The sequence below is a fragment of the Nocardioides sp. Leaf307 genome, from assembly GCF_001423135.1.
GTDB lineage: Bacteria > Actinomycetota > Actinomycetes > Propionibacteriales > Nocardioidaceae > Nocardioides > Nocardioides kribbensis.
Genome location: NZ_LMNY01000001.1, coordinates 1,037,668 through 1,153,010, shown reverse-complemented (window position 1 = coordinate 1,153,010; position 115,343 = coordinate 1,037,668). Strand labels below are relative to the sequence as shown.

98 protein-coding genes (2 of these 98 only partly in view) are annotated in these 115,343 nt (G+C 74.0%); 31 read left to right on the top strand and 67 right to left on the bottom strand.

Translation table 11 applies throughout. The features are described from left to right. The 3 genes in view from deoC to ASF50_RS05280 are tightly spaced (at most 4 nt apart) and all read left to right on the top strand, a layout consistent with a single transcriptional unit that may run on beyond the window. Positions 1-49 carry the 3' portion of a deoxyribose-phosphate aldolase gene (deoC, locus tag ASF50_RS05290; RefSeq protein ID WP_200920092.1) on the top strand. 932 nt of this gene lie to the left of the window's left edge, so the window shows 49 of its 981 coding nt (coding positions 933-981); its start codon lies beyond the left edge, outside the window; it ends in the stop codon at positions 47-49. A 4-nt stretch (positions 50-53) separates the two neighbouring features. Further along, on the top strand, positions 54-1,502 hold the full coding sequence (locus ASF50_RS05285) for an aldehyde dehydrogenase family protein (RefSeq protein WP_056903698.1): 1,449 nt from the start codon (positions 54-56) through the stop codon (positions 1,500-1,502). Beyond that, the gene (locus tag ASF50_RS05280; protein WP_056863880.1) at positions 1,499-2,371 is read left to right on the top strand and encodes an aldehyde dehydrogenase family protein; all 873 of its coding nucleotides are present in this window, start codon (positions 1,499-1,501) and stop codon (positions 2,369-2,371) included. Before ASF50_RS05285 ends, ASF50_RS05280 begins: the two co-directional genes overlap by 4 nt. A gap of 103 nt (positions 2,372-2,474) precedes the next feature. On the opposite strand, the gene ASF50_RS05275 is transcribed toward ASF50_RS05280, so the two are convergent. Further along, the gene (locus ASF50_RS05275) at positions 2,475-3,164 is read right to left on the bottom strand and encodes a hypothetical protein (RefSeq protein WP_056903697.1); all 690 of its coding nucleotides are present in this window, start codon (positions 3,162-3,164) and stop codon (positions 2,475-2,477) included. 69 nt (positions 3,165-3,233) lie between these two features. Here ASF50_RS05275 and ASF50_RS05270 point away from each other — a divergent pair, with 69 nt between their 5' ends. Together ASF50_RS05270 and ASF50_RS05265 are read left to right on the top strand one after the other, a co-directional pair. After that, positions 3,234-3,845: a hypothetical protein gene (locus ASF50_RS05270; RefSeq protein WP_056863878.1), complete on the top strand. Its 612-nt coding sequence runs from the start codon at positions 3,234-3,236 to the stop codon at positions 3,843-3,845. Beyond that, entirely contained in the window at positions 3,842-4,408 is a 567-nt protein-coding gene (locus ASF50_RS05265) for a hypothetical protein (RefSeq protein ID WP_056863877.1), read from the top strand. The genes ASF50_RS05270 and ASF50_RS05265 overlap by 4 nt, the downstream gene beginning before the upstream one ends. Here ASF50_RS05265 and ASF50_RS05260 read toward each other — a convergent pair. Further along, on the bottom strand, positions 4,381-5,478 hold the full coding sequence (locus tag ASF50_RS05260) for an adenosine deaminase (RefSeq protein ID WP_056903696.1): 1,098 nt from the start codon (positions 5,476-5,478) through the stop codon (positions 4,381-4,383). The two genes, ASF50_RS05265 and ASF50_RS05260, sit on opposite strands and share 28 nt — an antisense overlap. Before the next feature lie 118 nt (positions 5,479-5,596). Between ASF50_RS05260 and ASF50_RS05255 the strand changes: the two genes are divergently transcribed. Beyond that, the gene (locus ASF50_RS05255) at positions 5,597-6,052 is read left to right on the top strand and encodes a MaoC family dehydratase (protein ID WP_056863875.1); all 456 of its coding nucleotides are present in this window, start codon (positions 5,597-5,599) and stop codon (positions 6,050-6,052) included. Positions 6,053-6,068: 16 nt separating this feature from the next. Here ASF50_RS05255 and ASF50_RS05250 read toward each other — a convergent pair whose 3' ends face one another. From ASF50_RS05250 to ASF50_RS05200, 11 genes are all read right to left on the bottom strand, one after another. After that, positions 6,069-7,589, bottom strand: coding sequence for a fused MFS/spermidine synthase (locus ASF50_RS05250; RefSeq protein WP_056903695.1), 1,521 nt, complete (start codon positions 7,587-7,589; stop codon positions 6,069-6,071). Beyond that, positions 7,586-8,872, bottom strand: a complete 1,287-nt coding sequence (locus ASF50_RS05245) for a thymidine phosphorylase (protein ID WP_056903694.1) — start codon at positions 8,870-8,872, stop codon at positions 7,586-7,588. The genes ASF50_RS05250 and ASF50_RS05245 overlap by 4 nt, the downstream gene beginning before the upstream one ends. 56 nt (positions 8,873-8,928) lie before the next feature. Continuing rightward, positions 8,929-9,354, bottom strand: a complete 426-nt coding sequence (locus ASF50_RS05240) for a cytidine deaminase (protein WP_056863872.1) — start codon at positions 9,352-9,354, stop codon at positions 8,929-8,931. 1 nt (position 9,355) lies between these two features. Continuing rightward, a complete protein-coding gene (locus ASF50_RS05235) occupies positions 9,356-10,684 on the bottom strand; it encodes an ABC transporter permease (RefSeq protein ID WP_156718109.1) in 1,329 nt (442 codons plus the stop codon). Further along, positions 10,681-11,904, bottom strand: coding sequence for an ABC transporter permease (locus tag ASF50_RS05230; protein WP_082502769.1), 1,224 nt, complete (start codon positions 11,902-11,904; stop codon positions 10,681-10,683). The genes ASF50_RS05235 and ASF50_RS05230 overlap by 4 nt, the downstream gene beginning before the upstream one ends. Then, the gene (locus ASF50_RS05225; protein ID WP_056863870.1) at positions 11,901-13,466 is read right to left on the bottom strand and encodes an ABC transporter ATP-binding protein; all 1,566 of its coding nucleotides are present in this window, start codon (positions 13,464-13,466) and stop codon (positions 11,901-11,903) included. The genes ASF50_RS05230 and ASF50_RS05225 overlap by 4 nt, the downstream gene beginning before the upstream one ends. A 183-nt stretch (positions 13,467-13,649) precedes the next feature. Then, positions 13,650-14,756: a BMP family lipoprotein gene (locus ASF50_RS05220; protein ID WP_056903692.1), complete on the bottom strand. Its 1,107-nt coding sequence runs from the start codon at positions 14,754-14,756 to the stop codon at positions 13,650-13,652. Between the two features lie 110 nt (positions 14,757-14,866). Then, on the bottom strand, positions 14,867-16,081 hold the full coding sequence (locus ASF50_RS05215) for an amidohydrolase (protein ID WP_056903691.1): 1,215 nt from the start codon (positions 16,079-16,081) through the stop codon (positions 14,867-14,869). Positions 16,082-16,096: 15 nt separating this feature from the next. After that, a complete protein-coding gene (meaB, locus tag ASF50_RS05210; protein ID WP_082502767.1) occupies positions 16,097-17,170 on the bottom strand; it encodes a methylmalonyl Co-A mutase-associated GTPase MeaB in 1,074 nt (357 codons plus the stop codon). Between the two features lie 11 nt (positions 17,171-17,181). Then, entirely contained in the window at positions 17,182-19,359 is a 2,178-nt protein-coding gene (gene scpA / locus ASF50_RS05205; protein WP_056903690.1) for a methylmalonyl-CoA mutase, read from the bottom strand. Next, positions 19,356-21,206 (bottom strand): methylmalonyl-CoA mutase family protein, encoded by a 1,851-nt coding sequence (locus ASF50_RS05200; protein WP_056903689.1) that lies wholly within the window; start codon positions 21,204-21,206, stop codon positions 19,356-19,358. The genes scpA and ASF50_RS05200 overlap by 4 nt, the downstream gene beginning before the upstream one ends. Positions 21,207-21,344: 138 nt before the next feature. Between ASF50_RS05200 and ASF50_RS05195 the strand changes: the two genes are divergently transcribed. The 4 genes from ASF50_RS05195 to ASF50_RS05180 all read left to right on the top strand — a co-directional run bounded on the left by ASF50_RS05195 (position 21,345) and on the right by ASF50_RS05180 (position 25,995). Continuing rightward, positions 21,345-22,418, top strand: a complete 1,074-nt coding sequence (locus tag ASF50_RS05195; RefSeq protein ID WP_056903688.1) for a glycosyltransferase — start codon at positions 21,345-21,347, stop codon at positions 22,416-22,418. Positions 22,419-22,533: 115 nt separating this feature from the next. After that, positions 22,534-23,232: a succinate dehydrogenase cytochrome b subunit gene (locus ASF50_RS05190; protein WP_056903687.1), complete on the top strand. Its 699-nt coding sequence runs from the start codon at positions 22,534-22,536 to the stop codon at positions 23,230-23,232. Positions 23,233-23,245: 13 nt separating this feature from the next. Continuing rightward, positions 23,246-25,255 carry a fumarate reductase/succinate dehydrogenase flavoprotein subunit gene (locus ASF50_RS05185; RefSeq protein WP_056863862.1) on the top strand — a complete coding sequence of 670 codons (2,010 nt, stop codon included), beginning with the start codon at positions 23,246-23,248 and terminating at the stop codon, positions 25,253-25,255. Continuing rightward, the gene (locus tag ASF50_RS05180) at positions 25,252-25,995 is read left to right on the top strand and encodes a succinate dehydrogenase/fumarate reductase iron-sulfur subunit (RefSeq protein WP_056863861.1); all 744 of its coding nucleotides are present in this window, start codon (positions 25,252-25,254) and stop codon (positions 25,993-25,995) included. The genes ASF50_RS05185 and ASF50_RS05180 overlap by 4 nt, the downstream gene beginning before the upstream one ends. A 91-nt stretch (positions 25,996-26,086) precedes the next feature. Here the strand turns inward: ASF50_RS05180 and ASF50_RS05175 are convergent, their stop codons facing one another. Genes ASF50_RS05175 through trpS form a run of 4 tightly spaced genes read right to left on the bottom strand, consistent with a single transcriptional unit; the run spans position 26,087 to position 28,970 of the window. Beyond that, positions 26,087-26,314: an SCO4848 family membrane protein gene (locus ASF50_RS05175; protein ID WP_056903686.1), complete on the bottom strand. Its 228-nt coding sequence runs from the start codon at positions 26,312-26,314 to the stop codon at positions 26,087-26,089. Next, on the bottom strand, positions 26,311-27,375 hold the full coding sequence (locus ASF50_RS05170) for a YihY/virulence factor BrkB family protein (RefSeq protein WP_056903685.1): 1,065 nt from the start codon (positions 27,373-27,375) through the stop codon (positions 26,311-26,313). Before ASF50_RS05170 ends, ASF50_RS05175 begins: the two co-directional genes overlap by 4 nt. Then, positions 27,375-27,902: a 2'-5' RNA ligase family protein gene (locus ASF50_RS05165; protein WP_056863858.1), complete on the bottom strand. Its 528-nt coding sequence runs from the start codon at positions 27,900-27,902 to the stop codon at positions 27,375-27,377. The genes ASF50_RS05170 and ASF50_RS05165 overlap by 1 nt, the downstream gene beginning before the upstream one ends. 9 nt (positions 27,903-27,911) lie before the next feature. Further along, positions 27,912-28,970 carry a tryptophan--tRNA ligase gene (trpS, locus tag ASF50_RS05160; protein ID WP_056863857.1) on the bottom strand — a complete coding sequence of 353 codons (1,059 nt, stop codon included), beginning with the start codon at positions 28,968-28,970 and terminating at the stop codon, positions 27,912-27,914. A 90-nt stretch (positions 28,971-29,060) separates the two neighbouring features. On the opposite strand from trpS, the gene ASF50_RS05155 reads away from it, so the two are divergent. Continuing rightward, a complete protein-coding gene (locus tag ASF50_RS05155; protein ID WP_056903684.1) occupies positions 29,061-30,179 on the top strand; it encodes a GNAT family N-acetyltransferase in 1,119 nt (372 codons plus the stop codon). On the opposite strand, the gene ASF50_RS05150 is transcribed toward ASF50_RS05155, so the two are convergent. From ASF50_RS05150 to ASF50_RS05135, 4 genes are all read right to left on the bottom strand, one after another. Then, positions 30,152-31,417, bottom strand: coding sequence for an MFS transporter (locus ASF50_RS05150; protein ID WP_056903683.1), 1,266 nt, complete (start codon positions 31,415-31,417; stop codon positions 30,152-30,154). The two genes, ASF50_RS05155 and ASF50_RS05150, sit on opposite strands and share 28 nt — an antisense overlap. Positions 31,418-31,547: 130 nt before the next feature. Further along, positions 31,548-32,033 carry a hypothetical protein gene (locus ASF50_RS19410; RefSeq protein ID WP_056903682.1) on the bottom strand — a complete coding sequence of 162 codons (486 nt, stop codon included), beginning with the start codon at positions 32,031-32,033 and terminating at the stop codon, positions 31,548-31,550. A 77-nt stretch (positions 32,034-32,110) separates the two neighbouring features. Beyond that, positions 32,111-35,743 (bottom strand): ATP-binding cassette domain-containing protein, encoded by a 3,633-nt coding sequence (locus ASF50_RS05140; RefSeq protein ID WP_056903681.1) that lies wholly within the window; start codon positions 35,741-35,743, stop codon positions 32,111-32,113. Between the two features lie 124 nt (positions 35,744-35,867). Next, positions 35,868-38,081 (bottom strand): NADP-dependent isocitrate dehydrogenase, encoded by a 2,214-nt coding sequence (locus tag ASF50_RS05135; RefSeq protein ID WP_056903680.1) that lies wholly within the window; start codon positions 38,079-38,081, stop codon positions 35,868-35,870. A gap of 180 nt (positions 38,082-38,261) precedes the next feature. Here ASF50_RS05135 and ASF50_RS18350 point away from each other — a divergent pair, with 180 nt between their 5' ends. Then, the gene (locus tag ASF50_RS18350; protein ID WP_082502765.1) at positions 38,262-39,401 is read left to right on the top strand and encodes an MIP family channel protein; all 1,140 of its coding nucleotides are present in this window, start codon (positions 38,262-38,264) and stop codon (positions 39,399-39,401) included. 28 nt (positions 39,402-39,429) lie between these two features. Here the strand turns inward: ASF50_RS18350 and ASF50_RS05125 are convergent, their stop codons facing one another. Continuing rightward, positions 39,430-40,164 (bottom strand): hypothetical protein, encoded by a 735-nt coding sequence (locus ASF50_RS05125; protein WP_056903679.1) that lies wholly within the window; start codon positions 40,162-40,164, stop codon positions 39,430-39,432. 103 nt (positions 40,165-40,267) lie between these two features. Here ASF50_RS05125 and ASF50_RS05120 point away from each other — a divergent pair, with 103 nt between their 5' ends. Beyond that, the gene (locus ASF50_RS05120) at positions 40,268-41,254 is read left to right on the top strand and encodes a malate dehydrogenase (protein ID WP_056863850.1); all 987 of its coding nucleotides are present in this window, start codon (positions 40,268-40,270) and stop codon (positions 41,252-41,254) included. 73 nt (positions 41,255-41,327) lie between these two features. On the opposite strand, the gene ASF50_RS05115 is transcribed toward ASF50_RS05120, so the two are convergent. The 6 genes from ASF50_RS05115 to ASF50_RS05090 all read right to left on the bottom strand — a co-directional run bounded on the left by ASF50_RS05115 (position 41,328) and on the right by ASF50_RS05090 (position 47,618). Next, positions 41,328-41,783, bottom strand: coding sequence for a DUF3017 domain-containing protein (locus ASF50_RS05115; RefSeq protein ID WP_156718107.1), 456 nt, complete (start codon positions 41,781-41,783; stop codon positions 41,328-41,330). A 10-nt stretch (positions 41,784-41,793) separates the two neighbouring features. Continuing rightward, positions 41,794-42,645, bottom strand: a complete 852-nt coding sequence (locus tag ASF50_RS05110; RefSeq protein WP_056863848.1) for a bifunctional methylenetetrahydrofolate dehydrogenase/methenyltetrahydrofolate cyclohydrolase — start codon at positions 42,643-42,645, stop codon at positions 41,794-41,796. 27 nt (positions 42,646-42,672) lie between these two features. Further along, the gene (locus ASF50_RS05105; protein ID WP_156718106.1) at positions 42,673-43,911 is read right to left on the bottom strand and encodes an MFS transporter; all 1,239 of its coding nucleotides are present in this window, start codon (positions 43,909-43,911) and stop codon (positions 42,673-42,675) included. 11 nt (positions 43,912-43,922) lie between these two features. After that, a complete protein-coding gene (gene purH, locus ASF50_RS05100; RefSeq protein ID WP_056863847.1) occupies positions 43,923-45,503 on the bottom strand; it encodes a bifunctional phosphoribosylaminoimidazolecarboxamide formyltransferase/IMP cyclohydrolase in 1,581 nt (526 codons plus the stop codon). Positions 45,504-45,648: 145 nt separating this feature from the next. Next, positions 45,649-46,257: a phosphoribosylglycinamide formyltransferase gene (gene purN / locus ASF50_RS05095; RefSeq protein ID WP_056903677.1), complete on the bottom strand. Its 609-nt coding sequence runs from the start codon at positions 46,255-46,257 to the stop codon at positions 45,649-45,651. 20 nt (positions 46,258-46,277) lie between these two features. Beyond that, positions 46,278-47,618, bottom strand: a complete 1,341-nt coding sequence (locus ASF50_RS05090) for a DUF6350 family protein (RefSeq protein ID WP_200920036.1) — start codon at positions 47,616-47,618, stop codon at positions 46,278-46,280. 149 nt (positions 47,619-47,767) lie between these two features. On the opposite strand from ASF50_RS05090, the gene ASF50_RS05085 reads away from it, so the two are divergent. The 3 genes from ASF50_RS05085 (at position 47,768) to ASF50_RS05075 (ending at position 51,673) form a co-directional block, all read left to right on the top strand. Then, a complete protein-coding gene (locus ASF50_RS05085) occupies positions 47,768-49,663 on the top strand; it encodes a hypothetical protein (protein WP_056903676.1) in 1,896 nt (631 codons plus the stop codon). Positions 49,664-49,782: 119 nt separating this feature from the next. Next, positions 49,783-50,289: an RNA polymerase sigma factor gene (locus tag ASF50_RS05080; RefSeq protein ID WP_056863844.1), complete on the top strand. Its 507-nt coding sequence runs from the start codon at positions 49,783-49,785 to the stop codon at positions 50,287-50,289. Further along, positions 50,282-51,673 (top strand): hypothetical protein, encoded by a 1,392-nt coding sequence (locus tag ASF50_RS05075; protein WP_056903675.1) that lies wholly within the window; start codon positions 50,282-50,284, stop codon positions 51,671-51,673. The genes ASF50_RS05080 and ASF50_RS05075 overlap by 8 nt, the downstream gene beginning before the upstream one ends. An 80-nt stretch (positions 51,674-51,753) precedes the next feature. On the opposite strand, the gene sucD is transcribed toward ASF50_RS05075, so the two are convergent. Next, positions 51,754-52,662 (bottom strand): succinate--CoA ligase subunit alpha, encoded by a 909-nt coding sequence (sucD, locus tag ASF50_RS05070; RefSeq protein WP_056863842.1) that lies wholly within the window; start codon positions 52,660-52,662, stop codon positions 51,754-51,756. A gap of 19 nt (positions 52,663-52,681) precedes the next feature. Then, positions 52,682-53,842, bottom strand: a complete 1,161-nt coding sequence (sucC, locus tag ASF50_RS05065; RefSeq protein WP_056863841.1) for an ADP-forming succinate--CoA ligase subunit beta — start codon at positions 53,840-53,842, stop codon at positions 52,682-52,684. 480 nt (positions 53,843-54,322) lie between these two features. On the opposite strand from sucC, the gene ASF50_RS19405 reads away from it, so the two are divergent. Beyond that, a complete protein-coding gene (locus tag ASF50_RS19405; protein WP_200920035.1) occupies positions 54,323-55,378 on the top strand; it encodes a M23 family metallopeptidase in 1,056 nt (351 codons plus the stop codon). Between the two features lie 75 nt (positions 55,379-55,453). Here ASF50_RS19405 and pcrA read toward each other — a convergent pair whose 3' ends face one another. The 5 genes from pcrA to ASF50_RS05035 form a co-directional block, all read right to left on the bottom strand. Continuing rightward, the gene (pcrA, locus tag ASF50_RS05055) at positions 55,454-57,901 is read right to left on the bottom strand and encodes a DNA helicase PcrA (RefSeq protein WP_056863839.1); all 2,448 of its coding nucleotides are present in this window, start codon (positions 57,899-57,901) and stop codon (positions 55,454-55,456) included. A gap of 61 nt (positions 57,902-57,962) precedes the next feature. Continuing rightward, a complete protein-coding gene (locus ASF50_RS05050; protein ID WP_056903673.1) occupies positions 57,963-58,325 on the bottom strand; it encodes a hypothetical protein in 363 nt (120 codons plus the stop codon). A gap of 10 nt (positions 58,326-58,335) precedes the next feature. Next, a complete protein-coding gene (locus ASF50_RS05045; protein WP_056903672.1) occupies positions 58,336-58,806 on the bottom strand; it encodes a universal stress protein in 471 nt (156 codons plus the stop codon). 51 nt (positions 58,807-58,857) lie between these two features. Beyond that, positions 58,858-60,288, bottom strand: coding sequence for an APC family permease (locus tag ASF50_RS05040; protein WP_056903671.1), 1,431 nt, complete (start codon positions 60,286-60,288; stop codon positions 58,858-58,860). 90 nt (positions 60,289-60,378) lie between these two features. Next, entirely contained in the window at positions 60,379-61,464 is a 1,086-nt protein-coding gene (locus ASF50_RS05035; protein WP_162242364.1) for a glycerophosphodiester phosphodiesterase family protein, read from the bottom strand. An 83-nt stretch (positions 61,465-61,547) separates the two neighbouring features. On the opposite strand from ASF50_RS05035, the gene ASF50_RS05030 reads away from it, so the two are divergent. Continuing rightward, positions 61,548-62,090 carry a YbaK/EbsC family protein gene (locus ASF50_RS05030; RefSeq protein ID WP_056863834.1) on the top strand — a complete coding sequence of 181 codons (543 nt, stop codon included), beginning with the start codon at positions 61,548-61,550 and terminating at the stop codon, positions 62,088-62,090. A gap of 4 nt (positions 62,091-62,094) precedes the next feature. Here ASF50_RS05030 and npdG read toward each other — a convergent pair whose 3' ends face one another. Further along, a complete protein-coding gene (gene npdG, locus ASF50_RS05025; RefSeq protein WP_082500187.1) occupies positions 62,095-62,835 on the bottom strand; it encodes an NADPH-dependent F420 reductase in 741 nt (246 codons plus the stop codon). A gap of 89 nt (positions 62,836-62,924) precedes the next feature. On the opposite strand from npdG, the gene ASF50_RS05020 reads away from it, so the two are divergent. From ASF50_RS05020 to ASF50_RS05005, 4 genes are all read left to right on the top strand, one after another. Further along, the gene (locus ASF50_RS05020) at positions 62,925-65,006 is read left to right on the top strand and encodes an acyltransferase family protein (RefSeq protein WP_056903669.1); all 2,082 of its coding nucleotides are present in this window, start codon (positions 62,925-62,927) and stop codon (positions 65,004-65,006) included. Between the two features lie 92 nt (positions 65,007-65,098). Beyond that, on the top strand, positions 65,099-66,130 hold the full coding sequence (locus ASF50_RS05015) for an LLM class F420-dependent oxidoreductase (RefSeq protein ID WP_056903668.1): 1,032 nt from the start codon (positions 65,099-65,101) through the stop codon (positions 66,128-66,130). Between the two features lie 52 nt (positions 66,131-66,182). After that, positions 66,183-68,780: a bifunctional FO biosynthesis protein CofGH gene (locus ASF50_RS05010; RefSeq protein WP_056904242.1), complete on the top strand. Its 2,598-nt coding sequence runs from the start codon at positions 66,183-66,185 to the stop codon at positions 68,778-68,780. Between the two features lie 41 nt (positions 68,781-68,821). After that, positions 68,822-69,862, top strand: a complete 1,041-nt coding sequence (locus ASF50_RS05005; RefSeq protein ID WP_056863831.1) for a mechanosensitive ion channel family protein — start codon at positions 68,822-68,824, stop codon at positions 69,860-69,862. Between the two features lie 92 nt (positions 69,863-69,954). Here the strand turns inward: ASF50_RS05005 and ASF50_RS05000 are convergent, their stop codons facing one another. From ASF50_RS05000 to ASF50_RS04990, 3 genes are read right to left on the bottom strand one after another with little or no spacing between them, the layout of a single operon-like run. Then, positions 69,955-71,211, bottom strand: coding sequence for a sugar ABC transporter permease (locus ASF50_RS05000; RefSeq protein ID WP_056863830.1), 1,257 nt, complete (start codon positions 71,209-71,211; stop codon positions 69,955-69,957). Next, positions 71,208-72,035: an ATP-binding cassette domain-containing protein gene (locus tag ASF50_RS04995; protein WP_056863829.1), complete on the bottom strand. Its 828-nt coding sequence runs from the start codon at positions 72,033-72,035 to the stop codon at positions 71,208-71,210. The genes ASF50_RS05000 and ASF50_RS04995 overlap by 4 nt, the downstream gene beginning before the upstream one ends. Next, complete coding sequence (locus ASF50_RS04990) at positions 72,035-73,138, bottom strand: substrate-binding domain-containing protein (protein WP_056863828.1); 1,104 nt, start codon at positions 73,136-73,138, stop codon at positions 72,035-72,037. The genes ASF50_RS04995 and ASF50_RS04990 overlap by 1 nt, the downstream gene beginning before the upstream one ends. A gap of 168 nt (positions 73,139-73,306) precedes the next feature. Here ASF50_RS04990 and ASF50_RS04985 point away from each other — a divergent pair, with 168 nt between their 5' ends. Continuing rightward, on the top strand, positions 73,307-74,506 hold the full coding sequence (locus tag ASF50_RS04985; protein WP_056863827.1) for an ROK family transcriptional regulator: 1,200 nt from the start codon (positions 73,307-73,309) through the stop codon (positions 74,504-74,506). 83 nt (positions 74,507-74,589) lie between these two features. Continuing rightward, the gene (locus tag ASF50_RS04980; protein WP_056903667.1) at positions 74,590-75,078 is read left to right on the top strand and encodes a DUF5709 domain-containing protein; all 489 of its coding nucleotides are present in this window, start codon (positions 74,590-74,592) and stop codon (positions 75,076-75,078) included. 265 nt (positions 75,079-75,343) lie between these two features. On the opposite strand, the gene ASF50_RS04975 is transcribed toward ASF50_RS04980, so the two are convergent. From ASF50_RS04975 to ASF50_RS04945, 7 genes are all read right to left on the bottom strand, one after another. Then, positions 75,344-77,320 (bottom strand): calcium-binding protein, encoded by a 1,977-nt coding sequence (locus tag ASF50_RS04975; protein ID WP_156718104.1) that lies wholly within the window; start codon positions 77,318-77,320, stop codon positions 75,344-75,346. 188 nt (positions 77,321-77,508) lie between these two features. Next, the gene (guaA, locus tag ASF50_RS04970; protein ID WP_056903665.1) at positions 77,509-79,101 is read right to left on the bottom strand and encodes a glutamine-hydrolyzing GMP synthase; all 1,593 of its coding nucleotides are present in this window, start codon (positions 79,099-79,101) and stop codon (positions 77,509-77,511) included. A 279-nt stretch (positions 79,102-79,380) separates the two neighbouring features. Continuing rightward, a complete protein-coding gene (locus tag ASF50_RS04965; RefSeq protein WP_056903664.1) occupies positions 79,381-81,108 on the bottom strand; it encodes a GMC family oxidoreductase in 1,728 nt (575 codons plus the stop codon). Then, positions 81,108-82,730: a succinic semialdehyde dehydrogenase gene (locus tag ASF50_RS04960; RefSeq protein ID WP_056863823.1), complete on the bottom strand. Its 1,623-nt coding sequence runs from the start codon at positions 82,728-82,730 to the stop codon at positions 81,108-81,110. Before ASF50_RS04960 ends, ASF50_RS04965 begins: the two co-directional genes overlap by 1 nt. Positions 82,731-82,804: 74 nt before the next feature. Beyond that, on the bottom strand, positions 82,805-83,911 hold the full coding sequence (locus ASF50_RS04955; RefSeq protein ID WP_056863822.1) for a GuaB3 family IMP dehydrogenase-related protein: 1,107 nt from the start codon (positions 83,909-83,911) through the stop codon (positions 82,805-82,807). A 55-nt stretch (positions 83,912-83,966) separates the two neighbouring features. Continuing rightward, positions 83,967-85,469, bottom strand: a complete 1,503-nt coding sequence (guaB, locus tag ASF50_RS04950; RefSeq protein ID WP_056863821.1) for an IMP dehydrogenase — start codon at positions 85,467-85,469, stop codon at positions 83,967-83,969. Between the two features lie 20 nt (positions 85,470-85,489). Further along, a complete protein-coding gene (locus ASF50_RS04945) occupies positions 85,490-86,377 on the bottom strand; it encodes a GNAT family N-acetyltransferase (RefSeq protein WP_228941736.1) in 888 nt (295 codons plus the stop codon). A 144-nt stretch (positions 86,378-86,521) separates the two neighbouring features. Here ASF50_RS04945 and ASF50_RS04940 point away from each other — a divergent pair, with 144 nt between their 5' ends. After that, positions 86,522-88,069: a hypothetical protein gene (locus ASF50_RS04940; protein ID WP_156718102.1), complete on the top strand. Its 1,548-nt coding sequence runs from the start codon at positions 86,522-86,524 to the stop codon at positions 88,067-88,069. Positions 88,070-88,167: 98 nt separating this feature from the next. On the opposite strand, the gene groL is transcribed toward ASF50_RS04940, so the two are convergent. Together groL and groES are read right to left on the bottom strand one after the other, a co-directional pair. Next, entirely contained in the window at positions 88,168-89,793 is a 1,626-nt protein-coding gene (gene groL / locus ASF50_RS04935) for a chaperonin GroEL (protein ID WP_056863819.1), read from the bottom strand. 94 nt (positions 89,794-89,887) lie between these two features. Then, a complete protein-coding gene (gene groES, locus ASF50_RS04930) occupies positions 89,888-90,181 on the bottom strand; it encodes a co-chaperone GroES (protein ID WP_056864570.1) in 294 nt (97 codons plus the stop codon). Between the two features lie 223 nt (positions 90,182-90,404). On the opposite strand from groES, the gene ASF50_RS19885 reads away from it, so the two are divergent. Beyond that, the gene (locus ASF50_RS19885) at positions 90,405-91,598 is read left to right on the top strand and encodes a THUMP-like domain-containing protein (RefSeq protein ID WP_056903662.1); all 1,194 of its coding nucleotides are present in this window, start codon (positions 90,405-90,407) and stop codon (positions 91,596-91,598) included. On the opposite strand, the gene ASF50_RS04920 is transcribed toward ASF50_RS19885, so the two are convergent. The 4 genes from ASF50_RS04920 to tsaD all read right to left on the bottom strand — a co-directional run bounded on the left by ASF50_RS04920 (position 91,595) and on the right by tsaD (position 95,713). Then, the gene (locus tag ASF50_RS04920; RefSeq protein ID WP_056903661.1) at positions 91,595-92,737 is read right to left on the bottom strand and encodes a B12-binding domain-containing protein; all 1,143 of its coding nucleotides are present in this window, start codon (positions 92,735-92,737) and stop codon (positions 91,595-91,597) included. The two genes, ASF50_RS19885 and ASF50_RS04920, sit on opposite strands and share 4 nt — an antisense overlap. 90 nt (positions 92,738-92,827) lie before the next feature. Then, positions 92,828-93,469 (bottom strand): MBL fold metallo-hydrolase, encoded by a 642-nt coding sequence (locus ASF50_RS04915; protein WP_235557557.1) that lies wholly within the window; start codon positions 93,467-93,469, stop codon positions 92,828-92,830. Beyond that, a complete protein-coding gene (locus ASF50_RS04910) occupies positions 93,466-94,578 on the bottom strand; it encodes an S-(hydroxymethyl)mycothiol dehydrogenase (protein WP_056903659.1) in 1,113 nt (370 codons plus the stop codon). The genes ASF50_RS04915 and ASF50_RS04910 overlap by 4 nt, the downstream gene beginning before the upstream one ends. 70 nt (positions 94,579-94,648) lie before the next feature. Beyond that, entirely contained in the window at positions 94,649-95,713 is a 1,065-nt protein-coding gene (gene tsaD, locus ASF50_RS04905; protein WP_056903658.1) for a tRNA (adenosine(37)-N6)-threonylcarbamoyltransferase complex transferase subunit TsaD, read from the bottom strand. Positions 95,714-95,763: 50 nt separating this feature from the next. On the opposite strand from tsaD, the gene ASF50_RS04900 reads away from it, so the two are divergent. Next, the gene (locus ASF50_RS04900) at positions 95,764-96,621 is read left to right on the top strand and encodes a GNAT family N-acetyltransferase (RefSeq protein WP_056903657.1); all 858 of its coding nucleotides are present in this window, start codon (positions 95,764-95,766) and stop codon (positions 96,619-96,621) included. On the opposite strand, the gene ASF50_RS04895 is transcribed toward ASF50_RS04900, so the two are convergent. The 10 genes from ASF50_RS04895 to glmS all read right to left on the bottom strand — a co-directional run bounded on the left by ASF50_RS04895 (position 96,543) and on the right by glmS (position 107,679). Then, a complete protein-coding gene (locus ASF50_RS04895) occupies positions 96,543-97,067 on the bottom strand; it encodes a GNAT family N-acetyltransferase (protein ID WP_235557556.1) in 525 nt (174 codons plus the stop codon). The two genes, ASF50_RS04900 and ASF50_RS04895, sit on opposite strands and share 79 nt — an antisense overlap. Before the next feature lie 7 nt (positions 97,068-97,074). Continuing rightward, positions 97,075-97,722 (bottom strand): tRNA (adenosine(37)-N6)-threonylcarbamoyltransferase complex dimerization subunit type 1 TsaB, encoded by a 648-nt coding sequence (tsaB, locus tag ASF50_RS04890; protein ID WP_056903656.1) that lies wholly within the window; start codon positions 97,720-97,722, stop codon positions 97,075-97,077. A gap of 38 nt (positions 97,723-97,760) precedes the next feature. Beyond that, positions 97,761-98,699: a tRNA (adenosine(37)-N6)-threonylcarbamoyltransferase complex ATPase subunit type 1 TsaE gene (gene tsaE, locus ASF50_RS04885; protein ID WP_056863811.1), complete on the bottom strand. Its 939-nt coding sequence runs from the start codon at positions 98,697-98,699 to the stop codon at positions 97,761-97,763. Further along, on the bottom strand, positions 98,696-99,778 hold the full coding sequence (locus tag ASF50_RS04880) for an alpha/beta fold hydrolase (RefSeq protein ID WP_056903655.1): 1,083 nt from the start codon (positions 99,776-99,778) through the stop codon (positions 98,696-98,698). The genes tsaE and ASF50_RS04880 overlap by 4 nt, the downstream gene beginning before the upstream one ends. Next, positions 99,775-100,983, bottom strand: coding sequence for an alanine racemase (gene alr / locus ASF50_RS04875; RefSeq protein WP_056904239.1), 1,209 nt, complete (start codon positions 100,981-100,983; stop codon positions 99,775-99,777). The genes ASF50_RS04880 and alr overlap by 4 nt, the downstream gene beginning before the upstream one ends. A 34-nt stretch (positions 100,984-101,017) precedes the next feature. Next, a complete protein-coding gene (locus ASF50_RS04870; protein ID WP_056903654.1) occupies positions 101,018-102,409 on the bottom strand; it encodes an NAD(P)H-hydrate epimerase in 1,392 nt (463 codons plus the stop codon). Positions 102,410-102,467: 58 nt separating this feature from the next. Further along, positions 102,468-103,979, bottom strand: coding sequence for a CoA-acylating methylmalonate-semialdehyde dehydrogenase (locus ASF50_RS04865; protein WP_235557555.1), 1,512 nt, complete (start codon positions 103,977-103,979; stop codon positions 102,468-102,470). Positions 103,980-103,981: 2 nt separating this feature from the next. Continuing rightward, positions 103,982-105,340 carry an aspartate aminotransferase family protein gene (locus ASF50_RS04860; protein WP_056903652.1) on the bottom strand — a complete coding sequence of 453 codons (1,359 nt, stop codon included), beginning with the start codon at positions 105,338-105,340 and terminating at the stop codon, positions 103,982-103,984. A gap of 109 nt (positions 105,341-105,449) precedes the next feature. Beyond that, positions 105,450-105,803, bottom strand: coding sequence for a holo-ACP synthase (locus tag ASF50_RS04855; protein WP_056863806.1), 354 nt, complete (start codon positions 105,801-105,803; stop codon positions 105,450-105,452). A 31-nt stretch (positions 105,804-105,834) separates the two neighbouring features. Continuing rightward, positions 105,835-107,679: a glutamine--fructose-6-phosphate transaminase (isomerizing) gene (glmS, locus tag ASF50_RS04850; RefSeq protein ID WP_056903651.1), complete on the bottom strand. Its 1,845-nt coding sequence runs from the start codon at positions 107,677-107,679 to the stop codon at positions 105,835-105,837. Positions 107,680-107,747: 68 nt separating this feature from the next. On the opposite strand from glmS, the gene coaA reads away from it, so the two are divergent. Further along, positions 107,748-108,764, top strand: coding sequence for a type I pantothenate kinase (gene coaA, locus ASF50_RS04845; protein ID WP_082500185.1), 1,017 nt, complete (start codon positions 107,748-107,750; stop codon positions 108,762-108,764). Between the two features lie 4 nt (positions 108,765-108,768). Here the strand turns inward: coaA and glmM are convergent, their stop codons facing one another. Genes glmM through rplM form a run of 3 tightly spaced genes read right to left on the bottom strand, consistent with a single transcriptional unit; the run spans position 108,769 to position 111,136 of the window. Beyond that, a complete protein-coding gene (gene glmM, locus ASF50_RS04840; protein WP_228941722.1) occupies positions 108,769-110,133 on the bottom strand; it encodes a phosphoglucosamine mutase in 1,365 nt (454 codons plus the stop codon). 11 nt (positions 110,134-110,144) lie between these two features. Further along, on the bottom strand, positions 110,145-110,645 hold the full coding sequence (gene rpsI / locus ASF50_RS04835) for a 30S ribosomal protein S9 (protein WP_082500184.1): 501 nt from the start codon (positions 110,643-110,645) through the stop codon (positions 110,145-110,147). Between the two features lie 47 nt (positions 110,646-110,692). Further along, a complete protein-coding gene (gene rplM / locus ASF50_RS04830; protein WP_056863804.1) occupies positions 110,693-111,136 on the bottom strand; it encodes a 50S ribosomal protein L13 in 444 nt (147 codons plus the stop codon). A 331-nt stretch (positions 111,137-111,467) separates the two neighbouring features. Between rplM and ASF50_RS04825 the strand changes: the two genes are divergently transcribed. From ASF50_RS04825 to ASF50_RS04815, 3 genes are read left to right on the top strand one after another with little or no spacing between them, the layout of a single operon-like run. After that, on the top strand, positions 111,468-112,757 hold the full coding sequence (locus tag ASF50_RS04825) for a citrate synthase (protein WP_056863803.1): 1,290 nt from the start codon (positions 111,468-111,470) through the stop codon (positions 112,755-112,757). 2 nt (positions 112,758-112,759) lie between these two features. Continuing rightward, positions 112,760-113,413 (top strand): HAD family hydrolase, encoded by a 654-nt coding sequence (locus tag ASF50_RS04820; RefSeq protein ID WP_056903650.1) that lies wholly within the window; start codon positions 112,760-112,762, stop codon positions 113,411-113,413. Next, the gene (locus ASF50_RS04815; protein ID WP_056903649.1) at positions 113,410-113,883 is read left to right on the top strand and encodes a hypothetical protein; all 474 of its coding nucleotides are present in this window, start codon (positions 113,410-113,412) and stop codon (positions 113,881-113,883) included. Before ASF50_RS04820 ends, ASF50_RS04815 begins: the two co-directional genes overlap by 4 nt. A gap of 16 nt (positions 113,884-113,899) precedes the next feature. Here ASF50_RS04815 and ASF50_RS04810 read toward each other — a convergent pair whose 3' ends face one another. Both ASF50_RS04810 and ASF50_RS04805 read right to left on the bottom strand, forming a co-directional pair. Beyond that, complete coding sequence (locus tag ASF50_RS04810; protein ID WP_056904238.1) at positions 113,900-115,222, bottom strand: M1 family metallopeptidase; 1,323 nt, start codon at positions 115,220-115,222, stop codon at positions 113,900-113,902. Continuing rightward, positions 115,219-115,343, bottom strand: the 3' end of a protein-coding gene (locus tag ASF50_RS04805) for a Pls/PosA family non-ribosomal peptide synthetase (RefSeq protein WP_056903648.1). Its footprint extends 3,808 nt past the window's final position; only the last 125 of its 3,933 coding nucleotides appear in the window; its start codon lies beyond the right edge, outside the window; it ends in the stop codon at positions 115,219-115,221. Before ASF50_RS04805 ends, ASF50_RS04810 begins: the two co-directional genes overlap by 4 nt.

The following is a 115,343-nucleotide window of genomic DNA, read 5'->3' as shown; positions in this document are numbered from 1 at the left end:
GCTGCGCACCGGCCGCTACTCCGGCCCCGACTACTTCACCCTGGACTGATCCCATGACACCCAGCAGCCCCTTCGACTACGCCCCGGCGCCCGAGTCGCGCGCCGTCGTGGACATCAAGGCGACCTACGGCCTCTTCGTCGGCGGAGAGTTCGTCGACGGCCACGGCACGCCCTTCAAGACCGTCGACCCCGCCACCGAAGAGGTCCTCGCCGAGGTCGCCGAGGCCAGCGACGCCGATGTCGACGCCGCGGTCAAGGCCGCCCGCAAGGCCCACGAGCGCGTGTGGGGCCGGATGCCCGGCCGCGAGCGCGCCAAGTACCTCTACCGCATCGCGCGGATCATCCAGGAGCGCAGCCGCGAGCTGGCCGTGCTGGAGACCATCGACAACGGCAAGCCGATCAAGGAGTCGCGCGACGTGGACGTGCCGACGGTCGCCGCGCACTTCTTCTACTACGCCGGCTGGGCCGACAAGCTCGAGCACGCGGGCTACGGCACGACCCCGCTCGGCGTCGCCGGCCAGGTCATCCCGTGGAACTTCCCGCTGCTGATGCTGGCGTGGAAGGTCGCGCCCGCCCTGGCCTGCGGCAACACCGTGGTGCTCAAGCCGGCCGAGACGACGCCGCTGACCGCGCTGCTCTTCGCCGAGATCTGCCAGCAGGCCGACCTGCCCGCGGGCGTCGTCAACATCGTCACCGGCGCGGGCGCCACCGGCCAGGCCCTCGTGGCCCACCCCGGCGTCGACAAGGTCGCCTTCACCGGCTCGACCGCGGTCGGCAAGGCCATCGCCCGCACGGTCGCCGGCACCTCCAAGAAGGTCACGCTCGAGCTGGGCGGCAAGGCGGCCAACATCGTCTTCGACGACGCCCCCGTCGACCAGGCCGTCGAGGGCATCGTCACCGGCATCTTCTTCAACCAGGGCCACGTCTGCTGCGCCGGCTCGCGCCTGCTGGTGCAGGAGTCGATCGCCGAGGAGGTCCTCGACCGGCTGCGCGAGCGGATGTCGACCCTGCGCCTGGGCGACCCGCTCGACAAGAACACCGACATCGGCGCGATCAACTCCGCCGCCCAGCTCGCCCGCATCCGCGAGCTGGCCGACATCGGCGAGCAGGAGGTCTCCGGCGAGCGCTGGTCGCCGGCCTGCGAGCTGCCCGAGCGGGGCTTCTGGTTCCCCCCGACGGTCTTCACCGGGGTGACCCAGGCCCACCGCATCGCCCGCGAGGAGATCTTCGGCCCCGTGCTGTCGGTGCTGACCTTCCGCACCCCCTCCGAGGCGGTCGAGAAGGCCAACAACACCCCCTTCGGCCTCTCCGCCGGCATCTGGTCGGAGAAGGGCTCGCGCATCCTGGAGATCGCGAGCCGGCTGCGCGCCGGCGTGGTGTGGGCCAACACGTTCAACAAGTTCGACCCCACCAGCCCCTTCGGCGGTTACCAGGAGTCCGGCTACGGGCGCGAGGGCGGCCGTCACGGCCTCGCGGCCTACCTCGAGGGAGGACAGCGATGAGCGACCGCATCGACGTGCGCAAGACCTACAAGCTCTACGTCGGGGGCGCCTTCCCCCGCTCGGAGTCCGGCTACACCTACGAGGTCACCGACGCGAAGGGAGCCTTCGTGGCCAACGCCGCCCTCGCCTCGCGCAAGGACGCCCGCGACGCCGTCGTCGCCGCCCGCAAGGCCTTCGGTCCCTGGTCGGGCCGCACGGCCTACAACCGCGCCCAGGTGCTCTACCGCGTCGCCGAGGTGCTCGAGGACCGTCGCCCGCAGTTCGTGCAGGCCGTCGTGCAGTCCGAGGGACTCTCGGCGAGCAAGGCCGAGCGCGTGGTCGACGAGTCCGTCGACCGGCTGGTCTGGTACGCCGGCTGGGCCGACAAGATCACCCAGGTGGTCGGCGGCGCCAACCCCGTCGCCGGGCCGTTCTTCAACCTCACCACCCCCGAGGCCACCGGCGTCGTCGCCGTCCTCGCCCCCGAGCGGTCCTCGCTGCTCGGGCTGGTCACCGCGATCGCGCCGGTCGTCGTCACGGGCAACACCGCGGTCGTCGTGTCGTCGTACTCCCGGCCGCTGGCGGCGGTGACCCTCGCCGAGGTGCTCGCCACCTCCGACGTGCCCGGCGGCGTGGTCAACGTGCTGACCGGGTCGGCCGCGACCCTCGGCCCGTGGCTGGCCTCGCACATGGACGTCAACGCCCTCGACCTGCTCGGCACCGCGGGCCAGACCGAGCTGGCGCGCGACCTGGAGGTGGCCGCGGCCGACAACCTCAAGCGCGTGCGTCGCGCCCCGGCGGCCGAGCCCGACTTCACCCGCGAGCCCGGGCTCGACACCATGACCGACTTCCTGGAGCTTAAGACGGTCTGGCACCCGATGGGCGTCTGACCCGAGTCACGCACCCCGACAGCAGCGACATCGACGACGCCCCCGGCCCACGGCCGGGGGCGTCGTCGCGTGCGGGCTCGCGGAGGAGGCTCGCGTGGCGGGGTCAGTCCGCGGCGGCCAGGGCGCTGCGGGTGGCGGTGACCACGTCGGCGACGGCCTGCCGCGCGGCGACCGGGTCGACCGGGCGCGCGGCGGTGAGGGTCACCCGCACGACGGCGCTGCCCTCGCGGAACCACACCCGCGAGACGCCCGTCGGGTCGTCGCCGTCGAGCAGGGTGCCGCAGGCCTCGAGGTCGGCGGGGAGGCCGACGACCGGCGACTCCACCGTCTCGCCGCGCGAGCGCATCAGCGCGCACGCCTCGTCCCAGGTGCGCTGGGCGGCCTCCTCGTCGCTCTCGGGGGCCGCCGACCCGGTGTCGGTCGAGGGCGAGCCGGAGGCCTCCGTGGCGGGCCCCGCGGAGGATCCGGTGGAGGACCCGGTGGAGCCGGACTCCTCGGGCTCCTCCTCGACGACGACCGGCACGCTGAGGACGCCGATCGAGCCGACGTCGTAGGCGCGCAGGCGACAGCCACCGGCCACGAGGTCGCCGGTCGCCTCGACACCCGGCGCCTGCCAGTCGAGGCTGCGCAGCAGGGAGGTGTCGAGCACCTGTCCGCAGACGCGCGGGGAGACGTCGGGCGGGTCGGCAACGGGGGCCTCTCCCCCGCCGGCGACGGCTGTCGCCGTCACGACCACGACCGCGCCCGCCACGAAACCCGCCGCGACGCCGAGCGCGGTCCTCTTCTCCACCATGGGGCCCTCCTGCCCGCCGGGCCCGCCCCCGAAACACCGACGCCCCGCGCCAGGCGGCACAATGGGCCGGTGCGTGCCCGGGTGATCGTCCTCGCCGGCCCCTCCGGGTCGGGCAAGTCGCGACTCGCGGAGCGGATCGGGCTGCCCGTGCTGCGCCTCGACGACTTCTACAAGTCCGGGGGCGACCCCACGCTCCCGCGGATCACCGAGGGCGCCAACGCCGGCATCGTCGACTGGGACCACCCCGACTCCTGGCTGCCCGAGGACGCCCTCGAGGCGATGGTCGCGCTGTGCCGCGACGGGCGCGCGGAGGTGCCGGTCTACGACATCGCCCACGACGGTCGCACCGGCACCCGGCTGCTCGACCTCGGCGGCGGCGACCTCGTCCTCGCCGAGGGCATCTTCGCCCAGGACGTCGTGGGCCCGGCCCGCGAGGCGGGGATCCTCGGGGCGGCGCTGTGCATCCGTCGCTCGGCCGCGCTCACCTTCTGGCTGCGCCTGACCCGCGACCTGCGCGAGCACCGCAAGCCACCGCTGGTGCTGGTGCGCCGGGGCCTCGCCCTGGCCCGCGCGCAGCGCGGTGTGGTGGCCGACGCCGTGGCCAAGGGCTGCCGCCCGGTCTCCCCCGACGAGGCCGTGGCCGTGGTCGACGCCCTGCGGGCCGGGGCGCCGGCGCCGTGACCGGCGGCGCCCCGCTGCCCTTCGGGCCCGCGCTGCGTCAGCCCGACCAGCGCTCCTGCGGCGCGGCGGTGGTGGTCGTGGCGCGCATGCTGGACGACGCGGCGTACGCCGAGCGCGCCCTGCCCCGCTTCGGCGCGGAGGTGCTGGCCGCCCACCGACGGCTGACCGGGGCGCGGGACGCGACCGGTGCCCTGCAGGCACCGTGGCCGCGCGCCGTCGGCACTCCCCCGTGGGCCGTCGCCCGCGCGCTGCCCCGCGGCCCCCACGGGGTGCGCCGGGCCCGCGGCCGCTTCGAGGACCTGCTGCGCGCGGTCGGCCACGGCCCGGCCGCGCTCTACGTGGGCGACCGGTGGCTGCCGCGCCACGTGCTGCTCGCGGTGGGACGCGACGGCGACGGGCCCGCGGCCCGCCTGGGGGTCTACGACCCCGGGTCCGGCACGGTGCGCACCCTGACCCGCGACGCCTACGCCGACGGCGCACTCCCCCTCGGCCGCTGGCGGCGACCCTGGTTCGCGGTGCTGCCGACGCGGTCGGCTCAGGCCTCGGCGGCCAGCGCGGCGTAACCAGGCTTGACCACGCCGTCGATGATCGCGAGGCGCTCGTCGAAGGGCAGGAAGGCCGACTTCATCGCGTTGACGGTGAACCACTGCAGGTCGTCGAGCCCGTAACCGAAGGCGTCGACCAGCGAGGCCATCTCCGCGGTCATCGACGTGCGGCTCATCAGCCGGTTGTCGGTGTTGACGGTGACCCGGAAGCGCAGGTCGGTGAGCAGCTTGATCGGGTGCTCGGCGATCGAGGCCGCCGCGCCGGTCTGCACGTTGGAGGCCGGGCACATCTCCAGCGGGATCCGCTGGTCGCGCACGTAGGAGGCCAGCCGGCCCAGGGTGACCGAGCCGTCGTCGGCGACGGCGATGTCGTCGACGATGCGCACGCCGTGGCCGAGCCGGTCGGCGCCGCACCACTGGATCGCCTCCCAGATCGACGGCAGCCCGAAGGCCTCGCCGGCGTGGATGGTGAAGTGGGCGTTCTCGCGCTGGAGGTACTCGAAGGCGTCGAGGTGGCGGGTGGGAGGGAAGCCCGCCTCGGCCCCGGCGATGTCGAAGCCGGCGACACCGCGGTCGCGCCAGGCGATGGCGAGCTCGGCGATCTCCATCGACCGGGCCTGGTGGCGCATCGCGGTGAGCAGCTGGCGCACGACGATGCGCCCGCCGGTGGCGGCGACACCCTGCGCGAAGCCCTCGGCCACCGCCGCGACGACCTCGTCGAGGGTGAGCCCGGCGTCGACGTGCTGCTCGGGGGCGTAGCGGACCTCGGCGTAGACCACGCCGTCGGCGGCCAGGTCCTCGACGCACTCCCGCGCGACCCGGGTGATGGCGGAGCCGTGCTGCATGACCGCGACCGTGTGGTCGAAGGTCTCGAGGTAGCGCACCAGCGACCCGGAGTCGGCCGACTCGGCGAACCACGCCCCGAGCGCCTCCGCGGAGTCGGCGGGCAGCGCGTGGCCGACCTCGGCGGCCAGCTCGAGGATGGTCTGGGGGCGCAGACCACCGTCGAGGTGGTCGTGCAGCAGCACCTTGGGCGCGCGCCGCACCTGGTCGTGGGTGGGCGTGGGGCGGGCGGTCGGTGCGGTCACCCCCCGATCCTCCCGCACCGCCACCCGCGACCGGAGCGCCGGGTGGCGCGCTAGGGTCCCCAGACGGTGTCCGGTCGCGGCCGGCGCCACGACCGCCACCCGCCACGAGAGGCCCCCCATGCGCACCTTCAGCACCTTCGACGAGCTCTCCGCCGCCGCCGGCGAGGAGCTCGGCACCAGCGACTGGGTCGAGATCGACCAGGCGCGCGTCGACACCTTCGCCGACGCCACCGGCGACCACCAGTGGATCCACGTCGACGTCGAGCGCTCGGCCGAGGGCCCCTTCGGCGGCACCATCGCCCACGGCTACCTCACGCTCTCGCTGATCCCGTGGCTCGGGTCCTCGGTCTTCGCCCTCGAGACCCCCGGGGCCAAGCTCAACTACGGCGTCAACAAGGTCCGCTTCCCCAACCCGCTCCGCGTGGGCAAGCGGGTGCGCCTCACGGTCACCATGGGCGAGGTCACCGACCTCCCGGCCGGCAAGCAGATCACGCTGCGCCACGTCGTCGAGATCGAGGACGAGCCCAAGCCGGCCTGCGTGGCCGAGACCGTCGTCCTCCTGCTCGAGGGCTGAGCCCGCGCGGCGGCGCTCAGGCGCTGCCGTACGGCGTGAGCAGCTGGTCGACCGGGGCGAAGGCGTCGGTGAGCACGTCGGCGTCGCCGGTGAAGGCGTCGAGGTCGGCGTCGGCGCGCACCTCCCACTCCAGGTCGCGGCGCTCCAGGCCCGCCGCCAGCGCCGCGAGGTCGAGGGGCCGGTCGGAGCCGACGACCACGACGTTGCCGCCCGCGGTGCCCGCGAAGGCCGCCGGCCGGGCGAGCACGGCGACGTGGTCGAAGACCTCCCGCAGCGTCGCCGTCTCGGCCCGCACGAAGGCCAGCGGGCCGTGGTCGATCAGGTTCATGACGTAGACGCCGTCGGACCGCAGCACACGGTGCACGTCGTCGACGGCCTCGACCGTCGTGAGGTGCCACGGCACGGAGACCCCTCCGAAGGCATCGCCCACCACGAGGTCGCGGCTGTCGTCGGCGAGCCGGTCGAGGCCCAGACGCCCGTCCTCGACACGCACCTCGAGGTCGGGGCCGGTCTCGAGCCCGAGCCGGTCGCGGTCGACCTCGATCACCCCCGCGTCGATCTCGGAGACCACGCTCGAGGTGCCGGGCCTGACCTCGGCGAGGTAGCGCGGCAGCGTCAGCCCGCCGCCGCCGAGGTGGAAGGCCTCGAGCGCCTCGCCGGCGGGGAAGGCGGTGTCGACGACCGTGGCCGCGGCCTGCACGTACTCGAAGTCGAGGTAGGTCGGGTCGGAGAGGTCGACGTAGGAGTTGCGCACCCCGTCGAGCACCAGCACCCGTCCGTCGGGACGCTCGGGGTCGTCCTCGACGACCGCGCAGTGGTAGGTCGTCTCCACGTCGCAGCCGCCGGGGGCCACCGCGGCGCCGAGTCCCGCGGCGCCGACCAGCACGAGGGCGGCCGCGCCGGCGCGCCAGCCGCGCACGCGCCAGTCGGCCGCGACCCCCGCGAGCACGAGCAGCACGCCGAGACCCACCAGGATCGTGCTGACCGGCACCGTCGAGACCAGCACGAACCCGGTCACGACCGTGCCGGCGATGGACCCGGCGGTGCCGAGCCCGGAGAGCCGGCCCACGACCGTGCCGGTCTCGGCCAGGGTCGTCAGCCGCAGCTTGGTCACCATCGGCGTCACCGCCGCCAGCAGGGCGCCGGGCACGAGGATGGTCAGCGTCGCGGTCGGCAGCAGCAGTCCGCCCGAGTCGAGCTCGGCGGCGCTGCGCACCAGCAGGGGGGTCAGCGCCACGACCACCCCCGAGACGGCCAGCAGCGCGCCGAGGGTGCGCCGCGGGTCGACGACGTCGGCGGCGCGACCGCCCGCCCAGGAGCCGAGGGCGATCGCGGCGAGCGCGATCCCGATGACCACGGTGTTGGTCTCGAGGGTGAGCCCGAGGTAGGGCGCCAGCAGCCGCAGCGCCACCAGCTCGACCACGAGCACGGCCGCCGAGGAGCCGAAGACCAGCGCGCCCGCGGCGCGCGGGCCCAGGCCCGTGGCCGGGATGCCGGCAGGGGTGCCAGCGGGGGTGCCGGCGGGGTCGGGGGTCATCCCACGCGGTCGATGACGATCGGGCCGACGGCGACCTCGGTGCCGGCGGGCACGACGTCGTAGCCGCCCTCCAGCGAGGCCAGGGCGCGCTCGAAGCGGGCCGGCTCGTCGGTGTGCAGCGTGAGGAGCGGCTCGCCCGCGCGCACGGCGTCGCCCGGGCGGGCGTGCCACACGACCCCGGCGCCGGCCTGCACCGGGTCCTCCTTGCGGGCACGGCCCGCACCCAGGCGCCACGCGGCCATGCCCACGGCCATCGCGTCGAGGCGGCTGAGAACACCGTCGGCCGGGGCGGTGACGACGTGCTGCTCGCGGGCCACCGGCAGCGTGGCGTCGGGGTCGCCGCCCTGGGCGGCGACCATGGCCCGCCAGGCGTCCATGGCCGACCCGTCGGCGAGCCGGTCGGCGGGGTCGACGTCGGTGACGCCGGCCGCGGTGAGCATCTCGCGGGCCAGCGCGACGGTGAGCTCGACGACGTCGGCGGGTCCGCCACCGGCGAGGACCTCCACCGACTCGCCCACCTCGAGGGCGTTGCCGGCGGTCAGGCCGAGCGGGGTCGACATGTCGGTGAGCAGGGCGACCGTGCGCACGCCGGCGTCGGTGCCGAGGGCGACCATCGTCTCCGCCAGCTCGCGGGCCCGGTCGACGGACTTCATGAACGCCCCGGTGCCGACCTTGACGTCGAGCACCAGGGCGCCGGTGCCCTCGGCGATCTTCTTGCTCATGATCGAGGAGGCGATGAGCGGGATCGCCTCGACCGTGCCGGTGACGTCGCGCAGGGCGTAGAGCTTCTTGTCGGCCGGGGCGAGCCCGTCGCCGGCGGCGCAGATGACCGCGCCGACCGACTCCAGCTGGGCCATCATCTCCTCGTTCGACAGCGCCGCGCGCCAGCCGGGGATCGACTCGAGCTTGTCGAGGGTGCCCCCGGTGTGACCCAGGCCGCGACCCGAGAGCTGCGGCACCGCCACGCCGCAGGCGGCGACGAGCGGGGCGAGCGGGAGGGTGATCTTGTCACCCACGCCACCGGTGGAGTGCTTGTCGGCGGTGGGCCGCGAGAGCGAGGAGAAGTCCATGCGCTCCCCCGACGCGATCATCGCGGCGGTCCAGCGGGCGATCTCGGCGCGGTCCATGCCGTTGAGCAGGATCGCCATCGCCAGTGCCGACATCTGCTCGTCGGCGACCTCGCCGCGGGTGTAGGCGTCGACGACCCAGTCGACCTGGCTGTCGCTGAGGCGCTGGCCGTCGCGCTTGGTCGTGATGACCTCGACCGCGTCGTGCTTGCTCACGTGGGGCTCCTTGTCGACGGCTCCGTCGCCGTCACCGTTGGGCTGGGACCGGCACCCTAGGACAGGTCGTCGGGTCCGAAGGCATCCGGCAGGACCTCGGCCATGGTGCGCAGCCCGGAGACGGTCCACAGCTGCAGCTCACGACCGCCGTTCTCGAACAGCAGCTGGCGGCAGCGGCCGCACGGCATGATGACCGCGCCGTCGCCGTTGACGCACACGAAGTGCGTCAGCCGGCCCCCGCCGGTCAGGTGCAGCTGGCCCACGAGGCCGCACTCCGCGCACAGCGTCACGCCGTACGCCGCGTTCTCGACGTTGCAGCCGGCCACGGTGCGCCCGTCGTCGACCCGCGCCGCCGCGCCCACCGCGAAGCGGGAGTAGGGGGCGTAGGCGTGCGTCGCCGCCTCGACCGCGACGGCCCGCAGGGCCGCCCAGTCGAACCCGTCCGGGGAGTCCGGGGAGTCCGGGACGTCGGGGGCGGCCACGTCAGGCCTTCACGAACGGCTCGCCGTCGGCGGCGGGTGGTCGCACCCGTCCGACGAAGCCGGCCACGACGATGACGGTGGCGAGGTAGGGCAGGGCGCCGATCAGGTCGCCGGGGATCCGGTCGACCAGGCTCAGCTGGGTGCCGAGGTTGCGCATGAACCCGAAGAACACCGCGGCCAGCGCGGCCCAGACCGGGTGCCAGCGACCCATGATGACCGCGGCGAGGGCGATGAAGCCGGTGCCGGCCGACATCTCCTTGTCGAAGGCCCCCGAGCTGCCGACGGTGTAGTAGGCGCCGCCGAGCCCGGCCAGCAGGCCGCCGAAGAGCACCGCCTGCCAGCGCAGCCGATTGACCTTGATGCCCACGGTGTCGGCGGCCTTGGGGTGCTCGCCGACCGCGCGCACCCGCAGGCCCCAGCGGGTCTGGAAGAGCAGCAGCGCGACGACCACGACCGCGGCGTAGGTGAGGTAGACCAGGATCGTCTGCTCGAAGAGCGCCTGGCCGATCACCGGGATGTCGCTGAGCACGGGCACGGCCAGCGGCTCGAGCGGGTCGGGGTTGTTGAGGCGACCGGTGCTCTCGCTGGGGATCTGGCCCAGCAGGAAGCCGGTCAGGCCGGTGGCGAAGGCGACGATGACGACGCCGAGCACGACCTGGTTGACCTGGTAGCGCAGCGCGAAGAGACCCAGGATCGCCGAGACGAGCATGCCGGCGAGCGCGCCGCCGAGCAGGCCGAAGGGCGCGCACAGCCACAGCGGGATGAAGGCCAGCGACGACAGCGCGATGCTGGCGAAGAGCGAGGCCGAGAAGGCGCCGGCGAGGAACTGGCCCTCGATGGCGATGTTGATGACGCCGGCCCGCTCGCACACCACGCCGGCCAGTGCGCCGAGCACCAGCGGGGTGGCGATGCTGATCGTGCCGGGGATCGGGTTGGAGATCGAGGCCTGGAAGCCCTCGCCCTGGTCGGCGAAGGCCCACGCCATGAACGCGACGTAGAACGACAGCCCGACCAGGACGTAGAGCAGGAGCCCGAGTCCGCCGCGGGGCACGCGGTTGAGGGCGGCGAGCACGACGCCGGCCAGGGCGAGCACCAGGGCCACCCAGTTCACCAGGGAGCCGTCGAGGGAGCGCGGCTGGCTGTCGGCCGAGCGCTGGGCCTCGAGCAGGTAGGTGACCGAGAAGCTGTCGGTGGTGAGCCGGAAGAGCAGCACCATCGCGGCGGCCAGGGCGAAGACCACCACCAGCCGCACCTGACGGCGTACGTCGGCCCGGTCGCGCACCTGCTCCTCGGGGGCCTCGCTGCGTGCGGGGGCGTCGACGACGCTCATCCTCCCCATCCCTTCGCCTCGACGCTGGAGCCCTGCCCGCGTCCCTTGATCCGGAAGATGCCGCGCACCAGGGCCGGTGCGGCGACGAACAGCACGATGAGCGCCTGGAGCACCTGCGAGAGCTCCGGGGCGATGCCGGCGGCGCCCTGCATCGACAGGCCTCCGGCCGAGAGCGCCCCGAAGAGCAGACCGGCCAGGACCGTGCCGACGGGGGTGGCCCGGCCCAGCAGGGCGACGGTGATGGCGTCGAAGCCCACGGTGCCGGCGACCTGGTCGGTCACCGAGTTCTGCTGGCCCAGCACCGTCATCGTGACCGCCAGCCCGGCCAGCACGCCGGCCAGCGTCATCGCGGTGACGTAGACGCGGGGCACGCTCATGCCGGCGGTGCGGGCGGCGTCGGGGTTGGCGCCGACGGCGCGCATCTCGAAGCCCAGCGTGCTGCGCTCCAGCAGCCACCACACGACGAGGGCGGCCAGCACGGCCAGCACGATCCCGAGGTGCAGGTTGCCGATCGCGGGGAAGGTCGCGCTGTCGTCGACCGGCGGGGAGAGCTTGTTGTCGCTGTTGGGCCGCTGGAAGGCCTCGAGACCGAGGAAGTAGAGCACCACGAAGCGGGCGACGTTGTTGAGCATGATCGTGGTGATCACCTCGTGCGCGCCGGTGCGGGCCTTGAGCAGCCCGATCACCCCGCCCCACAGCGCGCCGGCCACCAGCGCCGCGAGCAGCGCCACGAGCGCGTGCAGCCCGGTGGGCAGGTCCCAGGTGAAGCCGACGTAGCCCGCGGCGAGGCCCGCGACCAGCATCTGGCCCTGGGCGCCGATGTTGAACAGCCCGGCGCGGAAGGCCAGGCTCACGCCCAGGCCGGCGCAGATGAGCGGGGCGGCGCGGTTGAGGGTGCGGGTGAGGGCGTCGGCGCCGCCGAGCGAGCCGTTGACCAGCGCGGCGTAGCCGTCGCCGACCGCCTCGCCGGCGAAGCGGAAGAAGTCCCAGGGGTAGCTGAAGAAGTACGGCAGCGAGCCCAGCACGCGCTCGGTGGAGAACACGATGAGCACCGCGCCGACCACGAGCGCCAGCACGACGGCCAGCACGCTGTCGACGACGGTCGGCACGAAGGCGGAGGCGTCGAAGCGCCGGCGCGGCGCCGCGGCGGCCTCGTGGGGGTCGACCCGGTCGGGGTCGACGACGGGCGGGGCGACGGGGCCCTTCTGCGGGTCGCTCATGCCGCTCCTCCCCCGGTGCCGTGGGTGCCGGCGCCGGTGGCGCCGGTGGCCCCGGTCTGGTCGGTGTCCGTGGCGCCGGCCATCATCAGGCCGATCTCCTCTCGGGGGATGTCGGGGGTGACGGTGCCGACGATGCGGCCGTCGTACATGACCGCGATCCGGTCGGAGAGCGCGAAGACCTCGTCGAGCTCGGTCGACACGATGATCACCGCCGTGCCCTTGTCGCGCTCCTCGACGATGCGCTTGTGGATGAACTCGATGGAGCCGACGTCGACGCCGCGGGTGGGCTGGGAGGCGATGAGCACCTTGAGCGGGCGGGAGAACTCCCGGGCCACGACGACCTTCTGCTGGTTGCCGCCCGAGAGCGCGCTGACGGGGGTCTCCATGGTCTCGGTGCGGATGTCGAACTCCTCGATGCGCTGGCGGGCGTTGGCCTCGATGGCGCCCAGTCGCAGCGCGGGACCGCTGGCGAACTGCTCGCTGCGGAAGAGGTCGAGCACGAGGTTCTCGCGCACGCTGAAGGAGCCGACGTAGCCGTCGTGGGAGCGGTCCTCGGGCACGTAGCCGATGCCGTCCTCCAGGCTCTGGCGCGGGCCGTGGCGGCTGATGTCGCGCCCGTCGAGCCAGATCTCGCCGGCGTCGGGGCGCACGAGCCCGAGCAGTGACTTGATCAGCTCGGTCTGCCCGTTGCCCTGCACGCCGGCGATGCCGAGCACCTCACCGGCGCGGGCGACGAAGGAGACGTCCTTGACGACCTGGTGGCCGCGGGGGTCGATGACGGTGACGTTGCGGGCCTCCAGCACCGGCTCGCCGACCGCGGCGGCGGCCTTGTCGACGACCAGCTGCACGGAGCGGCCGACCATCATCTCGGCCAGCTCGGCCTCGCTGGCGGTGGGCTCGGCGGTGCCGACGACCTTGCCGCGGCGGATCACGCTGATCCGGTCACCGACGGCGCGGACCTCGCGCAGCTTGTGGGTGATGAAGATGATCGAGGTGCCCTGGGCGCGCAGCTCGCGCATGATGCCCATGAGCTCGTCGATCTCCTGCGGGGTCAGCACCGCGGTCGGCTCGTCGAGGATGAGCACCTTCGCCTCGTTGGCCAGCGCCTTGATGATCTCGACGCGCTGCTGCACGCCGACGGGGAGGTCCTCCACGAGGGCCTCGGGGTCGACGGCGAGCCGGTAGCGCTCGGAGAGCTCGCGCACCAGCCGTGAGGCGGCCTTGCGGTCGAGCACGCCGAGGCCGCGGGTGCGCTCGCGCCCGAGCATGACGTTCTCGGCGACGGTGAAGGGCGGCACGAGCATGAAGTGCTGGTGCACCATGCCGATGCCGGCGGCGATGGCGTCGGCCGGCGAGGCGAAGGCCACCGGCTCCCCGTCGACCAGGATCTCGCCCTCGGAGGGGTCGAGCAGGCCGTAGAGCATGTTCATCAGCGTGGACTTGCCGGCGCCGTTCTCGCCGAGCAGGCAGTGGATCTCACCGGGCCTGATCGTGAGGTCGATGCCGTCGTTGGCGGTGAAGGAGCCGAACCGCCTGGTCAGGCCCCTGATCTCGAGTTCCATCTACTCCCTCACGACGTACGTCGGCCGCTCCCCCGAGATGGCCGGGGGACGACCCTAGACCCGACAGGTCGGGGCGGGGTCCCCGCCCCGACCTGTCGGAGGTGCTGCTGTGCTGGTGCTGTGCTGGTGCTAGTGCTGTGCTGCTGGTGGTGCCGGTCGGCCGGATCGGCCGGGGGCGGCGTGTCAGCCGACGGTGATCTCGCCGTCGATGATCTGCTGCTTGAGGTCCTCGATGGTGGCCTGGAGCTCCTCGTCGACGTCGTCGCTGAACGGGGCGAGCTTGACGCCCTCGTTCTCCAGCGTGCCGACGTAGACCTCGTTGGAGAACTCGTCCTCGGCGGAGGCGAGCACGGCGTCCTGCACGGCGACGTCCATGCCCTTCATGACCGAGGTCAGCAGCACGTCGCAGTACTCCTCGGCCGAGACGCAGCCGTCGGTGTCGACCCAGATCGCCTTGACGTCGTTGTCCTGGGCGGCCTGCAGGCCACCGAGGCCGGCGGGGCCGGCGACCGGGAAGATGACGTCGGCGCCCTGGTTGATCATCTCCGTGGCCGTCGACTGGCCGAGGTTCTTGTCCTCGAAGTCGTTGGTGAAGGAGCCCTCGGCGGACTCGGGGTCCCAGCCGATGACCTGCACGTCGGAGCCGGTGTCCTCGTTGTAGCGCTCGACGCCCTGCACGAAGCCGGTCATGAAGATGGTGACCGTGGGGATGTTCAGGCCGCCGAAGGTGCCGACGACGCCGGACTCCGAGGAGGCCGCGGCGGTGTAGCCGGCCAGGAAGGAGGGCTCGGCGGTGTTGAAGGTGAGGCCCTTGACGTTGGCCGGGGCGGTGTTGTCGCCCTTGTCGTCGGTGTAGGCGAAGTCGACGATGGAGAAGTCGACGTCCTTGTTCTTCTTCGCGGCGGCCAGGGTGGAGTCGCCGAGGAGGAAGCCGACCGTGGTGATCGAGTTGCAGCCCTGGCTGACCAGCTCGTTGATGTTGTCGTTGAACTCGGAGGGGTCGTTCGACTCGATGTCGGCCTCCTGCATCCCGTAGGCCTCGACCGCGTCGCGCAGGCCCTGGCGGGAGGTCTGGTTGAACGACTTGTCGTCGAAGCCGCCCGAGTCGGAGACCATGCAGGCCTTGAAGTCGGGGAACTGCTGGCTCGGGTCGGCCGAGGCCGACTCCGAGGTGCTCTCGGACGGCGTCGACGCGGGGTCCTCGCCGGCGTCGGTCTCGCGCTCGCCGCACGCGGACAGGGACAGGGCGACCATGGTGGCCACCGCAGCGATTCGGGCCGTCTTCTTCACGGCGATCCTCCTGGGTTCGTGACTGGCACCCCGCAGCGCGGGGCACATCGCGTCACCCTAGGTGGGCCCGGACGCCTTGTGCGCCCCGCGAGCCGAATTTCGTGAGGTTGTTACCTGTCGGTGACCAAGCTGCGCACCGCGGCCTCCGCGAGCATCGTCGCGCCGACCCCGATCGCCCGCTCGTCGACCTGGAGGTTGCCCTGGTGCAGGTCGTAGGTGGGCCCGCCCGGGGTGCGCGTGCCGAGGCGCAGCATGGCGCCCGGGACGCGGTCGAGGTACCACCCGAAGTCCTCGCCGCCCAGGCTCTGCGGCGCCAGGACCTCGGCCTCGGGGCCGAGGACGTCGCGCACCGCCCCGGTGAGCACGTGGTGGGCCGAGGCCTCGTTGACCACCGGGGGCACGCCCCGCTGGTAGTCGAGGTCGGCGGTGACGCCGTAGGGCCGCACGACGTCGTGGACGACCTCGCGCACCAGCTTCTCGCAGTCGGCCCAGGCCACGGCGTCGCGGATGCGGATGGTGCCGGCCACCAGACCGCGCCCCGGGATGACGTTGGCGGCCGAGCCGGCGTTGACGATGCCCCACACCACGCTGACCCCGGCGCGCGGGTCGAGGCGGCGCGAGAGGATCGCGGGCAGCTCGGTGACGATCTTGGCCAGGGCGAAGGTCAGGTCGCCGGTCAGGTGGGGGCGCGAGGTGTGCCCGCCGGTGCCGCGCAGCCGGATCTCCACCTTGTCGGTGGCACTGGTCAGCGCCCCGAGGCGCAGCCCGACCTGCCCCACGTCGACGGCGGGGTCGCAGTGCAGGGCGAAGGCGCGCGAGAGACCGTCGAGGCGGCCCAGCTTCATCAGGTGCAGCGCTCCCCCGGGCATGACCTCCTCGGCCGGCTGGAAGAACAGCCTCACCCGTCCGGGCAGCAGCCCCGCACGGTGCACCTCGGCCAGCGCGAGCGCGGCGCCGACCAGCGAGGTCGTGTGCACGTCGTGGCCGCAGGCGTGGGCCACGCCCGGTGTCGTGCTGGCCCAGTCGTGGCCGGTGTCCTCCTGCACGGGCAGCGCGTCGAGGTCGGCGCGCAGGCCCACCGCGGGCTCCCCGTCGTCGGGCCCGAGCTCGGCGACCAGGCCGGTCTGCGGCAGCAGCTCGACCTCCCAGCCGGCGGCCGCGACCCGCGCCGCGACGACCTCGGTCGTGCGGGTCTCGGCCCACGACAGCTCGGGGTGGGCGTGCAGGTCGCGGCGCAGGGCGACGAGCGCGTCACGGTGGGCGGCGACGGAGGCGGCGATCACCGCTGACGCGGTCGTGGGAGCAGTGGGGCCGTCGGAGGACATCGGGTGCAGGCTAGTTCACCGGGCGTCGGTGCCCGGCGGGTGTCCGCCCGACCCGTGCCGGTCGTCGTGCCGGTCGTCGTGCCGGTCGTCGCGGTCGCCGTCGTACGCCGCGAGCAGCCGGTCGGCGGCCACGGTGGCGGGCAGCTCGCCGGCGAGCACCTGGGCGCGGACCTCGGCGCGGAGGGCGCGCACGCCGGGCGAGAGCCGCAGCCGCTGGTCGAGCTCGTCGCGCACCATCGCCCAGGTGAAGTCGAGCTGCTGCTCGGCGCGCTTGGCCGCCAGCCCCGCCTCGCCGAGGTGCGCGCGGTGGTCCAGCACCCGCTCCCACAGGTCGTCGACGCCGGTGCCCTCCAGCGCCGAGCAGGTCACCACCGGTGGGGCCCACTCCCCCGCGCCGCGCACCATGCGCAGCGCGCCGGCGAGGTCGCGGGCGGCGGCGCGGGCCTCCTGCTCGCGGTCGCCGTCGGCCTTGTTGACCGCGATGACGTCGGCGATCTCGAGGATCCCCTTCTTGATGCCCTGGAGCTGGTCGCCGGTGCGGGCGAGGGTGAGGAAGAGGAACGTGTCGACCATGCCGGCCACGGTGACCTCCGACTGCCCCACGCCGACGGTCTCGACCAGCACCACGTCGTGGTCGGAGGCCTCGAGCACCGCCATGGCCTGCACCGTGGCCCGGGCGACGCCGCCGAGGGTGCCCGCCGAGGGCGAGGGCCGGATGAAGGCGGCCGGGTCGGTGGCCAGGCGGCCCATCCGGGTCTTGTCGCCGAGCACCGAGCCGCCTGTGCGCACCGAGGACGGGTCGACGGCGAGCACGCCGACGCGGTGGCCGGCGGCGGTCAGCCGGGTGCCGAGGGCCTCGATGAAGGTCGACTTGCCGACGCCGGGCACGCCGGAGACGCCCACCCGCACCACGCGCGGCCCGGCGCCGCCCGCCGGGTCGCCGGAGCCCTCGGCCAGCGCGGTCAGCAGCTCGCGCGCCTGGCGGCGGTGCTGCGGGCGCGAGCTCTCGACCAGCGTGATCGCTTGCGACACCGCGGCGCGCCGCTGGGCCCGGACGCCCTCGACGAGGGCCTCGACGTCGACGGGCACGGGGCCCGGCCTCAGTGGCCCAGCTGCTCGCGCAGCCGGGCCAGCAGGTCGAGGGCCGACTCGGCGATGACCGTGCCGGGCAGGAACACCGCGGCCGCGCCCATCTCCTGCAGCGTGGGCACGTCGTCGGGCGGGATCACGCCCCCGATCACCACCATGATGTCGGGCCGTCCCTGCTCGGCCAGCGCCTCGCGCAGCGCCGGGAGCAGGGTGAGGTGGCCGGCGGCCAGCGAGCTGACGCCGACGATGTGCACGTCGGCGTCCACGGCCTGCTGGGCGACCTCCTCGGGCGTGGAGAACAGCGGCCCCACGTCGACGTCGAAGCCCATGTCGGCGAAGGCCGAGACGATCACCTTCTGGCCGCGGTCGTGACCGTCCTGGCCCATCTTGGCCACCAGGATGCGGGGGCGGCGGCCCTCGGCCTCCTCGAAGTCGGCGGTGGCGTCGAGCACCTGCTGCACCTTGCCGGCGCCCGGCCCGTCGCCGCTGCCCGACTCGTCCCTGAACACCCCAGAGATCGTACGGATGACCGCCTGGTGGCGCCCGTAGACCTTCTCCAGCGCGTCGGAGATCTCCCCGACGGTGGCCTTGGCGCGCGCGGCGTCGACGGCCAGCGCGAGCAGGTTGCCGTCGAGGGAGCCGTCGGTGGCCGGGCCCTGCTCGGCCGAGCGGGTCAGCGCCGCGAGGGTGCGCTCGACCTCCCGGTCGTCGCGCTCGGCGCGCAGCCGCTCGAGCTTGGCGATCTGCTGGCGGTAGACGTCGTCGTTGTCGACGCGCAGCACGTCGAGCCTGTCCTCCGCGGCCAGACGGTAGGTGTTGACGCCGATGACCTTCTGCGCCCCGGAGTCGATGCGCGCCTGCGTGCGGGCGGCCGCCTCCTCGATGCGCATCTTGGGGATGCCCTGCTCGATGGCCTTCGCCATGCCCCCGGCGCGCTCGGCCTCCTGGATGTGGGCCCACGCCTTCTCGGCCAGGTCGTGGGTGAGCCGCTCGATGTAGTAGGAGCCCGCCCAGGGGTCGATCGTGCCCGTCGTACCGCTCTCCTGCTGCAGCAGCAGCTGGGTGTTGCGCGCGATGCGGGCCGAGAAGTCGGTGGGCAGCGCGATCGCCTCGTCGAGGGCGTTGGTGTGCAGCGACTGGGTGTGGCCCTGGGTGGCGGCCATCGCCTCGATGCAGGTGCGCTGGACGTTGTTGTAGACGTCCTGGGCGGTCAGCGACCAGCCGCTGGTCTGGCTGTGGGTGCGCAGGCTCAGCGACTTGGGGTTCTGCGGGTCGAACTGCCGCACCAGCCGGGCCCACAGCGCGCGGGCCGCGCGCAGCTTGGCCACCTCCATCGAGAAGTTCATCCCGATGGCCCAGAAGAACGACAGCCGGGGCGCGAACTGGTCGATGGTCATGCCGGTGCCGAGCCCGGCGCGGATGTACTCGACGCCGTCGGCGAGGGTGTAGGCCAGCTCGAGGTCGGCGGTCGCCCCGGCCTCCTGGATGTGGTAGCCCGAGATCGAGATCGAGTTGAAGCGCGGCATGCGTGCCGAGGTGTAGCTGAAGATGTCGGAGATGATCCGCATCGACGGTGCCGGCGGGTAGATGTAGGTGTTGCGGACCATGAACTCCTTGAGGATGTCGTTCTGGATGGTCCCCGCGAGCTGCTCCGGCGCCACCCCCTGCTCCTCGGCGGCGGCGATGTAGAGCGCCAGCACGGGCAGGACGGCGCCGTTCATGGTCATCGACACCGACATCTCGTCGAGCGGGATGCCGTCGAAGAGGGTGCGGGTGTCGTAGATGGAGTCGATGGCCACGCCCGCCATGCCCACGTCGCCGCGCACGCGCGGGTGGTCGGAGTCGTAGCCGCGGTGTGTGGCCAGGTCGAAGGCGACCGAGAGCCCCTTCTGACCGGCCGCCAGGTTGCGCCGGTAGAACGCGTTGGACTCCTCGGCGGTCGAGAAGCCGGCGTACTGGCGCACGGTCCAGGGCTGGGTGGTGTACATCGTCGGATAGGGCCCGCGCAGAAACGGGCTCAGCCCGGGGTAGGTGTCGAGGGCGTCGAGGCCCTCGAGGTCGGCCTCGGTGTACTGCGACCGGATCTCGATGCCCTCGGGCGAGGTCCAGGGCCGCGCCTCGGGCCGCGGCGCGCTCGTGGTGCCGCGGGCCTCGAGCGGCAGGCCGGCGAAGCTCTTCGGGACGGTCATGCGAGGTGCTCCCTCGTGCGGGTCAGGAAGGACAGGGCGTCGACACCGAGCGCGCAGGCGTCGTCGGTGCCGTCGAGGGGCTTGCCGGCCACCACGACGTGGCGCGCGCCGGCCTCGCGCAGGGCGCGGGCCGCGGCGGTGCCCCAGGCGGCGTAGGTCGCGTCGCTGCCGGCGAGCACCGCCACCCGCTGCCCGTCGTACGCCGAGAGCAGCGCATCGACGTCGGCGGTGGCCCCGGCGACGTCGACGCCGATGCCGCCCGCGGCGAGCAGGTTGGTGGCGAAGGTGGCCCGCGCGGTGTGCGAGGCCACCGACCCGAGGGACGCCAGGAAGGCCCGGGCCGTCGGCGGGTCGTCGCGCAGCGCCTCGAAGGCCGCGCCGTAGGGGCGCACGCCGATCCAGCCCGACGCGGAGTCGGGGGTGACCGGCTCGCGCTCGGGCAGGACCTCGTCGACCTGGGGGAACTCGGTGAGCCCGGTGAGGGGTCGCCGGCGGCGGGCGACCTCGTCGTCGCGGCGCTCGACGGTCCGTGCCACGCGGGCCAGCAGCGAGCCGTCGGCCAGAGCGGCCGCCGCTCCGCCGACCTCCTCGGTGCGGCCGAGCTCGGCCCAGCCGGCGACGGCGAGGTCGTCGGTGAGCTTCTCCACGGCGTAGGAGCCGCCGGCGGGGTCGGCGACGTGGGCGACGTGGGCCTCGTCGACGAGCAGCGCGGAGGTGTTGCGGGCGATCCGGCGGCCCAGCGCCTCGGGGCGGCCCAACGGGCTGTCGAAGGGCAGCACGGTGACGGCCTCGGCCCCGCCGACGCCCGCGGCGAACGCCGCCACCGTGGTGCGCAGCATGTTCACGTAGGGGTCGTAGCGGCTCATCATCGGCCGGCTGGTCACGACGTGCTGGCGCTGGGCCAGCCGCAGCCGCTCCTCGTCGGTGACGCCGCTGAGCTCCAGCACCCGCGCCCAGAGCCGGCGGGCCGCGCGCAGCTTGGCGATGGTGGCGAACTGGTCGTCGGTGGCGGCGTAGCGCACCTCGACCAGGCCGGCGGCCTCGGCGACGGTGAGGCCCGCCCCGGTGAGCGCCCGCAGGTAGGCCGCGGCCACGGCCATCGACCAGCCGAGCTCCTGGGCGTCGGAGGCGCCGCGGTCGTGGACGGCGGTGGCGTCGACGACCACGCCCAGCAGCCCGCGCTCGTGAGCGGCACGGGCCACGGCGACCAGCGGGGCGAGGTCCACCTCGCCGGCCGGGTCGGCGCCCGGGCCGGTGCCGTGGCGCAGGGCCGCGCCGAGGGGGTCGGCGCCGAGGTTGGTGCCCGCGGCGAGGTCGCGCTCGCCGGCGTGGGCGAGGAAGCCCTCGGCCAGCGCCTGCTGGGCCGTCGCGTCGCCGCGGGCCTCCAGCACGACGGGCGCGAGGTCGAGCAGCACGCCGTCGAGGGCGGTGGCGAGGTCGGCGTCGGGCGCCGCGCACAGCCACAGCGAGGTCACGCCTCCCTCGAGGTCGACCAGGAGGGTCTCGTTGGCCGCCCTGGCCTCGGCGCCGGCGGGCAGGTCGAGGTGGGCGCGCACGTCCCAGTCCCCGGCGCGCTGCGGGCGGCCCTCGGTCCGGAGCCCGTCGAGCAGGTCGGAGGTGCCGAGCGGGGTGACCGCGATGTCGTCGAGGGTGGTGCGGGTCAGCCGCTCCCACACGAGCGCGTCGGGGTCGTCCTCGCCGAGGCGACGCGCCTTGCGCAGCACGCCGGCCGCGGCCCTCTCCCAGTCGGCGCGGTCCCACCGGTCGCCGGCGTCGGCCAGGTCGAGCGCGCCCTGCTCGGGCTCGAGCTCCGCGGGCTCGTCGAGACCGCCTTCGACTTCAGTCATGGCGGCACCCTAGGGACGCGACGTGACGGCGGCCACCGAGTGTGACCTTTTCGACCCCGACCCGTCGCCGGGGCGGTGTTCACCGTCAGGCCGCGCGCCCGTCGCGGTGCCGTCGTCCGGCGGGCCCACCGTGGGCGCATGCGGATCGCCGTGGTCTCCGAATCCTTCCTGCCCGCCGTCGACGGCACCACCACGACGGTCAGGGCGGTGGTCGACCGTCTGGTCGACCGTGGCCACCAGGTGGTGGTGGTCGCGAGCGGGCCAGGGCTGGCGACCTACCGCGGCGCCCGGGTCGTGCGCATCAGCGCGCTGACCAGGCCGGGCGGCCAGGTCCGGGCCGCCCTCGACGCGTTCGCGCCCGACGTCGTGCAGGTCACGGGGCCGGGCACGATCGGCCGCAAGGCGCTCAAGCACACCCACCGCACCGGCGTGCCCTCCCTGGTCGTGCAGCAGGCCCCGCCGCGCGACCTGACCTGGGAGCGCTGGCGCAGCACGGTCGCCGAGCGCACCGACCACCTCGTCGTCACCGCCCCCTGGCTGGCCGACCGCTTCTCCTCCCTCGGCGTCACCGCCGGCACGTGGCTGCCGGGGGTCGACGCCCGCGCCTACACCCCGGCCCTGCGCGACCCGTGGCTGCACGACCACTGGGCGCGGGCGCGCTCGGCCCGCGGCCCCCTGGTGGTGGTCGGCTACGTCGGCAGCCTGCACAAGCGCCACGGGGTGCGGCGGCTGGCCGAGCTGGCCGACGTGCCGGGCATCCGCCCCGTCGTCATCGGCACCGGGCCGCAGGAGGACTGGCTGCGCGAGCGACTGCCCGCGGCCAAGGTCACCGGCGCGCTGTCGACCGGCGACCTCACCGTGGCGCTGGCCTCCCTCGACGTCCTGGTGCACCCCGGCGAGGAGGAGACCTGCTGCCACGCGCTGCGCGAGGGCGCCGCGAGCGCGCTGCCCCTGGTGGCGCCGCGCAGCGGGGGCGCCCGCGACCTCGTGCTGCCGCTGGAGACCGGCCTGCTCTACGACCCCGACCGTCCCGGGGCCCTGGCCCGCGCGGTGGCGGCGGTGGCCGCCGACCCGCGGCGCGCCCTGCTCGGTCACCGGGGCCGCGAGCTCGCGCTCGACCGCTCGTGGACCGACGCCGCCGACGAGCTCCTCGGCCACCTGGACCGCCTGGCCCGGGGTCACGCGGACGCCCGCCCCGCGCACGGGGTCTGAACCGGCCCTGAGCGGCGCCTGAGCCGGTCCTGAGCGGCGGCGAGTCCCGTCGACGGGGGATATGTCACACGCCACGATGGAACTCACCCCCCAGATGGGGGGTAGCGTTTGTGACGTGGCAACCCCGACTCTCGTCAGAGGAGCGCGCGCTTCGCGCTCGACGATCACGCTGAAGATCCTGATGGCCGCCAGCGGGCTGGTGTTCATCGGATTCGTCCTCGCGCACATGTACGGCAACCTCAAGGCCTTCGGTGGCGAGGAGTCGTTCAACGAGTACGCCGAGCACCTGCGCACCATCGGGGAGCCCCTGCTCCCCGAGAGCGGCCTGCTGTGGATCCTGCGTCTCGGCCTCATCGCTGCGCTCGTGGTCCACGTGGCCTCGGCGGTCGCGCTGTGGAAGCGCGCCAGCGACGCCCGGCCGGTGAAGTACCAGGTCGCCAAGCGCCGCAACTCCTCGCTGTCCTCGCGGACCATGCGCTGGGGCGGCCTGACGATCCTGGCGTTCCTCGTGTGGCACCTGCTGAACTTCTCGATCGTCAAGATCAACCCGGCCGGCGGGGAGACCAACAACCCCTACCAGCTGATGGTCGACACCTTCGACCTGTGGTGGATGACGCTCATCTACCTGGTCGCGATGGCCGCGCTGGCGATGCACCTGCACCACGGCACCTTCAGCGCGATGCAGACCCTCGGCTTCACCCAGACCGTCGCCGCCCGCTCCCGGGCACGCCTGGCCGGCTGGGTCGTCGCCGTGGTCGTCGCCGGCGGATTCTCGCTGGTCCCCCTGTTCACCCTCTTCGGCGTCATCGAGTAAAGGGAGCCCCTCCATGGCAACCACCGACACGTACCTCAACCAGCCGTCGCAGCAGCAGTCCGACGACGCCCACGGCTACTACACGCCCGGTGCGCCGCTCGTCGACGAGAAGGCCCCGACCGGCCCCATCGCGATGCGCTGGACCAACCGCAAGTTCTCCAACGCGCTGGTCAACCCCGCGAACCGGCGCAAGCTCAACATCATCATCGTCGGCACCGGGCTCGCCGGCGGCGCGGCCGCGGCCACGCTCGGCGAGGCCGGCTACAACGTGAAGTCGTTCTGCTACCAGGACTCCCCGCGCCGGGCGCACTCCATCGCCGCGCAGGGCGGCATCAACGCCGCGAAGAACTACAAGGAGGACGGCGACTCCGTCCACCGCCTCTTCTACGACACCGTCAAGGGCGGCGACTACCGCTCGCGCGAGTCGAACGTCTACCGCCTGGCCGAGGTCAGCACCAACATCATCGACCAGTGCGTCGCCCAGGGCGTGCCCTTCGCCCGTGAGTACGGCGGCCTGCTCGACAACCGCTCCTTCGGCGGCGTGCAGGTCTCGCGCACCTTCTACGCCCGCGGCCAGACCGGCCAGCAGCTGCTCATCGGCGCCTACCAGGCCCTGGAGCGTCAGGTCGCCGCCGGCACCGTCACCACCTTCACCCGCCACGAGATGCTCGAGCTGGTCATGGTCGACGGCAAGGCCCGCGGCATCATCGCCCGCGACATGGCCACCGGCGAGATCGAGACCCACCTCGCCGACGCGGTCGTGCTCGCCTCCGGCGGCTACGGCAACGTCTTCTTCCTCTCCACCAACGCCATGGGCTGCAACGTCACCGCGACGTGGCGGGCCCACCGCAAGGGCGCCTACATGGCCAACCCCTGCTACACCCAGATCCACCCGACCTGCATCCCGGTCTCGGGCGAGCACCAGTCGAAGCTGACCCTGATGTCGGAGTCGCTGCGTAACGACGGCCGCATCTGGGTGCCCAAGAAGGCCGAGGACTGCGACAAGGACCCGCGCGACATCCCCGAGGAGGACCGCGACTACTACCTCGAGCGGATCTACCCCTCCTTCGGCAACCTCGTGCCCCGCGACATCGCCTCGCGCCAGGCCAAGAACGTCTGCGACGAGGGCCGCGGCGTCGGCCCGATGGTCGGCGACTTCCGCCGCGGCGTCTACCTCGACTTCTCCGACGCCATCGCGCGCCTGGGCAAGGACGGCATCGAGGCCAAGTACGACAACCTCTTCGATATGTACGAGCGGATCACGGGTGAGAACCCCTACGAGGTCCCGATGCGGATCTACCCCGCCGTGCACTACGTCATGGGCGGTCTGTGGGTCGACTACGACCTCCAGTCCAACCTCGAGGGGCTCTTCGTCACCGGCGAGGCCAACTTCTCCGACCACGGCGCCAACCGCCTCGGCGCCTCGGCGCTGATGCAGGGCCTGGCAGACGGCTACTTCGTGCTGCCCAACACCATCCGCGACTACCTCGCCCACGCGCCCTTCGCGCCGATCGACGAGTCGCACCCGGCGGTGGCCGAGGCCAAGAAGTCCGTCGAGGACCGGATCGCGAAGCTGCTCTCCATCCAGGGCACCCGCTCGGCCGACAGCTACCACAAGGAGCTGGGCCACATCATGTGGGAGTACTGCGGCATGGAGCGCTCCGAGCCCGGGCTGCGCAAGGCGATCGACATGATCCGCGAGCTCAAGGCCGACTTCTGGAGCAACCTCAAGGTCCTCGGCACCGCCGACAGCCTCAACCAGAGCCTCGAGAAGGCCGGCCGCGTCGCCGACTTCATCGAGCTCGGCGAGCTCATGTGCATCGACGCCCTCAACCGCCGCGAGTCCTGCGGCGGCCACTTCCGCGCCGAGTCGCAGACCGACGAGGGCGAGGCGCTGCGCCACGACGACGAGTTCGCCTACGTCGCGGCCTGGGAGTTCGGCGGCGACGCCGGCCAGCCGGTGCTGCACAAGGAAGACCTTCTCTACACGGCCATCGAGATGAAGCAGCGGAGCTACAAGTGAACCTGACCCTCAACATCTGGCGGCAGGCCAACCCCACCGCCGCCGGCGCCATGCACCAGTACCACGTGCAGGACATCTCCGAGGACATGAGCTTCCTGGAGATGCTCGACGTGCTCAACGAGCAGCTCAACGAGCAGGGCGAGGACCCGGTCGCCTTCGACCACGACTGCCGTGAGGGCATCTGCGGCTCGTGCGACCTGATGATCGACGGTCAGGCCCACGGCCCCGAGGTCACCACGACCTGCCAGCTGCACATGCGGTCCTTCAAGGACGGCCAGGAGATCACCATCGAGCCCTGGCGTGCCAGCGCCTTCCCGGTGATCAAGGACCTGATCGTCGACCGCTCGGCCTTCGACCGGATCATCCAGGCCGGCGGCTACGTGTCGGTCAACACCGGCGCCGCGCCCGACGCCCACGCCACCCCGGTGCCGCAGGCCGACGCGCTCAAGGCCTTCAACGTCGCCACCTGCATCGGCTGCGGCGCCTGCGTCGCCGCCTGCCCCAACGGGTCGGCCTCGCTCTTCATGGGCGCCAAGATCACCCACCTCGGCCGACTCCCCCAGGGCCAGCCCGAGCGCGACGAGCGCGTGGTCAACATGGTCGCCCAGCACGACCACGAGGGCTTCGGCGGCTGCACCAACATCGGCGAGTGCACCGCGGCGTGCCCCAAGGAGATCCCGCTCGACGTGATCTCCCAGCTCAACCGCGACCTGCGCACGGCGATCCGCAACGGCCACTGAGAGCACCACCGAGTCCCCCGCACCACCACACGAAGGGCCCCGACCGCGAGCGGTCGGGGCCCTTCGTCGTGGGCGGGTGCCGTCCTGCCGGTCAGTCCTGGGCGCGGGCCCGCAGCGCCTTCAGGCCGAGGCGGCCCAGCACGACGGCGATGACCAGGTTGACCACGATCAGCACGGTGTGGGCCACCCAGTAGCCGGTCGGGCGGTCCTCCCCCGAGGCGTGCGCCGACCACAGGTTGCGGGTGAACATCGCGTAGGTCACGACGTTCCACACCGCCACCCCCACCAGCAGCCAGCCGTGCTTGCGCTCGAACCTCATCGGTCCTCCCCCTTGGTCGTCCTGAGCACGACGGCGAGCGCCGCCGCGCCGGCGGCGGCCCCGGCCACGAAGGGCCGGACCCGCGAGCCCGCCGCCTCACCGGCGCGGGCGGTGCCGTCGAGCGCTCCCCCGGACGCCAGCGGCGGGCCCTGCACCGGGTCGGCCGGCTCGGCGACCCGGGCGGCGCGCGCGGCGCGCGTGGTGAAGGCGAAGGCCGCGGCGTAGAGCACGAGGCGGGAGAAGTAGTTGATCCACACCAGCAGGATCAGCGCGATCCCGAAGGCCTGGGCCGCCGGCTGCTCGCGGGTGGCGGCGAGCAGCACCCCGGAGAGCTGCTTGAGGGCCTCGAAGACCACGGCGCCGAGCAGCGCCCCCTGCCACAGCGAGCGCGCGGGCACGTGGGGCTCGGCCAGCAGCCGGAACATCGCGTAGAACAGCACCGTGTTGGCGGCCAGGCCGAAGACCACCGTGAGCAGCCGCACCAGCCACGACAGCTCCTCGCCCAGGCCGAGGGCGTCGAGGATGACGGTCGAGAACGCGCTCACCAGGCCGGCCACGGCCACCGAGAGCAGGAGCACCGACCCCAGCACCACCAGGGTCACGAGGTCGCGCAGCTTGCCGACCACGAAGTTGGGCAGCTCGCGGGTGGGGGTCTCGAAGACGACCAGGAGGGCGTCGCGCAGGGCGGAGAGCCACCCGAGGCCCGAGTAGAGGACGCCCGCCAGGCCGATGACGGCGGCCCAGCCGGAGAAGGTGCGGATGTCGGCCAGCGAGACCTGGCCCTCGTCCTGGCCGATCAGCCCGGGCAGCAGCTGGTCGATCGCCTCGCGCAGGTCCTGGTTGGCCCCGGGGTAGACCTGGGAGACGTAGCCGACGACGAAGAGCGCCAGGGCCAGGATCGGGAAGACCGACAGGAACCCGAAGTACGTCACGGCGCCGGCCTGCTGGCCGGCCTTGACCGCGCCGTAGTGCTCCTGCATGAGCAGGACGTGGTCGACGCCCGGGCGCCGCCGGCGCAGCCCTACCAGGGCGTCCTGGGCCCGCTGCACGACGGAGGCCATCAGCGGGCCTGCGCGCCGGCGCCGAGCACGAACTCGTGGCGCGGGCGCCAGCCGTGGGCCTCGTCGTGGACGTAGAGGTGGAAGTCGGTCACGTCGAAGGTGCACTCGAAGTCGGCGAGCTCGGCGAAGGCGCGGTCGAGCCGCTCGTCGTCGAGGTGGTGGGCGATCGTGACGTGGGGGTGGTAGGGGAAGCTCAGGTCGACGTCGAGCGGCCCCCGGCGCACGGCCTCGGCCAGCTGCTCGCACTGCGAGATCCCCTCGGCGAGCATCACGAACACGACCGGGGAGACGGGGCGGAAGGTGCCCGTGCCGCGCAGGTGCACCCGGAAGCCGTCGAGACCGTCGGCCACCGAGCGCAGGTGGTCGGAGACCTGCTCGAGCTCGCCGTCGACGATGTCGGTCGGCGGCACCAGCGTGATGTGGGTCGGGATCATGGCCGCGGTGGCGTCGCCGACGGAGGCCCGGTAGTCCTGGAGCTCGCTGGCCCAGGGCTCCGGGATCGCCACCGCCACGCCGATCGTGATCACGGTGCGACCCTAGCGGGACGGGGCGACGAACCCGACCCGCTGGTAGACGTCGCGCAGGGTCGCCTCGGCGACCTCCGCCGCCTGCTGGCGGCCCTGCTCGAGCACGGCGCTGAGGTGGGCCTGGTCGTCGAGCAGCTCCAGGGTGCGCTCGCGGAAGGGCGTCACGAAGTCGACCACCACCTCGGCCAGGTCCTTCTTCAGGTCGCCGTAGCCGCGCCCGGCGTACTGCTCCTCCAGGGCGGAGACCGCCTCACCGGTGAGGGCGGAGTAGATCGTGAGCAGGTTGCTGACGCCGGCCTTCTCCTCGGGGTCGAAGCGGACCTCGGAGCCGGAGTCGGTCACGGCCGAGCGGATCTTCTTCGCGCTCACCCTGGGGTCGTCGAGCATCTCCACGATGCCGGCCGGCGAGGACGCCGACTTCGACATCTTCGCGGTGGGGTCCTGCAGGTCGGCGATCTTGGCCGTGGCCTTGAGGATGTAGGGCTCGGGCAGCCGGAAGGTCTTCTTGTAGCGGTGGTTGAAGCGCTGCGCGAGGTCGCGGGTCAGCTCGAGGTGCTGGCGCTGGTCCTCGCCCACCGGCACGTAGTGGGGGCGGTAGAGCAGGATGTCGGCGGCCTGGAGCACGGGGTAGGTGAACAGGCCGACCGACGCGGCCCCCTCCCCCGCCTTGGCCGACTTGTCCTTGAACTGCGTCATGCGCCGCGCCTCGCCGAAGCCGGTGAGGCACTGCAGCACCCAGCCGAGCTGGGCGTGCTCGGGCACCTGGCTCTGCACGAAGATCGCCGAGCGGGCCGGGTCGACGCCCATCGCCAGCAGCTGGGCCGCGGCGCGCAGGCAGCGCTCGCGCAGCACCTTGGGGTCCTGCTCGACGGTGATCGCGTGCAGGTCGGCGATGAAGAAGAACGGCTGGTGGTCGCGCTGGAGGTCGACCCACTGCCGGGTCGCGCCGAGGTAGTTGCCGAAGTGGAAGGAGTCGGCGGTCGGCTGGATCCCGGAGAGGACCCGGGGGCGCGCGCCCCCGGTGGGGGCGCTGGGGACGGCGACGTCCGGCTCGGTCGTGGCGGGCATGGGCCCATTGTCCCCGACGCCGAGCCGGGTCCTCCCCCGGCCCCACAACCCGGTTGCCCGAGCACCGGCCCGCTTGGCAGGGTGCGCGCCATGACCCCGCCACCATCGCCGAGCGCCGCCCCCGTCCTCACCTCGCACGAGGGCGGCCGGACCGTGGTGCTGCGAGGCCACCGCCCCGAGGACGCCCAGGGCTGCCTCGAGCAGTGCCAGGACCCCCTCACCCAGCGCTGGACCACCGTGCCGGTGCCCTACACCCGCGAGATGGCCGAGGACTTCGTGGGCCGCGTCATGCCCGCCGGCTGGGCCGACGGCAGCGAGTGGGGCTTCGTCGTCGAGGTCGACGGCCGGTACGCCGGTAGCGCGTCGCTGCGCCCGGAGGGCAGCGACCGCGCCGAGATCGCCTACGCCGCCCACCCGTGGGTGCGCGGCACCGGGGCCGTCGAGCAGGCGCTGCGGGTGCTCCTCGACTGGGGCTTCGAGCAGCAGGGCCTGCGCACGGTCGTCTGGTGGGCCGATCGCGGCAACTGGGCCTCGCGCAAGACCGCGTGGCGCCTGGGCTTCGAGGTCGACGGCTCGCTGCGGGCGTGGCTGCCCCAGCGCGGCGAGCTCCACGACGCCTGGGTCGGCACGCTGCGCAGCACCGACCCGCGCCGGCCGCGCACCCGCTGGCTGGAGGTGCCGACGCTGGAGGCCGAGGGGCTGCTGCTGCGGCCGTGGCGCGACACCGACGTCGCGCGGGTCGTCGAGGCGTGCAGCGACCCCGGGAGCCAGCGTTGGCTCGGGCAGCTGCCCGCGCCCTACACCGACCGCGACGCGCGGGCCTGGCTCGAGGACGTCACCGAGCGGCTCGCCACCGGCAGCGCGGTGAACTGGGCCGTGGTCGACCCCGGCGCGCCCGACCGCGCACTGGCCTCGGTCGGGTGGTTCGGGCTCACGCCGTACGTCACCTGCGAGATCGGCTACTGGACCCACCCCGACGCCCGCGGCCGGGGCGTCGCGACCCGGGCGCTGCGCGCCGTGGCGCGTCACGCCTTCGACGACCTGATGGTGCGCCGGGTCAGCTGCGGCGCGGCCGCCGGCAACGCCGCCTCGCGGCGGGTGATCGAGCGGGCCGGGTTCACCGCCTACGGCGTCGAGCGGCTCGGCGCCCTCGTGCGAGACGGCCGGGCCGACCTCGTCCTCTACGACCGGCTCGACACTGGGGCGTAGGAGCGCTCCTCGCCGGCACTCACGTCGACGGGGGTGCGGCGCGCGCCGCGCTTGTCGTGCCAGGAGGCGAGCAGCAGGATCGCCACGCCCAGCACCGAGAGCGCCGCACCGACCAGCGCGGGCGCGCGGTAGCCGTAGCCGGCCGCGATGACCACGCCGCCCAGCCAGGCGCCCAGGGCGTTGGCGGCGTTGAGGGCCGCGTGGTTCATCGCCGCGCCCAGGGTGACGGCGTCGCCGGCCACGTCCATGAGCCGCAGCTGGAGGTTGACGACGAGGATCGAGCCGACGGCGGTGATGAGGAAGACCACGGGCAGCAGGAACCACCCGTAGGGGGCCACGGCCCAGAAGGCCAGCATCAGCACGCCCGAGCCGACGCCCGAGACGATCAGCGAGCGGAACACCGACCACGAGGCCAGCTCGCCCGCCACCCAGGTGCCGGCGACCATGCCGAGGCCGAAGGCCAGCAGGAAGACCGGCACGGTGCCCGAGCCGAGCATCGCGACGTCGGTCACGGTGGTGGCGATGTAGGAGTAGACCGCGAACATGCCGCCGAAGCCGATCGCCCCGGCCGCCATGGTCAGCCAGACCTGGCTGGAGCCGAAGAACTCGCGCGCCTCCTTGGCGCCGGTGGCCTCCGGGTCGCCCGGGCGGGAGGGCACGAAGGCGAGGACGAGGGCCATGGTGAGGGCGGCGATGACCGCGGTGCCGACGTAGGCCGCGCGCCAGCCGAGGTTCTGCCCCACGAAGGTCGCGGCGGGCACGCCCACCACGTTGGCCACCGAGAGGCCCAGCATCACCGCGGCCACCGCCCGGCCGCGCTTGTCGGGGGCCGCGAGCTCGGCCGCGACCAGCGAGGCGACGCCGAAGTAGGCGCCGTGGGGCAGACCGTCGAGGAAGCGGGCGGCGGTGAGCATGCCGTAGCCGGTCGCGAGGGCGCTGAGCACGTTGAAGAGGGCGTAGGCGCCCATCAGTCCCACCAGCAGGCCGCGCCGGGGCAGCCGCGCGGCGAAGAAGGACAGGACCGGCACCCCGGCGACCACGCCCAGGGCGTAGGCGGAGATCACGTGGCCCGCGGTGGGCTCGGAGACGCCGATGCCCTCCGCGATCTGGGGCAGCAGGCCCATGGTCACGAACTCGGTCGTGCCGATCGCGAAGCCGCCGAGGGCCAGCGCCAGCACGGCCAGCGCGTAGCGCGGGTGGGCGCCGGTGTGCTCGGGGGCGGGAGCGGGGGTCGTCATGGGGAGAGCCTTCGATCGATCCAAGTCGGGGGTGACTCCATGCTCCAACCCCGGCGGCGCCCGCGGCTATTCCTGGGACGCCGATCGCCGCGGATCGTGAGAGGTCTCACGCCGGGAGGCGTCCGCGGCCTCAGCAGACCTCGCGCAGCCCCTGGACGGCCTCGCTGAGCCGCTCACGCTCGCGCTGCACCGCGGCGCGGTCCACGGGCGTGCCCTCGGCGTGCTGCTCGGCCTCGGCGGCCAGCCCGTCGAGGGCCGCGCGGGCCTCCTCCAGGCGCGCCCTGGTCTCCCCGCCGAGGTTGTCCTCGGCCGCGGCGAGGGTGTCGCGCAGCGCCGTCAGCTCCCGCTCGGCGGCGGCGGGGTCGGCGCCGATCCGGTCGGCCACCGCGCCGGCCTGGTCGGCGACCTGCCCCATCGCCTCCCGCGCCACCGAGCAGGCGGCGTCGCCCGCGGCGTCGGAGGCCGCGTCGCGCACCTGCTCCTCGGAGCAGGCGGTCAGCGAGGCCGCGAGCACGCAGCCGGCCAGGAGAGCGGGCAGACGGCTGGGCAGACGGCTGGGCAGACGGCTGGGCAGACGGCTGGGCAGACGGTCGGCTGCGCGGACGGTACGACGCACGGGGGCTCCTCGACGGGCGGGACGGGCGGAGCCACCAGCGTGCCAGACCTGCGGGGACCCAGCCGGCCGCCGCCGGTTCAGCCGGCCAGGTGGGCCCAGCGCGACGACAGCTCGCGCCACGGGCCCACCTCGGCCACCTCCCCGTCGAGCAGCACGACCACGCGGTCGGCCTCGGCCAGGGCGGCCTGCTTGGAGGTGGCGCCCAGCACGGTCGTGCCGCGACCGCGCAGGGCGGTCCACAGCTCGATCTCGGTGGCGGCGTCGAGGGCGCTGGAGACGTCGTCGGCCAGCAGCAGCTCGGTGTCGGCGGCCAGCGCCCGGGCCAGGGCCAGGCGCTGGACCTGACCGCCGGAGAGGCGCACCCCGCGGTGGCCGACCACGGCGTGCGGGCCGCCGGCCTCGTCGACGTCGGCCTGCAGCCGCGCGTCGACGACGGCGCGGTCGAGACCGCGGGCGTGGCCCAGCCGCACGTTGTCGTCGAAGGTGCCCGAGAGCACCCGCGGCACCTGGGCGACGTGCGCGACCTGCCCCGGTCGCAGGAACAGCTGCGGGTCGTCGACCTCCACGTCGTTCCACCGGATCGACCCGGTGTGGGAGACGAGCCCGGCCAGCGCGGCGAGCAGGCTGGACTTGCCCGAGCCCACCTGCCCGAGCACCAGCACCAGCTCGCCGGCCTCGACGGTCAGGTCGACCCCCACGACGCCCCGGGTGCCGTCGTCGTGCACGGCGTCGACGCCGCGCAGCTCGAGACGGCGCAGTGGCACGCGGTCGCTGGGGGCGGGCTCGGGAGCGGCGCCGGCGACGAGGTCGACGCCGGGGGGCAGGTCCATCAGGTCGACGCCGCCGGCGAGCCGGCTGGTCGCCTGCTGCCAGGCCCGGGTGCCGGGGGCCTCGGTGATGACCGACCCGGCCACCCGGCCGAACCAGTCGAAGCCGTTGACGGCGTTGGCGACCAGCAGTGCGGTGGCGAGGTCCCAGCCACCCGCGACGAGCACGGCCCAGGCGGCCACGACGCCGCACTGCACCATGACCACCGGCACGCCGTCGAGCACGGCCTGCACCCGGTGCTCGCGCACCGCCGCCTCGACGCGTCCGCCGTCGACGTGGCGCAGGTGGGCGTGCACGGCCGGGGTCGCCGCGGCGAGCTTGACCGTGCGGCTCGACTCCAGGGCCGAGACCAGGGAGCGGCCGAAGCGGGCCCGCGCCGCCGAGGACGCGGCCGCGGAGCGCCCGGCGATCGGGCGACCGACCGAGGAGGCCAGCGCCGAGGCCACCATCACCGCGAGCAGCACCGCGCCCGCCAGCAGGCTGCCGGAGAGCAGGGTGGTGACGACGATGATGATCAGGCCGTTGACGAAGTCGACCCACCGGTCGGCGTAGCGCGCGAAACGGTCGGCGTCCATGGCGCGGGCCACCACCTCCCCGGGCGGGGTGCGGGTGAGGCGCTCCTGGCCGGTCTGCCCGACCAGCACCGCCATGCGCACCCGGAGCATGACCTCGATCCACCAGCGGGGGTAGCGGCGGAAGGCCTCGGCCAGCATGAGCGGCGCGACCATGAGGGCCGCCACGAGCACCACCGTCAGGCCCACGGTCGTGCCCGTCGTCGCGTCGCCCTGCTCGAGGCCCTGGACCAGGCGGCCCCACACGAAGCCGGTGGCCGCACCGTAGGCCCCCGTCAGGGAGGCCAGCAGGAAGAGGGCCGCACCGACCAGGCCCCACGCGGGGCGGATCGCCAGGGCGTGCCTGATGCCGCCGGCCAGGCTGCGCCCGCCCCCGACCTCGGGCAGCGCGGGCGGCGGGCCGCTGCGCCGACGCCCGCCCACCGCGGTCGCGACCGGCGGCGCCGCCTCCCCCGACGTGCCCGCCTCTCCCGGCCCACCCGGCTGCTCCGGCTGCCCCGGCTGCTCCGGCTGCCCCGGCTGCCCCGGCTGCCCCGACTGCCCCGACTGCCCCGACTGCAGGGCGTCCTCGCCGCCGGCGTCGAGCAGGGTGCGGAAGCGACCCGGGCCGGCGGCCAGCACGGCGCGGGGGCCCTGCTCGACCACGCGGCCCGCCTCCAGGACGGCCACGAGGTCGGCGCGGGCGGTGGTGGAGAGACGGTGGGCGACGAGCAGGCCCGTGCGGTCGGCCAGCAGCCGGTCGGCGGCCCGGACGACGAGCGACTCGGTGAGCGGGTCCATGCGGGCGGTGGCCTCGTCGAGCACGACCACGGCCACGTCGCGCACGAGCAGCCGGGCGAAGGCGACCAGCTGCTCCTCCCCCGCCGACAGGGTGGTGCCGCCGGGTCCCAGCGCGGTGTCGAGACCGTCGCGCAGCCCCGCGACCCACGGCTCGAGGCCCAGCTCGGCGATCGCCGCCTCGATGCGCGCGCGGGGCACGTCGGAGAAGAGCGCGACGTTCTGGGCCAGGGTGCCGGCCAGGATCTCGGTGCGCTGGGTGACCACGCCGACCGCGGCGCGCAGCTGCTGGAGGTCGAGGTCGAGCACGTCGACACCCCCGAGCAGGACCGTGCCCGGCTCGGGGTCGACCGCGCGCGAGACGAGCGCCGCCAGCGTGGACTTGCCCGATCCGGTGCGCCCCACCAGGGCGCACGTGCGGCCCGCCGGCACGCGCAGGTCGACCTCGCGCAGGGCGAAGGAGCCCTCGGCGTAGGAGAAGTGCAGGTCGCGCAGCTCGAGGTCGAGGCGCCCGGTCGGCACCGGGGCGCCGCCGACCGGCTCCGGCTCGGTGTCGAGCAGCTGGCGCAGCCGCATCAGGGCGCCGAGTCCGGCCTGGAGGTCGGGCAGGTGCTGGGCCAGCGTGGCGATCTGACCGGTGAAGCGGGTCGTGACCAGGAAGAGGGTGACGAGGCTGGCGACCGACAGCCCGCCGTCGACCACCAGGGCCACGCCCACCACGCCCGTGGCGGCGAGCAGGGCGTGCAGCAGGACGCCGGCGCGCCGGGCCACGCGGGTCTCCACCTGGAGCACCCGGTCGAGGCGCTCGTGCACTCGTGCCGAGAGCTCGGCGCAGCGGCGCACGACATGGGCCTGGCCCAGGCTGGTGCGCAGGTCGTCGCGCCCGGCGACGCCCTCCTCCATCGCCGCGGCCTGGTCGGTCCACGCGATCTCCTCGACGACCTTGCGCCGCGAGACCTCGGGCAGCAGCGGACGGACCACGAGCACGGCGGCCACCGCGAAGAGCGGGAAGAGCAGCCAGGCGGGCCACCAGGTGAGCCCGGCCACGACCCACAGCGGCACCACGCCGAAGGCGGTCTGCAGCGCGTCCCACACCTGGCGGCGCACGAGGGTGCCGACCTCGTGGGTGTCGTCGTCGACGCGGTCGAGCACCTCGCCGACCGCCTGCTCCGAGAGCAGGGCCAGCGGCTGGTGCAGCGCCGCGTCGAGCAGGTCGGCGCGCAGCGCGCCCTCGGCGCGGTCGACCACCCCGGCCCACAGGGTGCGCCCGACGGCGTCGAGCAGGGCCGCGCCGACCACGCAGAGCGCCAGCGCACCCACGAGGGCGACGACGGGGTCGGCGGCGAGCCGACCGGCCACCACGGTGCCGAGGGTCTGGCCGAGGGCCGCCAGGACCGAGGCGGTCAGGGCCACGGCGGCGACCGGGCCCCGCAGACGACGCCAGTCGACGCGGCGGGCGGGGTCGGAGGTCGAGGGCCTCGTCGGTGCGGACGGGGTGGCGGTGTCGCGCTCGGCGAGGCTGGTCCTGGTCATCGCCCCGCACGCTACGCGCCGGCACCGACGCCGATCGACCGGTTTTCCCCCCGACGCACGACCGGGCCGGCCCCGTCGTACGACAGGACCGGCCCGGCCGGTGGAGCGAGGGTGCGGCGGGACGTCAGGCCAGGGTGGCCAGCGCGTCGTTCAGGGTCTGCGACGGGCGCATGACGGCGTCGGCCTTGGCGGCGTCGGGGCGGTAGTAGCCCCCGATGTCGGCCGGGCTGCCCTGCACGGCGTTGAGCTCGCCGACGATGGTGTCCTCGGCGTCGGCCAGCGTGGTGGCCAGCGTGGTGAACCTCGCGGCCAGGTCGGCGTCGTCGGTCTGCGCGGCCAGCTCCTGGGCCCAGTAGAGCGCCAGGTAGAAGTGCGAGCCGCGGTTGTCGATGCCGCCGATGCGGCGGGTGGGCGACTTGTCCTCGTTGAGGAAGGTGCCGGTGGCGCGGTCGAGAGTGTCGGCCAGCACCTGCGCGCGGGCGTTGTCGGCGTAGCCGGCCAGGTGCTCGAAGGAGGCGGCCAGGGCGAAGAACTCCCCGAGGCTGTCCCAGCGCAGGTAGTTCTCCTTGACCAGCTGCTGCACGTGCTTGGGGGCGGAGCCGCCGGCGCCGGTCTCGAAGAGGCCGCCGCCGTTCATCAGGGGCACGACCGAGAGCATCTTGGCCGACGTGCCGAGCTCGAGGATCGGGAAGAGGTCGGTGTTGTAGTCGCGCAGCACGTTGCCGGTGACCGAGATGGTGTCCTCGCCGCGGCGGATGCGCTCCAGGGAGTACGCCGTGGCCTCGGCGGGCGCCATGATCTCGATGGTCAGGCCGTCGGTGTCGTGCTCGGGGAGGTACTCGCGCACCTTGGCGATGAGGTTGGCGTCGTGGGCGCGCTGCTCGTCGAGCCAGAAGATCGCGGGGGCGCCGGTGGCGCGGGCGCGGGTGACGGCGAGCTTGACCCAGTCGCGGATCGGGGCGTCCTTGGTCTGGCAGGCACGCCAGATGTCGCCCGGCTCGACGGTGTGCTCGATGAGGGTCGCGCCCGAGCCGTCGACCACGCGCACGGTGCCGGCGGCCGGCACCTCGAAGGTCTTGTCGTGCGAGCCGTACTCCTCGGCGGCCTTGGCCATCAGGCCGACGTTGGGCACCGAGCCCATGGTCGCCGGGTCGAAGGCGCCGTGGGCGCGGCAGTCGTCGATGACGGTCTGGTAGACGCCGGCGTAGGAGGAGTCGGGGATCACGGCGAGCGTGTCGGCCTCCTCGCCGTCGGGGCCCCACATGTGGCCCGAGGTGCGGATCATGGCCGGCATCGAGGCGTCGATGATCACGTCGGAGGGCACGTGCAGGTTGGTGATGCCCTTGTCGGAGTCGACCATGGCCAGCTTCGGGCCGTCGGCCAGGCCGGCCTCGACCGCGGCCTTGACGGCGTCGCCGTCGGGGAGGTCGGCCACGGCCGACATCAGGGCGCCGAGCCCGTCGTTGGGCGAGATGCCGGCGGCGGCGAGCTGCTCGCCGTACTGCTCGAAGAGCGTGGGGAAGAAGGCCTGCACGACGTGGCCGAAGATGATCGGGTCGGAGACCTTCATCATCGTGGCCTTGAGGTGGGCGGAGAAGAGCACGTCGTCGGCCTTGGCCCGCGCGATCTGCTCGGTGAGGAAGCGCCGCAGGGCCGCGACGTTCATGAACGTGCCGTCGACGACCTCGCCGGCCAGCACCGGCACCGACTCCTTGAGGACCGTCACGGTGCCGTCGGCGGCGACGTGCTCGATGCGCAGGGTGTCGTCGGCCTCGATGACCACCGACTTCTCGTTGGAGAAGAAGTCGTCCTTGCCCATGGTGGCGACGTTGGTGCGCGAGTCCTCGCTCCAGGCGCCCATGCGGTGCGGGTGGGCCTTGGCGTAGCCCTTCACCGAGGCGGGGGCGCGCCGGTCGGAGTTGCCCTCGCGCAGGACGGGGTTGACCGCGGAGCCCTTGGTCTTGTCGTAGCGGGCCCGGATCTCCTTCTCCTCGTCGGTCTGCGGGCTCTCCGGGTAGGCCGGCAGGTCGTAGCCCTGCTCCTGGAGCTCCTTGATGGCCGCCTTGAGCTGCGGCACCGAGGCCGACACGTTGGGCAGCTTGATGATGTTGGCCTCGGGCTTGGTGGCCAGCTCGCCGAGCTCGGCGAGGTGGTCGGCCACCCGCTGCTCCTCGGTCAGCCGCTCGGGGAACTGCGAGATGATGCGGCCGGCGAGGGAGATGTCACGCGTCTCGACCTCGACGCCCGCCTGAGCGGCGTAGGCCTGGATGATCGGGAGGAAGGAGTACGTCGCGAGCAGCGGCGCCTCGTCCGTGTGCGTGTAGATGATGGTGGCCATGGTGTGCGGCGACTCCTCAGGAGCTGGAAGAATTCTTGATGTCAAGATACCCGACGCGTCGGCGACCACGGGTCGCACCGTCCGGGCCCGCCCAGCCTGTCAGCCGTCGGCTGTCTAGTCACCCCGTCGGGGGTGCACCGGCGGGTTTGGTCGGGTCGCCGCGGGGGGACGACTCCGGGCATGGCCACATCCCCTGATCCCACGTCCTCGGAGGCCGTCACCCCGGCGGCCACCGCACCCTCCGCCCCCGACGGCACCCCTGCCCAGAAGCTGGCCGCCGAGGCGCTCGGCACCGCCGTCCTCGTCCTGGTCGGCTGCGGCTCGCTCGTGCTGGCCTCCAGCAGCAGCGGGTTCGGCGACGCCAACATCCTCTCGGTGGGCCTCTCCTTCGGCCTCGCCGTCACCGTCATGGCCTACGCCGTGGGACGCGTCTCCGGCGGGCACTTCAACCCCGCCGTCTCCGTCGCGGCCGCGGTCAGCGGGCGGATGACGTGGGCCGAGGCCGGCCGCTACGCCGGCGCCCAGGTCGTCGGCGGCATCGTCGGCGCCCTCGTGCTGCTCGTGCTCGCGCTGGGCAACGACCGCTTCGAGGCCTTCGACACCAGCCTGGCCGCCAACAGCTGGGGCGACGACGGCACCGGGTACGCCCTCTGGGCGGCGCTGCTGGTCGAGATCGTGCTCACCGCGCTCTTCGTCTTCGTCATCCTCGCGGTCACCGACCGCCGCAGCAGCGTCAACGCCGCCTTCGCGCCGCTCGTCATCGGCCTGACCCTGGCGGTCATCCACTTCGTGGCCATCCCCCTGACCGGCACGTCGGTCAACCCCGCGCGCTCGATCGGGCCCGCGCTCTTCTCCGGGGTCGACCCGCTGCTGCAGCTGTGGGTCTTCATCGTGGCGCCCCTGCTCGGTGCCGTGGCCGGCGGCCTGGCATACCCCGCGCTCTTCGGTCGCGACGCCGACCCGGTCGAGGGCTCGGGCCTCAGCTTCTCCCGCCCGGCCAGGGCCCAGCAGCCCGTCGCCCAGCAGGGCGCCCAGCAGGGCTGGTCCCAGGGCGCCCAGCAGGGCGGCTGGGCCCAGGGCGGCCAGCAGGGCTGGGCGCCCGAGCCGGCGCCGATCATCCAGGACGGCTGGCAGTGGGACCCGGTCGCCGGGCAGTGGAAGCCGCTCGAGCAGCCCCAGGCGCCCCAGCAGACCGGCCAGCAGACCGGCCAGCAGGGCTGGGGGCCGACCACCGGGCAGACCGGGCAGACCGGTCAGACCGGTCAGACCGGCGGGCAGTGGCCCGACGAGGGCGACGGCCGCACCCAGATCCGTCCCTGACCCACCTGCCGACCCACCCGCTCGACGCTCACCCGACGCCGGTGAGGACGACCTCGTCCTCACCGGCGTCGCTGCGCACCAGCCCCTCTCCGGGGGCGTAGGAGTCGACGCGGGTGCCGATGCCGCTCTCGACCTGGAGCACCACCACGTCGTCGGAGGAGCCGCCGGGGCGCGCGAGGTCCTGGTCGACCGCGAGCACGGTGACGACCACGGGCGTGCCAGCCGTGCCCCCGACGGCGAGCCACCCGTCGCCGTACCGCGGCTGCGCCGGCATCCACAGCCCGGCCTCCGCGCCGTCGACACCGGCCTCGAAGTCGAGCCCGCCCCCGGCGCTGGCCATCCACCACACGTTGCCGTCGACGTCCTGCGCGAAGAGGTCGACCACGCGGCCGCCGCCCGCGCCCCGGTCCGTCGTCACGGTCGTGAGGGCCGTGGTCGGCACACCGGCGACGTCGGGCCCGGCGCTGACGCTGCGGGTGACCTCGAGCCCGGGGCCCTGCGCGCCGGTCGGCGTCGTCGGCGCGGCCAGGGTCGCGACGCCGCCCGGCTCCAGGGGGAACCACGGGTTGTCGACGCGCCCCACGAAGTCGTCGGGGTCGGGCGTGGGCGTGGGCACCGTCAGCAGGTCGACGCCCGTCGGCGGGCTCAGCGGCGCCGAGGAGGAGCAGCCGCCGAGGACGGCGGCGGCCGCCAGCGTCACCACCGCGGCGCCCGCACCGCGACGGGAGGGGTGGGCGGGGGGACGGCCGCGGCGCAGACGCATGGCGCCCATGCTCCCCCAGGGCGCGAACCCCGCTGCTGCTGGGCCCCGCGCCGCTGCTAGCGTCGGAAGCCAGACCGCCCCAGGACCTCGTCAAGGAGATCTCGTGAGCCCCACCCCGTTGAAGGTCGCCGTCACCGGCGCCGCCGGCCAGATCGGCTACAGCCTGCTCTTCCGCCTCGCCAGCGGTGCGCTGACCGGCGGCCAGCCGATCGAGCTGCGCCTGCTCGAGATCACCCCCGCGCTCAAGGCGCTCGAGGGTGTCGTCATGGAGCTCGACGACTGCGCGTTCCCGGGCCTGGCCGGCGTCGAGATCGGCGACGACGCGGAGACCATCTTCGACGGCGTCAACCTCGCCCTCCTGGTCGGTGCCCGCCCCCGCGGCCCCGGCATGGAGCGCGGCGACCTGCTCTCGGCCAACGGCGCGATCTTCACCGCCCAGGGCAAGGCCCTCAACAAGGTCGCGGCCTCCGACGTGCGCGTCGGCGTCACGGGCAACCCCGCCAACACCAACGCCCTCATCGCGATGACCAACGCCCCCGACATCCCGCAGGAGCGGTTCTCGGCGCTGACCCGCCTCGACCACAACCGCGCGATCTCGCAGCTGGCGGCCAAGACCGGCGCCGCGGTGACCGACATCAGCCACATGACCATCTGGGGCAACCACTCCGCCACCCAGTACCCCGACCTCTTCCACGCCCAGGTCGGCGGACGCAACGCCGCCGAGGTCGTCGGCGACCAGGAGTGGATCGAGAGCACCTTCATCCCCACCGTGGCCAAGCGGGGTGCGGCGATCATCGACGCCCGCGGCTCCTCCTCGGCCGCGTCGGCCGCCTCGGCCACCATCGACGCCGCGCGCGACTGGCTCTACGGCTCAGCCGAGGGCGACTGGGTCTCCATGGCCGTGCGCTCGCAGGGCGAGTACGGCGTGCCGGAGGGCCTCATCTCCTCCTTCCCCGTCACCACGAAGGACGGCGACTGGTCGATCGTCGAGGGTCTGGAGATCGACGACTTCTCCCGCGCCCGCATCGACGCCTCCACCGCGGAGCTCGCCGACGAGCGCGCCGCGGTCACCGAGCTCGGACTCATCTGAGCCGCTGACGCGCGAGCATCCCGCGCACACCCACGAGGGCCCGCCCGGAGCGATCCGGGCGGGCCCTCGTGCGCTAGGTGCCCGGCTGGTTCGGGATGGTCTGGGCCAGGAAGAGCAGCACCGCGCCGACGCCGCCGAGCAGGAGGCAGTCGAGCAGCCGGTGGCGCACGGCGAGCATGCCGGCGTCGCGTCGCGGCAGCACCAGCCGGAAGGCGGCCGCACCGACCAGCGCCCCGCCGATCCAGCGCACGCCGAGGCGCCAGTCGCCGGACCAGGCGATGAAGACGCCGGTGGCGCCGGCAGCGAGGACGAAGAGGTAGAGCAGGCCGCCGACGGTGGAGGGATGACGTCGGTCCTCGGGCTCCTCGCCGACGGGGTCAGCGGGGTGAGCGGGGTCAGCGGGGTCAGCGGGCTCGGCGGGATACGCCACGGCCTCGAGCTCGGCCGCGACCTCCTCGGCCGACGGCACCGGCGGCACGTCGTCGAGGTGGGCGGGGGGCTCCTCCCCCGCGGGCTGTGGCCGGCTCATCAGGGTCACCTCAGACCGTGGCCTTCTCGGCCATCGTGACCAGGTTCGACAGGAGCATCGCCCGCGTCATCGGGCCGACGCCGCCGGGGTTGGGCGAGACCCAGCCGGCGACCTCCCAGACCTCGTCGGCGACGTCGCCCGCGATCTTGCCGTCGACGCGCGAGACCCCGACGTCGAGCACCGCGGCGCCGGGCTTGACCATGTCGGCGGTGATGATGCCGGGCACCCCGGCGGCCGCCACCACCACGTCGGCCTCGCGCACGTGGGCGGCCAGGTCGCGGGTGCCGGTGTGGCACAGCGTCACGGTGGCGTTCTCGCTGCGCCGGGTCAGCAGCAGGCCCAGCGGACGACCGACGGTGACCCCTCGTCCGACGACCACGACGTGGGCCCCGGCGATCCCGACGCCGTGGCGGCGCAGCAGCTCGACGATGCCGTACGGCGTGCAGGGCAACGGCGCCTCGGTGCCGAGCACCAGCCAGCCCAGGTTGGTCGGGTGGAGGCCGTCGGCGTCCTTGGCGGGGTCGACCAGGCCGAGCACGCGGTTCTCGTCGATGCCCCGCGGCAGGGGCAGCTGCACGATGTAGCCGGTGCACGCGGGGTCGGCGTTGAGGCGGGCGACGTGCTCCTCGATCTCCTCCTGCGTCGCGGTCGCGGGCAGGTCGACGCGGATCGACTCGATGCCGACCTCGGCGCAGTCCTTGTGCTTGCCGCCGACGTACCACCGCGACCCGGGGTCGTCGCCGACCAGCACCGTGCCCAGGCCGGGCACGACGCCCTGCTCGCGCAGGGCCGCCACCCGGGCCTTCAGCTCGTCCTTGATCGCCGCCGCCGTGGCGCTGCCGTCCAGCCTCTGTGCCGTCACGACCGCCAGTCTAGGGACGAGGACGCCTCAGCGCCCGACCGGTGCGCCGACGCGCTCGAGGTGGCGCTGCGCGGCGCCGGCGGCGGGGTGGGAGGCGACGGCGGCCGTCACCGCGATGCCCGCGATGAGCGCCCACCCCGGCGTGCCGACCTCGAGGGCGAGGAAGGTGTAGAGCGCCGGGAACGCGATCGCCTCGACCTGCATGCCCATGCCCCACACGCCCTGGTAGTCGCCGAGACGGCGGTGGTCGGAGAGCTCGGCCGCGAAGCCCCACGACGCGGCCGACTGCCACAGCTCGGCGCCGGTGATCGTGACGTGGCCGACCCACAGCAGCGCGATCGAGACCCAGCCCGCGGTCTCGTGGGTGACGCTGAGCACCAGGCAGGAGGCCACGAAGGCCCACCCCGACCACCGCACGGCCCGCAGCGCGCCCGCGACGGTGTCGGAGCCCCGTGAGGCGCGCACCTGCAGCAGCACCGCCAGCACCGTGTTGGTGCCGAAGAGCCACGCCAGCAGCGTCTGCGGGGCGTCGGTGCGCTCCACCAGCCACAGCGGCACGACCACGTTGAGCAGCACCTGGTTGGACCCCAGGACGCCGTTGCACAACGCGAGCACCACGAAGCCGGGGTTGCGGTAGGCGGCGGGGCCGGCCTGCTCGAGCGGGCCCCGCACCACCACCGGCCGGGCGACGGACGGCAGCCGCGAGACCATCGCGGCGTTGAGCAGCAGCAGCGCGCCGGTGAGCAGCGGGACGGCGACGATCGCCTCGCGCGTGCCGATGCCCAGCGCGACGCCACCGGCCCCGGCCCCGAGGGTGTAGCCCACGTTGCGGGCCGCGCGCATGTACGCCATCGCCCGCACGCGGGTCTCCCGGGGGAAGACGCTGATCCGGTAGACCTCGCGTGCGGAGCGCGCCGCGGTCTCGACGGCGGCGAGGGTGGCGAGCACGGCCACGAAGAGGGCGAAGCCACCGACCGCCGGCCACGAGAAGTAGAGCAGGGCCTCCAGCACCGAGGCGAGCACCCACAGCCGCTTCGCGCCGACCCGGTCGCTGACCCGGCCCAGGGGCACCGAGAGCGCCAGCGCGACCCCCGCCGAGACCGACAGCCCCAGGCCCACCTGGGCCCCCGAGAGACCCACGACCTGGGTGAAGAACACCGCGGTGCCGGTGAGGAAGGAGCCGGTGGCGAAGGCCGACAGGACGCACTGCAGCGCGAGGTCGCGCTCGAGACGGGTGGGCGGGAGCAGGCCCGGGGGGAGGCGCACGGAGGCTGGGGTCAGTGGAAGAAGTGCCGCGTGCCGGTGAGGTACATCGTCACGCCCGCGGCCTTGCAGGCCTCGACCGTGAGCTCGTCGCGCACCGAGCCGCCCGGCTGCACGATGGCCGTGACGCCGGCGTCGATGAGCACCTGGGGGCCGTCCTCGAAGGGGAAGAAGGCGTCGGAGGCGGCCACGGCGCCGCGGGCGCGGTCCTCGCCCTCGCCCAGGGTGTTGGCGCGCTCGACGGCCAGCCGGCAGGAGTCGACGCGGTTGACCTGACCCATCCCGATGCCCACCGAGGCGCCCTGGCGGGCCAGCAGGACGGCGTTGGACTTCGCCGAGCGGCACGCCCGCCAGGCGAAGGCGAGGTCGGCGAGGACCTCCTCGGAGGCCGCCTCGCCGGTCGCCAGGGTCCAGCCCGACGGGTCGTCGCCCTCGGCCTGGAAGGAGTCGCGCTCCTGCACCAGCAGGCCGCCGCTGATCGGCCGGGTCTCCACCCCGCCGCGCTCCAGCGGCTCGCACACCAGGATCCGGATGTTCTTCTTGCCCTGGAGCACCTCGACGGCGCCGTCCTCGTAGCCCGGCGCGACGATCACCTCGGTGAACACCTCGGCGACCTGCTCGGCCATGGCCACGGTCACCGGGCGGTTGGCGGCGATCACGCCGCCGAAGGCCGAGACCGGGTCGCAGGCGTGGGCACGGCGGTGGGCCTCGGCGACGTCGGCCCCGACCGCCACTCCGCACGGGTTGGCGTGCTTGATGATCGCCACCGCGGGCTCGGCGAAGTCGTAGGCCGCGCGGCGGGCGGCGTCGGTGTCGACGTAGTTGTTGTAGGACATCTCCTTGCCGTGCAGCTGCTCGGCCGAGGCCAGTCCGGCCGCACCGTGGCCGCTGCGGTAGAGCGCGGCCGGCTGGTGCGGGTTCTCCCCGTAGCGCAGGACCGAGGCCTGCTCCCAGGTCGCGCCGATCCAGGCCGGGAAGCCGGTGCCGCGGGAGGAGTCGGTGAGCACGCTGCCCATCCACGAGGCCACGGCCACGTCGTAGGACGCGGTGTGCACGAAGGCCTCGGCGGCCAGCGTCTTGCGCTCCTCCAGGGTGAAGCCGCCCGCGGCGACGGCGGCGAGCACGTCGGCGTAGCGCTGCGGCGAGGTGACGATCGCGACCGAGGGGTGGTTCTTGGCCGCGGCGCGCACCATCGAGGGCCCGCCGATGTCGATCTGCTCCACGCACTCGTCGGGCGAGGCGCCGGACGCGACGGTCCGGGTGAAGGGGTAGAGGTTGGAGACGACCAGGTCGAAGGGCTCCACGCCGAGGTCGGCCAGCTGCGCCACGTGGGTCTCGAGACGGCGGTCGGCCAGGATGCCCGCGTGCACCCTGGGGTGCAGCGTCTTGACCCGGCCGTCGAGGCACTCGGGGAAGCCGGTGAGGTCCTCGACCTTGGTGACCGGCAGGCCCAGCCCCTCGATCAGGGCAGCCGAGCCACCGGTGGAGACCAGGGCGACCCCGGCCTCGTGGAGGCCGCGGGCGAGCTCCTCGAGCCCGGACTTGTCGTAGACGGAGACCAGGGCCCGCTGGATCGGGACGCGCATGTCGCTCATGGAGGGGTTGCTCCTCATCGGTTCGTCGGTCGAGTCGATGAGGGCACCCAGGCGGTCGATGCACTCGCCCCCGCGTGGATCGAGCGGGGCACTCCCCGGTGGTGGTCCCACCTGCGCCAGTCGTGTGCGCCCATCATAGGAGGACTCAGCCGCCGAAGCGCACCCGGCGACCCTCGAGCACCAGGCCCTCGCGGGCGATGCGGCCCACCGCGTCGACGAGCATCGCGCGCTCGGCGGTCTTGATCCGCTCGTGGAGGCTCGCGACGTCGTCGTCGTCCTCGACCGGCACGACGCTCTGCGCGACGATCTGCCCGGTGTCGACGCCGGCGTCGACGACGAAGAGCGTCGCACCGGTGACCTTCACGCCGTACTCCAGTGCGTCACGCGGACCGTGCATGCCCGGGAACGACGGCGACAGAGCCGGGTGGGTGTTGACCACGCGCCCGCCGAAACGGCCCAGGAAGCTCGCGCCGACCAGCTTCATGAAGCCGGCCAGCACGACCAGGTCGGGCTCGTGGGCGGCGACGGCGTCGGTGAGGGCGGCGTCCCAGTCCTCGCGCGAGGCGTGCTCGCCCACGCGGCGCACGAAGGTCGGCACCCCCGCTCGCCGGGCACGGGCCAGCCCCTCGATGCCGTCGCGGTCGGCGCCGACGGCGACCACCTCGGCGCCGTACGCCGGGTCGGCGCACGCGTCGAGGAGGGCCTGGAGGTTGGTGCCGGAGCCCGACACGAGGACGACGAGACGGGAGGCCACGGCCGGACTCTAGCCCGCGCTCAGCGGCGCGGGCGCGAGGAGCGGCGCAGCCGCGACGCCCAGGGGCGGCCGACGACGGGCGCCGGCGCCTCGCCGTCGAGGTCGCGGGACCGGTGGCGCTGCCAGGCGGTGACGAGCAGCCCGCCGACCAGGCCGCCGAGGCCGAAGGCGGTGACGGCGTGGACGGTCAGCTCGTGGGCCAGCGGGCCCACGTCGCGCATGCGGCCCGGGCCGACGGCGCCGCCCGCGAGGGAGGCGAGGAGGCCGAGCACGAGACCGGCCACCACTCCCCCGGCGCAGCCGCGCAGCGCGCCCTCGTCCCACCGCAGGGTCGGTGCCCGGCGCTGGGCCTGCACGGCGACGACCGCGGCCACGAGGGCGGGCAGCGCGACGAGGGCGACCGTCCAGGCGGGGGTCGGTCCGGTGTCGGGCAGGGCGGCCAGCAGCGGGAACATCGGCAGCGGGCCGAGCACGACGGCGGAGGGCGAGACCAGGGTCCCGACGCCGACGGTGAAGCCCGGACCCACGAGGTAGGAGGCGGCGAAGAGCACCGCGTTGGGCACCACGGCGAGGCTGGCCACCGAGAAGGCGGTGGCGTCGCCGGCGTCGGTGTGCAGCTGGGAGAGCACGTTGGCGGCGGTGTCGAGGTCGACCAGGAGGGCCAGGAGGAAGGCCGCCGCGGAGAGGGCCAGCCAGGTCACCAGCAGCCGGCGCGCCACCCGGGCCGCGTGACGCAGCACCGGGGGCACCGCCGGGGCCCAGATGGCGGCGCGGCCCGAGGCGACCGCGATGGCCGGGGTCGCCACCAGCAGGCCCAGGCCGAGGACCCAGCCCAGCACCGGGGTGGTCGCGGGCGCCGTGGTCGCCGTGGCGGCGAGGGTCACGACCCCCACCGCGACCACGGCGTAGGCGACGGTGAAGAGCAGCGCGGCCACCGGCACGGTCCAGTCGCGCTCCCCGTCGCTGATCGCGTCGGCGTCGGGGCCGTGCCCCGACACCGCGTCGCCGACACGCAGGCCCACCCGCCAGCACGACCAGGCGCACAGGGCCGTGAGCCCGAGAGGGACGGCGGTGAGCGCGACCCCGCCGACCACCACGCCCGAGCCGTGGGCCGTCAGCCACGCCAGCGCGCCGACGCGCAGGGCGTCGTGCGGCTCGCCGTGGGCGCCGGCGTCGGTGAGGAACCACCCGATCACCGCCACCGCGAGGCACACCAGCAGGGTCGCACCGGCTGCCACGGCGCCGCCGAGGGTGGCGGTGAGCACGAGCGGTCGGCGGTGGGCACCGCCGGGCGCCGGGCGCCGGCCGGTGGCGCCGGGGGTTGGGCGCGCGGTCGAGGAGTCGGGCAGCAGCGAGGTCATGGCCCGTCCATCCTGACCCCGCCCCCCGGCGTCGCGTCGGTCCCACGCCGAGCGGCGCGGGCCCTCGGCGCGGGTGGCGAGCGCCACGCCGGTGACGCGCCGCTCGGGTTGGCGGGCCTCACCGCGGATCGCTTACGTTGGACGACGCCATGGCGGACCCCACCGACTTCGACGCGTTCTACAAGGACGCTCGCGCGCGACTGCTGCTGCAGACCTATGCGCTCACCGGGGACCTGGCCGCCTCGCGCAGCGCGGTGCGCGACGCCTTCGTCGCCGCCTGGCACCACTGGCGCAAGGTCTCGCGCAGCGCCGACCCCGAGGCCTGGGTGCGCCCCGTCGCCTGGTCGCACGCGCTGCGACGCCACACCACGCGGCCCTTCCACAAGGAGAAGGGCCTCGACCCCGAGGCCGCCGCCACCCTGGAGGCGCTGGCCGGCCTCCCGCTGCTGCAGCGCCGGGTGCTGCTGCTGGCCCACCTGGCGTCGCTGTCGATGACCGACCTGGCCCGCGAGGTCGGGATCCCCCCGGCCGACGCCGAGCGGGAGCTGCAGAGCGCGACCGCGCGCTTCGGACTGCTGCGCGACCTGCCCACGCCGTTGGTGCGCACCGCGCTCGAGCCGCTGGCCGAGGTCGTCGCCGAGGCCCGCTGGCCCCGCCCGACCATCGTGCGGCGCACCGGGGCCGCGCGGCGGCGTACGCACACCGGCGTGGGCGCGGCGCTGGTCGTGGGCGCGCTGCTGGTGACGGGCACGCTGGTCACCGACACGGCCGGGGTGAGGCCCACGCTGCAGCGCGACGCCGTGGCCGCGCCCGGCGACTCCGTCGCCCCCGGCGCGGAGAACCCCACCGACGACACGCCGACCGGCTCCCCCACGCCCGAGCCCGAGCCGCTCGAGGCCGCCGCGCTCCTCGGCGCCGAGGACGTGGCCGCGCGGCTGCCGGGCGGCGGCTGGCGCGAGGGCGCGACCACCGACGGCACCGAGGGCGACGGCCTGGTGCTGCCCTGCCAGGGGGCGCGGTACGCCGACCCCGAGGGCACGGTCGCCCTGGTGCGCGCCTTCCGGGACCGCCCGCGCGGGCAGGAGGCCCCCCGCTCGGCCTGGCAGCTCGCCGAGTCCTCCCGCACCGACCGGGCCGCCCGGGCCGCCTACGACGGCGCCGCCGGCTGGTTCGCCGGCTGCGACGAGCCCCGGGCCCAGCTGATCTCGACCCAGCGCGTCGACGGGGTCGGCGACGAGGCGGTGCTGCTGGTGCTGCGCGACTGGGCCGCGCCGACCCGCACGGTGGTCGCCGGCGTGGCCCGCACCGGTCGCATCGTCACGGTGACCGCCTCCCAGCGCCGCGGCACCTCCGCCGACGACCTGCTCGACCAGGCGCGGCTGCTCGGGGGCGCCGTCGACGGTCTCTGCGACCTCACCGACGGCGGGGCCTGCACCACCCGGGCGCGGCTCAGCCCCGCCGACGCCCTGCCCGTCGGCGAGGTGCCCTCGCTGCTCTCGGCCGTCGACCTGCCCCCGGTCGGCTCGGTCACCCGCCCCTGGGTCGGCACCGAGCCCGAGCGCGCCCGCGACAACGACGCGGCGACGCGCTGCGACCAGACCAGCTTCGTCGGCGACTTCCGCGGCGCGCGCTTCAACGACAGCCGCACCCGCACGTTCCTCGTGCCGGGTGGACGGCTGCCCACGTCGTTCGGGCTGACGCAGACCGTCGGGTCCCTGCCGGTGCCGCAGGCACGGGCCCTCGTCGAGCAGGTGCGCTCGAGGATGGCCAGCTGCGCCGACCGCGACCTGGGCACCGACGTGGTCACCGTGACCTCCCAGACCGGTCCCGAGCGCTCCCTCGACGTCTGGGACGTCACCGTCGACGTCTCCGACGACACCTCCGTGCGCTTCGTCGTCGCGCTGCTGCGGCGCGGCACGGCGGTCAGCCAGATCGGCTTCGTGCCCGGCCCCGACGCCACCATGGCGGGCGGCGCGTTCCTCGCGCTGGCCGAGCGCGCCGCCGAGCGGCTGGCCGAGCAGCCGGCCCCCCGACGCGCCGGCTGAGAGCCGCTCCGCACGGGTGCGGCGTGTCGTGCAACCGCACGGCCCCGCCGCGCGTACCACTCCCGGAACAGCAGCGACACGGGAGCACGCGACGAGCGCGGGCACGGGACGGAGACGCCATGGACGAACGCGAGTTCGACGACTTCTACGCCGCGTCCTACGCCCGGCTGGTCGGCCAGGTCCACGCCATGATCGGCAGCCGCGACGAGGCCGAGGAGTGCGTGCAGGAGGCCTTCGTGCGGGCCTGGGCGCACCGGCGCAGGCTCGACCGGGCCGACCACCCCGAGGCCTGGGTGCGCACCACCGCCCACCGGCTGGCGGTGAGCCGCTGGCGCCGCACCGTGCTGGGTCGCCGCCCCGCCGACCGCGCCGTCTCCGCGCCGGTCGCCGCCCCGCCACCGAGCGAGGCCCACGTCGCGCTGGTCGCGGCGCTGGGACGCCTGCCCGAGGCGCAGCGCCAGGCGCTGGTGCTGCACCACATCGCCGACCTGCCGGTGCGGGCGGTGGCCCGCGAGGTCGGGGTGCCCGAGGGCACGGTGAAGGCGCGGCTCAGCCGGGGCCGCGCCGCTCTCGCCGCCCTGCTCGCCGACGACGACGGCCTCCAGGAGGGAGCCCACCATGCCTGAGCCCACCGATCCCGCCGACCTCTTCACCCGCTTCCTGGCCGAGGAGGCCCCCGTGCACCCCCTGCCCGCGTCCGAGGTACGCCGCCGCGGCGACCGGTTGCGCCGCCGCCACCGCGCCCTCACCGCCGCCGCCGGCGCCGCTGCGGCCCTCCTCGTCGCCACACCGCTCGCGCTGGCCACCCGGGGCGCCGAGACCGCCGGCCCCGACCCGGCAGCACCGAGCCCGACCGCCACCCCGGCGCCGGGCGACGTCGACTGGGTGACCCGCGTGCCCGCCGACTTCCCGCTCGGCGCGGGTCTGCGGGGCCTGGGCGAGCAGCCCGAGGTCGTGCCCGGCTTCGCCCCCGACCCGCCGGTGCGGGGCTGCCAGGTCGGGGCCTACACCGCCGAGGCCCCCGTGCGGGCCCTCGACGCCGTGCAGCTCGACGCGCCCAACGCGCCGGGCTCCGAGGGCGGCGTGCAGCGCGGCCTGCTGCTCTACGCCGACGACGAGGCCGCCCGGGAGGTGCTCGCGGCGCGGGAGGCGGCGCTCGCGGACGGCTGCGGCTCGGCCGACCCGCTCGTCTCCGACCTCGGCGAGGGCTCGGTGGTCTGGGTCCAGCGCTCCGGCGACGCCGGGGAGGGTGAGCTCGTGCAGCTCGTCACGGTCGGCAACGCCGTGCTCGCGACGTCGACCTCGTTCGGCGGCGCCGGCGACGCGCAGGTCGTCGAGCAGACCCGGGAGCTGGCGCAGAGCACCTCGGCCCTCGTGGTCTCCTCGCTGTGCGTCTTCGCCGCCGACCCCTGCTCGCAGCCGCCCGGCGCGCCCGACGCCGCGGCGACGACGGCCGGCGACCGGGTGCCCGACGGCTTCCCGCTCACCGCGGGCTACCCCGACGACGCCGCCGCCGGGAGCGGTCAGCCAGGTCTCCAGGAGCTCTCCCGGGCGGTCAGTCCGCTGACCCTCACCGCGTGCGGGCGCGAGGTGGCGCTGCCCCCCGGTCGCACCGACCTCGTCCGGGCCGGGTGGAGCGACCGCGACGACCTCCGGCTGCGCAACCTGGCCGTCTTCGCCCGCGCCGAGGACGCCCGCGCCTACGCCGACGACGTGCTCGCGCTCTACCGCGACTGCCCCGTCGACACCGGCGCCACCGGCACCGCCGTCGAGACCGCGGTCGTCGCCAGCGACCTGGGCGAGCAGGCCGGCGTGGTCGTCCGGAGCACCACGGGCGCCGACGCCGCCCCACCGCAGGTCCTGCACGTGGTCAGGGTGGGACGGGCGGTGCTGGTCTCGCTGGTGACCGGCCCCTCCGTGCCCGCCGGCTCCAGCCCGGCGGAGGCCGCCGCGCAGAGCGACACCGCCGTGCGCGAGGTCGCGGCCGCGATGGAGGTCTTCGCCGGCTGACGGGCTACGCCCGCACGCACGAGCGGCCCGCCCCCCGCAGGGGACGGGCCGCTCGTGGCGTACGCGGGGTGGGTCCGGGGTCAGAGACCCTGGAGGATCTCCCGCATCAGCTGGGCGGTCTCCGACGGCGTCTTGCCGACCTTGACACCCACGGCCTCGAGGGCCTCCTTCTTGGCCTGCGCCGTGCCCGAGGAGCCCGAGACGATGGCGCCGGCGTGGCCCATCGTCTTGCCCTCGGGAGCGGTGAAGCCCGCGACGTAGCCGACGACCGGCTTGGTCACGTGGTCCTTGATGTAGGCCGCCGCGCGCTCCTCGGCGTCGCCGCCGATCTCGCCGATCATGACGATCGCACGGGTGTCGGGGTCGGCCTCGAACGCCGCGAGGGCGTCGATGTGGGTGGTGCCCACGATCGGGTCGCCGCCGATGCCGATGGCGGTCGAGAAGCCGAAGTCACGCAGCTCGAACATCATCTGGTAGGTCAGCGTGCCCGACTTCGAGACCAGGCCGACCGGGCCGGAGCCCGAGATCGTGGCCGGGGTGATGCCGGCCAGGGCCTCGCCCGGGGTGATGATGCCCGGGCAGTTGGGCCCGATCATCCGGGTGCCGCCGTGGTTGCTGGAGCCCTGGAGGTAGGACCACACCTCGGCGGTGTCCTGCACCGGCACGCCCTCGGTGATGACCACGAGCAGGCCGATGCCCGCGTCGATGGCCTCGAGGCAGGCGTCCTTGGTGAACGCCGGCGGCACGAAGGCGACCGACACGTCGGCGCCGGTCTCCTTCATGGCCTCCTCGACGGAGCCGAAGACGGGCAGCTCGACGCTGGAGCCGTCGGCGGCGGTGTGGGTCACGGTGGTGCCGGCCTTGCGGGCGTTGACGCCGCCCACGACGTTGGTGCCGGACTTCAGCATCAGGGCGGTGTGCTTGGTGCCCTCACCGCCCGTGATGCCCTGGACGATGACCTTGCTGTCCTTGTTGAGGTAGATCGACATTTCGCTCTCAGTCCCGTTCTCAGGCGTTCGCCAGCTCGGCGGCCTTGTCGGCCGCGCCGTCCATCGTCTCCACGAGCGTCACCAGCGGGTGGTTCTTCTCCTGGAGGATGCGGCGACCCTCCTCGACGTTGTTGCCGTCGAGGCGGACGACCAGCGGCTTGGTGGCCTCGTCGCCGAGGATGTCGAGGGCGCCCACGATGCCGTTGGCCACGGCGTCGCAGGAGGTGATGCCGCCGAAGACGTTGACGAAGACGCTCTTGACCTGCTCGTCGTTGAGGATCACGTCGAGGCCGTCGGCCATGACCTGCGCCGAGGCGCCGCCGCCGATGTCGAGGAAGTTGGCCGGCTTGACGCCGCCGTGCTTCTCGCCGGCGTAGGCGACCACGTCGAGGGTCGACATGACCAGGCCCGCGCCGTTGCCGATGATGCCCACGGCACCGTCGAGCTTGACGTAGTTGAGGCCCTTCTCCTTGGCCTTGGCCTCGAGCGGGTCGGCCGCGGCCTTGTCCTCGAAGTCGGCGTGCTCGGCGTGGCGGAACTCGGCGTTCTCGTCGAGGGAGACCTTGCCGTCGAGCGCCTCGAGCCGGTCGCCGGCCAGGCGGGCCAGCGGGTTGACCTCGACGAGGGTGGCGTCCTCCTCGACGAACACCTTCCACAGCGCGAGCACGGTCTGCACGGCCTGGTCGGTGAGCGCCTCGGGGAAGGCCGCCTCGGCGACGATCGCGCGGGCCTTGGCCTCGTCGACACCGGTGCCCGGGTCGATGGCGATCTGCTTGACGGCGTCGGGGTTGGTCTTCGCGACCTCCTCGATCTCGACACCGCCCTCGACGCTGGCGATGCAGAGGTACTGACGGTTGGCGCGGTCGAGCAGGAAGGAGAAGTAGTACTCCTCCTCGATGCTGGCCGCGGGGGCGATGAGCACCCGGTTGACCGTCAGGCCCTTGATCTCCATGCCGAGGATGGCCTGGGCGTGCTGCTCGGCCTCGTCGGGGGTCTTCGCCAGCTTGACGCCGCCGGCCTTGCCGCGGCCACCCGCCTTCACCTGCGCCTTGACCACGCAGACGCCGAGCTTCTCGGCGGCCTCGCGGGCCTCGGCGGGGGTGTTGGCGACGATGCCGGGAGTCCCCGGGACGCCGTGCTTGGCGAAGAGCTCCTTCGCCTGGTACTCCATCAGGTCCACTGATCCACCAGTTCTCTAGTGTGCTGCGCTGTGAGGGCGCCTTGGTTGAGTCGTTGGACGAGCCTGGGCGAGCCTGGGCCCGACGACCGTCCGCTCCCGCGTGAGCACGGGCGGAGGCCTCCGGCACCTTAGTCCCGTCGCGGGCCGCGGCACGAGGGCGCGGGGGCGCGACGTGACCGAGGTCATGCGGTGACGGGCCGCCGTCGTCCACATTTGTCACGGCGCCGAGTTCCGCCTGCTGCACCGGGTCCGTTACAGTCTTGGCTCGTTCGCCCCCGACCACCTGAAAGGGTGGGCCGACCGCCAGGTCCGGCGCCCCCCACCACCGTCGATCACGGGAGTCACTGCTTCATGGGTCATCACCGAGTCGCACCCACCGGCACCAGCCGCAGCGATCTCGGGACCCCTGACACCCCGGCGGACACCCCGGCTGTCACCCCGGCTGTCACCCCGGCCTACCGCGGCCGTCGCGTGGCGACCGTGCCCGTCGACTCCGCCGCGACGACCGCCGCACCGGCGGCGCCCTACGTCGGCCGCCGCGTGGCCCGACCGGCCCCGGTCGTCACCGTCGAGCCGGTCACCGCGTCCGCCGGGCGCCTCGACACCGGCCCGGGTCTCGACGCCGGCACGGTGGACCGGATCCTCGCCGACCTCGAGCCGGTCGACCACACCACCTCCTTCGCCTCCGACCCGACCGAGCTGCTGCCGCTGACGCCGGCGCGCCCGGGTCTGTCGCACCCCGAGACCGCCGAGCTCCGCACCGCGGGCAGGCGCAAGGCCGTCAAGCACGCCGGCGACCGCGGCGCGCTCCTGCGCCGGATGCCCTCGGTGCCGGTGCTCGTGGGGATCGCGGCGCTCGCGGTCTCCGTGGGCGGCGCGGTCACCGCCACCGACACCGACCTGGCCGCCCAGGAGGCAGCGCCCGTCGGCCCCAGCAGCGCCCTCACCGGCTCCAGCGGCGGTGGCGTCGTGGGCCTCGACCGCGAGGAGCGCATCTCGCGCGACTCCAGCCGCGACGCGCTGGGCGACCTCGCCGACGAGCGGCTCGTCGAGGCCGCCGAGGCCCAGGCCGCGGAGCGCAACACCGAGCTGCGCACCCTCGCCAACGCCGCCGAGGTGCAGTCGAAGAAGATCGAGGCCAACCAGTGGGTCCTGCCGCTCAGCGGCTACCGCCTCACCGCGCGCTACGGCGAGTACGGCCTGTGGGCGACGTACCACACCGGCCTCGACTTCGCCGCCCCCACCGGCACGCCTCTCGTGGCCATCGCCAACGGCACGATCACCTCGACCGGCTACGACGGCGCCTACGGCAACAAGACCGTCCTCACCCTCGAGGACGGCACCGAGCTGTGGTTCTGCCACCAGACCTCGATCGACGTCTCCCCCGGCGAGACCGTCACCGCGGGCCAGCAGATCGGCACCGTCGGCTCGACCGGCAACGTGACCGGCCCCCACCTCCACCTCGAGGTCCGCCCCGGCGGCGGCGACCCGGTCGACCCCTACGAGGCGCTCTCGGTCAACGGCGTCACGCCGTAGCACCGCCAGGGCCGGGCTCCGCCCCGCCCTTCTCGTGCCCGCCCCAGGACCCGGCCGCCGGCCTCGGCCTCGGCCTCAGAGCTTCTGCACGGGCGCGTAGCGCAGCAGCAGCCGCTTGACGCCCTGCGAGCCGAAGTCGATCGAGGCCACCGACTTGTCGGCCACGCCCTCGACCGCCACCACGGAGCCGAGGCCGAAGGAGTCGTGCTGCACCCGGTCGCCCGGCTCCAGCGACGGCACCTCGCGCGCCGGCCGCGACTTGGCGGCGGCGTCGGCGCGCAGCGCGGCGGAGGAGAAGTTGCGGCGACCGGCCGCGGTCGGCGAGCCCAGGCCGCCGCCGTAGGAGCCGCCCAGGTCGGGGCGCGACCACTGGGTCTGCGCGGCCTCGGTGCGGCGCCAGTCGACGAGGTCGACCGGCATCTCGTCGAGGAAGCGCGACGCCGGGTTGTGCGACGGCGCCCCCCAGGCCGAGCGGACCACGGCGCGCGAGAGGTAGAGGCGCTCGCGGGCGCGGGTGACGCCCACGTAGGCCAGGCGTCGCTCCTCCTCCAGCTCCGGCTGGTCGCCGAGGGCCCGCGAGTGCGGGAAGACGCCGTCCTCGAGCCCGGTGAGGAACACCACCGGGAACTCCAGCCCCTTCGCCGTGTGGAGGGTCATCAGGGTCACCACGCCGGTGTCGTCGGGGTCGTCGGGGTCGGTGTCGGGGATCTGGTCGGAGTCGGCCACGAGCGCGACGCGCTCCAGGAAGTCGCGCAGACCGGGCGCGACCTGCCCGGCGTCGACGTCGGCCGGGTCGGCCGAGGGCCCCGCGACGGGGTCGTCGCTGAACTCGCGCGCCACCGCGACGAGCTCGGCGAGGTTCTCCGCGCGCGTGGCGTCCTGCGGGTCGTCGGAGTCCTCCAGGGCGGCGACGTAACCCGAGCGGGCCAGCACGGTCTCGAGCACGACGTCGGCGCGCTCGCCTCCGTCGACCATCGACTGCAGCTCCTCGATCATGGCCACGAAGCCGCGGATGCTGCCCAGCGAGCGGGTCGCGAGCCCGGGCGCCTCCTCGGCGCGTCGCAGCGCCTCCCAGAAGGTCGTGCGGTCGCGCTCGGCGAGCGCGTTGACGCACGCCACCGCCCGGTCGCCGATGCCGCGCTTGGGGGTGTTGAGGATCCGGCGCAGCGAGACCTGGTCGTCGGGGTTCGCCAGCAGCCGCAGGTAGGCCAGGGCGTCGCGCACCTCGCGGCGCTCGTAGAACCGCACACCGCCGACCACCTTGTAGGGCTGGCCGGTGCGGATGAACACCTCCTCGAAGACCCGCGACTGGGCGTTGGTGCGGTAGAAGATCGCGACGTCGGAGGCCCGCGCGCCCTGGTCGACGAGGGTGTCGATCTCGGAGGAGACGAAGCGGGCCTCGTCGCGCTCGTCGTCGGCGACGTAGCCCACGATCCGCTCGCCGTCGCCGGCGTCGGACCACAGCCGCTTGGGCTTGCGGCCCTTGTTGTGGCCGATGACGGCGTTGGCGGTGGTGAGGATGGTCTGAGTGGAGCGGTAGTTCTGCTCCAGCAGGATCGAGGTGGCGTCGGGGAAGTCCTCCTCGAAGTCCAGGATGTTGCGGATGTTGGCGCCGCGGAAGGCGTAGATCGACTGGTCGGCGTCGCCGACGACCATCAGCTCGGCCGGCTCGACGCGCTCGGCGGGCTCCACGGTCGAGGTCGGGTCGGCGAGCGAGGCGTCCTCGAGCTGCTCGGCGCACAGCTGGTGGACCAGGGCGTACTGCGCGTGGTTGGTGTCCTGGTACTCGTCGACGAGCACGTGGCGGAAGCGGCGCCGGTAGGTCTCGCGGACCTCCGGGAAGCGCTGGAGGAGGTGCACCGTCGACATGATGAGGTCGTCGAAGTCGAGGGCGTTGGCCTCGCGCAGGCGGCGCTCGTAGAGGGTGTAGGCGGCGGCGTAGGTCTGCTCGAGGTTGTTGGTGGCCAGGGCCGTGGCCGCCTCGGCGTCGCGCAGCTCGTTCTTGTGGTCCGACACCCAGTGCAGCAGGGCGCCGGGCTGGTAGCGCTTGGGGTCGAGCTCGAGGTCGGCGACCACCAGCGACATCAGCCGCTTCTGGTCGGCGGCGTCGTAGATCGAGAAGCTCGACTTCAGGCCGAGCTTGTCGACCTCTTTGCGCAGGATGCGCACGCAGGCGGAGTGGAAGGTCGAGACCCACATGATCCGGGCGCGCTTGCCGACCAGCTCCTCGACGCGCTCCTTCATCTCGGCCGCGGCCTTGTTGGTGAAGGTGATGGCCAGGATCGAGCCGGGGTGCGCACGGCGCTCCTGGATCAGCCAGGCGATGCGGCGGGTGAGCACGCGGGTCTTGCCCGACCCGGCGCCGGCGACGACCAGCAACGGCGCGCCCTCGTGCACGACGGCCGCGCGCTGGGGCTCGTTGAGCCCCTCGAGCAGCTCCTCGCGCGTGGGGCCGCGCCGGGTGGTGCGGGGCTCCTCGGGAGCGACGGACTCGAGACCAGGGAGGGGGAACGGGATGCTCATGCTGCCCTCCACCCTACGGCCGCGGTCGGCGTGGTCGGGCAGCGCCGACGCCGCGGTCGGCTCAGTAGGAGCCGTGGGCGGGCGACCAGAAGACCGCGACCGCGATGGTGAGCACCGTGAGCCCCAGCAGCGCCGCCCACAGACCCTGGGCGATGCGCTCCTTGCGCAGGTTGGCCATCACCAGGCCCAGGATGACCAGGCCCACCACCAGCTTGACCCCGATCTTGGCGTGGTCGACGTCGGTGTCGCCGGCCTCGAGCACGCCGACCAGCGCGATCCCGGCCAGGACGGCCGTGCCGGCGCCGTCGCGCATCAGCTCGTTGACCCGCTTGTGCGGCTCGCGGGCCTGCGCGAGCAGGCCGCCGAGGAGGGCCGCGAAACCGAGGATGTGCACGAACAGCAGGACCAGCCGCAGGATCTCCATGCCGCGCAGCCTACGGTCGCGGCGCGCGGGGCCGCGGCACAGGGCGCACGACCAGCACGGGGCAGGGCGCGGAGTGCTGGACCCGCTGGGCGGTGCTGCCGAGCAGCACGGTGCGGCTCAGCCCGCGACCGCCCGCGGCGACGACCACGAGGCCGGCTCCCAGCGCCGAGGCGGCCTTGGTGATCTCCTGGGCCGGCGAGCCGCTGCGGATGCTGGTGCGGACCGTGGGGCCCCAGCCGTCGAGCTCCGCCGCCACGACGCGCACGGCGCTCTCGGCGGCCGCCCGGAACGACGAGGACTCCCCCTCGGCCCGCGTGCGGTCGGCGGGGGCCAGGTCGTCGGCGAAGGCCACCGCGGCGAGCGGACGCACCACCGCCAGCACCGTGACGTCGGTGATCCTGGCCGGGTCGGCGAAGGAGCGCAGGTGGCGCGCGGCGTCGAGCGACTGCTGCGAGCCGTCGGTGGCGACGATGACGTGCACGGGGGCCTCCTCGGGCGTCCGGTGGTGCTGGGGGCTGGTGGGGGGCGGGCCTCAGGTGCGGGGCTCGACGGTGGACTCGCCCCGGGCGCGGCCGTGCGGCCGGTCGCGGCGACCGACCAGGCGCTCCACGACGTAGAGCACCAGGCCGACGGCCAGCAGCCCGCCGCACCACAGCAGCGACGTGGGGTCGTCCCACACGACGTAGGCCAGCAGGACCAGGTTGCCGACGATCCCGACGGCGAGCAGCGCGGTGGGGGCGGTGTAGGTGTCGTCGGCCTCGTCGTGGCCGCGCAGCCTGAGCGCGGAGAGGATGACCAGGCCGTAGATGAAGAGGGTGAAGACCACCGTGACGGTGGCCAGCCGCGCCACCACGTCGACGCCGACGCCGGCGCGGTTGAGCAGGGCGCCGACGACCAGCAGGGAGTAGACCACGACGGCCGCGAAGCTCAGCGCGACCCAGGGGCTGCGGCGGCTGGAGTGGATGCGGGCGAAGACGCCCGGCACGACGTCCTCGCGCGCCATGCCGTAGAGGATGCGCGACTGCGTGACCACCGAGACCAGGGTGGTGTTGGTGATCGCGACCATGGCGATCACGGCGAAGACCACGCTGAGCAGCCCCACGGGCAGGGGCAGCACGCCGGCCTCGACCACCTCCAGCAGGGCGGCGTCGGAGGAGGCCAGGTCGGCCACCGGCACGACCAGGGCCGCGGTCACGGCGACCAGCACGTAGATCACGCCGGCGACGACCATGCCGCCGACGAGGGCCCGCGGGAAGGTGCGGGCCGGGTCGATGGTCTCCTCGGCGACGTTGGCGGCGTTCTCGAAGCCCGTCATCGCGAAGAAGGCGAGCGCGACGCCGGCCACGATCGCCAGCACGGGGTTGCCGTCGGCCCGGAACTCGGTGAGCGTGCCGAAGTCGGCGTCGCCCTGCGCGACGTAGACGACACCGATGACCATGACGATGACCAGACCGGCGATCTCGACGACGGTCATCACCATGTTGGCCACGACCGACTCGGTGATGCCGATGTAGTTGACGACCGCCAGCACGAGGATGAAGACCAGCGCCACCAGCAGGCCCGGGGGCAGCTCCCACACCTCGGCGAAGTAGGCGGAGAAGCCGGTGGCCAGCGACCCGGCCGCGGCGAAGGTGGCCGAGAGCATCGAGATCGTGACGAGGAAGGTCAGCGCAGGGCTGCGGAAGGCCTTGTTGACGTAGAGCGCGGCGCCGGCGGCCTGGGGGTACTTCGTCACCAGCTCGGCGTAGGCCAGCCCGGTGATCGTCGCGACCGACACCCCGACGGCGAAGGCGATCCAGAAGGCGCCCCCGACCGCACCCGCGACGGCGCCGATGAGCACGTAGATGCCGGAGCCGAGCACGTCGCCGAGGACGTAGAAGAACAGCAGCCTCCCGGTGATCGACCGGGTGAGGTCCCCGTCGTCGGGGAGCGCGGTCGTGGTGGCTGCGGAGGAGTCGGCCATCGGCCCACCGAAGCCGCCCCGGGAGCTCAGGGTCAAGCCCGCGGCGGCGCTCTCACCCCGCCGGGTGACCGCCGGGGCGGGCCGGGTGCCTCAGGCCGGCACGCGTACGCCGACCGGCGCCAGCCAGGCCTCGCGGGCCGCCACCGCCGCGTCGGGCTGGTCGGTGATCAGCCCGTCGACGCCGAGCTCGAGCAGCAGCTCCACGAAGCCGCCGAGGTCGCCGTGCGCCGCGGGGCGCTCCCCGGCCTCCTCGCCCCGGCGGAAGGGGGCCGGCAGGAAGTGGTTCTCGGCCCGCAGCGTCCACACGTGGACGGTCAGCCACTCGCGGTGGGCGTCGGCCAACAGGGTGGAGGGGCGCATGCCGCGACCGCCGGGCGCCTCGGCGGCCACCAGCGAGTGGTGGGCGCCGATGCCGTCGGCGTAGCGCTCCACCACGGCCAGGCCCGCGGGGCTGGCCAGGTCCCCGAAGGTGCGGGGGTCGCCGGCCGCGGCGAGGTCGGCGGGGCGTCGGTCGCGCCGGTCGAGCAGCTGCACCAGGGGCACCCGCACCTGGCCGGCCAGGCGCTGGAGGATCGTGGGCTCGAAGGACATCACCGTCACCCGCGAGCGCGGCGTGTCGACGCCGTGGCGCCGCAGCGTGGCGACCAGCGCGGTGTCGAGCGGCAGCCCGCGCGAGGCGAACCAGGCGGCGTCCTTGAGCTCGATCATGACCCCGATCGAGCGGCCCCGGGCGGACGACTCCGCGGCCACCATCTCCAGCACGTCGTCGAGCGTCGCCACCGGGAGCCGGCCGTCGTGGGCGGCGCTGGCCGGGCGCAACCCGGGCATCCGCTCGACCACCCGCAGCGTGCGCAGCTCCGAGAGCGGGAGGTCCTCGGCGAACCAGCCCGTCACCTCCTCGCCGTCGACCACCCGCGTGCTGCGGCGGTGGGCCAGCCCGGGGCGCGCGGCGATGTCGGTGGTGCGGGCCAGGTCGCTCTCGTGGCGCACCACGAGCACGCCGTCGGCGCTCACGACCAGGTCGAGCTCGATGTCGTCGGCGCCCATCGCGATCGCGGCGCGGTAGGCCTCGAGCGTGTGCTCGGGCCAGGTGCCGCTGGCGCCGCGGTGGCCCACGACGGCGGGGGTCACGGCCAGGGTGCGGGGACGACGGACGGGCAGGGACACGGTGGTCACGACCTCGACGGTGCGTGGCACCTCCGTCCGCGCGGTGACCCCGAGGTGAACGACGCGTGAGGGGCGGTGGGCAGGATGGGGCCGTGGACCTCTCCCCCGTCGGCACCCTGTCGCCCTCGCCCGCCCTCGACCACCCCGACCTGCTCGCCGCGCCGGTGGCCCGCGCCCTGGCCTCGCTGCCGGGCGCGGAGCGTGTCGGCGTGGTCGCCATCGACCCCGACCTGGCCGACACCGCGGCCCTGAGCGAGGCCCACCAGGTGCCGCTGGAGGCCAGCGCCAACTGCGTCCTGGTGGCCGGGCGCCGCGACGGGGAGGAGCGGGTCGCCGCCTGCGTGGTGCGCGCCGACACCCGCGCCGACGTCAACGGCCTGGTCAAGCGCACCCTCGACGTGCGCAAGGCGTCGTTCTTGCCCATGGAGCGCGCGGTGGCCGAGTCGGGCATGGAGCACGGCGGGATCACGCCGATCGGCCTGCCGGCCGGCTGGCGGCTGCTGGTCGACGCGCGGGTGCTGGACGTCGAGGTGGCCGTCGTCGGCTCCGGCGTACGCCGCTCCAAGGTGCTGCTGCCGGGTCGCCTGCTGGCCGACCTGCCCGGGGCCGAGGTGGTGGAGGGCCTGGCCGGCTGACGGGCTAGAAGCCGGTGACCTTGATGCTGGAGTGGATCTTGTAGCGCCGGTTGATCGAGATCAGCACGGCGGTGAGCGGCTCGACCTGGCGGGCCAGGCGCAGCTTGCCGGCGTCGATGCCGGGCCGCCCGGTGACGCTGGCGCACAGCGCCATGACGGTCTCCTTGGCCTCCTTGACGTCGCCGACCACCAGGACGTCCTCGTGGGCCAGCACGTCGTCGTCGCCCCACAGCGAGACCGCCGAGACGTTGTGAAAGGCGCCCACCACGGTGGCCGAATCCCCCACGATGCGCTGGGCCGACTCCGCGGCCGACCCCTCGCCGCCGTCGATGACCAGGCCGTGCGCGCCGCGCTTGTCGAAGGCCAGCGGGTTCACGCAGGAGATCACCGTCGTGCCGGCCAGCGGGAGGGTGGCGACCAGCTCGTCGTGGCCGTCCCACGGCACGGCGAGCAGCACGAGGTCGGCGCCCGCGCAGGCGTCGGCGTTGGTGGCGCCCGTGACCGTCCCGGCGCCCTCGACGCCGACGAGCCGGTCGGCCACCTCGGCGGCGACCGCCTCGGCCTTGTCGGCGGCGCGCGAGCCCAACACGACGTCGTGGCCGCCGCGCGCGAAGCGGTAGCCGAGCCCCTTGCCCTGCGGCCCCGTGCCGCCGACCACGGCGATGCGGTGGCGGACCGTACCGGCGCCCGGGTCGGCGTCGTGGTCGGTGGCGGTCTCGGACGTGGCGGCGGGCTGGCTGGTCACGCGAGCGAGTGTGCCAGTGGCAGCGAGGACGCCGTACTCGTCATCAGGTTTTGGTACCGTCGGCCCCTCAACCGCGCAGGAGCTCAGGGGTGGCGAGTCGATACCGCAGCGATGTCCAGGGCCTGCGCGCCGTCGCCGTGCTCGTCGTCATCGCTGCGCACGCCGGTGTCCCCTTCCTGCCCGGCGGCTTCGTCGGGGTCGACGTCTTCTTCGTCGTCTCCGGCTTCCTGATCTCGGGGCTGCTCTTCCGCGAGATGCGCCGGGGCGAGAAGGTCTCGCTGACCGCCTTCTGGTCGCGCCGGGCCCGGCGGATCCTGCCCGCCGCCACGCTGGTCACGGCGCTCACCGTGCTGGCCTCGGTGGCGTGGATGAGTCTCATCGACGCGCGCGAGGTCGTGGTCGACGCCGTCTGGGCCACCCTCTTCGCCGCCAACGTCCGCTTCGCCGACCAGGGTGACTACTTCTTCGCCCAGGACGGTCCCCCGTCGCCGATGCAGCACTACTGGTCCCTGGCGGTCGAGGAGCAGTTCTACGTCGTCTGGCCGGTGCTGCTCGTGGTCTGCGCCCTCGCGGTGCGCCTGGTCACCCGCTCCGACGAGCGCCGGCTGCCCGAGCGCACCCTGGCCGTCGTGCTGGTCGCGCTGACCGCGGCCAGCTTCGCCTGGTCGGTGGCGGGCACGGCCGGTGACTCCGGCAGCGCCTACTACTCCACCCTCGGGCGGGCCTGGGAGCTCGGCGCCGGCGCGCTGGCCGCGCTCGCCGCGCCCCGCCTGCGCAAGCGGATGCCGGCCCTGGCCGTGCCGCTGCTCGGTGCCGGTGGCCTGCTCGCGGTGGGGCTGGCCTGCGTCCTCTACTCCTCGGCCACGGCCTTCCCGGGGTGGGCCGCGCTCCTGCCGGTGCTCGGCACGGTGGCGCTGCTGCTCGCCGGCATCCGGCCCGGCCCCCGCCACGACCCGGTCCGGGCCCTGCTGACCTGGCGCCCGGTGCGGGTCCTGGGTGACTGGTCCTACTCCCTCTACCTGTGGCACTGGCCCGCGCTGATCCTCGCCGAGGAGTGGGCGCTGCGCCCCCTGACCGGCGTGGAGCGCGCGCTGGTGCTGCTGGTGGTGCTGAGCCTGGCCGCGCTGACCTTCCGCTTCGTCGAGACGCCCTTCCGGCAGGGACTGCCCCCGCGGCTGCTCGTGGCCCCCCGTCCACTGCTGCTCTACCCGCTGAGCCTGGCCGTGGTCGCCGCGTCCTGCGTCGGCGGGTGGCAGTGGATCGAGGCCCGCACGGGCCAGGGCGACGTGCCCGCGATCGCGGTGGCCGACCCCGCGGGCGCCGACAGCACCGTCGCGCTCGTGCGGGCCTCGGTCAACGCCGCGCGCGACCGGATGGCGGTGCCCAGCGAGCTCGACCCCAACCTGCTGACCCTGCGTGACAGCGTGGCCGACGTCGGCGCGTGCGACTACGAGGAGGACGTGCAGGAGCTCTGCCTGCGCGGCGACCCCGACGGGGAGCGCACCGTGGTGGTCACCGGCGACTCCCACGCCCGCGCCTGGATCCCGGCCGTGGAGCGGATCGCGGTGGAGAACGACTGGAGGGCCTACTACCTGGTCAAGCCGCAGTGCCCCGCCGCCCACGTGCCGGTGGCGCCGCTCAACGAGCGCCGGGTCTTCACCGAGTGCACCGGCTTCCAGGACTGGGTGGTCGACCAGGTCGAGGCCCTGCAGCCCGACCTCACGATCGTGTCGTCCTCGCCCCCGGTCAACGGGGTGTGGATCGACGGCGAGCTCGCGGCCACGATCGAGCGGGTCGCCCCGGTGCTCGAGGAGGGCTACGACGAGCTCTTCGACGAGCTGCACGCCGCCTCCGAGCGGGTGCTGCTGATCAAGGACGTGCCCAAGTCGGGCATCGACCCCGGCGAGTGCCTCACCACCGGCACCCCCAGCCTCGGCGACTGCATGTTCCAGCCCGTCGAGCGCGCCGAGATCCTCGGCGACGTCGCGGTGAAGTCGGCGCTGCTGGCCGACGCCGAGGTCGTCGACCCGACCCCGTGGCTGTGCTACCAGGGCGAGTGCCCGGTGGTCATCGGCGGCACGCTGTCCTACCGCGACACCGACCACCTGACCACGGAGTATTCCGAGCTGCTGGCCGGCTCCCTGGGCCGCGCCACCGGCATGACCGACTGAGCACCGCCGCACCGATGGTGACAGCACCGCTGTCACGGTAGGGTCGCGAGCGTCGCCGCCGGGACCGGCCCGGCCCCAGGCCCAGGAGACCCATGAAGCTGTCGATGCCCCTCGTCTACTCCGGCAACCCGCGCGAGGCCGCCGACCAGGTCGTCGCGCTCGAGAAGGCCGGCCTCGACATGGTCTGGGTCGCGGAGCCCTACGGCTTCGACGCCCCCACGCTGATGGGCTACCTCGCCGCCAAGACCGAGACCATCGAGATCGGCGCCGGCATCCTCAACGTCTACTCCCGCACCCCGGGGGCGATGCTGCAGACCGCGGCGGGTCTCGACAACGTCTCCGGCGGCCGCGCGGTCATCGGCCTGGGCGCCTCGGGACCGCAGGTCATCGAGGGCTTCCACGGCCTGCCCTACGACAAGCCGCTCGGCCGCACCCGCGAGATGGTCGAGATCCTGCGCCTGGGGCTGCGCCGCGAGCCCCTCGTGCACGACGGCAAGGTCTTCACGCTGCCCCTGCCCGCCGACCAGGGCCTCGGGCTCGGCAAGCCGCTCAAGCTGCTGACCCGTCCCGAGCGCCCGGTCGTGCCGCTGTGGGTGGCAGCGCTCGGCCACGCCAACGTGCGGATGACCGCCGAGATCGCCGACGGCTGGCTCCCCTTCCTCTTCCACCCCGAGAAGGCCCAGGAGGTCTGGGGCGAGCCGCTGGCGCAGGGGCGCGCCAAGCGCTCCGCCGACCTGGCGCCCCTCGAGGTCAGCGCCGGTGGCCTGGTGGCGATCGGCGAGGACGTCGAGGGGATGCTCGACCTCATGCGCCCCACCTACGCGCTCTACGTCGGCGGCATGGGCGCCAAGGGCAAGAACTTCTACAACGAGCTGGCGCGCCAGTACGGCTACGAGCAGGAGGCCGAGCAGATCCAGGAGCTCTACCTCCAGGGCAAGAAGAAGGAGGCCGAGGCGCTGGTGCCGCTGGAGTGGCTGCGCGCGGGCAACCTGGTCGGCCCCGAGTCCTACGTCAAGGAGCGCATCGCCGCCTTCCGCGAGGCCGGCGTCACCAACCTCTCGGTCACCCCCGCCTCCGCCGACCCGGCCGCCACGATCGCCCAGGTCAAGGAGTGGGTGTCCTGAGCGGGTGTCCTGAGCGCCGGGCCCGCAGGGGGCGCGGGATAGCCTCTCGGTGATGGCTGAGCGCACCGCCCCGAGACCCGACCCCGACCCGACCCCCCAGCAGGTACGCCGCGCCCTCGCGCGCGCCGAGCGCGGGGCGGCGCTCGACGTCGAGGAGGCGTCGGTGCTGCTGGCCGCCACCGGCGCCGACCTCGACCGGCTCTGCGCGGCCGCCGCCACCGTGCGCGACGCCGGGCTGCTCGCCGCGGGGCGCCCGGGCGTGGTCACCTACTCGCCCAAGGTCTTCATCCCGGTCACGACGATGTGCCGCGACCGGTGCCACTACTGCACCTTCGTGGAGAGCCCGGGCCACCTCCAGCGCGAGGGCCGACCGCTCTACCTCTCCCCCGACGAGATCCTCGACCTGGCCCGCCGCGGGGCCGAGCTGGGCTGCCTCGAGGCGCTCTTCACCCTCGGCGACCGCCCCGAGGAGCGCTGGCCCGAGGCGCGGCAGTGGCTCGACGAGCAGGGCTACGACTCGACCCTGGCCTACGTGCGCGCGATGGCCGTGCGGGTGCTGGAGGAGACCGGGCTGCTGCCCCACCTCAACCCCGGGGTGATGAGCTGGGAGGAGATGAACCGGCTCAAGCCGGTCAGCCCCTCGATGGGCATGATGCTCGAGACCACCTCGCGACGGCTCTTCGAGACCCGCGGGCTGGCCCACTTCGGCTCCCCCGACAAGGACCCCGCCGTGCGGATGCGGGTGCTCGAGGACGCCGGTCGTCTCTCCATCCCCTTCACCACCGGGCTGCTCGTCGGCATCGGCGAGACCCTGCGCGAGCGCGCCGAGACGGTCTTCGCCCTGCGCGGGGTGGCCAAGGCCTACGGCCACGTGCAGGAGGTGATCGTGCAGAACTTCCGCGCCAAGCCCGACACCGCCATGCGCCACCGCGACGACCTGGGCCTGGAGGAGTACCGCGCCGCGATCGCGGTCACCCGCCTGGTGATGGGCCCGCGCATGCGCGTGCAGGCCCCGCCCAACCTGGTCGACGCCTCCGCGGGCTCCGCGGAGTGCCGCGCCCTGCTCGACGCCGGCATCGACGACTGGGGCGGGGTCAGCCCGCTCACCCCCGACCACGTCAACCCCGAGCGGCCGTGGCCGACCCTCGAGCGGCTGAGGGCCCACACCGCGGCGGCCGGCCTCGAGCTGGCGCCCCGGCTCACCGTGCACCCCGAGCACGTCCGGGCCGGTCTCGGCGGCGGCAGCCCGTGGCTCGACCCGCGGGTCAGCGCCCACGTCGCCGCGCTCGCGGTGCCCGACGGGCCCGCGGCCGGTCTGGCGCGGGTCGGCGTACGACCGGAGGGGCGGGTGTGGCAGGAGCCCGACGGCGGGGCCGCCTCGCTCACCACCAGCACCGGGCGCACCGACCTGCACGCCAGCATCGACACCGAGGGCCGCAGCGAGGACCGCCGCTCCGACTTCGCCGGGGTCTACGGCGACTGGGACTCGGTGCGCGACGCGGCCGGGTCGACGTCGCTGATCGACGGCGCTCCCGCGGTGCTCCACGCCGAGGGGGCCGCCGCGCTGCGGGCCGCGGAGGCCGACCCCGGCGGGCTCGCCGACGAGCACGCGCTCACCCTCATGACCGCCGAGGGCCCGCTGCTGGAGCAGGTGTGCCGCCTGGCCGACGACCTGCGCCGCGAGGTCGTCGGCGACACCGTCACCTACGTCGTCAACCGCAACATCAACTTCACCAACGTCTGCTACGTCGGCTGCCGCTTCTGCGCCTTCGCCCAGCGGCGCACCGACGCCGACGCCTACTCGCTGTCCCTCGACGAGGTCGCCGACCGGGCCGCGGAGGCCTGGGACCTCGGCGCGACCGAGGTCTGCATGCAGGGCGGCATCGACCCCGAGCTGCCCGCCTCGGCCTACGTCGAGCTGGTGGGGGCCGTGCGGCGTCGCGTGCCGCAGATGCACGTGCACGCCTTCTCCCCGATGGAGGTGCTCAACGGCACCGCCCGCACGGGCCTGTCGACCGAGGACTTCCTCATCAAGGCGCGCGAGGCCGGCCTGGGGTCGCTGCCGGGCACGGCCGCGGAGATCCTCGACGACGACGTGCGCTGGGTGCTCACCAAGGGCAAGCTGCCCACCTCCACCTGGATCGACATCGTCTCCACCGCCCACCGCGTGGGCGTGCCGACGACCTCGACGATGATGTACGGCCACGTCGACAACCCGCGGCACTGGGTCAACCACCTGCGCGTGCTGAGCCGGGTGCAGGACACCGCGCGCGAGCACGGCGCCGCGGAGTTCACCGAGTTCGTGCCGCTGCCCTTCGTGCACACGAGCGCACCGATCTACCTCGCCGGCGTCGCCCGCCCCGGCCCCACGCTGCGCGACAACCTCGCCGTGCACGCGATGGCGCGGATCCTGCTGCACGGGCGCATCGACAACATCCAGACCTCCTGGGTCAAGCTCGGCGTCGAGGGCACCCGCGCGATGCTGCGCGCGGGCGCCAACGACCTGGGCGGGACCCTGATGGAGGAGACGATCTCGCGCATGGCCGGCTCCGAGCACGGCTCGGCCAAGACGGTCGCCGAGCTGGTGGAGATCGGCGCGGGCATCGACCGGCCCGTGACCGAGCGCACGACCCTGTACGCCGCCCGCTGACCCCGCCCGCGGGTCCGGCCGCGGACCGGGCACGATGACCCATGCGCGTTTCGTGGACCAACGCCCTCATCGCCGGCGGGTCGGCCCTGCTCGGGGCCCTCGCCCTCATCGTGCTGACCCACGTGGTCGCGCGCCTGGTGCAGCGACGCTGGCCGCCCGGGGAGCGGCTCTTCCGCCAGGCCCGGGTCCCCTACCGGGTGCTCGTGCTGGTCATCGCGCTCAACGGCTGGGTGGCCGGCGTGCGGCGCCGCGGCGACGACGAGGTGTGGTGGCACGCCGCGGTCCTGGCGGGGCGGACCCTGTGGATCATCGCCGCGGCCTGGCTGGTCACCGTGGTGCTGCTCTTCCTCCAGGACCTCGGCCTGGGCCGCGCCCGCACCGACGTGCGCGACAACCGGGCCGCGCGCCGCGTCCGCACGCAGGTGCTCATCCTGCGCCGTCTCACCGTGGCCCTCATGGTGGTGGTCGCCCTCGGCGCGATCCTGCTCAGCTTCCCGGGGGTCCGCACCATCGGCGCGAGCGTCCTGGCCTCGGCCGGCCTCATCTCGGTGGTCGCCGCGCTGGCCGCGCAGTCCACGCTGGCCAACGTCTTCGCCGGCATCCAGCTGGCCTTCAGCGACGCGATCCGCATCGACGACGTCGTGATCGTGGAGGAGGAGTGGGGCTGGATCGAGGAGATCACCCTCAGCTACGTCGTCGTCCGGCTCTGGGACGACCGTCGCATGGTGCTGCCCTCGACGTACTTCACCACCACCCCCTTCCAGAACTGGACGCGCCGCAACTCCGAGCTGCTGGGCGCCGTGGAGCTCGACCTCGACTGGCGCGTCGACACCGCCCGGATGCGCGAGGCCCTGCCGGGGGTCATGGCCTCGGCCGGCGAGCTGTGGGACGGGCGCGTCTCGCTGCTGCAGGTCACCGACGCCGTCGCCGGCTTCGTGCGGGTGCGGGTGCTGGTCACCGCCGTCGACGCCGGCACGCTCTTCGACCTGCGCTGCCACGTGCGCGAGCAGCTGGTGGCCTGGCTGCGCGACCACGACCCGGCCGGCCTGCCCCGCACGCGCCTCGAGGTCGAGCGGGACTGAGCCGGGCGCGGGCGCCCGGGTGCAGACGCGCCGACGGGCGGGACCCCGGGAGGGTCCCGCCCGTCGGCGGTGGTGCGGGTGGGGCGGGGCCGCTACCCGCGTCCGCTGGAGGAACGCACCCGGCGCGAGACCGAGTCGATCGCGACCGCCAGCAGCAGGACCGCACCGGTGACCATGAAGCGCACCGAGGAGTCGACGTTCATCAGGTTCAGGCCGCTCTGGATGGCCTGGAGCACGATGATGCCGAGCAGCGCGGAGTACGCCGACCCGCGGCCGCCGAAGAGGCTGGTGCCGCCGATCACCGCGGCCGCGATCGCGGTCAGGTTGGTGTCGGTGGTGCCGCTGCTCTGCGAGACCGAGGTGAGCTGACCGGCCAGCAGGATGCCGCCCAGGGCTGCGAAGGTCGACGTCGCGGCGAAGACCGAGAAGTAGATCCGGCCCACCTTGATGCCGGCGCGGCGGGCCGCCTCCTCGTTGCCGCCCACGGCGTAGACGTGGCGACCCCACGTGGTCTTGCGCAGCATGAGGTCCATGACGACCACCAGGGCCACGAAGAGCACGAACAGGTAGCCCCAGCCGCGGTCGATGCCGAGGTAGTAGGTCAGGAAGCCCAGGCCGCCCGCGAGGAGCACCGCCTTGATGCCGACCATGGTGAGGTTGGGCGGGGTCAGCCCGGCCGCCTTGCGCCGGCGCACCATCAGCAGCTGCGAGCCGACGTAGGCCAGCACGACCACCGCGAGCAGCACGTAGGCCGCACCGTCGCTGAGGAAGCGCTCGCGGGCGAACTGCCGCAGGCCCGAGTCGGTGGGCAGCACGATGGTGCCCTGGTCGCCCAGCACGTAGAGCAGCGCTCCCTGGAAGCCGAGCAGGCCGGCGAGGGAGAACACGAAGCTGGGCACGCCGAGCCGGGTGTAGAGCAGGGCGTAGACCGAGCCGATCAGGGTGCCGATGAGGATGCCGGCGATCATGCCGACGACCAGCGACTGGCTCTTGTTGGCCACCAGGACCGCCATGGAGGCGGCCGCGAAGCCCGAGACCGAGCCGACCGAGAGGTCGATCTCCCCGAGCAGCAGCACCAGCACGATGCCCAGCGCGATGACGCCGACCGGTGCGGCGAAGAGCGTGATGTTGACCAGGCTCTTCGACGACAGGAACGTCGGCTCCTGGGAGTAGAAGACCAGCGAGATGACGATGAGCCCGATGACCACGGGCAGCATGCCGAGCTCACCGCCCTTGAGCCGGTTCCAGACCGCGCGGGCCTGGCCGCCGAGACCCTGGCTCTGGATGAGCCGCTCGTCGGCGATGTCGGCGGCGACGGCCGACTGCGTCTCGTCGGTCGTGGCGCTCACTGGCCCGCTCCCTCGGTGGTGTCGGTGGTGCCGGCGCGCCGGCTGGCGCGCGCGGCGACCACGTTGTCGGAGGCGCCGGTGATGGCCGCGACCAGCTGCTCGGTCGTGGTCTCCTCGGTGCGGAACTCCGCGGCGTTGCGGCCCAGGCGCATGACCACGATGCGGTCGGCAACGGCCTGGACGTCGGCCATGTTGTGGCTGATGAGGATGACCCCGAGCCCGGTCTCGCGCAGCCGCTCGACGAGGTTCAGGACCTCCGCGGTCTGCGCGACACCGAGGGCCGCGGTGGGCTCGTCGAGCATGACGAGCTTGGGGTTGCCCACGAGGCTGCGGGCGATCGCCACCGTCTGGCGCTGACCGCCCGACAGCCCCGCGATGGGGATGCGGACCGAGGGGATCTTGGCGGAGAGGGTGCGCAGCAGGCGCCACGCCTCCTTCTCCATCGTGACCTCGTCGAGCACCGGCCCGAGCAGGCGCTCCTGGCCCAGGAACAGGTTCGCGACGACGTCGAGGTTGTCGCACAGGGCCAGGTCCTGGAAGACCGTCGCGATGCCCAGCGCCTGGGCGTCGGACGGGCCACCGACCGAGATCTTGCGGCCCGCGAAGGTGATGTCACCCTCGTCGGGCTGGTAGACCCCCGAGATGACCTTGACCAGGGTCGACTTGCCCGCACCGTTGTCGCCCACGAGGGCGACGACCTCGCCGGCTGCCACCTCGAGGTGCACGTCGGTGAGGGCCTGCACGGCCCCGAACCTCTTGTTGATGCCGGTCAGGGACAGGACGGTCTGTCCCGTGACCGGCTTCTCCGTCGTCGTGGCGCTCATCAGGAGATGCCAGCCTCCGAGCACGCAGCGGCGTAGTCGCCGGTGCAGATGTCGGCGGCGGAGTAGAAGCCGTCGGCGATGACGGTGTCGGCGACGTTGTCGGCCGTCACGACGATCGGGTCGAAGATGTAGGACGTGACGCCCTCGTAGTCGCTCTGGTCGATGCCGGTCTCGCTGGTCGACGCGGGCTCCTCGCCCTGGGCCAGGGCCACGGCCACCTCGGCGGCCGTCTCGGCCTCGATCGGGATGGGCTTGTAGATCGTCATCTCCTGCTCACCGGCGAGGATGCGCTGGATCGCGGCGACCTCGGCGTCCTGACCCGTGATCGGGGGCAGCTCGTCGGAGGAGACACCGGCGCCGGTCAGGGCCGCGACCACGCCGCCGGCCTGGCCGTCGTTGGCGGCGTAGACGCCCTGGATGTCGCTGGGGTCGTACTTGCTCAGCTGGTCGGTCGTCCACTGCTGGGCGTTCTCGGGGCTCCAGTCGGGGTTGTCGTACTCCTCGGCGATGGTGACGCCGCTGGAGTCGAGCACGCTGTGGGCACCGGCCTTGAACTGCGCGGCGTTGGGGTCGCTGGGCGCACCGTTGAGCATGAGGATGTTGCCGGTGTCGCCGACGGCCTCGACGAGGGCCTCGGCCTGCATCTGGCCGACGGTCTCGTTGTCGAAGGACATGTAGTAGTCGGCGCCGTCGATGAAGCGGTCGTAGGCGATGACCGGCACGTCCTGGCCCTGGGCCTCCTGGACCATGCCGGTGGCGCCGGCGCCGTTGACCGGGTCGAGCACGACGACGGACGCGCCGGCGGTCAGCGCGCTGGTGAGTTGCTGGGCCTGCTTGGCCTCGTCCTGGTCGGCGTTGTAGTAGTCGACCTCGCAGTCCGAGCACAGCTCGGCGACCGCGGCCTCGAAGAGCGGCTTGTCGAAGGCCTCGTAGCGGGTGGTCTTGGACTCCGGGAGGAGCAGGGCGATGGTGCCGCCGGAGGCGCTGTCGCCGCCGCCGTCGGAGCCGCTCTCGGCGTCGTTGGCGCCGCAGGCGGTGAGGCCGGCGGTGCCGATGGCGAGCACAGCACCGAAGGCTGCGAGGCGGTGCAGGGGTGTGGACATGGTTCTCCCTCGACTGGGGCGGGCACGCCGCCGGGTTGACTGGGTCGAGTGTCAGCCGTCACAGACTTGTCGTCAAGTAGTGAACGCAAAGATGGTCATAACTCGTTACTCGCGCGTTGATCATTCACGTCTTGACCGCAACCTGTGACCCGAGGCACAGTTCCGCCCATGACCAGACAGCGCCTCGACGCCGCCCCCGGGTCGACGTCGACGCTGCGCACCGCCAACCAGCACCGCGTGCTCGACGTCCTGCGGGGGCTCGGCGTCGTCGACCCCGCGGTGGCCGGCGAGGACGTCGACGCCCTGCCCGCGGAGTACACGCAGGCCGAGCTCGCCCGCACCACCGGGCTGGCCCCGGCCACGGTGTCCAACATCCTGCGCGACCTGTCCTCGGCCGGGCTCGTCGCCATCGCGCCCGGCAGCGGCCGGCGCGGGTCCTCGGTGAGGCTCGCCGAGACCGCCGGCGTCGTCGCCGGCGTCGACTTCGGCCACAGCCACGTCGCCGTCGCCGTCGGGGACCTCGCCGGCCGGCTCCTCCACGAGGAGCGCCGCCCCCTCCACTCCGGGCTCGACCACCGCGCCGCCCTCACCTGCGCCCACGACATGCTCCGCGGCATGCTCCCGGCCGGGCCGACCCTGCGCACCGTCGGGCTGGGCCTGCCGGCCCCCGTCACCGCCGACGTCGTGCAGTCCTCCGCGATCCTGCCGTCATGGGTCGGGGTCAACGCCCGCACCGCCGCCGAGCAGGTCTTCGGCGCCACCGCCCTGGTCGAGAACGACGCCAACCTGGGCGCGCTCGCCGAGCACCGCCGCGGCGTGGGCCGCGGTCACCGCAGCTCGGTCTTCGTGAAGATCTCCTCCGGCGTGGGCGCCGGCGTCGTCATCCGCAACGAGCTCTTCCGCGGGGCCCACGGCAGCGCCGGGGAGATCGGTCACCTGACCCTCGACGAGCAGGGCCCGCTGTGCCGCTGCGGCAGCCGCGGCTGTCTGGAGGCCTACACCTCCATCGGCACGGTGCAGTCGATGATGGGCGGTCAGCTGCCCGGCGCGGTCATCGAGGAGATCGTCGACGCAGCCCTCGCCGGCAACGTCGCCGCCCAGCGCGCCTTCGAGGACGTCGGGCTCCACCTGGGCTGGGGGCTGGCCAGCATCGTCAACCTGCTCGACCCCGACATCGTGGTCGTCGGCGGCGACATGGCCCGCGCAGGCGAGCTCGTGCTCGAGCCCGCCCGGGTCGGCCTGCGCCGCCACGCCCTCGACGCGGCCGCACTGACGCCCGTGCTGGCCAGCGAGCTCGGCAACCGCGCCAGCCTCGTGGGTGCCGTCATCGTGGCCGCCGAGCGCACCGAGCTGATCGCGCCCGCCTGAGCCGTCGTGAGGTCGGCCCCGCGTCGGGCCCGGGGTCCCTTCGGGTGACCTGACCACGCCGTGGGGCGGCCTACGGTGGGGCCATGACCGAGAGCACTCCTGACCCGACGACCGACGCCGAGACCTACGGCGACTACTCCGTCGACGACGAGGACCAGCCCACCAACATGGACGACCTCGGCGACCCCGACGTCGCCGACGAGCTCGACCGCGGCTACTCCCCGCCGGAGAAGTACTCGGCCGCCCAGGGCTTCGGCAACACCCCCTACGAGGAGGCCACCGGCGAGACCCTCGACCAGCGCGTCGCCCAGGAGGTGCCGGAGACCGACCCCTACGAGCAGGCCGAGAAGGCCGACGCCGATCCCGACGTGCGCCTCGACCAGCTCGACGACGGCGAGGTCGGCGACGAGCGCGCGGGCCGCCTGGTCGACCCCGACCAGGGCCTCGGCGAGGACGTCGACCAGGAGCTCGTGGGCGACGACGTCGGCATCGACGGCGCCGCGGCCTCGGCCGAGGAGGCCGCCGTGCACGTCGTGCCCGACGACTCCGACCCCGACACCTTCAACGCCTGACCGACGAGCGGCCGCCAGGCCGCCCCGCGCGACGGGCGCAGGACGCAGGAAGCCAGACGCAGAAGAGGCCCCCGGCTGCTGCCGGGGGCCTCTTCGCACGTAGTGAACCGCTGGCGTCTCGGGTCACCAGCGGCTCGAGAAGAACGTTAGGCGCTCGCGGGGGCGCTGTCAGCCGCTGCGGGGCGAAATGGCCCGGTCGGGCCATGCGCCATGGCCCGGGGAGCGGCGTACACCTGGCACGTGCGGGTCAGGCGGGGGTCGCCGGTCACGGGCACCGGACGACGGTGTCCCTGCGGTCCGCGCGGCAGTCGTCCGTGCCGGATCCGCCGTCGATCCGGTCGATGCCGCGCTTGCCGACCACCACGTCCGCTCCGGGGCCCCCTCCGAGCCTCTCGGCCGAGCCGGTGCCGAGGAGGAAGTCGTCCCCCGCGCCTCCGCGGACCAGGCGCGGCCCCCCGAGGAGCACGTCGTCGTGGGGACTCATCAGCACGGCCTCGACGTCGTCCACCACGACCTCCTCGCGCCCCAGGACGAACTCGGAGTACAGCCGGGAGCGCTGGAGCTGGAAGGGGTGGGCGTAGACGAGGGCACCGCGACCCAACGGGCTGAGGTCCACCCTGTCCCGCCCCGGACCACCGGCGACCTCGCCACCGCGCAGGCGGACGACGGCGTCGTCACCTGCCCCCAGCACGACGGCCTGCGTCGTGACCACCACCTCGTCGTCGAACCGCGTCATGTGCAGGACCGACGGCGGGTCGTCGCGCTCGGGGAAGCTCGCCAGCAGGTCCGTGCCCCAGCCCGTCGCGACGCCACGGGGGACGTCGACCCTCACTGCCCGCGGGGCGCCGGCCCAGCTGACCGCTCCGTACCCGGCCACGACGTCGTCCCCTCCCCGGGGCACCAGGGTGGACCGGCCGTCGGAGGCCAGCACGTTGTCCTCCCCGTCACCGGCCAGTCGACCCAGCTGCGCGAAGGAGGTGAGGTTCTCGACGTGGTCGAGCTCGTCCTCGCCGTCGGCGCCCCGTGAGGAGCCCGCGGCGAGGTCGACCTCGATACGCCGTACGGTGTAGCGGCCCGGCAACACGACGCCGTAGGCGGCGGTGTCCTCACCCTCACCTCCCCGGAGGCGGTCGTCCCCGGCCGCGCCGTCGAGCGCGTCGTCCCCGGCGCCGCCCGCGAGGAGCTCGTCGCCCGGCGAGCCGACCAGGACGTCGTCGTGGACACTGCCGAGAACCTCCTCGATCTCGAAGACGTGGGTCGTGCCGTCGGCCTCGGCCGCGAACTCGCGCAGCCGCACCCCAGCGCGACGGCCGCTGGTCGCGAAGCTGAGCCGGTCACGACCCGGGCCGCCACGCACCGTGTCGTGCCCCGGACCGGCGAGCACGACATCGTCGCCCGCGCCGGCGCACACCACGTCGTCTCCCGCGGTGCCCCGCAGCACGTCGTCGCCTCCGGTGCCGGCGACGGTGCACGCGGGCACGGGCTGCCACGAGACGATGCTCAACGAGGGGCTGACCGGCAGCTCCGGCCAGGCCCAGTCCTGAGCCGTGCTGACGTCCACCACCCGCGCCGAGCCCGGTTCGCTGCCGAAGGCCACGAGCCACCGCCCCGACGGTGACCAGAAGACGGTGTCGAGCTCGCCGGGGAGGTCGAGCCGCCGGGGCTCCTCGGCCGTGGGGTCGACCAGGTAGGTGCCCTCGGCGTTGTCCACCACGAGCAGGTCCCCGTCGGGTGACCAGCTGAGTGTGCGGGCGGCGAGATCGTAGGCGGCCTCGGGGCCGGGGCCGGGCCGGGTGTCGACGATCCGCACCGACGGCGCGGCCCCTGCGGCCCCGTGGGCGGTCGCGAGGAGGCCGGCGCGCGAGAGCGTCACGACCGAGGCGTCGACCTCGACGCCGGTCCGCGACACCGGCTCCGGCGCCGACGCGGAGCCGACTTCGTGCCGGTCGACCGTGACCACCCCATCCACGACCCGCACGATGAGCAGGTGGTCAGGGTCCTCCCAGACGATGCCCTGCCCGTAGCGATCGCGCAGCGGGACCGGGTGGGTCTCGAGCGAAACCGGGTCGAGCACCACCTGACGCTCCCGCTCGGGGCCGCCGGCGTCGAGCACGAGGTAGCGCCCGTCGGGCGACCAGTTGCGCAGTGCCGCCCGGTAGGGGCCCACGCCCACGTCGATCTGGCGGCGGTCACCGGGTCGGGTGACCGTGGCGAGGCTGATCTCGGTGTCGCCGGTGCTCACCAGCAGACCCTCTTCCTCCGTCCACGGTTGCGCCGCGGTGTCCGGCTCCGACACCGCGACCGGGTCGGTCGGGTCGGTCGGGTCGCTCGAGGAGGCGGGCGGGACGAGCGCCCCGGTCAGGAGCAGGACCGCCGCGCCCAGGGACGCGATCCATCCGGCAGCACGGTGCGGCCTCGCGACCACGACCCTCACTCCCACTCGATGGTGCCCGGGGGCTTCGAGGTGATGTCGACCGTGACCCGGTTGACCTCCTCGACCTCGTTGGTGATGCGGGTGGAGATCCGCTCCATGACCTCGTACGGCAGGCGCGCCCAGTCGGCCGTCATGGCGTCCTCGGAGGTGACCGGCCGCAGCACGACCGGGTGGCCGTAGGTGCGGCCGTCGCCCTGGACGCCGACGGAGCGCACGTCGGCGAGCAGCACGACGGGCATCTGCCAGATGTCGCGGTCGAGGCCGGCGGCGGTCATCTCCTCGCGGGCGATGGCGTCGGCCTGGCGCAGCAGGTCGAGGCGGGCGCGGGTGACCTCGCCGATGATGCGGATGCCCAGGCCGGGCCCGGGGAAGGGCTGGCGCCATACGATCTCGGGGGGCAGGCCGAGCTGCTCGCCGACCAGGCGCACCTCGTCCTTGAACAGCGTGCGCAGTGGCTCCACGAGCTCGAACTCGAGGTCGTCGGGCAGTCCGCCCACGTTGTGGTGGCTCTTGATGTTGGAGGCACCGGCGCCCCCGCCGGACTCCACGACGTCGGGGTAGAGCGTGCCCTGCACGAGGAAGGCGACGGTCTCGCCGGTCTCCTTCACCGCCTCGCCCAGCACCTCGGCCTCGGCGGCCTCGAAGACGCGGATGAACTCGCGGCCGATGACCTTGCGCTTCTCCTCGGGGTCGGTGACGCCGGCGAGGGCGTCGAGGAAGCGCTGCTCGGCGTCGACGACCTTGAGGTCGACGCCGGTGGCGGCGACGAAGTCGCGCTCGACCTGCTCGGTCTCACCCTGGCGCATGAGGCCGTGGTCGACGTAGACGCAGGTCAGCCGGTCGCCGATCGCGCGCTGCACGATCGCGGCGGCCACGGCGGAGTCGACGCCGCCGGAGAGCCCGCAGATCGCGTGGCCGCGCTCGCCGATCTGCGCGCGGATCGACTCGATCTGCTCCTCGACGATGTTGACCATGGTCCAGGTCTGGCGGCAGCCGGCGATGTCGACGAGGAAGTGCTCGAGCACCTGCTGGCCGTGCTCGGTGTGGAGCACCTCCGGGTGCCACTGCACGCCGGCGAAGCCGGCGTCGACGTTCTCGAAGGCCGCCACGGGCGTCGTGGCCGTGGAGGCCAGCACCGAGAAGCCCGCGGGGGCGGCGGTGACGGAGTCGCCGTGCGACATCCACACGGTGTGCTCGGCGGGCACGTCGGCCAGCAGCGTGCCGGGCTCGGCGACCGAGACGGCCGTGCGGCCGTACTCCCGCGCGCCGGTGCGCGCGACCTCGCCGCCCAGGCCGGAGGCCATCAGCTGGAAGCCGTAGCACATCCCGAAGACCGGGACGCCGGCCTCGAACAGCGAGGCGTCGATGCTCGGCGCACCCTCGGCGTAGACCGAGGAGGGACCGCCGGAGAGGATGATCGCCTTCGGCCGGCGCGCGAGCATCTCGGCCACCGGCACGTGGTGCGGCACGATCTCGGAGTAGACCCGCGCCTCGCGGACGCGGCGGGCGATCAGCTGGGCGTACTGCGCGCCGAAGTCGACCACCAGCACGAGGTCGTGGTCGGGCAGCCCGGGCGTCTCGTCACTCATGGACCCAGCCTATCGAGGCCCGGCACCGTGCCGTCGCGCCGGTCTCGGCCCCGGACGAGCGTGCGCAGGAGGGGGAAATGCACCAGGGCCCGGCCGGGGAGGGAGGGTTGGCCGGGCCCTGATCGTCCACGCCTCTGTGGGACAGCGCCTGGACCACTGACCCGGCCTTGGGAGGGAGCATGACTGCCGGGTCTGCTCACCTCAACGAGCCCCCCGAGGCCGGGTTACGGGGCTGACAGGACTTCCTTCCAGAACCGCGCGCGGTCTAGACAGGCACCCTCAGCTGACCCCCACGATCGGCAGCCGCAGCGCCGCCGGCGCCTGCGGAGGTACGGCGGGCGAGCGCGGCTCGACCGGGGCCACGCGCTCGTAGCCGGCCCCCAGCGGCGGGCGGCGGTCGGCCTCGCCCTTGTTGGGCCACAGCGCCATCGCCCGCTCGGCCTGGGCGGTGATCGTCAGCGACGGGTTGACCCCGAGGTTGGCGCTGATCGCCGACCCGTCGGCGACGTGGAGGCCGGGGTGGCCGTAGACGCGCTGGTAGGGGTCGACGACGCCGGTCTCGCTGCTCTCGCCGATGGCGCAGCCCCCGATGAAGTGGGCGGTGAGCGGCATGTTGAACGGCTCGCCGATGTTGCCGCCGGCAGTGCCGCCGAGCACGCCGGCGATGCGGCGCACGGCCTCGTTGGCCACCGGGATCCAGGTCGGGTTGGGCGCTCCGTGACCTTGGCGCGAGGTCATCCGCCAGCACCCGGTGAGCCGGTCGCGCTTGCCGTAGGTGGTGATGGAGTTGTCGAGGCTCTGCATGACCAGCGCGATGACGGTGCGCTCCGACCAGTGGCGCAGGTCGTAGAGCTCGAGGAGCTTGGCCTTCTCGGTCCACATCGCCTTGAGCCAGGTGCGCCAGCGCGGGCCCTCGCCGTCGCCGTCGGTGAGGACGGTCTGCATCATGGCCATGGTGTTGAAGCCCTTGCCGTAGCGGCACGGCTCGATGTGGGTGTGCTCGTCGGGGTGCCAGCTGGAGGTGATGGCGACGCCGTAGGAGTAGTCGGTCGGGTCGGAGGCCGGCGCGATCGCGCCGAGGATCGACTCGGAGTTGGTACGCGAGAGGTAGCCGAGCCGGTCCGAGAGCCCCGGCAGGTGGCCCTCGTCCTTCATCCGGTGCAGCAGCTTCTGGGTGCCGAGCGAGGCGGCGGCGAAGACGACGTGCTCGGCGGTCAGGGTGCGGGTCGTGCGGGCGGTCGCGCGCCTGGCCTTGGTGTACTTGACCGCGACGTCGTAGCCGCCGCCCTCGCGGGGGCTGACCCGGGTCACTGTGGTCAGCGGCATGACCCGCGCGCCCTTCTTCTCCGCGAGGTAGAGGTAGTTCTTGACCAGGGTGTTCTTGGCGTTGTGGCGGCAGCCCGACATGCACTCGCCGCAGTTGAGGCAGGCGTTGCGGTCGGGGCCCTCGCCCCCGAAGAACGGGTCGGCGACCTTCTCCCCCGGCTCCTGGCCGGGGCCGCCGAAGAAGACCCCCACCGGCGTCGGGTGGAAGGTGTCGGCCACGCCCATGTCGCCGGCGACCTTCTCCATGACCTCGTCGGCCGGGGTGCGCACGGGGTTCTCGACCACGCCGAGCATCCGCTTGGCCTGGTCGTAGTAGGGGGCGAGCTCCTCGCGCCAGTCGGTGATCGAGGCCCACTGCGGGTCGGCGTAGAACTGCTCGAGGGGCTCGTAGAGGGTGTTGGCGTAGACCAGCGAGCCGCCGCCGACCCCCGCGCCGGCCACGATCAGGGTGTCGCGGACGGCGTCGATGCGCTGGATGCCGTACATCCCCAGGGCCGGGGCCCACAGGTAGCGCTTGAGGTCCATGGTGCCGGAGGCGAAGTCGTCGTCCTCGAAGCGCGGCCCGGCCTCGATGACGCCGACCTTGTAGCCCTTCTCGGTCAGTCGCAGCGCGGTGACGGAGCCGCCGAAGCCGCTGCCGATCACCAGGACGTCGTAGTCGTGCTCCACGTGCTTGCCCATCAGGCGCGCCCCAGCTTCTTCATCAGGCGGAGGTTGAGGGTCATCACCTTCGCGTAGGTCTCTTCCGACATGCCCAGCACGGGCGAGAACCGCAGCAGCCGCTGGGTGGCGACCGACTGCGACTCGGTGTAGCGGTGGATGCCCTCGCTGCCCTGGCGCCGGCCCATGCCCGAGGCGCGCATGCCGCCCATCGGGGAGTCGACGCTGGCGAAGGTCGCGGCGAAGGCCTCGTTGACGTTGACCGTGCCGCAGCGCACCCGACGGGCCAGCTCACGGGCGCGGGCGCCGTCCTGGCTGTAGATCGAGGCGTTCAGGCCGTAGTCGCCGTCGTTGGCCCGGGCCACGGCGTCGGACTCGTCGTGGAAGCGGTAGAGCGAGATCACCGGGCCGAAGGTCTCCTGGCCGAAGCAGGTCATCTCGGGGGTCACGCCCTCGAGGATGGTGGGCTCGAAGACGAAGGGGCCGAGGTCGGGGCGGGCCCGTCCGCCGGTGAGCACGCGGGCGCCCTTGGCCACGGCGTCCTCGACGTGACGGGTGACGGTCTCGAGCTGGTCGGCGGAGATCAGCGAGCCCATGTCGTTCTCCCACGCCAGCGTGGCCCCCAGCGTCATCGCCTGGGTGCGGGCCACGAAGCGCTCCACGAAGCGGTCGTAGACCTGGTCGGCCACGAAGAGCCGCTCCATCGAGACGCAGAGCTGGCCGGCGTTGGAGAAGGCACCGCGCACGGCGCCCTCGGCGGCGCGCTCCACGTCGGCGTCGCGCAGCACCAGCATGGGGTTCTTGCCGCCGAGCTCCAGCGAGCAGCCGATGAGCCGCTCGGCGCAGGCCTGGGCCACGCGGGTGCCGGTGGCCGTCGAGCCGGTGAAGCAGACGTAGTCGGACTTCGCGATGATCGACGTGCCGACCACCGAGCCCGGCCCCGAGACGACCTGCCACAGGTCGCGCGGGAAGCCGGCCTCCTCCAGCAGCTGGGCGCCCAGCAGCGCGGTGAGCATGGTCTGGCTGTCGGGCTTGGCCACGACCGCGTTGCCGGCCATCAGCGCCGGCAGGCCGTCGCACAGCGCCATCGTGAAGGGGTAGTTCCACGGCGAGATGATGCCGACGACCCCCTTGGGGACCCGGTTGACCTCGACCCGCGTCAACACCGGCACCACGCCGGCCCTGCGCCGGGTGTCGAGGTGGTCGTGGGCCGTGCGGGCGTAGTAGCGCGCCGTCAGCGCGATGTGCAGGGGCTCGTCGAAGGCGTGCTTGCGGGCCTTGCCCGACTCCAGCACGATCAGGTCGAGGATCTCCTCCTGGCGGTCGAGCACGAGGTCGTGCAGCCGCATGAGGATCGCCGAGCGGTGCTCCAGGCTCGTGCGCGACCAGGCGACCTGGGCCCGGCGGGCGCGGACGAACGCCTCGGCCACGTCGGCCTCGCTCGACTGCGGCAGGTGGGCCAGCGGCGCCCCGTCGAGGGGCGAGTGCACCTGCACCGTCTCCCCCGAGGTGGCCAGGACGCGCTGGGTCAGCGAGGCGACGTAGTCGGGCTCGAGGGCGTAGGACGCGGTCGGGTCGTGCTCGGGGTCGTGCGGGCCCTCGACGAGCGGGCCGCCGGCCGGACTGGGGTTCGCGGCGTTCATGTACCGAGAGTATGTGACTGCGGTCTCCGCGACTACCCTTCGGTAGCTCTCGGCCGGGAAAGCCTTCTCACGCCTCAGCCGATGACGACCCCGACCCGCTGGAACTCCTTGACGTCGGTGTAGCCCGTGGTCGCCATCGAGCGCTTGAGGGCGCCGATGAGGTTCATCGTGCCGTCGGCGACCCGCGACGGGCCGAAGAGGATCTCCTCGAGGGTGCCGACGGTCTCGAACTGCACGCGCCGACCGCGCGGCAGCTCGGCGTGGTGGGCCTCGGTGCCCCAGTGGAAGCCGTGGCCCGGCGCGTCGGTGGCGCGGGCGAAGGGAGAGCCGACCATGACCGCGTCGGCCCCGCAGGCGATGGCCTTGGCGACGTCGCCGGACTGGCCGATCGACCCGTCGGCGATGACGTGGACGTAGCGCCCGCCGGACTCGTCGAGGTAGTCGCGGCGCGCCGCGGCCACGTCGGCCACGGCGCTGGCCATGGGCACGGCGATCCCGAGCACGGTGCGGGTGGTGTGGGCGGCCCCGCCCCCGAAGCCGACCAGGACGCCGGCGGCACCGGTGCGCATCAGGTGCAGCGCGGCCTGGTGGGTCGCGCAGCCGCCCACGATCACCGGCACGTCGAGCTCGTAGATGAACTCCTTGAGGTTCAGCGGCTCGGCCTGGCTGGAGACGTGCTCGGCCGAGACCGTCGTGCCCCGGATGACGAACATGTCGACACCCGCGTCGACCACGGCCTTGGCGAACTCCTTGGTGCGCTGCGGCGACAGCGAGCCGGCCACGGTCACCCCGGCCTCGCGCACCTCGCGCAGCCGCTCGGTGATGAGCTCGGGCTTGATCGGCTCCTCGTAGATCTCCTGCATCCGGCGGGTGGCGTCGACGCCCTCCAGCCCCGCGACCTCGGCCAGCAGCGACTCGGGGTCCTCGTAGCGGGTCCAGATGCCCTCGAGGTTGAGGACGCCGAGGCCGCCGAGGCGACCCAGCGCGACGGCGGTCGCCGGCGACATCACCGAGTCCATGGGTGCCGCGAGCACCGGGAGGTCGAAGCGGTAGGCGTCGATCTGCCAGTGGGTGCTGACCTCCTCGGGGTCGCGGGTGCGCCGCGAGGGCACGATCGCGATGTCGTCGAAGGAGTAGGCACGCCGGGCGCGCTTGGCCCGGCCGATCTCGATCTCGGTCACCGGGGAAGGCTACTAGAGGTGCGCCGGGGCCCCGACGTGCAGGAGGCCCGGCGGATCAGCGGCCGGTGTAGTTCGGAGCCTCGACGGTCATCTGGACGTCGTGGGGGTGGCTCTCCTTGAGCGAGGCCGAGGTGATCCGCACGAAACGGCCCTTGTCCTGCAGCTCGGGGATGGTGCGCGCACCGACGTAGAACATCGACTGGTTGAGCCCGCCGATGAGCTGGTGGGCCACCGCCGAGAGCGGACCGCGGTAGGCCACCTGGCCCTCGATGCCCTCGGGCACGATCTGGTCGTCGCTGGTGACCTCGGCCTGGAAGTAGCGGTCCTTGGAGTAGGACTTCTTGCCGCGGCTCGACATCGCGCCGAGCGAGCCCATGCCGCGGTAGGCCTTGAACTGCTTGCCGTTGACGAAGACCAGGTCGCCGGGCGACTCCTCGCAGCCGGCCAGCAGCGAGCCGACCATGACCGACTCCGCCCCGGCCACGATCGCCTTGGCGATCTCGCCGGAGTGCTTCATGCCGCCGTCGGCGATCACCGGCACGCCGGCGGGGGCGCAGGCCAGCGAGGCCTCGTAGACCGCCGTCACCTGGGGCACGCCGACCCCGGTCACGACGCGGGTGGTGCAGATCGAGCCCGGGCCCACGCCGACCTTGACCGCGTCGGCGCCGGCGTCGACGAAGGCCTGGGCGCCCTCGCGGGTCGCGACGTTGCCGCCGATGACCTGCACGTGGCGGGTCGCGGGGTCGCCCTTGAGGCGCGCGACCATGTCGAGCAGGAGGCGCACGTTGCCGTGGGCGGTGTCGGCGACCAGCACGTCGACCCCGGCCTCGACCAGGGTGGTGGCCCGCTCCCAGGCGTCGCCGAAGTAGCCGATGGCCGCGCCGACCATGAGCCGTCCGGCGCCGTCGTAGGAGGCGTGGGGGAACTGCTCGCCCTTGACGAAGTCCTTCACGGTGATCAGGCCGGCCAAGCGGCCCGCGTCGTCGACCAGCGGGAGCCGCTCGCGCTTGTGCTTGCGCAGCAGCAGCGTGGCGTCGTCGCGCGAGATGCCGACGTGGCCGGTGATGAGCGGCATCGGCGTCATCATCTCGTCGACCTTGGTCGTCGCCCACTCCGCGACCGGGGTGAAGCGCAGGTCGCGGTTGGTGATGATGCCGAGCAGGCGGTTGTCGGTGTCGACCACCGGCAGGCCGGAGACGCGGTACTCCCCGCAGATGCGGTCGAGGTCCTCCAGCGTCGCGTCGGGGCCGATGGTGACGGGGTTGGAGATGATGCCGGTCTGGGTGCGCTTCACGAGGTCGACCTGGTAGGCCTGGTCCTCGATGGAGAGGTTGCGGTGGAGCACGCCGAGGCCGCCCTCGCGGGCCATGGCGATGGCCATGCGCGACTCGGTGACGGTGTCCATGGCCGCGCTCACGAGCGGGACCTTGAGCGAGATCTCGCGGGTCAGCCGCGAGGTCGTGTCGATGTCGGCCGGCGCCAGGTCGGAGTGACCGGGCAGCAGCAGGACGTCGTCGTAGGTCAGCCCGAGGGCGGCGAACTTGTCAGGGAGCTCCACCCCCCAAGCCTAACCGCGGGTCAGCCGGGAAGCGGCTTCAGGTCGCGCACGGGGACCCTGACGCTCAGCACGTCGGCGGCCATCCTGATCCGCCCCCGCATGCCCGCGGCCAGCACCATCGGCAGCACCGCCTGGTTGTCGGAGCGGGTGGTGAGCAGGATCTCGTCGGCGCCGAGCATGTGGGCCAGCCTCGAGGCGTCCACGAGCAGGCGCGTGCCGATGCCGCGGCGCTGGAAGCCGGGGTCGACCCGCAGCGCCACCGGGCGCACCACCGCCCCGTCGTCACCGGGCACCGGGTCGTGGACGGTGGCCAGACCCACCACGACGCCGTCGAGCACGGCCGAGACCGAGGCACCGTCCACGGCGTACTCCGGGGTCGCCCCGCCGCCCAGGCGCCGGCCCGGGCTGGTCGTGCCGATGGCCGCCGACTCGCGGCTGCGCTGGAGCACGTCGCTGACCAGGTCGGCCATGGCCGCGCCGCGGGCGCGCTCGGTCTCGGTGAAGGGCGCCGCCCGGCGCACCTGCACCTGCACGTCGCCCACCGTCAGCTCCAGGGAGTCCTGCGGCGGGCCGTCACCCGGCGCGGGGTCGGACTCGGCGTCGAAGAGGCGGGCGACCACCTCGGGGAAGGAGGTCGGGCGGGCCAGGATCGTGCGCGCCGCCTGGACGTAGCGGGTCGGCTGGTCGGAGAGGGCGGCGGCCGAGCACGGGGTCGCCGACACGTAGGTCCACCCCGACCCCTCGACGAGCAGCGCGAGGTCGTGGACGTCCCAGCCCTCGGGGGTGCGCATCACGAGCTCGTCGGTCACGGCGTCGGCGCCCGGGAAGATCTGCAGACCCAGGATGTTGACCCCCGCCTCGCCGCAGCGCTGGGCCAGGCGGGCGAGCCCGCCGGGACGGTCGGGCATGGTCGTGCGCACTCTCCACAGCATGTCGCCCACGCTCGCCGTCGCGCGTTGCCGGGAGGGATCGGGGATGTTTCGGGCGTGCAACGGCTGCTCGCAGCGTTGCGGTGCGACGTGGGCGGCCCCCGGCCTGAGAGGCTGTCGCCCATGACGACGGCACCTGCGCGCGCGCTGGCGCCGTCCGTGGTCCACCGCGTGGTGCACCGCGTCGGCGCGGCCGTCGAGTCACGCTGGACCGTGCCGCTGGCGGCCGTGCTCGTGGTGCTGCTGCGCCTGCCCGGTCTCTCGCGGCCCGTGCGGGCCGACGAGGCCGGCTTCCTGCTGGTCGCCCGCTCCTGGGACCCCTCCCCCGACAGCGTCTACGGACGCTACTTCGTCGACCGGCCCCCGTTGCTCATCGAGGTCTTCCGGCTCTCCGACCTCCTCGGGGGGCCGCTGTTCATCCGGGTGCTGGGCGCGCTGGCCGCCGCCCTGCTGGTCGTGGCCGCGGCCCGCACCGCCCGGCTCGTGGCCGGGGAGCGCGCCGCCGGGTGGGTGGCGGTCGCGGTGGCCGCGATGAGCGCCAACACGCTCATCGACGCCGTCGCGGTCAAGGGCGAGCTCCTCGGCGTGCCCTTCGTGATGGCGGGCTGCTGGCTCTCGCTGCTCGCCCTGCGGCGCGACTCGGCCGCCCTGGCCTTCCTGGCCGGCGTGCTCGCCTGCACCGCGGTCGGCTTCAAGCAGAACCTCGCCGGCGGCCTGGCCTTCGCCGGCGCGCTCCTCCTCGCCTCCCTGCTCACCCGGGCCGTCGCCCCCGGCACCTTCGCCCGCCTCGCGCTCGCCGGGCTGGCGGGCGCCGCCACCCCCGTCGCCGCCACGGTGGCGTGGGCGTGGTCGCAGGGCGTGCGCCTCGACGTGCTCTGGTACGCCGTCTACGGCTTCCGCTCCGACGCCGCCGTGGCGCTGGCCGGCGAGGCCACCGGCGAGCCCGCGACGCGGCTGGCCACCCTCGTGCTGAGCGCCGTCGGGGCCGGGATGCTGCTCATCGTCGCCGGCTTCGTGGTGCACGTGCGTGGCGAGTGGGCCGGCGACCCCGCCCTCACCGCCGCGACCGCCACCCTGGTCCTCTTCGACGTCACCGCGCTGGTGCTCGGCGGCAGCTTCTGGCGCGACTACCTGCTGGCCCTGCTCCCGGCCACGGCGCTGTGCGCCGCCCTGCTGGTGCGCCACGGGTCGCGGCGCGGCCTGCGCATGCGGGCGGTGATCCTCGGCGCGGCCGCCTCCACCGTCGTCTGCCTGCTGGGGTGGGTCGTGATCCAGGCCAGCGGGCTGCAGGAGTTCGACGAGGTGCGCACCGGGCAGGCCGTCGGGCGGGCCGCCGCTCCCGGCGACACGATGGTCGTCTTCGGGGGGCGCGCCGACCTCCAGCTGGCGAGCGGCATGGCCTCGCCGTACGAGCACCTGTGGAGCCTGCCGATGCGCACCCTCGACCCCGACCTCGCCGAGCTCGCCGCGGTGGTCGCCGGACCGGAGCGTCCGACGTGGATCGTGGAGTGGGTCGACTTCACCACGTGGAGCCCGGCCGGCGGTGCGGCGCTCGCCGACCTCGTCGGGAGCGAGTACGTCGCGCACGGTGCGGGCTGCGGCGACACGGGTCGGACCGTGTGGCTGCTCCGCGGCGTCGAGCGCCCGGCGGTCGCGCCCGACTGCGGGTGACCTGACCGGCCTGCCGACCGGGCCCGGCACCGACGACGACGGCGCCGGGCCCCGTGAGGGACCCGGCGCCGCCGGTGGAGCAGGTGGTGCCTAGCGGCTCAGTGGCCGTGCCCGTGGCCGTGGCCGCCGCCCGCGGGGGCGTCGTCCTCGTCCTCGGGCTTCTCGACGATGAGCGTCTCGGTCGTCAGCAGCATCGCCGCGATCGAGGTGGCGTTGACCAGCGCGGAGCGGGTCACCTTGACCGGGTCGAGCACGCCCTGGGCGACCAGGTCGCCGTAGGTGTCGGTGGCGGCGTTGTAGCCGTTGCCGACGCCCATCTCGCGGACCTTGGTGGTGACGACGTAGCCGTTGACGCCACCGTTCTCCGCGATCCAGCGCAGCGGCTCGTCGGCCGACTTGCGCACGATGCGCACGCCGACGGCCTCGTCGCCGGTGAGGCCGAGGTCGCCCTCGAGCACGGACACCGCGTGGATGAGGGCCGAGCCGCCACCGGCGACGATGCCCTCCTCGATCGCGGCGCGCGTCGCGGAGACGGCGTCCTCGATGCGGTGCTTCTTCTCCTTCAGCTCCACCTCGGTGGCGGCGCCGACCTTGATCACGCAGACACCGCCGGCCAGCTTGGCGAGGCGCTCCTGGAGCTTCTCGCGGTCCCAGTCGGAGTCGGTGTTCTCGATCTCGGCCTTGATCTGGTTCACGCGACCCTCGACGGCGGCGGCGTCGCCGGCGCCGTCGACGATGGTGGTGTTGTCCTTGGTGACCACGATGCGGCGGGCCTGGCCCAGCACCTCGAGGCCGACCTGGTCGAGCTTGAGCCCGACCTCGGGGGCGACGATCTCGCCACCGGTCAGCGTCGCGATGTCCTGCATCATCGCCTTGCGGCGGTCACCGAAGGCGGGGCTCTTCACCGCGACGGCGTTGAAGGTGCCGCGGATCTTGTTCACGACCAGGGTCGAGAGGGCCTCGCCCTCGACGTCCTCGGCGAGGATGAAGAGCGGCTTGCCGGCGGCGATGACCTTCTCCAGCAGCGGCAGGAGCTCGGCGATCGCCGAGATCTTGCCCTGGTGCAGGAGGATGTAGGGGTCGTCGAGGACGGCCTCCATGCGCTCGGGGTCGCTGACGAAGTACTGCGACAGGTAGCCCTTGTCGAACTGCATGCCCTCGGTGAAGTCGAGCTCGGTGCCCATGGAGTTGGACTCCTCGACGGTGATGACACCGTCCTTGCCGACCTTGTCGAAGGCCTGCGAGAGCAGGTCGCCGATGACCTTGTCACGGCTCGAGATCGTGGCCACGGAGGCCATGTCCTCGACCGAGTCGACCTCGCGGGCGGCGTCGCGCAGGGCGTCGCCGACGGCGGCCGCGGCGAGGTCCATGCCCCGCTTGAGGCCCATCGGGTTGGCGCCGGCCGCGACGGCCCGCAGGCCCTCGTGGACCATGGCCTGGGCGAGCACGGTGGCAGTGGTGGTGCCGTCACCGGCGACGTCGTTGGTCTTGGTGGCGACCTCCTTCGTCAGCTGCGCGCCGAGGTTCTCGAAGGGGTCGTCGAGCTCGATCTCACGGGCGACGGTCACGCCGTCGTTGGTGATGGTCGGCGCGCCCCACTTCTTGTCGAGGACGACGTAGCGGCCCTTGGGGCCGAGCGTCACCTTGACGGCGTTGGCGAGGGCGTCGACGCCCCGCTCGAGGGCGCGGCGGGCGCTCTCGTCGAACTCAAGAATCTTGGGCATGCGTTCTCCTTAGAAGCACGAGGCTTTCAAGCACTGGCCCTGACGCGACTGGACCCGGCCGGCAGCAGCGCTGCCAGCCGGGATGCCAGGTGCGTCAGGAGACGACGGCGAGGACGTCGCGGGCGGAAAGGATGAGGTACTCCTCGCCGGCGTACTTGACCTCGGTGCCGCCGTACTTGCTGTAGATGACCTTGTCGCCGACGGCGACGTCGAGCGGGACGCGGTTGCCCTTGTCGTCGATGCGGCCGGGGCCGATCGAGACGACCTCGCCCTCCTGGGGCTTCTCCTTGGCGGTGTCCGGGATGACCAGGCCGGAAGCCGTGGTCTGCTCGGCCTCGAGCGTCTTGACGACGATGCGGTCCTCGAGGGGCTTGATGTTGACCGACACGATGTCGACCTCCACTTTCGTCACTACTTGATGGCGGGTGGTGCACGTCTGGGTCCACCGCTCGCGTGGCACGCCGTCGCGGGGGTCGCGCTGCGCTGCGGGTGGCTGGCACACTCACGGGGAGAGTGCCAACCCAGAAACTAGCACTCGCTCACCCTGAGTGCCAGGGCCGGGGTCCCCCGCGGCTGCGGCGGCACCCGGACGGCCTGACAGGATCGCGGCCATGGACCTCGACGACCTGCGGTGGCTGCTCACCGACGACGGCCAGGCCCTGCTCGCCGAGGCGGTGGCCGTCCTGCAGGCCGGGCCCGCGACGCCGGACCCGCTGCGGGTCTCGGCCTCGCTGCGCCGGCGCCACCCCGGGACCGACCCCGCCCACGTCGCCGCGGCGCTCACCCAAGCCACGCTGCGCCGCCGCGCCGAGGCCAAGCTGGGAGAGGACGCCCGGCTGCTCTACTTCACCCCCGACGGCCTGGAGCAGGCGACCCGTCGCGCCGTCGCCGACCACCGCGCGGCCCGGCTGCGCGCCTTCGAGGCGATCTCGCTGGTCGACCTGGGCTGCGGCATCGGCGGGGACCTGATGGCGGGCGCCCGGGCCGGCATCGTCTGCGCGGGCGTCGACCTCGACCCGGTGCGGGTCGAGGTCGCGCGGGCCAACCTGGCCGCGCTGGGCCTCGACGGCGCGACCGTCGTCGCCGACGCCACCACGGTCGACACCTCCCCCTTCGACGTCGCCTTCGCCGACCCGGCGCGGCGCACCGCACGGGGTCGCACCTTCGACGTCGACGACTGGACGCCGCCCTGGTCGTTGGTCGAGGGCCTGCTGCGCCGCGACGCGTGCGTCAAGGTCGCGCCCGGGATCCCCCACGACCTCGTGCCCGAGGGCGTCGAGGCCGAGTGGGTCAGCGACCACGGGGAGGTCAAGGAGGCCGCCCTGTGGGCGGGCCGGCTGGCCACCACCCGCCGCCGGGCCACCGTCATCGGCGACGGCGGCCTGGCCACGCTCACCGACGAGGACGACCCCGGGGCTCCCGTGCGGTCCCTGGGGGCCTACCTCTACGAGCCCGACGGCGCCGTCGTGCGCGCCGGGCTCGTCACCGCCGTCGCCGCGGCGCACGCCGGTGACGGCGCGGGCCTGCTCGACCCCCACATCGCCTACCTCACCTCCGACTCCGCGACCCGTACGCCGTTCGCGCGCGGCTACGAGGTGCTCGAGGAGCTGCCCTACCGCGAGAAGCAGCTGCGCGCGGCGCTGCGCGAGCGGGGCGTGGGTCGGCTGACCATCAAGAAGCGCGGCGTCGACGTGGTGCCCGAGCAGCTGCGCAAGCGGCTCGCGCTGCAGGGTGACGGCGAGGCCACCCTGGTGATGACCCGCGTGGCCGGCGAGGGCACCGCGCTGCTGGTGCGCCCGCTCTAGCCCGGGGCGTGCCCCGGCGCCGCCCCGGCCAGGTGGACCCGCGCCAGGGGGTGGCCGCGCAGCGGCTCGGCCAGCAGGCCCCACACCTCGGCGACCAGGCCGTCGGGGGCGCGGCGGGCCTCGAGCACGCGCTCGAGCCAGTCGCGCACCTCGATCATGATGGTCTCGTCGCCGACCACGAGGGCGGCGGCGAGGCAGCCGAGGACGTGGTCGACGTAGCCCGGGAAGTCGGTCCACCAGTCGGGGGCGCTGGAGGGCGCCCCGACCGCGACGTCGTGGCGGGCGGCGATCGCGCGCACGACGTAGGGCGCGATCTCGTGGTGGTAGTCGGCGATCCAGGCGGCCTCCACGTCGGCGGGCCCGGCCTCGGCGGGACCCGTCTGCGGCACCCGTGACGGGAGGGCGTCGATGACCCGCGCCGCCTCGCCCGGGGTGGCGGCGTAGGCGGTCGCGCCGAGCGCGAGGGCGCGGGTCTCGTCGCCCCCGAAGGCCTGGCCGCCCACCACCACGGGGATGCCGATGGCCCGGATGGAGCTGAAGAGCGACTTCTGCCCGGCCAGCGAGGAGGTGAGCGAGGCGCTGAAGAGCACCGCCCGGGGCTTGAGGCTGAGGATGTCGTGCAGGAGCCCGGCGGGCTCGGGGTCACCGCCGACGTAGGTGACGCGGTAGCCCGCGAGCAGCAGCGACTCGGCCACGATGAGCGCCGGGAGCGCGTGGCGCTCGTGCTCGAGGCAGGAGACGATGACCAGCGGCGCCGACGGGTCGGCCTCGGGGGCGAAGGAGCCCAGCCAGTGCACGAGGCCCTCGTTGATCGCGGTGGCCTGGTGCTCCTGGGCCACGCTCCACCCACCGGTCAGCCAGAGGTCGCCGATGCGGGCCTGGGCCGGCACGACGAGCCGCTCGATGACCTCCATGGGGGCGGCCCCGCCCTCGTGGCGCTCACGCACCACGGCCAGGGCGCCGTGGCGGTCGCCCGTCTCCAGCGCGGCCCAGTAGGTGGTCCACGCCGACTCCCACTCCGGGTCGTCGACCGGGGCGAGGGCCACCGGGGGGAGGGTCGTCGTCGCGTCCTGGGACGGGGGACCGCTCGCGTCGGTCGCCGGGTCGGGACCGGGGTCGTGCTGCACCTGCTGCTGCACCGTGCACCTCCTGGGGGGACCTCACGACTTTACCCAGGCCGACCCTGGCGGCCCTCGCCCGAGCGGGCGAGGGCCGCGGGTGGAGCGGGCTCAGCCCGCCAGGCCGGCGCGCTCGGCGCCGATGGTGGTGTCGTCGCCGTGACCGGTGTGGACCACGGTCTCGTCGGGCAGGGCGAGGAGCTTCTCGCGGATCGAGGCCTTGATGACGTCCTCGTCGCTGTAGGAGCGACCGGTGGCCCCCGGACCTCCCTGGAAGAGGGTGTCGCCGGTGAAGACGCACCCCAGCGCCGGGGCGTGGAAGCACACGGCCCCCGGGGCGTGGCCCGGCGTGTGCAGCGCCCGCAGGACCGTGCCCCCGACGAGGATCTCGAAGCCGTCGCCGAGGTCGACGTCCCACAGGTGGCCCTCGCCGTCCTCGGTGAGGTGGGTGAGGTCCCACAGCGGCTTGTCGTCGGGGTGCAGCATGATCGGCGCCACCACCCGCTCGCGCAGGGCCGGCGCGACCCGCGAGTGGTCGTCGTGGGCGTGGGTCAGCAGGATCGCCCGCACGGTGCGCTCGCCCACCAGCGCCAGGATGTCGTCGACCGAGTGGGGGGCGTCGATGACGACGCACTCGGTGTCGTCGCCGACGACCCAGAGGTTGTTGTCGACCTGGTGGGTCTCGCCGTCGAGGCTGAAGGTGCCGCTGGAGACGGCGTGGTCGATCCGCACTCCCCCGGCAGCGCCGCTCACACGATCACCACCGAGCGCAGCACGCCGCCGTCGTGCATCTTGGCGAAGGCGGCCTCGACGTCGTCGATGCCGATCTCCTCGGTCACGAAGGCGTCGAGGTCGAGCCGGCCCTGCTGGTAGAGGTCGACGAGCATCGGGAAGTCGCGGCTGGGCAGGCAGTCGCCGTACCAGCTGGACTTCAGTGCGCCGCCGCGGCCGAAGACGTCGATGAGCGGGATCTCCGGCACGGTCATGTCGGGGGTCGGCACGCCGACCAGGACGACGGTGCCGGCCAGGTCGCGGGCGTAGAACGCCTGCTTCCAGGTCTCCGGGCGGCCCACGGCCTCGATGACGACGTCGGCGCCCTCGGCCCCGGCGTAGGTCTGGGCGCAGATCTCCTTGATGGCCTCCACCGGGTCGGTGGTCGAGGAGTCGACAGTGTGGGTGGCGCCGAGGGCCTTGGCGGTCTCGAGCTTGCCGGCGTCGATGTCGACGGCGATGATCGGGCTCGCGCCCGCCAGCGCGGAGCCCGCGATCGCGGCCACGCCCACGCCCCCGCAGCCGATGACCGCGACCGACCTGCCGCGGCCCACGGCGCCGGTGTTGATCGCCGCGCCGATGCCGGCCATCACGCCGCAGCCCAGCAGGCCGACGGCGGCCGGACGGGCCGACGGGTCGACCTTGGTGCACTGGCCGGCCGCGACCAGGGTCTTCTCGGCGAAGGCGCCGATGCCCAGCGCGGGGCTGAGCTCGGTGCCGGCGTCGTCGCCCTCGGCCAGCGTCATCTTCTGGGTGGCGTTGTGGGTGGCGAAGCAGTACTGCGGCTCGCCGCGCTCGCAGGCGCGGCACTGGCCGCACACCGCGCGCCAGTTGAGCACGACGAAGTCGCCGGGGGCCACCGAGGTGACGTCGTCGCCGACGGCCTCGACGACGCCGGAGGCCTCGTGGCCGAGCAGGAACGGGAAGTCGTCGTTGATGCCGCCCTCGCGGTAGTGCAGGTCGGTGTGGCACACCCCGCACGCCTGGATCTTGACCACGGCCTCGCCCGGCCCGGGGTCGGGCACGTTGATCGTCGTGACCTCGACGGGCTGTCCCTTGGCCCGTGCGACGACGGCCTTCACCTGCTGCATGGTTCTCCTCCGGTCGGGGATGGCGCCAAGCGGCGCCGGTGGCCCCGAGCCTAGGCGGTGCCCCGGACGCTCAGCCGGCGAGGACGTCGGTGACGGGCAGCGAGGAGTCGGCGGGCAGGTCGAGGGAGGAGGGCGTGCGGCCGCGGGCGACCATCTCGGCGCCGAGGGCCGCCACCATCGCGCCGTTGTCGGTGCACAAGCCGGGCCGCGGCACCCGCACCCGGATGCCCAGGGTCTCGGCGCGCGACTCCGCCAGCGCCCGCAGCCGGGAGTTGGCCGCGACCCCGCCGCCGATGAGCAGGTCGTCGATGCCCTCGCTGGCCGCCGCGTCGAGCGCCTTGCGCACCAGCACGTCGCACACCGCCTCCTGGAAGGACGCCGCCACGTCGGCCACCGGCACCGGCTCCCCCGAGCGCTCCCGGGTCTCGACCCACCGCGCCACCGCGGTCTTGAGCCCGGAGAAGGAGAAGTCGAAGCGGTGCCGCTCGAGGTCCTTGCGGGCGGTGAGGCCGCGGGGGAAGTCGATGGCCACGCTGTCTCCCTCGCGGGCGACCCGGTCGACGTGGGGACCCCCGGGGAAGGGCAGGCCCAGCAGCCGGGCGACCTTGTCGAAGGCCTCCCCCGCGGCGTCGTCGATCGTCGAGCCCATCGAGACGATGCCGTCGTCGTGGCCGGTCACGTCGGCCACCCGCAGCAGGCTGGAGTGGCCCCCGCTCACCAGCATCGCCACGCAGGGCTCGGGCAGCGCGCCGTGCTCGAGCTGGTCGACGGCCACGTGGGAGGCCAGGTGGTTGACGCCGTAGAGCGGCTTGCCGAGGCCGAGCGCGAGGGCCTTGGCCGCGGCCACCCCGACCAGCAGGGCGCCGGCGAGGCCCGGCCCGTGGGTCACCGAGATCGCGTCGACCTCGTATAGGGCGACCCCTGCGGTCTCGCAGGCCCGCTCGATGGTCGGGACCATGGCCTCGAGGTGGGCCCGGCTCGCGACCTCGGGCACGACGCCGCCGAAGCGCGCGTGCTCCTCGACGCTGCTGGCCACCGCGTCGGCGAGCAGGGTGCGCCCGCGCACGATGCCGATGCCGGTCTCGTCGCAGGAGGTCTCGATGCCCAGCACCAGGGGTCCGTCGGTGTGCTCCACGCGCCCATTGTGCCCGTCGAGCGCCGGGGGTCGCGTGCCAGCATGGCGGGGTGCGTGACGAGGGGGTCGAGGTCGGGGTCGGGGTCGGGGTGGACGGCGGCGTCGGGGAGGGGCCGACGGGCGAGCCGGCGCGGGAGGTGTCGGTCGAGGAGCTCTACGCCGGGTGCGGCGCGGCGCTGCTGCACCACCAGGTGCCGCGCGCGGGGGTGCGGCGGGCGTGGCTCGCCGGGCCGACCGCGGCCGCGTGGTGGGGGCCGGGCGGTCGACCCGGTGGGCCCGTCGACGTCGTGACCGCGGTGGGCCCCCCGGCCCTGCTCGGCCCCGTGCTGACGCTGGCCGCCGCCACGTCGCCCACGCCCGGGCGGCTCAGCGTCGAGGCCCGCTCGGCCCACGTCGTGCCGGCGCCGTGGCGCCAGGTCGACCCGTGGACGTGGCACTGGATGCGGGCCCGGCGCGGCGACGTGCCGCTCGCGCCGACCCCGGAGGTGGTCGACCTCGGCCTCGCGCACCCCGAGGAGGTCGACGCCGTGCTCGACGCCGCCAACCCCGGGTCCTTCGCCCGCTCCGACACCCCGGGCGTCCTCACCTGGCACGGCGTACGCCGCCCCGGGCCGGGCCACCCGCTGGTGGCGGTCGGTGCCCTGGCCGCCCAGCCCGACGGCAGCGGGCACCTGCGCGGGGTGGCGGTGCTGCCCGGGGAGCGCGGCCGCGGGCTGGGCCGGGCGGTGTCGACGTCGCTGACCCGCGCGGGCCTCGCCCTGGCCGACGTGGTCACGCTGGGCGTCTACACCGACAACGCCCCGGCGCTGGCCGTCTACGCCTCGCTGGGCTACGAGACGGTCCACACCTTCGTCTCGGGCCCCACGAGGGCACGCTCGAGCACGACCGCGGCGGTGCCGTCGCGGTAGTAGCGCGACCGGCGCGCGATCTCGCCGAAGCCGCGGGCGGCGTAGAGGGCCCGGGCGCCGGCGTTGTCCTCGCGCACCTCGAGCAGGAGCCGCTCGGCGCCGGCCTCGCGGGCCAGCGCCGCCACGGCCTCCAGCAGGGCGCTGGCCAGCCCGCCGCGGCGCCGGTCGGCGGCCACCGCGATCCGCTGGAGCTCGGCGGGATCGGGGCCCGGGTCGGGGTCCGGGTCGGCGGCGGCCGTCGCCGGCAGCGGCAGGCTGACCACGGCGTGGCCCACCACCTCGGAGCCGTCCTGCGCCACGAGGTAGACGACGGTGGGCAGGTGGCCGGCGAGGCCCGCGCCGACCAGCGCCTCGCTCCAGGCGTCGTCGCCGAGCCCCTCGCGCTCGAGGCCGACCACCGCGTCGAGGTCGGCGAGGGTCGCGCGGCGCACGAGCGCGCCGCTCACGGGCCCGTCACGGGGCGGCGGCGGCCGGCACCGCGCGCGCCACCGCGTCGGGGCGGCGCAGGTAGAGCGGCTCGGGGTCGAGCAGCTCGACCCGCTCCTCCGCGATGGCGCGGGCCAGCCAGCCCGCGCCGGGGCGCTGCGGCCCGAGCGCGGCGGGGAAGGCCTCGGGATAGAGCGCGCCGCCCTCCCCCACGACGGGGCGGTCGGTGGCCAGCACGGCCGGCTTGTCGACGACCGGGCCCTCGAGGCGGGCGCCGCCTGCGTCGTAGGAGGCGAGGTAGACCTCCTTGCGCCGGGCGTCGGTGGCCACGACGAAGCCGCCGGCCAGCCGCTCGCCGAGGGTGTCGGCGGCCTCGACGGCCAGCACGTCGAGGGAGCAGGCGCCGTAGACCGGGAGCTCCAGCACGAAGCCGAGCGTGCGCGCGGTGACCAGGCCGACCCGCAGCCCGGTGAAGGGCCCGGGGCCGGCGCCGACCCCGATCGCGGTGAGGTCCTGGCGCACGATGCCGGCCTGGACCAGGGCCCGCTCGATGAGCGGGGCCAGCTGCTCGCCGTGCTTCATGGTGCGATCGGAGACCAGGTCGACCACGACGTCGTCGCCGTCGTGGAGGGCCACGCAGACCTGGGGCGAGGAGGTGTCGAAGGTCAGCAGCACGCGCCCGAGGCTAGCCCAGCCCGCGGACCGACCCGGGATCAGCCGAGGGCGCGGAAGGACAGGGCGTGCCAGCGCGGGCCGACCGGCGTGATCTCCACCCGGCGCGGGTCCTCGCTGCCCTCGGGGTCGAGGTCGCGCACGATGTTGATCTCCAGGCGCGACTCGCTGAGGCCCTCGGCCAGCCCCGCGCCCCACTCCACCACCGTCACCGCGTCGGACAGCGAGGTGTCGAGGTCGAGGTCGTCGAGCTCGTCCAGGCCGCCCAGGCGGTAGGCGTCGACGTGCACCAGCTGCGGACCGCCCACCTCCGAGGGGTGCACGCGGGCGATGACGAAGGTCGGCGAGGTCACCCCGCCGCGCACGCCCAGCCCCGCCCCGAGGCCCTGGGTGAAGGTCGTCTTGCCGGCCCCCAGCTCTCCGGTGAGCACGATGAGGTCGCCCCGCGTGAGCTGGCCGGCCAGCGAGCGGCCGATCCCGCGCATGGCCTCCGCGGTCGGCGCGGCCCAGACCGCCGTACGCAGGGGCCGGCGCATCTCGACGTGCGGGGAGTAGCGCAGGATCTCCTTGAAGCCCTGGCGCTCCCAGAAGCGCACCGTGCGGGGCAGCTCCTCGCGCGCGACGACGGTGAGGTCGTCGGTGCCCGTGCCGGAGGCCTCGACCGCCTCCACCGCGGCCTCGATGAGCGCCCCGGCGATGCCGTGGCCCTGGTGGTCGGGGCTGACGGCGAAGCGGCGCAGGTAGGTCGTGCTGCCGACCGGGTCGAGCACGACGGCACCGACGGGCTCGCCGTCGAGGCAGGCCAGCAGGCCCCCGCCGCCGGCGCCGACGCGGCTGAGCCTCTCGGCGATGGTCTCGACGCTCTCCCCGAGCGCGTCGGCCGGCGGGTCGAGAGGGGGGCGCGCGGAGAACGCCGCCCGCACCACCTCGAGCACCTCGCGGGCGTGCTCCGGGCCGACCTGGCGCACGGTGAGCGTCATCGGCGCGACACCTGCTCGGTCGCGGCGGCCACGAGCTGGTCGATCTCGGCGTTGACGTGGTCGTGGCGCTCCATCATCACCATGTGGCCCGCCCCCTCGCACTCCAGCAGCCGCGAGCCCTCGATGCGCTCGTGCAGCTTGCGGCTGTGGCCGACCGAGGTGAGCTTGTCGGCCGTGCCGCACACGATCGAGACCGGCACCTGCTCGAGCACCTCCACGCTGTCGAACTTGTCGAGGCCCTTGAAGCTCGGGAAGAACTCCGCGACCACCGCGAAGGGCGTCGCGCTGAGCATGTCGTCGACGAAGCTGATGTAGGAGGCCGGCACGTCGTCGCCGAAGGCGAAGACGTCGGTGGCCACCGTCGCGAAGCTGCGCCCGAGACGACGCGCGAGGTCGACCAGGTGGTGCCCGCGGGCCAGGGTCTTGACCGCCGAGCCGGTCACCCGGCTGCCGAGCGGGGTCGGCACCAGCGGCAGCAGCAGCCGGCTGGGGTCGAGCCCGCCCGCGGTCGTGGCGATGAGCCCGACGCCGACCACGCGGTCGCCGACCAGCTCGGGGAACTGCTCGACCAGCGCGATGATCGACATGCCGCCCATGGAGTGGCCCACGAGCACCACCGGGCCCTCGGGCACGACCTCGTCGAGCACCTGGCGCAGGTCGCGGCCCAGCTGGTCGATGGTGGCGTTGCCGCGCGGGGAGCGGCCGGAGCGGCCGTGGGAGCGCTGGTCGTAGTAGACGCTGCGCACCAGGCCGCGGTAGCCCGCGCGCTGGAAGTGCCAGCAGTCGAGGTTGAGCGCGTAGCCGTGGCAGAACACGACGGTCAGCGGCGGCTCGCCCGGCCCGCGGCCGAGCTGGCCGCGCGGCGCGGCGTACTCGTCGACCTCGACGTGCAGCGGCACGCCGTCGTCGGCGACCACCGTGCGCGCCGGGGAGCGCAGCGAGCCGAAGCGCACGGTGTCGCCGGCGCCGTGGCGGGCCATGACCCGGCGGTAGCGGGCGACGCTGACGGCGGCGGTGCCGGCCGCCGCCGCGCCGGCGGCCCCGGCCGCCAGCTGCCAGATGCGGCTGCGGGCGCTCATGCGGTCTCCTGCGGCTCGAGGACGGGTACGACGGTCGGGGCCGGGTCGGCCTCGGGCACGGCCCCGGTGTGGCGCCGGTGCAGCCGCCCGCCGAGGCGGGTGACGATCTCGTAGCTGATCGTGCCGCACGCCTCGGCCCAGTCCTGCGCGCTGGGCGCCGGCGCCGGGCCGATCAGCACGGCCTCGTCGCCGGCCCGGGCACCGGGCGCGCCGAGGTCGACGACCAGCTGGTCCATGCAGACGGTGCCGCGCACGGGCACCCGGTGGCCGGCCACGGCGACCTCGGCCCGGTCGGAGGCGTGGCGCGGGACCCCGTCGCCGTAGCCCACCGGCACCAGGCCGAGGGTCGTGGCGGCGGGGGCGACCCAGCGGTGGCCGTAGGAGACCCCGGCACCGGCCGGGACCTGCTTGACCAGGGCGAGCGGGGAGCGCACGGTCATCGCCGGGCGCAGCCCGAGGTCGGGGGTGTGCCCGGGGGCGGGGTCGAGGCCGTAGGCGGCCAGGCCGCAGCGCACGAGGTCGAAGCGGGCCGAGGGGCGCAGCAGGGCGCCGGCGGAGTTGGCCAGGTGCCGCACCTCGGGGCGCAGCCCGGCGGCCTCGGCGAGCGCGACCGCCTCGCGGAAGGCGGCCTCCTGGGCGGCGTTGGCGGGGTGGTCGGGCTCGTCGCTGCACGCGAGGTGCGACCACAGGCCGGTGACGCGCCACGACCCGTCGCGCTCGCCGGCCCGGGCGGCGGCGACCAGCGCGGGCCAGGCGGCGGCGGTGGAGCCGCCGCGCGACAGGCCGGTGTCGACCTTGAGCTGGAGCCGCGCCGGACGGCCCGCCCGCGACACCGCGGCCGACACAGCGGCGAGCTGGTCGAGGTCGTAGACGGTGACGTCGACGTCGGCGGCGACGGCGCCCGCGTGGTCGTCGGCGGGCACGGTGAGCCACGTGAGCAGCCGGCCCCGGTCACCGGCGGCGCGCAGCGCGGCCGCCTCCTCCAGCGTGGCCACGCCGAGCCAGTCGGCGCCGGCCCCACGGGCCGCCCGGGCGACCTCGAGCATGCCGTGGCCGTAGCCGTCGGCCTTGACCACCACCATGAGCGCCGCGGGCGCCACCTGCGTGCGCAGCACGCCCACGTTGTGCCGGACCGCCGCCAGGTCGACGACGATCTCGGGGTGCGGGGGCCCGGGCTCGGGCGCGGCGGAGGGCGACGGGGTCATCGCGGCCATTCTCCCACCACCGCGCGCCGACGCCTCACCCGGCGAGGCACGCGCGGACGACGCCCGGCACCGCCCGGGCGACGTCGAGGGCGACCAGCGGCCCGCCGTCGGCGGCCACGGTGGCGGCGGCGCCGTGCACCCACGACCCGACCGAGGCGGCGTCGAAGGGGTCGAGGCCGGCCGCCAGCAGGGCGCCCACGAGCCCGCCCAGCACGTCGCCGGCGCCCGCCGTGGCCAGCCACGGCGTGCCGGTGGTGGTCGAGCGCACCCGTCCGGCGGGGGTGGCGACGAGCGTGTGGCGGCCCTTGAGCAGCACCACCGCGTCGTACGCCGCCGCCGCGTGGCGGGCGAAGTGCAGCGGGCGGGCCTCGATCGCGGCGCGCTCCTCCCCCAGCATCGCCGCCAGCTCCCCGGCGTGGGGAGTGAGCACCGCCGGCACGCCGAGCGGGCCCTCGACGTGGGCCAGGGCGTCGGCGTCGACGACCACGGGCACCCCGTCGGCGAGCGCCGCGCGCAGCTCCTCGCCGGCGGCCTCCCCGCCCCCGGAGCCGACCACCCACGCCTGCACCCGGCCGGGCCCGACGACCTCGGGGTGGGCCTCGCGCACCCGGTCGGTGACGGCGCTGTCGCCCACGTGGCGCACCATGCCGACCAGGCCGGTGGCCGCGCCCGCGATCGACAGCAGGGCCGCGCCGGGATAGGTCGCCGAGCCGGCCCGCACGCCGACGACGCCGCGGGTGTACTTCTGGGCGTCGGGCGCCGGGCGCGGCAGCAGCGCGGCGACGTCGGCCGGCTGGAGGGCCTCGAGGTCGGCGGGGGGCAGGTCGAGGCCGAGGTCGACCAGGTGCACCGGTCCGCAGGCGGCCGCGGCCGGGTCGACGAGGTGCGCCGCCTTGAGCGTGCCGAAGGTGACGGTGAGGTCGGCGCGCACGTGGGCGCCGTCGAGCTCGCCGGTGTCGACGTCGACGCCCGAGGGCGTGTCGACCGCCACCACGGGCACCCCGCGCACGGCCTCGAGGGCGGCCACCGCCTCGGGGCGCAGGCCGGGTCGACCGCCGATGCCGACCACGCCGTCGAGCACCACGTCGTAGTCCGCACCGGCCAGGGGGGCCACGCCGTCCACCACGCGTCCCCCGGCGGCCCGCAGCGCGGCGAGGCCCTGGGCGTGCACACGCTCGGAGAGCAGCAGCGCGTGGACCCCGCAGCCGCGACGGGCGAGGTGGGCGCCGGCCCACAGGGCGTCGCCGCCGTTGTCGCCCGAGCCCACGAGCAGCAGCACCCGTGCGCCGTACGACGCACCGAGCAGCCTCGCCACCGCGTGGGCCAGGCCGGTCGCCGCCCGCTGCATCAGCGCGCCCTCGGGCAGCCGCGCCACGAGGGCCGCCTCGGCGGCACGGACCTGCTCGACGGTGTGGGCGCTCCTCATGGCCCGACCCTAGCCACGCCGTGCCACGCGGGACGGGAGTCGCGGTCGGGCGTCGCGGTCAGGAGTTGCGGGGGAAGCCCAGGTCGACCCCGCCGTGGCTGGGGTCGAGCCAGCGGCTGGTGACGGTCTTCTCGCGGGTGTAGAAGTCCACGCCGTGGGTGCCGTAGGCCTTGGTGTCGCCGAAGAGCGAGGCCTTCCAGCCGCCGAAGGAGTGGTAGGCCACCGGCACCGGGATCGGCACGTTGACCCCGACCATGCCGACCTCGACCTCGCGCTGGAAGCGACGCGCGGCGCCTCCGTCGTGGGTGAAGACCGCCGTGCCGTTGCCGTAGGGCGAGGCGTTGATGAGCGCGACCCCCTCCTCGTAGCCCTCGACCCGCACCACCGAGAGCACCGGTCCGAAGATCTCGTCGGTGTAGACCGCCGAGGTCGTCGGCACCCGGTCGACCAGGGAGGGGCCGAGCCAGAAGCCGTCGGGCTCGCCGTCGACCTCGACCCCGCGCCCGTCGACGACCACGTCGGCGCCGTCGGCGACGGCCACGTCGAGGTAGCCCGCGACCTTGTCGCGGTGCTCGCGGGTGATGAGCGGACCCATGTCGCAGGCACGGCGGCCGTCACCGGTGCGCAGGGTGGCCATCCGCTCGCGCACCTTGGCCACCAGGGCGTCGGCGACGGAGTCGACCGCCACGACGACCGAGACGGCCATGCAGCGCTCCCCGGCGGAGCCGAAGCCGGCGTTGACCGCGGCGTCGGCCACCAGGTCGAGGTCGGCGTCGGGCAGCACCAGCATGTGGTTCTTGGCCCCGCCGAGGGCCTGCACGCGCTTGCCGGCGGCGGTGCCGCGCTCGTAGACGTAGCGCGCGATCGGCGTGGACCCGACGAAGGAGACCGCCGCGACGTCGTCGTGGTCGAGCAGCGCGTCGACGGCCTCCTTGTCGCCGTGCACGACGTTGAGCACGCCGTCGGGCAGGCCGGCCTCCTGCATCAGCGCGGCCATCCACACCGCGGGGCTCGGGTCCTTCTCGCTGGGCTTGAGCACCACGGTGTTGCCGGCCGCGATCGCGATCGGGAAGAACCACAGCGGCACCATCGCCGGGAAGTTGAAGGGGCTGACGACGCCCACCACGCCGAGCGGCTGGCGCAGCGAGTAGACGTCGACGCCGGTGGAGACGTTCTCGGAGTAGGCGCCCTTCACCAGCTGCGGCATGCCGCACGCGAACTCCACCACCTCCAGGCCGCGGGCGATCTCGCCCAGGGCGTCGGAGAGCACCTTGCCGTGCTCGCCGGTGAGGATCTCGGCGAGCTCCTCGCGACGGGCCGTGAAGAGCTCGCGGAAGCGGAACATCACCTGCTGGCGCGCCGCCATCGACGCCACCCCCCAGGTCTCGTACGCCGCGCGCGCCACCTCGACCGCGTGGTCGACGTCGGCGGTCGAGCCGAGGCGCACGTGCTTGGTCGCGACGCCGAGGGCCGGGTCGGTGACCGGCTGGGTGCGGGTCGACTCCCCCGCCCAGGCGGCGCCGCCCACCCAGTGGTCGAGCACGGGCAGGTCGGTCGGGTTCCGGGTCACGGTCACTCCTCGTCGAGCAGGGTCAGGACGGCGTCGTAGGCCTCGAGGGCCTCGGCGACCTCGTCGTCGGTGACGACGCAGGGCGGCACGACGTGGATGCGGTTGTCGGCGGTGAGCGGCAGCAGACCGCGGGCGAGCAGCTCGGACTTGGCGCGGGCCATGCTCGCCGCGGCCAACGGCTCGCGGGTGGCGCGGTCGGCGACGAGCTCGAGGGCCCAGAAGACGCCGACGCCGCGCACCTCGCCCACCACGCGGTGGCGCTCGGCGAGCGCGGCGAGGCCGGGCCCGAGCACGTCGGTGCCGATGCGGCGGGCGTGGTCGACGATGCCCTCCTCGGCCATGGCGTCGAGCGCGGCGACGATGGACGCCGCGGCCAGCGGGTGGCCGGAGTAGGTCAGCCCGCCCGGGAAGACGCGCTCGTCGAAGGAGGCCGCGATCTCCTCGCCGATCACGACGCCGCCGACCGGCACGTAGCCGGAGTTGACGCCCTTGGCGAAGGTGAGGAGGTCGGGCACGACGTCGTGGGCGTCGAGGGCGAACCACTGGCCCGTGCGCCCGAAGCCGGCCATCACCTCGTCGAGGATCATCACGATCCCGTGGCGGTCGCACAGCGCGCGCACGCCGGCGAGGTAGCCCGGCGGGGGCACCAGCACGCCGGCGGTGCCGGGGACCGTCTCGAGGAGCACCGCCGCGATCCCCGAGGGGCCCTCGCTCTCGACGACGCGACGCAGGTGCTGCAGCGCGCGCTCGCCCTCCTCCTCGGGCGTGGTGGCCCAGAACTCGCTGCGGTAGAGGTAGGGCCCGAAGACGTGCACGTGCCCGCGGGCGAACTCGTTGGGCACCCGCCTCCAGTCGCCGGTCGCGACGACCGCGGCGCCGGTGTTGCCGTGGTAGGAGCGGTAGGTCGAGACGACCTTGTCGCGTCCGGTGTGCAGGCGCGCCATCCGGATCGCGTTCTCGACGGCGTCGGCACCGCCGTTGGTGAAGAAGACCTTGTCGAGCCCTGCGGGCGCCCGCTCGGTGATCCGGCGCGCCGCCTCGCCGCGCACCAGCGCCGCCGTCGAGGGGGCCACCGTCGCGAGGGTCGCGGCCTGGTCCTGGATCGCGGCCACGACCTTGGGGTGCTGGTGGCCGATGTTGACGTTGACCAGCTGGGAGGAGAAGTCGAGCCAGCTGCGGCCCTCGTGGTCCCACACCCGCGACCCCAGCCCGCCGGCCACCACCATCGGCGACAGGGCCCCCTGGGCCGACCAGGAGTGGAAGACGTGGGCGCGGTCGAGCTCGCGCGCCCGGGCGTCGAGCCCGGCGCCCTCGACCGTGGTCGGATCCGTGGTCGGATCCGTCGTCGGATGCGTCGTCATCGGGGTTCATCTCCTACGGATCCGTGCGTCATGGGCGCGCTGACGACGGCAATCGTCGCCACGGGGCGATCAAACCACGAATCACGCCATCGTGCGACGACGACCCGGCTCAGGACTCCAGCACCACGACGGCGGAGGCGATGCCGGCGTCGTGGGACAGCGAGAGGTGCACGGAGGCGACGCCGAGGTCCCGGGCGCGGGCCAGGACGGAGCCGCGCATCTCCATCAGCGGGCGTCCGGAGGACTCCGAGACCACCTCCGCGTCGTGCCAGGCCAGGCCGACGGGCGCGCCGAGGGCCTTGGCCAGCGCCTCCTTCGCGGCGAAGCGGGCCGCGAGCGAGGCCAGCGGGCGCCCGGCCTCACCGGGGGTGAAGAGCCGCTCGCGCAGCCCCGGGGTGCGGGTGAGCGAGGCCCCGAAGCGCTCGATGTCGCAGACGTCGATGCCGACGCCGATCACCGCCACGTCGTGGCCGTCCCGCTACCCCGCGGCCCGCTCACTCGACGGTGACCGACTTGGCCAGGTTGCGGGGCTGGTCCACGTCGTGGCCCATCGCCGAGGCCAGCTCGCAGGCGAAGAGCTGCAGCGGCACGACGGCCACCAGCGGCTGCAGCAGCACGGGCACGCGCGGCAGCGGGATCAGCACGTCGGCGTAGGGCGTGATGGTCGCGTCGCCCTCCTCGGCCAGGCAGATCGTGACCGCGCCGCGGGCACGCACCTCCTGGATGCCCGAGAGCATCTTCCCGTGCAGCTGGTCGCGCCCGCGCGGGGGCACGACGCACAGCACCGGCAGGCCCTCCTCGACCAGGGCGATGGGGCCGTGCTTGAGCTCGCCGGCGGCGAAGCCCTCGGCGTGGAGGTAGGCCAGCTCCTTGAGCTTGAGCGCGCCCTCGAGCGCCACGGGGTAGCCGGCGTGGCGGCCCAGAAAGAGCACCGACCGGGTGCCGACGTGGGTGCGGGCCAGCTCGTAGACCTGCTCGCAGCGCCCCAGGACCGCCTCGATCTGGTCGGGCACGGCCTCGAGCTGCTCCATCACCTGGGTGATCTCGTCGCCGTAGCGGGTGCCCTTGACCTGCGCGAGGTAGAGCGCGAGGAGGTAGCAGGCCACCAGCTGGGTCAGGAAGCCCTTGGTCGAGGCGACCCCGATCTCGGGTCCGGCGTGGGTGTAGATGACGGCGTCGGACTCGCGCGGGATCGTCGAGCCGTTGGTGTTGCAGATGGCCAGGACCTTGGAGCGCTGCGAGCGCGCGTGACGGATCGCCTGGAGGGTGTCGGCGGTCTCCCCGGACTGGCTGATGGCCACCACGAGCGTGGAGTAGTCGAGGATCGGGTCGCGGTAGCGGAACTCCGAGGACAGCTCGACCTCGACCGGGATCCGGCACCAGTGCTCGATGGCGTACTTGGCGACCATGCCGGCGTAGAACGACGTGCCGGCGGCGATGATGATGATCTTGTCGATGTCGCGCAGCTCCTGGTCCGACAGGCGCATCTCGTCGAGCTGGAGCGCGCCGGAGCGGGTGCGACGGCCCAGCAGCGAGTCGGCCACCGCGCGCGGCTGCTCGAAGATCTCCTTGCGCATGAACCAGTCGTGGCCGTCCTTCTCGGCCGCCGAGAGGTCCCAGTCGACGTGGAACTGCGTGGCCTCGGCGGGGCGGCCGTCGAAGCCGGTCACGGCCACGCCGTCGCGGGTCAGGGTGACCACCTGGTCCTGGCCGAGCTCGAGGGCCTCGCGGGTGTGCTCGATGAAGGCGGCCACGTCGGAGCCGAGGAAGTTCTCCCCCTCCCCCAGGCCCACGACGAGCGGGGAGTTGCGGCGCGCCGCGACGACCCGGTCGGGGTCGTGGGCGTCGACCGCCACGAGCGTGAAGGCCCCGTCGAGCATCGCGCAGACGCGCTGCATCGCGGTGGTGAGGTCCTCTCCCGACTCCACCTGCAGCTCCAGCAGGTGGGCCACGGTCTCGGTGTCGGTCTCGGAGACCAGCACGTGGTCGTCGGCCTCGAGGCGGGCGCGCAGGTCGGCGAAGTTCTCGATGATGCCGTTGTGCACCAGGGCCACGCGACGGCTCGCCCCGACGTGGGGGTGGGCGTTGACGTCGTTGGGGGCGCCGTGGGTGGCCCACCGGGTGTGCCCGATGCCGAGGCTCGCCGCGGGCAGCGGCTCCTCGGCCACGAGCTTCTCCAGGTTGGCCAGCTTGCCCGCGCGCTTGCGCGTGGCCAGCGCCCCGTCGTCGACCAGCGCGATGCCCGCGGAGTCGTAGCCCCGGTACTCCAGACGACGCAGCCCCTCGACCACCACGTCCTGGGCGGGCCTGCTTCCGATGTATCCTACGATCCCGCACATGGGCCGAGAGTCTATCGAGGGGCGGGCCCTCCATCGTGCAGGGCGCGGCGGCTGCAAGGATGAGGTCCATGCCGAACCAGGGGGCGACCCGGTCGTCCAACGGGCACCACGCCCACAGCGGCCACCACGGTCACGAGGACACCGGGCGGGAGACCTCCCCCTACATCGAGCTCGACCGCTCCGCCTGGGCCGCGCTGGCCCAGGAGACCGAGAGCCCGCTGACCGCCGAGGAGGTGCGGCGCCTGCGCGGCCTGGGCGACAACCTCGACATCGACGAGGTCCGCGACGTCTACCTCCCCCTCTCGCGCCTGCTCAGCCTCTACGTCGGCGCCGCGGGCGACCTGCACCGCGAGCAGGAGGGCTTCCTGCACCGCCGCACCCCGCCGCGCACGCCGTTCGTGATCGGCCTGGCCGGGTCGGTGGCCGTGGGCAAGTCCACGACCGCGCGCGTGCTGCAGCAGATGCTGGCCCACTGGCCCGAGCACCCCCACGTCGCGCTGGTGACCACCGACGGCTTCCTCTACCCCAACGCCGAGCTCGAGCGGCGCGGGCTGCTGCAGCGCAAGGGCTTCCCGGAGTCCTACGACCGCCGCGCCCTGCTGCGCTTCGTGGTCGACATCAAGTCGGGCAAGGAGGAGGTGGAGGCGCCGACGTACTCCCACCTGGTCTACGACGTGGTGCCCGAGGAGCGGGTCGTCGTCAGCCGCCCCGACATCGTCATCATCGAGGGGCTCAACGTGCTGCAGCCCGCCCGCACCCGCGAGGACGGACGCACGGGGCTGACGCTGAGCGACTTCTTCGACTTCAGCGTCTACGTCGACGCCGGCACGACCACGATCCGCGACTGGTACGTCTCGCGCTTCCTGCGGCTGCGCGAGACCGCCTTCCGCGACCCCGGGTCCTACTTCGCCAAGTACGCCGCGCTGACCCACGAGGAGGCCGTCGCGGAGGCCGAGCGCATCTGGGACGCCATCAACGGACCCAACCTGGTGCAGAACGTGCTGCCGACCCGCTCGCGGGCCACGCTCGTGCTGCGCAAGGACAAGGACCACTCGGTGCGCTACGTGCGCCTGCGCAAGCTGTAGCCGCTCAGGCCAGGGCGAGGCGGCGGCGCACCACGTCGGCGAGGCGCTCGGCCACGGCCGAGGCCCGCTCGGGGGTGGGCGCCTCGACCATGACCCGCACCAGCGGCTCGGTGCCGGAGGGGCGCAGCAGCACCCGGCCCTCCTCGCCCAGGTCGGCCGACTCCGCGGCCACGGCCGCGGCCACCTCGGGGTCGGAGTCGCAGCGCGCGCGGTCGACCTCGGGCACGTTGACCAGCACCTGCGGCAGGCGGGTCATCACCGAGGCGAGGTCGCGCAGGCTGCGACCGGTGCTCACCATGCGCTCGCACACGTGCAGCGCGGTCAGCAGGCCGTCGCCGGTGGTGGCGTGGTCGCTCATGATCACGTGGCCCGACTGCTCGCCACCGAGGGAGTAGCCGCCGGCGCGCATGTCCTCGAGCACGTAGCGGTCGCCGACCTTGGTCTGGCGCACGGTGATGCCGGCCGGGCGCAGGGCCCGCACCAGGCCGAGGTTGCTCATCACGGTCGCCACCAGGGTGTCGTCGACCAGGCGGCCGCGCTCCTGCATCGCCAGGGCGAGCACGGCCATGACCTGGTCGCCGTCGACCACGGCGCCGGTGGCGTCGACGGCCAGGCACCGGTCGGCGTCGCCGTCGACGGCGAAGCCGGCGTGGGCGCCCTCGTCGACGACCGCGCGGCGCAGCCGGTCGAGGTGGGTGGAGCCGTAGCCGTCGTTGATGTTCAGCCCGTCGGGCTCGGCACCGATGGTCACGACGTCGGCACCGGCGTCGGCCAGGGCGCGGGGCCCGACCTCGCTGGCCGCGCCGTGGGCGCAGTCGAGCACGACGCGCAGGCCCGCCAGCGGCGTGTCGAGGGTGCGCACCAGGTGGGCGGAGTACTCCTCCACGGTGGGCGCGTAGGGACGCACGCGACCGACGTCGGAGCCGGTCGGGCGCTCCCAGGTGCGGCCCAGCTGCGCCTCGATCTCGCGCTCGAGGTCGTCGTCGAGCTTGACCCCGCCGCGGGCGAGGAACTTGATGCCGTTGTCGGGCATCGCGTTGTGCGAGGCGCTGATGACGACGCCGAGGTCGGCGCCGAGGGAGTCGGTGAAGAACGCGACCCCGGGGGTCGGCAGCACGCGCAGGCGCAGCACGTCGACGCCGGCCGAGGCCAGCCCCGCCACGACGGCGTGCTCGAGGAACTGCCCGGAGATGCGGGTGTCACGGCCCACGACGGCGAGCGGCCGCCGCCCGGTGAACTCGCCATGGTCGACGAGGACACGGGCGGCGGCCGCTCCGAGGCCCAGGGCCAGCTCGGCGGTGAGCACACCGCCGTTGGCCAGGCCACGGACGCCGTCGGTGCCGAAGAGGGGCCCGGTGGGAGCCACCACGTCGGCGCGGATCAGCGCTTGCTGAACTGGGGCGCCTTGCGCGCCTTCTTCAGACCGGCCTTCTTGCGCTCGATGACACGCGCGTCGCGGGTCAGGAAGCCGGCCTTCTTCAGCGTCGGGCGGTTGGCCTCGACGTCGATGGCGTTGAGGGCGCGGGCCACACCGAGGCGCAGGGCGCCGGCCTGGCCGGTGATGCCGCCGCCGTGGATGCGGGCGATGACGTCGAAGCGACCCTCGAGCTGCAGGGTGGCGAACGGCTCGTTCACGACCTGCTGGTGCAGCTTGTTCGGGAAGTACGAGTCGAGCGTGCGGCCGTTGACGGTCCACACACCGGTGCCGGGCACGAGGCGGACGCGGGCGACGGCCTCCTTGCGACGGCCGGTCGCGTTGGCGGGGGCGATGGTCGCGGGACGCTCGGGGGCGTCGGCCGACGGGGCGCTCTCGGAGCTGTAGGCAACGCCGCGCTCGTCGGTCTCGAAGGTCTCCTCGACCTCGTTGGTGGTCTCAGCCACGGTAATCCTCACTCAGCTTTCTGCATGGACGTTGAAGGAGCCACGGCTCACTGGGAGATCTGGGTGATCTCGAACGGAACGGCCTTCTGGGCCTCGTGCGGGTGGGTCGGGCCGCTGTAGACCTTCAGCTTCTTCAGCATCTGACGGCCGAGCTTGTTCTTGGGGAGCATGCCCCACACGGCGTTCTCGATCGCCTTGCGGGCGTCCTTCTCGAGGAGCTCGCCGATCGGGGTGGCCGAGAGGCCGCCCGGGTAGCCGGAGTGGCGGTAGGCCATCTTGGTGGTCTTCTTGGTGCCCGACAGGGACACCTTCTCCGCGTTGATGACGACGACGAAGTCACCGGTGTCGACGTGCGGGGCGAAGATCGCCTTGTGCTTGCCGCGGAGCAGGTTCGCGGAAGTCACGGCGAGCTTGCCCAGGACGATGTCGGTGGCGTCGATGACGTGCCACTCCCGGGTGATGTCACCGGGCTTGGGGCTGTACGTGCGCACGGCTGATCTACTCTCATTCGTTCGTGGGGACCGCCAGGTGGAGCCTGGCGGGGGGTGGAGCTGCGGCTTCTGACGAACACGGCCCGGCTCGCCGCCGGTCGGGACCGGCTGGTGGCCTCCGGGACTGCACCTCGCCGGCAGCCGGGGACGGCTGTGACGGGGCGCGGCAGGAGTCGCGACCACTCAGGGTAGGCGTGCGCGGGCGACGGGGTCAAAACGCCCCGGGCGGGCACCGCGTGGCGCCCGGCACTCACCCCCAGGGGTGGCCTCGCGACCCGGGTCGTGGACACCGGGTTCCCCGTGTCGCGAGACGACGGATACGTTAAGACGCGTGACTGATTCTCTGACCGTCCGTGACAACCGCACCGGACAGGAGTACGACGTCCCGATCCTCGACGGCACCATCAAGGCCGCCGACCTCGGGAAGATCAAGACCGCCGAGGACACCCCCGGCCTGGCCGTCTACGACCCGGGCTTCGTCAACACGGCGTCCTGCCGCAGCTCCGTCACCTACATCGACGGCGAGAAGGGCATCCTGGAGTACCGGGGCTACCCCATCGAGCAGCTGGCGGAGAAGTCGTCCTTCCTCGAGGTGGCCTACCTCCTGATCCACGGCGCCCTGCCGACCAAGGCGGAGTACGACGCGTGGGTGCACGAGATCACCTACCACACCTTCGTCCACGAGAACGTGAAGACCTTCATGCAGGGCTTCCGCTACGACGCCCACCCGATGGGCATGCTCATGGCCTCGGTGGGCGCGCTGTCGACCTTCTACCCCGACGCCCGCAACATCAGCGACGCCGACAACCGGCACATGCAGATCGTGCGCATGATCGCGAAGATGCCGACGCTGGGCGCCTGGTCGTTCCGCCACGCGCAGGGCAAGCCCTACGTCTACCCCGACAACGACCTCAGCTACACCGCCAACTTCCTCTCCATGCTCTTCAAGATGAGCGAGTCGAAGTACGAGGCCGACCCGCGCCTGGTCAAGGCTCTCGACGTGCTCTTCATCCTCCACGCCGACCACGAGCAGAACTGCTCGACCAACGCCGTGCGCTCGGTCGGCTCCTCGCAGGTCGACCCCTACTCCGCGGTCGCCGCGGGCGTCGGCGCCCTCTACGGCCCCCTGCACGGCGGCGCCAACGAGGCCGTGCTGCGCATGCTCAAGCGCATCGGGTCGAAGGAGAACATCCCGGCCTTCATCCAGGGCGTCAAGGACGGCAACGAGCGGCTGATGGGCTTCGGCCACCGGGTCTACAAGAACTTCGACCCCCGCGCCACGATCATCAAGAAGGCCTGCGACGACGTCTTCGAGGTCACCGGGGTCAACCCGCTCCTCGAGATCGCCAAGGAGCTGGAGAAGATCGCGCTCGAGGACGAGTACTTCATCAAGCGCAAGCTCTACCCCAACGTCGACTTCTACTCGGGGCTGATCTACGAGGCCTTCCAGTTCCCCCCGGAGATGTTCACCGTGCTGTTCGCGATCGGCCGCACCCCCGGCTGGCTGGCCCAGTGGCTCGAGCTGGTCCAGGACAAGGAGCAGAAGATCGCCCGGCCCAAGCAGATCTACACCGGCGACCGGACCCTCGACTTCGTCCCCGCCTCGGAGCGCTGGGCCTGACCTTGGCCCCCTCCCCCGCACGACCCACGACCCCCGCCGGCCCGCCGGCGGGGGTCGTCTGGGACCTGGGCAACGTCATCGTCGACTGGGACGCCTCCGCGGCGATCGCGGCCGGCGTCGGCGCCGAGGAGGCCGCCCGCTTCCTGGCCGCCGACGACTTCGACTTCATGGCGTGGAACCACGGCTGCGACGCCGGCGGGTCCTGGGACGACGCCGAGGCCGCGGTGGCCGCCTCGCACCCGCACTGGGCCGAGCACGCCCGCTCCTACCGGCGCCACTTCGCGGCCTCGCTGCGCGGCGAGGTGCCCGGCACCGCCGACCTGCTGCGCGAGCTGCACGCCGCCGGGGTGCCGATGTGGGGGCTGACGAACTGGTCCCACGAGCTCTACCCCCACGCACCGCGCCTCTTCGACGTGCTGGGCCTGCTCGAGGACGTCGTGGTGTCGGGCACCGAGGGCGTGGCCAAGCCCGACCCCCGCGTCTACCGCGTCGTGGAGCGGCGCGCCGGGCTGCCCCTCGCACGCCTGGCCTTCGTCGACGACCGCGCCGACAACGTCGCGGCTGCGAGCGCGCTGGGCATGCACGGGCTGGTCTTCACCGACGCCGACGCCCTGCGCGCCGACCTGCGCGCCCTGGGCCTGCCGCTGCGGGCGTGAGCGCGCCCGCGGTGCTGGTGCGCGTCGACGCCCTGTGGCGTCCCGGCCTCGACCGGGCCGGGCTGCGCGCCGCGGCGGAGTCGCTGGCCGGCCCGGTCACGCGGCTGTGCCCGCGCTGCGCGGGCACCGACCACGGCCGTCCGCGCACCGCCGGCGGCGCGCTGTCCCTGGCGTACGCCGCGGGCCTCGTGGTGCTGGCCCGCGCGGAGGGCACCGGGCTGCGGCTCGGTGTCGACGTGGAGCCCGACCCCGGTGTCGGCCCGACGCCGGCGGGGCTGGCCGACCGCGCCGCGTGGACGCGCGCCGAGGCGGTGCTCAAGGCCACCGGCGAGGGCCTGCGCCGTGACCCGACCTCCGTGCGCGCCGACGAGGCCTGGACCACCGCCCTGCCGCTGCCGCCCGGCTGGGCCGGCACCCTCGCGGTGCTGCCCGCGCGGCCGGTCGAGGTCCGGTGGCGCGCGCACCGCTGAGCGCGGCCCGCGAGCCTCAGGCCGGCAGGTCGGGCAGGGCGGTCTCGTGGAGCCAGGGGTGCAGCAGCGCGGCGACGTCGTGGCCGGTGGCGGCGCCGGCGTGGGCCAGGAAGTCGTCGGTGACCACCGAGCCGCCCGCGTGCTCGGCCACCCAGGAGCGCAGCAGGGCGAAGAACGCCTCGTCGCCCACCGTCAGCCGCAGCGCGTGGAGGGTGAGCGCGCCGCGCTTGTAGACCCGGTCGTCGAACATCAGCTCCGGGCCCGGGTCGCTGAGCAGCAGGTCGTGGTCGAGCTCGGCCAGCCGGGCGTGGTGGTGGCGGGCGTGCTCGTCGGCGCTCTCGCCGCCGGACTCCTGCGACCACAGCCACTCGCTGTAGCAGGCGAAGCCCTCGTGCAGCCAGATGTCGCGCCACCGGCGCAGGGTGACGGCGTTGCCGAACCACTGGTGGGCCAGCTCGTGGGCGATGAGGCGGGTGGCGTCCCAGTCGCCGCGCACGAGGTTGCGCCCGAAGGTCGACAGGCTCTGGCTCTCCAGCGGGATCTCGAGGTCGTCGGCGGTGACGACCACGGCGTAGCCGTCGAAGGGGTAGGGCCCGAAGAGGCGCTCGAAGACCTCGACCATCTCGTGCTGGCGGCCGAAGGCGGCGACGTAGTCGTCCTCGTCGAGGTCCTCGGGCGCGACCACCCGCAGCGGGGTGCCCGAGGCCGGGCGCCCCAGGAGCTGCCAGTCGGTGTAGCGCCCGATCTGGGCCGTGGCCAGGTAGGTGGCCATCGGCTCGGACTGCTCGAAGACCCACGTCTCGCTCGACCCGCCCCGGCGGTGCTCGCGCAGCACGCCGTTGGCGACGACGTGGTAGCCCGCGGTGACGCGGAAGGTCATCCGGTAGGACGCCTTGTCGTCGGGGCGGTCGTTGCAGGGGAACCAGGTCGGCGACCCGTGCGGCTGGGCCGCCACGATGACGCCGTCGGTCAGCTCCTCCCAGCCGGCGTCGCCGAGGTGGCGCTCGACCACGGGCCGCGGGCTGCCGGAGTAGCGCACGACCACCGTGAGCAGGGTGTCGGGGGCGACCTCGTCGTCGAGGGTCAGCACGACCCGGCCCGAGCGGGCGGAGTGCTTGGCCAGCCGCGCGCCGGTGACACGGACCTTGTCGACGCGCAGGTGGGCCAGGTCGAGCACGAGCCGCCGGGTCGCCTCGAGCACCCTCACCGAGAGCGTGGCCTGGCCGGTGAGCCGGTTGCCCTCGACGGCGTAGGTCAGGTCGAGGTCGTAGTGGCGCACGGCGTAGGCGGGGTCGCCGTGGCCGGGCAGGTAGTCGTCGGCGGTCGGCAGGCCCCTCACGAGGAGGCCTCGCCGGCGGCCCACGGGCCGATCGGGTTGCCGATCCAGATCGTCTTGTCGGGCACCGACTCACCCCTCATCACCAAGGACACCGGGCCGACCGTAGCGTGCCGGCCGATGC

Bases quoted from the DNA above. Each gene is read 5' to 3' on its own strand.
- ASF50_RS05285 (WP_056903698.1), top strand. From the start codon at position 54: ATGACACCCAGCAGCCCCTTCGACTACGCCCCGGCGCCCGAGTCGCGC.
- ASF50_RS05280 (WP_056863880.1), top strand. From the start codon at position 1,499: ATGAGCGACCGCATCGACGTGCGCAAGACCTACAAGCTCTACGTCGGG.
- ASF50_RS05275 (WP_056903697.1), bottom strand. From the start codon at position 3,164: ATGGTGGAGAAGAGGACCGCGCTCGGCGTCGCGGCGGGTTTCGTGGCG.
- ASF50_RS05255 (WP_056863875.1), top strand. From the start codon at position 5,597: ATGCGCACCTTCAGCACCTTCGACGAGCTCTCCGCCGCCGCCGGCGAG.
- ASF50_RS05250 (WP_056903695.1), bottom strand. From the start codon at position 7,589: ATGACCCCCGACCCCGCCGGCACCCCCGCTGGCACCCCTGCCGGCATC.
- ASF50_RS05235 (WP_156718109.1), bottom strand. From the start codon at position 10,684: ATGAGCGTCGTCGACGCCCCCGCACGCAGCGAGGCCCCCGAGGAGCAG.
- ASF50_RS05230 (WP_082502769.1), bottom strand. From the start codon at position 11,904: ATGAGCGACCCGCAGAAGGGCCCCGTCGCCCCGCCCGTCGTCGACCCC.
- ASF50_RS05225 (WP_056863870.1), bottom strand. From the start codon at position 13,466: ATGGAACTCGAGATCAGGGGCCTGACCAGGCGGTTCGGCTCCTTCACC.
- ASF50_RS05215 (WP_056903691.1), bottom strand. From the start codon at position 16,081: ATGTCCTCCGACGGCCCCACTGCTCCCACGACCGCGTCAGCGGTGATC.
- scpA (WP_056903690.1), bottom strand. From the start codon at position 19,359: ATGACCGTCCCGAAGAGCTTCGCCGGCCTGCCGCTCGAGGCCCGCGGC.
- ASF50_RS05200 (WP_056903689.1), bottom strand. From the start codon at position 21,206: ATGACTGAAGTCGAAGGCGGTCTCGACGAGCCCGCGGAGCTCGAGCCC.
- ASF50_RS05195 (WP_056903688.1), top strand. From the start codon at position 21,345: ATGCGGATCGCCGTGGTCTCCGAATCCTTCCTGCCCGCCGTCGACGGC.
- ASF50_RS05185 (WP_056863862.1), top strand. From the start codon at position 23,246: ATGGCAACCACCGACACGTACCTCAACCAGCCGTCGCAGCAGCAGTCC.
- ASF50_RS05175 (WP_056903686.1), bottom strand. From the start codon at position 26,314: ATGAGGTTCGAGCGCAAGCACGGCTGGCTGCTGGTGGGGGTGGCGGTG.
- ASF50_RS05170 (WP_056903685.1), bottom strand. From the start codon at position 27,375: ATGGCCTCCGTCGTGCAGCGGGCCCAGGACGCCCTGGTAGGGCTGCGC.
- trpS (WP_056863857.1), bottom strand. From the start codon at position 28,970: ATGCCCGCCACGACCGAGCCGGACGTCGCCGTCCCCAGCGCCCCCACC.
- ASF50_RS05155 (WP_056903684.1), top strand. From the start codon at position 29,061: ATGACCCCGCCACCATCGCCGAGCGCCGCCCCCGTCCTCACCTCGCAC.
- ASF50_RS05150 (WP_056903683.1), bottom strand. From the start codon at position 31,417: ATGACGACCCCCGCTCCCGCCCCCGAGCACACCGGCGCCCACCCGCGC.
- ASF50_RS05140 (WP_056903681.1), bottom strand. From the start codon at position 35,743: ATGACCAGGACCAGCCTCGCCGAGCGCGACACCGCCACCCCGTCCGCA.
- ASF50_RS05135 (WP_056903680.1), bottom strand. From the start codon at position 38,081: ATGGCCACCATCATCTACACGCACACGGACGAGGCGCCGCTGCTCGCG.
- ASF50_RS18350 (WP_082502765.1), top strand. From the start codon at position 38,262: ATGGCCACATCCCCTGATCCCACGTCCTCGGAGGCCGTCACCCCGGCG.
- ASF50_RS05125 (WP_056903679.1), bottom strand. From the start codon at position 40,164: ATGCGTCTGCGCCGCGGCCGTCCCCCCGCCCACCCCTCCCGTCGCGGT.
- ASF50_RS05115 (WP_156718107.1), bottom strand. From the start codon at position 41,783: ATGAGCCGGCCACAGCCCGCGGGGGAGGAGCCCCCCGCCCACCTCGAC.
- purH (WP_056863847.1), bottom strand. From the start codon at position 45,503: ATGAGCGACATGCGCGTCCCGATCCAGCGGGCCCTGGTCTCCGTCTAC.
- ASF50_RS05090 (WP_200920036.1), bottom strand. From the start codon at position 47,618: ATGACCTCGCTGCTGCCCGACTCCTCGACCGCGCGCCCAACCCCCGGC.
- ASF50_RS05085 (WP_056903676.1), top strand. From the start codon at position 47,768: ATGGCGGACCCCACCGACTTCGACGCGTTCTACAAGGACGCTCGCGCG.
- ASF50_RS05080 (WP_056863844.1), top strand. From the start codon at position 49,783: ATGGACGAACGCGAGTTCGACGACTTCTACGCCGCGTCCTACGCCCGG.
- ASF50_RS05075 (WP_056903675.1), top strand. From the start codon at position 50,282: ATGCCTGAGCCCACCGATCCCGCCGACCTCTTCACCCGCTTCCTGGCC.
- sucD (WP_056863842.1), bottom strand. From the start codon at position 52,662: ATGTCGATCTACCTCAACAAGGACAGCAAGGTCATCGTCCAGGGCATC.
- pcrA (WP_056863839.1), bottom strand. From the start codon at position 57,901: ATGAGCATCCCGTTCCCCCTCCCTGGTCTCGAGTCCGTCGCTCCCGAG.
- ASF50_RS05050 (WP_056903673.1), bottom strand. From the start codon at position 58,325: ATGGAGATCCTGCGGCTGGTCCTGCTGTTCGTGCACATCCTCGGTTTC.
- ASF50_RS05040 (WP_056903671.1), bottom strand. From the start codon at position 60,288: ATGGCCGACTCCTCCGCAGCCACCACGACCGCGCTCCCCGACGACGGG.
- ASF50_RS05015 (WP_056903668.1), top strand. From the start codon at position 65,099: ATGAAGCTGTCGATGCCCCTCGTCTACTCCGGCAACCCGCGCGAGGCC.
- ASF50_RS05010 (WP_056904242.1), top strand. From the start codon at position 66,183: ATGGCTGAGCGCACCGCCCCGAGACCCGACCCCGACCCGACCCCCCAG.
- ASF50_RS05005 (WP_056863831.1), top strand. From the start codon at position 68,822: ATGCGCGTTTCGTGGACCAACGCCCTCATCGCCGGCGGGTCGGCCCTG.
- ASF50_RS04995 (WP_056863829.1), bottom strand. From the start codon at position 72,035: ATGAGCGCCACGACGACGGAGAAGCCGGTCACGGGACAGACCGTCCTG.
- ASF50_RS04990 (WP_056863828.1), bottom strand. From the start codon at position 73,138: ATGTCCACACCCCTGCACCGCCTCGCAGCCTTCGGTGCTGTGCTCGCC.
- ASF50_RS04985 (WP_056863827.1), top strand. From the start codon at position 73,307: ATGACCAGACAGCGCCTCGACGCCGCCCCCGGGTCGACGTCGACGCTG.
- ASF50_RS04980 (WP_056903667.1), top strand. From the start codon at position 74,590: ATGACCGAGAGCACTCCTGACCCGACGACCGACGCCGAGACCTACGGC.
- guaA (WP_056903665.1), bottom strand. From the start codon at position 79,101: ATGAGTGACGAGACGCCCGGGCTGCCCGACCACGACCTCGTGCTGGTG.
- ASF50_RS04965 (WP_056903664.1), bottom strand. From the start codon at position 81,108: ATGGGCAAGCACGTGGAGCACGACTACGACGTCCTGGTGATCGGCAGC.
- ASF50_RS04960 (WP_056863823.1), bottom strand. From the start codon at position 82,730: ATGAACGCCGCGAACCCCAGTCCGGCCGGCGGCCCGCTCGTCGAGGGC.
- ASF50_RS04945 (WP_228941736.1), bottom strand. From the start codon at position 86,377: ATGCCCGACCGTCCCGGCGGGCTCGCCCGCCTGGCCCAGCGCTGCGGC.
- ASF50_RS04940 (WP_156718102.1), top strand. From the start codon at position 86,522: ATGACGACGGCACCTGCGCGCGCGCTGGCGCCGTCCGTGGTCCACCGC.
- groL (WP_056863819.1), bottom strand. From the start codon at position 89,793: ATGCCCAAGATTCTTGAGTTCGACGAGAGCGCCCGCCGCGCCCTCGAG.
- ASF50_RS19885 (WP_056903662.1), top strand. From the start codon at position 90,405: ATGGACCTCGACGACCTGCGGTGGCTGCTCACCGACGACGGCCAGGCC.
- ASF50_RS04910 (WP_056903659.1), bottom strand. From the start codon at position 94,578: ATGCAGCAGGTGAAGGCCGTCGTCGCACGGGCCAAGGGACAGCCCGTC.
- tsaE (WP_056863811.1), bottom strand. From the start codon at position 98,699: ATGACGCTCACCGTGCGCCAGGTCGGCCCGGAGCACGCCCGCGAGGTG.
- ASF50_RS04880 (WP_056903655.1), bottom strand. From the start codon at position 99,778: ATGAGCGCCCGCAGCCGCATCTGGCAGCTGGCGGCCGGGGCCGCCGGC.
- alr (WP_056904239.1), bottom strand. From the start codon at position 100,983: ATGACCCCGTCGCCCTCCGCCGCGCCCGAGCCCGGGCCCCCGCACCCC.
- ASF50_RS04870 (WP_056903654.1), bottom strand. From the start codon at position 102,409: ATGAGGAGCGCCCACACCGTCGAGCAGGTCCGTGCCGCCGAGGCGGCC.
- ASF50_RS04860 (WP_056903652.1), bottom strand. From the start codon at position 105,340: ATGACGACGCATCCGACGACGGATCCGACCACGGATCCGACCACGGTC.
- glmS (WP_056903651.1), bottom strand. From the start codon at position 107,679: ATGTGCGGGATCGTAGGATACATCGGAAGCAGGCCCGCCCAGGACGTG.
- coaA (WP_082500185.1), top strand. From the start codon at position 107,748: ATGCCGAACCAGGGGGCGACCCGGTCGTCCAACGGGCACCACGCCCAC.